This is a genomic window from Methylobacillus sp. DLP286 (assembly GCF_056636515.1).
Genome location: NZ_CM153145.1, coordinates 170,895 through 286,237, shown reverse-complemented (window position 1 = coordinate 286,237; position 115,343 = coordinate 170,895). Strand labels below are relative to the sequence as shown.

The 115,343-nt window shown below is 56.8% G+C and carries 103 protein-coding genes (2 of these 103 cut by a window edge); 36 read left to right on the top strand and 67 right to left on the bottom strand.

Features of this window, described 5'->3' with window-relative positions; translation table 11 throughout:
* Window positions 1-100: the end of a ComEA family DNA-binding protein gene (locus ACWXTG_RS01320; RefSeq protein WP_309564861.1), read on the top strand. Its footprint begins 200 nt before the window's first position; the window shows 100 of its 300 coding nt (coding positions 201-300); its start codon lies off the left edge, out of view; it ends in the stop codon at window positions 98-100.
* Window positions 101-160: 60 nt separating this feature from the next.
* On the opposite strand, the gene metG is transcribed toward ACWXTG_RS01320, so the two are convergent.
* Window positions 161-2,224, bottom strand: a complete 2,064-nt coding sequence (metG, locus tag ACWXTG_RS01315; RefSeq protein WP_309564860.1) for a methionine--tRNA ligase — start codon at window positions 2,222-2,224, stop codon at window positions 161-163.
* A 118-nt stretch (window positions 2,225-2,342) separates the two neighbouring features.
* On the opposite strand from metG, the gene apbC reads away from it, so the two are divergent.
* The gene (gene apbC / locus ACWXTG_RS01310) at window positions 2,343-3,431 is read left to right on the top strand and encodes an iron-sulfur cluster carrier protein ApbC (protein ID WP_309564859.1); all 1,089 of its coding nucleotides are present in this window, start codon (window positions 2,343-2,345) and stop codon (window positions 3,429-3,431) included.
* A 68-nt stretch (window positions 3,432-3,499) separates the two neighbouring features.
* Here the strand turns inward: apbC and pgl are convergent, their stop codons facing one another.
* Window positions 3,500-4,207: a 6-phosphogluconolactonase gene (gene pgl / locus ACWXTG_RS01305; protein ID WP_309564858.1), complete on the bottom strand. Its 708-nt coding sequence runs from the start codon at window positions 4,205-4,207 to the stop codon at window positions 3,500-3,502.
* Window positions 4,208-4,355: 148 nt separating this feature from the next.
* Here pgl and gnd point away from each other — a divergent pair, with 148 nt between their 5' ends.
* The 4 genes from gnd to ACWXTG_RS01285 all read left to right on the top strand — a co-directional run bounded on the left by gnd (window position 4,356) and on the right by ACWXTG_RS01285 (window position 9,971).
* Entirely contained in the window at window positions 4,356-5,267 is a 912-nt protein-coding gene (gene gnd, locus ACWXTG_RS01300) for a phosphogluconate dehydrogenase (NAD(+)-dependent, decarboxylating) (protein ID WP_480220431.1), read from the top strand.
* Between the two features lie 62 nt (window positions 5,268-5,329).
* Window positions 5,330-6,808, top strand: coding sequence for a glucose-6-phosphate dehydrogenase (gene zwf / locus ACWXTG_RS01295; RefSeq protein WP_480220430.1), 1,479 nt, complete (start codon window positions 5,330-5,332; stop codon window positions 6,806-6,808).
* 223 nt (window positions 6,809-7,031) lie between these two features.
* On the top strand, window positions 7,032-7,598 hold the full coding sequence (gene dcd, locus ACWXTG_RS01290; RefSeq protein WP_309564855.1) for a dCTP deaminase: 567 nt from the start codon (window positions 7,032-7,034) through the stop codon (window positions 7,596-7,598).
* Window positions 7,599-7,730: 132 nt separating this feature from the next.
* Window positions 7,731-9,971, top strand: a complete 2,241-nt coding sequence (locus tag ACWXTG_RS01285) for an Orn/Lys/Arg family decarboxylase (protein ID WP_309564854.1) — start codon at window positions 7,731-7,733, stop codon at window positions 9,969-9,971.
* Window positions 9,972-10,047: 76 nt separating this feature from the next.
* Here ACWXTG_RS01285 and ACWXTG_RS01280 read toward each other — a convergent pair whose 3' ends face one another.
* Entirely contained in the window at window positions 10,048-10,533 is a 486-nt protein-coding gene (locus ACWXTG_RS01280) for a dihydrofolate reductase (protein ID WP_480220429.1), read from the bottom strand.
* A gap of 142 nt (window positions 10,534-10,675) precedes the next feature.
* Here ACWXTG_RS01280 and ACWXTG_RS01275 point away from each other — a divergent pair, with 142 nt between their 5' ends.
* From ACWXTG_RS01275 to ACWXTG_RS01260, 4 genes are all read left to right on the top strand, one after another.
* Complete coding sequence (locus ACWXTG_RS01275; protein WP_407994234.1) at window positions 10,676-12,112, top strand: HAMP domain-containing sensor histidine kinase; 1,437 nt, start codon at window positions 10,676-10,678, stop codon at window positions 12,110-12,112.
* Window positions 12,109-12,690 (top strand): hypothetical protein, encoded by a 582-nt coding sequence (locus ACWXTG_RS01270; protein WP_407994235.1) that lies wholly within the window; start codon window positions 12,109-12,111, stop codon window positions 12,688-12,690. The genes ACWXTG_RS01275 and ACWXTG_RS01270 overlap by 4 nt, the downstream gene beginning before the upstream one ends.
* The gene (locus tag ACWXTG_RS01265; RefSeq protein ID WP_309564850.1) at window positions 12,687-14,057 is read left to right on the top strand and encodes a sigma 54-interacting transcriptional regulator; all 1,371 of its coding nucleotides are present in this window, start codon (window positions 12,687-12,689) and stop codon (window positions 14,055-14,057) included. The genes ACWXTG_RS01270 and ACWXTG_RS01265 overlap by 4 nt, the downstream gene beginning before the upstream one ends.
* 282 nt (window positions 14,058-14,339) lie before the next feature.
* On the top strand, window positions 14,340-14,732 hold the full coding sequence (locus tag ACWXTG_RS01260; RefSeq protein WP_309564849.1) for a hypothetical protein: 393 nt from the start codon (window positions 14,340-14,342) through the stop codon (window positions 14,730-14,732).
* A 123-nt stretch (window positions 14,733-14,855) separates the two neighbouring features.
* On the opposite strand, the gene ACWXTG_RS01255 is transcribed toward ACWXTG_RS01260, so the two are convergent.
* The 7 genes from ACWXTG_RS01255 to ACWXTG_RS01225 all read right to left on the bottom strand — a co-directional run bounded on the left by ACWXTG_RS01255 (window position 14,856) and on the right by ACWXTG_RS01225 (window position 22,772).
* Window positions 14,856-15,053: a YjfB family protein gene (locus ACWXTG_RS01255; protein WP_309564848.1), complete on the bottom strand. Its 198-nt coding sequence runs from the start codon at window positions 15,051-15,053 to the stop codon at window positions 14,856-14,858.
* Window positions 15,054-15,211: 158 nt separating this feature from the next.
* A complete protein-coding gene (locus ACWXTG_RS01250) occupies window positions 15,212-15,736 on the bottom strand; it encodes a PepSY domain-containing protein (RefSeq protein WP_480220428.1) in 525 nt (174 codons plus the stop codon).
* Window positions 15,737-15,838: 102 nt separating this feature from the next.
* Window positions 15,839-17,713: a putative bifunctional diguanylate cyclase/phosphodiesterase gene (locus ACWXTG_RS01245; RefSeq protein WP_480220427.1), complete on the bottom strand. Its 1,875-nt coding sequence runs from the start codon at window positions 17,711-17,713 to the stop codon at window positions 15,839-15,841.
* A gap of 120 nt (window positions 17,714-17,833) precedes the next feature.
* Window positions 17,834-18,628 (bottom strand): thymidylate synthase, encoded by a 795-nt coding sequence (locus ACWXTG_RS01240; RefSeq protein WP_480220426.1) that lies wholly within the window; start codon window positions 18,626-18,628, stop codon window positions 17,834-17,836.
* Window positions 18,629-18,640: 12 nt separating this feature from the next.
* The gene (gene thrC / locus ACWXTG_RS01235; protein ID WP_480220425.1) at window positions 18,641-20,068 is read right to left on the bottom strand and encodes a threonine synthase; all 1,428 of its coding nucleotides are present in this window, start codon (window positions 20,066-20,068) and stop codon (window positions 18,641-18,643) included.
* A 51-nt stretch (window positions 20,069-20,119) separates the two neighbouring features.
* Window positions 20,120-21,433 (bottom strand): homoserine dehydrogenase, encoded by a 1,314-nt coding sequence (locus tag ACWXTG_RS01230; RefSeq protein ID WP_480220424.1) that lies wholly within the window; start codon window positions 21,431-21,433, stop codon window positions 20,120-20,122.
* Window positions 21,434-21,482: 49 nt separating this feature from the next.
* The gene (locus ACWXTG_RS01225) at window positions 21,483-22,772 is read right to left on the bottom strand and encodes a pyridoxal phosphate-dependent aminotransferase (protein WP_407994242.1); all 1,290 of its coding nucleotides are present in this window, start codon (window positions 22,770-22,772) and stop codon (window positions 21,483-21,485) included.
* 110 nt (window positions 22,773-22,882) lie between these two features.
* Between ACWXTG_RS01225 and ACWXTG_RS01220 the strand changes: the two genes are divergently transcribed.
* A complete protein-coding gene (locus tag ACWXTG_RS01220; RefSeq protein ID WP_480220423.1) occupies window positions 22,883-23,251 on the top strand; it encodes an Mth938-like domain-containing protein in 369 nt (122 codons plus the stop codon).
* Between the two features lie 124 nt (window positions 23,252-23,375).
* A complete protein-coding gene (ccoG, locus tag ACWXTG_RS01215; protein WP_480220422.1) occupies window positions 23,376-24,785 on the top strand; it encodes a cytochrome c oxidase accessory protein CcoG in 1,410 nt (469 codons plus the stop codon).
* Between the two features lie 130 nt (window positions 24,786-24,915).
* Here ccoG and ACWXTG_RS01210 read toward each other — a convergent pair whose 3' ends face one another.
* The gene (locus ACWXTG_RS01210; protein WP_480220421.1) at window positions 24,916-26,316 is read right to left on the bottom strand and encodes a metallophosphoesterase family protein; all 1,401 of its coding nucleotides are present in this window, start codon (window positions 26,314-26,316) and stop codon (window positions 24,916-24,918) included.
* On the opposite strand from ACWXTG_RS01210, the gene ACWXTG_RS01205 reads away from it, so the two are divergent.
* A complete protein-coding gene (locus tag ACWXTG_RS01205; RefSeq protein WP_480220420.1) occupies window positions 26,305-26,553 on the top strand; it encodes a hypothetical protein in 249 nt (82 codons plus the stop codon). The two genes, ACWXTG_RS01210 and ACWXTG_RS01205, sit on opposite strands and share 12 nt — an antisense overlap.
* 331 nt (window positions 26,554-26,884) lie before the next feature.
* Here ACWXTG_RS01205 and ACWXTG_RS01200 read toward each other — a convergent pair whose 3' ends face one another.
* Window positions 26,885-28,732, bottom strand: a complete 1,848-nt coding sequence (locus ACWXTG_RS01200; protein ID WP_405029497.1) for a methanol/ethanol family PQQ-dependent dehydrogenase — start codon at window positions 28,730-28,732, stop codon at window positions 26,885-26,887.
* 302 nt (window positions 28,733-29,034) lie between these two features.
* Here ACWXTG_RS01200 and ACWXTG_RS01195 point away from each other — a divergent pair, with 302 nt between their 5' ends.
* Window positions 29,035-30,933 carry a sigma-54-dependent Fis family transcriptional regulator gene (locus tag ACWXTG_RS01195; RefSeq protein WP_480220419.1) on the top strand — a complete coding sequence of 633 codons (1,899 nt, stop codon included), beginning with the start codon at window positions 29,035-29,037 and terminating at the stop codon, window positions 30,931-30,933.
* A 52-nt stretch (window positions 30,934-30,985) separates the two neighbouring features.
* On the opposite strand, the gene ACWXTG_RS01190 is transcribed toward ACWXTG_RS01195, so the two are convergent.
* Window positions 30,986-31,828, bottom strand: coding sequence for a ferritin-like domain-containing protein (locus tag ACWXTG_RS01190; RefSeq protein ID WP_480220418.1), 843 nt, complete (start codon window positions 31,826-31,828; stop codon window positions 30,986-30,988).
* A gap of 131 nt (window positions 31,829-31,959) precedes the next feature.
* On the opposite strand from ACWXTG_RS01190, the gene ACWXTG_RS01185 reads away from it, so the two are divergent.
* From ACWXTG_RS01185 to ACWXTG_RS01175, 3 genes are read left to right on the top strand one after another with little or no spacing between them, the layout of a single operon-like run.
* Window positions 31,960-33,465 carry a phage tail sheath family protein gene (locus ACWXTG_RS01185; RefSeq protein WP_480220417.1) on the top strand — a complete coding sequence of 502 codons (1,506 nt, stop codon included), beginning with the start codon at window positions 31,960-31,962 and terminating at the stop codon, window positions 33,463-33,465.
* Window positions 33,465-35,096 carry a phage baseplate assembly protein V gene (locus tag ACWXTG_RS01180; RefSeq protein WP_480220416.1) on the top strand — a complete coding sequence of 544 codons (1,632 nt, stop codon included), beginning with the start codon at window positions 33,465-33,467 and terminating at the stop codon, window positions 35,094-35,096. The genes ACWXTG_RS01185 and ACWXTG_RS01180 overlap by 1 nt, the downstream gene beginning before the upstream one ends.
* Before the next feature lie 15 nt (window positions 35,097-35,111).
* A complete protein-coding gene (locus tag ACWXTG_RS01175) occupies window positions 35,112-35,381 on the top strand; it encodes a PAAR domain-containing protein (RefSeq protein WP_309564827.1) in 270 nt (89 codons plus the stop codon).
* A gap of 5 nt (window positions 35,382-35,386) precedes the next feature.
* Here the strand turns inward: ACWXTG_RS01175 and ACWXTG_RS01170 are convergent, their stop codons facing one another.
* Window positions 35,387-35,644 (bottom strand): Rossmann-fold NAD(P)-binding domain-containing protein, encoded by a 258-nt coding sequence (locus tag ACWXTG_RS01170; RefSeq protein ID WP_457136204.1) that lies wholly within the window; start codon window positions 35,642-35,644, stop codon window positions 35,387-35,389.
* 119 nt (window positions 35,645-35,763) lie between these two features.
* Between ACWXTG_RS01170 and ACWXTG_RS01165 the strand changes: the two genes are divergently transcribed.
* Together ACWXTG_RS01165 and ACWXTG_RS01160 are read left to right on the top strand one after the other, a co-directional pair.
* Complete coding sequence (locus tag ACWXTG_RS01165) at window positions 35,764-38,139, top strand: phosphoketolase family protein (protein WP_480220415.1); 2,376 nt, start codon at window positions 35,764-35,766, stop codon at window positions 38,137-38,139.
* Between the two features lie 137 nt (window positions 38,140-38,276).
* Window positions 38,277-40,430 (top strand): TonB-dependent siderophore receptor, encoded by a 2,154-nt coding sequence (locus ACWXTG_RS01160; protein ID WP_480220414.1) that lies wholly within the window; start codon window positions 38,277-38,279, stop codon window positions 40,428-40,430.
* Between the two features lie 53 nt (window positions 40,431-40,483).
* Here ACWXTG_RS01160 and ACWXTG_RS01155 read toward each other — a convergent pair whose 3' ends face one another.
* Complete coding sequence (locus ACWXTG_RS01155) at window positions 40,484-41,122, bottom strand: hypothetical protein (protein WP_480220413.1); 639 nt, start codon at window positions 41,120-41,122, stop codon at window positions 40,484-40,486.
* Window positions 41,123-41,363: 241 nt separating this feature from the next.
* Between ACWXTG_RS01155 and ACWXTG_RS01150 the strand changes: the two genes are divergently transcribed.
* Window positions 41,364-41,708: a helix-turn-helix domain-containing protein gene (locus ACWXTG_RS01150; protein WP_309564822.1), complete on the top strand. Its 345-nt coding sequence runs from the start codon at window positions 41,364-41,366 to the stop codon at window positions 41,706-41,708.
* 136 nt (window positions 41,709-41,844) lie between these two features.
* Here the strand turns inward: ACWXTG_RS01150 and ACWXTG_RS01145 are convergent, their stop codons facing one another.
* From ACWXTG_RS01145 to ACWXTG_RS01090, 12 genes are all read right to left on the bottom strand, one after another.
* Window positions 41,845-42,711: an SMP-30/gluconolactonase/LRE family protein gene (locus tag ACWXTG_RS01145; protein ID WP_407995906.1), complete on the bottom strand. Its 867-nt coding sequence runs from the start codon at window positions 42,709-42,711 to the stop codon at window positions 41,845-41,847.
* Window positions 42,712-42,815: 104 nt separating this feature from the next.
* Window positions 42,816-44,027, bottom strand: coding sequence for an MFS transporter (locus ACWXTG_RS01140; RefSeq protein ID WP_480220412.1), 1,212 nt, complete (start codon window positions 44,025-44,027; stop codon window positions 42,816-42,818).
* 118 nt (window positions 44,028-44,145) lie between these two features.
* On the bottom strand, window positions 44,146-44,715 hold the full coding sequence (locus ACWXTG_RS01135; protein WP_480220411.1) for a hypothetical protein: 570 nt from the start codon (window positions 44,713-44,715) through the stop codon (window positions 44,146-44,148).
* A 19-nt stretch (window positions 44,716-44,734) separates the two neighbouring features.
* On the bottom strand, window positions 44,735-45,931 hold the full coding sequence (locus ACWXTG_RS01130) for a PQQ-dependent sugar dehydrogenase (RefSeq protein WP_480220410.1): 1,197 nt from the start codon (window positions 45,929-45,931) through the stop codon (window positions 44,735-44,737).
* A 202-nt stretch (window positions 45,932-46,133) separates the two neighbouring features.
* A complete protein-coding gene (locus ACWXTG_RS01125; RefSeq protein ID WP_309564817.1) occupies window positions 46,134-46,613 on the bottom strand; it encodes an ankyrin repeat domain-containing protein in 480 nt (159 codons plus the stop codon).
* A 123-nt stretch (window positions 46,614-46,736) separates the two neighbouring features.
* Window positions 46,737-50,630, bottom strand: a complete 3,894-nt coding sequence (purL, locus tag ACWXTG_RS01120) for a phosphoribosylformylglycinamidine synthase (protein WP_480220409.1) — start codon at window positions 50,628-50,630, stop codon at window positions 46,737-46,739.
* Between the two features lie 241 nt (window positions 50,631-50,871).
* Entirely contained in the window at window positions 50,872-54,591 is a 3,720-nt protein-coding gene (locus ACWXTG_RS01115; protein WP_480220408.1) for a TonB-dependent receptor, read from the bottom strand.
* Between the two features lie 168 nt (window positions 54,592-54,759).
* The gene (locus ACWXTG_RS01110) at window positions 54,760-55,803 is read right to left on the bottom strand and encodes a FecR family protein (protein WP_480220407.1); all 1,044 of its coding nucleotides are present in this window, start codon (window positions 55,801-55,803) and stop codon (window positions 54,760-54,762) included.
* A 3-nt stretch (window positions 55,804-55,806) separates the two neighbouring features.
* Complete coding sequence (locus ACWXTG_RS01105) at window positions 55,807-56,340, bottom strand: sigma-70 family RNA polymerase sigma factor (RefSeq protein WP_480220406.1); 534 nt, start codon at window positions 56,338-56,340, stop codon at window positions 55,807-55,809.
* 345 nt (window positions 56,341-56,685) lie between these two features.
* Entirely contained in the window at window positions 56,686-60,186 is a 3,501-nt protein-coding gene (locus ACWXTG_RS01100; RefSeq protein WP_480221253.1) for a TonB-dependent receptor, read from the bottom strand.
* A 179-nt stretch (window positions 60,187-60,365) separates the two neighbouring features.
* Window positions 60,366-61,328 carry a FecR domain-containing protein gene (locus ACWXTG_RS01095; RefSeq protein ID WP_480220405.1) on the bottom strand — a complete coding sequence of 321 codons (963 nt, stop codon included), beginning with the start codon at window positions 61,326-61,328 and terminating at the stop codon, window positions 60,366-60,368.
* A 24-nt stretch (window positions 61,329-61,352) separates the two neighbouring features.
* Window positions 61,353-61,862, bottom strand: a complete 510-nt coding sequence (locus ACWXTG_RS01090) for a sigma-70 family RNA polymerase sigma factor (protein WP_480220404.1) — start codon at window positions 61,860-61,862, stop codon at window positions 61,353-61,355.
* Between the two features lie 287 nt (window positions 61,863-62,149).
* On the opposite strand from ACWXTG_RS01090, the gene ACWXTG_RS01085 reads away from it, so the two are divergent.
* Window positions 62,150-63,325: a GGDEF domain-containing protein gene (locus tag ACWXTG_RS01085; protein ID WP_407994260.1), complete on the top strand. Its 1,176-nt coding sequence runs from the start codon at window positions 62,150-62,152 to the stop codon at window positions 63,323-63,325.
* Window positions 63,326-63,371: 46 nt separating this feature from the next.
* Here ACWXTG_RS01085 and ACWXTG_RS01080 read toward each other — a convergent pair whose 3' ends face one another.
* From ACWXTG_RS01080 to htpG, 11 genes are all read right to left on the bottom strand, one after another.
* Window positions 63,372-63,779 (bottom strand): hypothetical protein, encoded by a 408-nt coding sequence (locus ACWXTG_RS01080; RefSeq protein WP_480220403.1) that lies wholly within the window; start codon window positions 63,777-63,779, stop codon window positions 63,372-63,374.
* Between the two features lie 240 nt (window positions 63,780-64,019).
* Entirely contained in the window at window positions 64,020-64,391 is a 372-nt protein-coding gene (locus tag ACWXTG_RS01075) for a glyoxalase superfamily protein (RefSeq protein WP_480220402.1), read from the bottom strand.
* Window positions 64,392-64,528: 137 nt separating this feature from the next.
* Window positions 64,529-65,089 (bottom strand): RBBP9/YdeN family alpha/beta hydrolase, encoded by a 561-nt coding sequence (locus ACWXTG_RS01070; protein ID WP_480220401.1) that lies wholly within the window; start codon window positions 65,087-65,089, stop codon window positions 64,529-64,531.
* 85 nt (window positions 65,090-65,174) lie between these two features.
* Window positions 65,175-65,855, bottom strand: a complete 681-nt coding sequence (locus ACWXTG_RS01065; RefSeq protein ID WP_480220400.1) for a DUF4197 domain-containing protein — start codon at window positions 65,853-65,855, stop codon at window positions 65,175-65,177.
* 77 nt (window positions 65,856-65,932) lie between these two features.
* Entirely contained in the window at window positions 65,933-68,413 is a 2,481-nt protein-coding gene (locus tag ACWXTG_RS01060) for a glycogen/starch/alpha-glucan phosphorylase (protein ID WP_480220399.1), read from the bottom strand.
* Window positions 68,414-68,744: 331 nt separating this feature from the next.
* The gene (locus tag ACWXTG_RS01055; RefSeq protein ID WP_309564809.1) at window positions 68,745-69,170 is read right to left on the bottom strand and encodes an ExbD/TolR family protein; all 426 of its coding nucleotides are present in this window, start codon (window positions 69,168-69,170) and stop codon (window positions 68,745-68,747) included.
* Window positions 69,167-69,916, bottom strand: a complete 750-nt coding sequence (locus ACWXTG_RS01050) for a MotA/TolQ/ExbB proton channel family protein (RefSeq protein ID WP_407995892.1) — start codon at window positions 69,914-69,916, stop codon at window positions 69,167-69,169. Before ACWXTG_RS01050 ends, ACWXTG_RS01055 begins: the two co-directional genes overlap by 4 nt.
* A gap of 51 nt (window positions 69,917-69,967) precedes the next feature.
* The gene (locus ACWXTG_RS01045; RefSeq protein WP_309564807.1) at window positions 69,968-70,738 is read right to left on the bottom strand and encodes an energy transducer TonB; all 771 of its coding nucleotides are present in this window, start codon (window positions 70,736-70,738) and stop codon (window positions 69,968-69,970) included.
* Window positions 70,739-70,784: 46 nt separating this feature from the next.
* On the bottom strand, window positions 70,785-70,940 hold the full coding sequence (locus ACWXTG_RS01040) for a hypothetical protein (RefSeq protein ID WP_309564806.1): 156 nt from the start codon (window positions 70,938-70,940) through the stop codon (window positions 70,785-70,787).
* Window positions 70,941-71,258: 318 nt separating this feature from the next.
* Window positions 71,259-71,876: a 30S ribosomal protein S4 gene (gene rpsD / locus ACWXTG_RS01035; protein ID WP_309564805.1), complete on the bottom strand. Its 618-nt coding sequence runs from the start codon at window positions 71,874-71,876 to the stop codon at window positions 71,259-71,261.
* 274 nt (window positions 71,877-72,150) lie between these two features.
* The gene (htpG, locus tag ACWXTG_RS01030) at window positions 72,151-74,037 is read right to left on the bottom strand and encodes a molecular chaperone HtpG (protein ID WP_480220398.1); all 1,887 of its coding nucleotides are present in this window, start codon (window positions 74,035-74,037) and stop codon (window positions 72,151-72,153) included.
* A 188-nt stretch (window positions 74,038-74,225) separates the two neighbouring features.
* Here htpG and ACWXTG_RS01025 point away from each other — a divergent pair, with 188 nt between their 5' ends.
* Window positions 74,226-76,634: a TonB-dependent receptor gene (locus tag ACWXTG_RS01025; RefSeq protein WP_480220397.1), complete on the top strand. Its 2,409-nt coding sequence runs from the start codon at window positions 74,226-74,228 to the stop codon at window positions 76,632-76,634.
* 117 nt (window positions 76,635-76,751) lie between these two features.
* Window positions 76,752-77,015, top strand: a complete 264-nt coding sequence (locus ACWXTG_RS01020; protein ID WP_480220396.1) for a hypothetical protein — start codon at window positions 76,752-76,754, stop codon at window positions 77,013-77,015.
* A gap of 9 nt (window positions 77,016-77,024) precedes the next feature.
* Here the strand turns inward: ACWXTG_RS01020 and ACWXTG_RS01015 are convergent, their stop codons facing one another.
* From ACWXTG_RS01015 to recO, 5 genes are read right to left on the bottom strand one after another with little or no spacing between them, the layout of a single operon-like run.
* Window positions 77,025-77,828, bottom strand: a complete 804-nt coding sequence (locus ACWXTG_RS01015; RefSeq protein ID WP_480220395.1) for a tRNA threonylcarbamoyladenosine dehydratase — start codon at window positions 77,826-77,828, stop codon at window positions 77,025-77,027.
* Window positions 77,818-78,747, bottom strand: coding sequence for a surface-adhesin E family protein (locus tag ACWXTG_RS01010; protein ID WP_480220394.1), 930 nt, complete (start codon window positions 78,745-78,747; stop codon window positions 77,818-77,820). The genes ACWXTG_RS01015 and ACWXTG_RS01010 overlap by 11 nt, the downstream gene beginning before the upstream one ends.
* A 3-nt stretch (window positions 78,748-78,750) precedes the next feature.
* A complete protein-coding gene (acpS, locus tag ACWXTG_RS01005; RefSeq protein ID WP_407994276.1) occupies window positions 78,751-79,131 on the bottom strand; it encodes a holo-ACP synthase in 381 nt (126 codons plus the stop codon).
* Between the two features lie 21 nt (window positions 79,132-79,152).
* A complete protein-coding gene (gene pdxJ, locus ACWXTG_RS01000; protein ID WP_480221252.1) occupies window positions 79,153-79,878 on the bottom strand; it encodes a pyridoxine 5'-phosphate synthase in 726 nt (241 codons plus the stop codon).
* A complete protein-coding gene (gene recO / locus ACWXTG_RS00995) occupies window positions 79,872-80,606 on the bottom strand; it encodes a DNA repair protein RecO (RefSeq protein WP_407995887.1) in 735 nt (244 codons plus the stop codon). Before recO ends, pdxJ begins: the two co-directional genes overlap by 7 nt.
* 129 nt (window positions 80,607-80,735) lie before the next feature.
* Between recO and pagP the strand changes: the two genes are divergently transcribed.
* The gene (gene pagP / locus ACWXTG_RS00990) at window positions 80,736-81,290 is read left to right on the top strand and encodes a lipid IV(A) palmitoyltransferase PagP (RefSeq protein WP_480220393.1); all 555 of its coding nucleotides are present in this window, start codon (window positions 80,736-80,738) and stop codon (window positions 81,288-81,290) included.
* 246 nt (window positions 81,291-81,536) lie between these two features.
* On the opposite strand, the gene era is transcribed toward pagP, so the two are convergent.
* The 9 genes from era to rpoE all read right to left on the bottom strand — a co-directional run bounded on the left by era (window position 81,537) and on the right by rpoE (window position 89,862).
* Window positions 81,537-82,427, bottom strand: coding sequence for a GTPase Era (era, locus tag ACWXTG_RS00985; RefSeq protein ID WP_407995885.1), 891 nt, complete (start codon window positions 82,425-82,427; stop codon window positions 81,537-81,539).
* The gene (rnc, locus tag ACWXTG_RS00980; RefSeq protein ID WP_309564792.1) at window positions 82,424-83,104 is read right to left on the bottom strand and encodes a ribonuclease III; all 681 of its coding nucleotides are present in this window, start codon (window positions 83,102-83,104) and stop codon (window positions 82,424-82,426) included. Before rnc ends, era begins: the two co-directional genes overlap by 4 nt.
* A gap of 75 nt (window positions 83,105-83,179) precedes the next feature.
* Complete coding sequence (locus tag ACWXTG_RS00975; RefSeq protein WP_480220392.1) at window positions 83,180-83,545, bottom strand: DUF4845 domain-containing protein; 366 nt, start codon at window positions 83,543-83,545, stop codon at window positions 83,180-83,182.
* A gap of 30 nt (window positions 83,546-83,575) precedes the next feature.
* Window positions 83,576-84,322: a signal peptidase I gene (gene lepB / locus ACWXTG_RS00970; RefSeq protein ID WP_309564790.1), complete on the bottom strand. Its 747-nt coding sequence runs from the start codon at window positions 84,320-84,322 to the stop codon at window positions 83,576-83,578.
* On the bottom strand, window positions 84,319-86,112 hold the full coding sequence (gene lepA, locus ACWXTG_RS00965; RefSeq protein ID WP_480220391.1) for a translation elongation factor 4: 1,794 nt from the start codon (window positions 86,110-86,112) through the stop codon (window positions 84,319-84,321). Before lepA ends, lepB begins: the two co-directional genes overlap by 4 nt.
* 118 nt (window positions 86,113-86,230) lie before the next feature.
* Window positions 86,231-87,664 (bottom strand): DegQ family serine endoprotease, encoded by a 1,434-nt coding sequence (locus ACWXTG_RS00960; RefSeq protein WP_480220390.1) that lies wholly within the window; start codon window positions 87,662-87,664, stop codon window positions 86,231-86,233.
* A gap of 161 nt (window positions 87,665-87,825) precedes the next feature.
* On the bottom strand, window positions 87,826-88,779 hold the full coding sequence (locus ACWXTG_RS00955) for a MucB/RseB C-terminal domain-containing protein (protein WP_480220389.1): 954 nt from the start codon (window positions 88,777-88,779) through the stop codon (window positions 87,826-87,828).
* Window positions 88,780-88,786: 7 nt separating this feature from the next.
* A complete protein-coding gene (locus tag ACWXTG_RS00950; RefSeq protein ID WP_480220388.1) occupies window positions 88,787-89,245 on the bottom strand; it encodes a sigma-E factor negative regulatory protein in 459 nt (152 codons plus the stop codon).
* Entirely contained in the window at window positions 89,245-89,862 is a 618-nt protein-coding gene (gene rpoE / locus ACWXTG_RS00945; protein ID WP_405029496.1) for an RNA polymerase sigma factor RpoE, read from the bottom strand. Before rpoE ends, ACWXTG_RS00950 begins: the two co-directional genes overlap by 1 nt.
* A 194-nt stretch (window positions 89,863-90,056) precedes the next feature.
* Here rpoE and nadB point away from each other — a divergent pair, with 194 nt between their 5' ends.
* On the top strand, window positions 90,057-91,673 hold the full coding sequence (gene nadB / locus ACWXTG_RS00940) for an L-aspartate oxidase (RefSeq protein WP_480220387.1): 1,617 nt from the start codon (window positions 90,057-90,059) through the stop codon (window positions 91,671-91,673).
* A 39-nt stretch (window positions 91,674-91,712) separates the two neighbouring features.
* Here nadB and ACWXTG_RS00935 read toward each other — a convergent pair whose 3' ends face one another.
* From ACWXTG_RS00935 to ACWXTG_RS00905, 7 genes are all read right to left on the bottom strand, one after another.
* Window positions 91,713-92,150 (bottom strand): DUF1841 family protein, encoded by a 438-nt coding sequence (locus ACWXTG_RS00935; RefSeq protein ID WP_309564784.1) that lies wholly within the window; start codon window positions 92,148-92,150, stop codon window positions 91,713-91,715.
* Complete coding sequence (thiD, locus tag ACWXTG_RS00930; RefSeq protein WP_309564783.1) at window positions 92,150-93,025, bottom strand: bifunctional hydroxymethylpyrimidine kinase/phosphomethylpyrimidine kinase; 876 nt, start codon at window positions 93,023-93,025, stop codon at window positions 92,150-92,152. Before thiD ends, ACWXTG_RS00935 begins: the two co-directional genes overlap by 1 nt.
* Window positions 93,026-94,123 carry an FIST N-terminal domain-containing protein gene (locus ACWXTG_RS00925; RefSeq protein ID WP_480220386.1) on the bottom strand — a complete coding sequence of 366 codons (1,098 nt, stop codon included), beginning with the start codon at window positions 94,121-94,123 and terminating at the stop codon, window positions 93,026-93,028. It lies immediately after the preceding gene.
* Entirely contained in the window at window positions 94,120-94,779 is a 660-nt protein-coding gene (gene nth / locus ACWXTG_RS00920; RefSeq protein ID WP_480220385.1) for an endonuclease III, read from the bottom strand. The genes ACWXTG_RS00925 and nth overlap by 4 nt, the downstream gene beginning before the upstream one ends.
* Window positions 94,776-95,426 (bottom strand): electron transport complex subunit RsxB, encoded by a 651-nt coding sequence (gene rsxB, locus ACWXTG_RS00915; protein ID WP_309564780.1) that lies wholly within the window; start codon window positions 95,424-95,426, stop codon window positions 94,776-94,778. The genes nth and rsxB overlap by 4 nt, the downstream gene beginning before the upstream one ends.
* Before the next feature lie 71 nt (window positions 95,427-95,497).
* A complete protein-coding gene (locus ACWXTG_RS00910) occupies window positions 95,498-96,031 on the bottom strand; it encodes an acyloxyacyl hydrolase (protein WP_480220384.1) in 534 nt (177 codons plus the stop codon).
* Between the two features lie 138 nt (window positions 96,032-96,169).
* Window positions 96,170-96,784 carry a flagellar brake protein gene (locus tag ACWXTG_RS00905; RefSeq protein ID WP_309565122.1) on the bottom strand — a complete coding sequence of 205 codons (615 nt, stop codon included), beginning with the start codon at window positions 96,782-96,784 and terminating at the stop codon, window positions 96,170-96,172.
* 343 nt (window positions 96,785-97,127) lie between these two features.
* On the opposite strand from ACWXTG_RS00905, the gene ACWXTG_RS00900 reads away from it, so the two are divergent.
* From ACWXTG_RS00900 to ACWXTG_RS00885, 4 genes are all read left to right on the top strand, one after another.
* Window positions 97,128-97,268, top strand: a complete 141-nt coding sequence (locus ACWXTG_RS00900) for a DUF3149 domain-containing protein (protein ID WP_309564778.1) — start codon at window positions 97,128-97,130, stop codon at window positions 97,266-97,268.
* A 134-nt stretch (window positions 97,269-97,402) separates the two neighbouring features.
* The gene (locus ACWXTG_RS00895) at window positions 97,403-98,179 is read left to right on the top strand and encodes an elongation factor-1 alpha (protein ID WP_309564777.1); all 777 of its coding nucleotides are present in this window, start codon (window positions 97,403-97,405) and stop codon (window positions 98,177-98,179) included.
* A gap of 112 nt (window positions 98,180-98,291) precedes the next feature.
* Entirely contained in the window at window positions 98,292-99,074 is a 783-nt protein-coding gene (locus tag ACWXTG_RS00890; protein ID WP_309564776.1) for a TIGR01458 family HAD-type hydrolase, read from the top strand.
* Between the two features lie 16 nt (window positions 99,075-99,090).
* Window positions 99,091-99,657, top strand: a complete 567-nt coding sequence (locus tag ACWXTG_RS00885) for a YqiA/YcfP family alpha/beta fold hydrolase (RefSeq protein WP_405029481.1) — start codon at window positions 99,091-99,093, stop codon at window positions 99,655-99,657.
* A gap of 2 nt (window positions 99,658-99,659) precedes the next feature.
* Here the strand turns inward: ACWXTG_RS00885 and ACWXTG_RS00880 are convergent, their stop codons facing one another.
* Entirely contained in the window at window positions 99,660-100,397 is a 738-nt protein-coding gene (locus ACWXTG_RS00880) for a hypothetical protein (RefSeq protein WP_309564774.1), read from the bottom strand.
* Window positions 100,398-100,583: 186 nt separating this feature from the next.
* Here ACWXTG_RS00880 and dapA point away from each other — a divergent pair, with 186 nt between their 5' ends.
* From dapA to ACWXTG_RS00865, 3 genes are all read left to right on the top strand, one after another.
* Complete coding sequence (dapA, locus tag ACWXTG_RS00875; RefSeq protein WP_309564773.1) at window positions 100,584-101,456, top strand: 4-hydroxy-tetrahydrodipicolinate synthase; 873 nt, start codon at window positions 100,584-100,586, stop codon at window positions 101,454-101,456.
* Window positions 101,457-101,484: 28 nt separating this feature from the next.
* The gene (gene bamC / locus ACWXTG_RS00870) at window positions 101,485-102,693 is read left to right on the top strand and encodes an outer membrane protein assembly factor BamC (RefSeq protein WP_309564772.1); all 1,209 of its coding nucleotides are present in this window, start codon (window positions 101,485-101,487) and stop codon (window positions 102,691-102,693) included.
* A 68-nt stretch (window positions 102,694-102,761) separates the two neighbouring features.
* Entirely contained in the window at window positions 102,762-103,535 is a 774-nt protein-coding gene (locus tag ACWXTG_RS00865; protein WP_309564771.1) for an MBL fold metallo-hydrolase, read from the top strand.
* A 111-nt stretch (window positions 103,536-103,646) separates the two neighbouring features.
* On the opposite strand, the gene ACWXTG_RS00860 is transcribed toward ACWXTG_RS00865, so the two are convergent.
* The 3 genes from ACWXTG_RS00860 to ACWXTG_RS00850 all read right to left on the bottom strand — a co-directional run bounded on the left by ACWXTG_RS00860 (window position 103,647) and on the right by ACWXTG_RS00850 (window position 106,124).
* The gene (locus tag ACWXTG_RS00860; protein WP_309564770.1) at window positions 103,647-103,865 is read right to left on the bottom strand and encodes a hypothetical protein; all 219 of its coding nucleotides are present in this window, start codon (window positions 103,863-103,865) and stop codon (window positions 103,647-103,649) included.
* A gap of 184 nt (window positions 103,866-104,049) precedes the next feature.
* Window positions 104,050-104,784: a secretin N-terminal domain-containing protein gene (locus ACWXTG_RS00855; RefSeq protein ID WP_480220383.1), complete on the bottom strand. Its 735-nt coding sequence runs from the start codon at window positions 104,782-104,784 to the stop codon at window positions 104,050-104,052.
* 179 nt (window positions 104,785-104,963) lie between these two features.
* The gene (locus ACWXTG_RS00850; RefSeq protein WP_309564768.1) at window positions 104,964-106,124 is read right to left on the bottom strand and encodes a JmjC domain-containing protein; all 1,161 of its coding nucleotides are present in this window, start codon (window positions 106,122-106,124) and stop codon (window positions 104,964-104,966) included.
* A gap of 81 nt (window positions 106,125-106,205) precedes the next feature.
* Here ACWXTG_RS00850 and ACWXTG_RS00845 point away from each other — a divergent pair, with 81 nt between their 5' ends.
* Window positions 106,206-106,667: a peroxiredoxin gene (locus tag ACWXTG_RS00845; protein ID WP_309564767.1), complete on the top strand. Its 462-nt coding sequence runs from the start codon at window positions 106,206-106,208 to the stop codon at window positions 106,665-106,667.
* Between the two features lie 14 nt (window positions 106,668-106,681).
* The gene (locus tag ACWXTG_RS00840; protein WP_309564766.1) at window positions 106,682-107,161 is read left to right on the top strand and encodes an FKBP-type peptidyl-prolyl cis-trans isomerase; all 480 of its coding nucleotides are present in this window, start codon (window positions 106,682-106,684) and stop codon (window positions 107,159-107,161) included.
* A 113-nt stretch (window positions 107,162-107,274) separates the two neighbouring features.
* Here the strand turns inward: ACWXTG_RS00840 and ACWXTG_RS00835 are convergent, their stop codons facing one another.
* From ACWXTG_RS00835 to ACWXTG_RS00825, 3 genes are all read right to left on the bottom strand, one after another.
* Window positions 107,275-107,523, bottom strand: a complete 249-nt coding sequence (locus tag ACWXTG_RS00835; RefSeq protein ID WP_309564765.1) for a hypothetical protein — start codon at window positions 107,521-107,523, stop codon at window positions 107,275-107,277.
* 109 nt (window positions 107,524-107,632) lie between these two features.
* A complete protein-coding gene (gene mutS / locus ACWXTG_RS00830) occupies window positions 107,633-110,158 on the bottom strand; it encodes a DNA mismatch repair protein MutS (protein ID WP_480221251.1) in 2,526 nt (841 codons plus the stop codon).
* 203 nt (window positions 110,159-110,361) lie between these two features.
* On the bottom strand, window positions 110,362-112,584 hold the full coding sequence (locus ACWXTG_RS00825) for a TonB-dependent receptor family protein (RefSeq protein ID WP_309564764.1): 2,223 nt from the start codon (window positions 112,582-112,584) through the stop codon (window positions 110,362-110,364).
* A gap of 328 nt (window positions 112,585-112,912) precedes the next feature.
* Here ACWXTG_RS00825 and ACWXTG_RS00820 point away from each other — a divergent pair, with 328 nt between their 5' ends.
* Both ACWXTG_RS00820 and ACWXTG_RS00815 read left to right on the top strand, forming a co-directional pair.
* A complete protein-coding gene (locus ACWXTG_RS00820; protein WP_309564763.1) occupies window positions 112,913-114,250 on the top strand; it encodes a histidine kinase in 1,338 nt (445 codons plus the stop codon).
* A 5-nt stretch (window positions 114,251-114,255) separates the two neighbouring features.
* Window positions 114,256-114,894, top strand: a complete 639-nt coding sequence (locus ACWXTG_RS00815; protein ID WP_309564762.1) for a response regulator — start codon at window positions 114,256-114,258, stop codon at window positions 114,892-114,894.
* 249 nt (window positions 114,895-115,143) lie between these two features.
* On the opposite strand, the gene ACWXTG_RS00810 is transcribed toward ACWXTG_RS00815, so the two are convergent.
* Window positions 115,144-115,343: the end of a response regulator gene (locus ACWXTG_RS00810; protein ID WP_309564761.1), read on the bottom strand. 442 nt of this gene lie beyond the right edge of the window; the window shows 200 of its 642 coding nt (coding positions 443-642); its start codon lies off the right edge, out of view; its stop codon occupies window positions 115,144-115,146.

Below are 115,343 nucleotides of genomic sequence, written 5' to 3'. Positions count from 1 at the left end.
GTTTGGCAAGAAGAGCGTAGACAACCTGCGCGGTGAGCTTTCCGTCGGCAAAACGCCCAAGGCGGAAAAAGCGACAACGGCGAAAAACGACAAGAAATAAGCGCCGCATTAAAAAGCAAAAGCCCCTTCATAGGGGCTTTTGCTTTATCTGGCAATCTATTTATTTAACGCGCATGCCTGGTTGGGCGCCGCTATCCGGCGAGAGGATAAATGGCCCGCCTCGCTCGTCGCTCGCAGCAAGCACCATGCCTTCCGACAGGCCGAACTTCATCTTGCGCGGGGCAAGGTTCGCCACCATCACGGTCAAGCGCCCCTTCAGGCTTTCAGGATCATAGGCGGACTTGATACCTGCAAAGACTTGGCGCGGCTTTTCCTCGCCAATGTCCAGGCTCAGCTTGAGCAGCTTTTCAGCGCCTTCCACATGCTCTGCATTGACGATGCGTGCAATACGCAAATCCACCTTGGTGAAATCGTCGATCGAGATGTAAGCATCTTCCTGTGCCGCATCCTGCGCTGCCTGCTTTTGTGCTGGCACCGCAGCGGCCTGGGTTTGCAGCGATTCCTTATTCGCTTCGACCATGGCTTCCACATGCTTGGGGTCAATACGGGTAATCAGGTGTTGATAGGCCTGTATCTGGTGGCCGGCCGGCAAGGGGCGGTCAATATCCGCCCAGGTCAACGGATCGATATTGAGGAATGTCTCGATAGCTTGCGCCAATCCCGGCAATACCGGCTTGAGGTACAAGGTGAGCAGGCGGAATATTTCCAGGGCGGCAGAGCAGACTTCATGCAGCGCGGCCGTTTGCTCGGGCTGCTTCGCCAACTCCCATGGCGCGTGTTCAGCCACATAGGCATTGGCCTTGTCCGCCAGCGCCATGATGTCGCGCAGGGCGCGTGCGGTATCGCGGTTGTCGAAACTGTCGCGTATGCCGTCCGCGGCGGCGCGCAACTCGGCAATCACCGCATTCTCGCCCACGGCGGCCAGCTTGCCGTCGAAGCGCTTGGCAATAAATCCGGCAGTACGGCTGGCAATGTTGATGTACTTGCCCACCAGGTCGCTGTTCACGCGCGCGACGAAATCCTCCAGGTTGAGGTCGATATCCTCCATGGTGCCGTTGAGCTTGGCCGCGTAGTAATAGCGCAGGTACTCGGGATTCTTCACGTGGTCGAGATAGCTGCGCGCGGTGATGAAGGTGCCGCGCGACTTGGACATTTTCTCGCCGTTCACGGTGAGGAAGCCGTGGGCGAATATCCGCGTGGGCTGGCGATAGCCGGAGAATTTCAATGTGGCGGGCCAGAACAGGGCGTGGAAATACAGGATATCCTTGCCGATGAAGTGGTATAGCTCGGCTTGGCTGTCCTGCTTCCAGTACTCGTCGAAATCCAGTCCTTCGCGCGTTGCAAGGTTCTTGAAGCTCGCCATGTAGCCGATAGGCGCATCGAGCCAGACATAGAAATACTTGCCCGGCGCATCGGGAATCTCGAAACCGAAGTACGGCGCATCGCGGGAGATATCCCAGTCCGACAGGCCCGAGGCAAACCATTCCCCCATCTTGTTGGCGGCTTCCGGCTGCAAGGTGCCGGAGCGCGTCCATTGCTTGAGGAAATCCTCGCACTCGCTCAGCTTGAAGAAATAATGCTCGGTTTCCTTGCGCACCGGCGTCGCACCCGACACAGCGGAATAAGGCGCAATCAATTCGGTCGGACTATACGTCGTGCCGCAGGATTCGCAGGAGTCGCCATACTGGTCCTTGGCATGGCACTTGGGACATTCGCCCTTGATGAAGCGGTCGGGCAGGAACATGTTCTTGACTGGGTCGTAATACTGCTCGATCGTGCGCGTGGCGATCTTGTCGTTCGCCTTGAGCTCGCGGTAAATCCTGCTGGACAACTCGCGGTTTTCCTCGGAATTGGTGGAATAATAGTTGTCAAAAGCCACCAGGAAATCGCTGAAGTCCGCATAGTGCTCGGTGTGTACGCGGCCGATCAGCTCCTCCGGCGTGATGCCCTCTTTTTCCGCACGCAGCATGATGGGCGTGCCATGGGTGTCGTCGGCGCAGACGTAATGCACGGTATGTCCCTGCATCTTCTGGAAACGCACCCAGACGTCGCTCTGGACGTACTCCACCATGTGGCCAAGATGAATGCTGCCATTGGCATAAGGCAAAGCAGAGGTAACCAGTAATTTGCGTGACGCGGTGTTGGCAGGCGTGTTTCCGGACATGATCATCAATCATTAAACGACAAAAGAGAATCTCGCATTCTAGCAAACTGCCACGGTTTCACATAAGCAATCCGCATGCGCTAGAATGTCCCATCCAACGAATCTGCAGGAAAACCACATGCCGCTTACCGAATCCCAGGTGCAGGATGCCCTTCGCGCCGTGATTGACCCCAACACCGGCAAGGACTTCGTCGGCAGCAAGTCTGCACGCCAGATTGCCATTGCCGGCAGCCATGTCTCGGTCGATATCGTGCTCGATTACCCGGCACGCAGCGTTCTGGGAGACATCAGGGACTTGGTGACGCAAGCGGTCAAGTCGTTGCCCGATGTAGATACCGTCACGGTGGGCGTCACCAGCCGCATTGTCTCGCACAAGGTGCAACGCGGCGTACAGCTCATCCCCAACGTCAAGAACATCATCGCCGTCGCTTCTGGCAAGGGCGGCGTCGGCAAATCCACCACGGCAGTCAACCTGGCCCTGGCCCTGGCCGCGGAAGGCGCGCGCGTCGGTATTCTTGATGCAGACATCTATGGCCCCTCGCAGCCGCAGATGCTGGGCCTGAGCGGCAAGCCAGAAAGCACTGACGGCAAGAGCATGGAGCCGTTGGAACACTACGGCGTGCAGGCCATGTCCATCGGCTTCCTGGTCGATGTCGATACGCCCATGGTCTGGCGCGGCCCGATGGTCGTGGGCGCATTGGAGCAATTACTGCGCGACACGCGCTGGAAGGACCTGGACTACCTGGTGGTCGACCTGCCCCCGGGCACAGGGGACATCCAGCTCACCCTGGCGCAGAAAGTGCCGGTCACCGGCGCCATCATCGTGACCACCCCGCAGGACATTGCCCTGCTGGATGCACGCAAGGGGCTCAAAATGTTCGAGAAGGTCGGCATTCCCATCCTCGGCATCGTCGAGAACATGAGCACGCATATCTGTTCGCAATGCGGGCATGAAGAGCACATATTCGGCGCCGGGGGCGCGGCCAGGATGTGCGCCGACTACGATACGGAACTATTGGGCAGCCTGCCGCTGGATATCCGCATCCGCGAAGAGACTGACGGCGGCAAGCCCACCGTCGCCGCCGACCCGGCAGGCGAGATTGCCGGCATCTACAAATCGATTGCCCGCCGTGCCGCGGTCAAGTTGGCAGACCTGAGCCAGGATTACAGCAGCAAGTTCCCCAATATCGTGATCCAGAAAACCTGAGACAGAGACTTCAGGCCTCCCAAACCATCAAGGCCCTCGCCGGGCCTTAATGGTTTGACATGTCAGCTTTATAAATTCACGCCAAATATATAGACATCCACGCCGTTTTTGGGCTTGATCAGGCTAGCCGGGATAGGCTCGCCGCGGCGCCAGTTGTCCACGGCTTCCTGCTTGCCCGCGCCGGTGACGAAGAAGATGACTTCCCGTGCCTGGCTCAGGCGCGCGGCACTGATGGAGACCCGCTCCGGCGGAGGTTTGGGCGCATCGAACACCGGCACTGCCGACTGCGCGTCGTCCCAGCTATGACCGGGAAACAGGCTGGCGGTATGGCCGTCCTCGCCCAAACCCAGCAACACGAGATCGAAGTCGCCCACCGCTGCCAAGGTCTGGTTGTACGCCTGTGCCGCTTCCACCGGGCCTCGCTCCGCTGGAATGTCGTGAACCTGGGATGAGGGAATCGCCACATGCTTGAGCCAGGCTTCATGCGCCATCAGACTATTGCGCTCTTCATGCTCAGGCGGCAGGCAACGGTCATCGCCGTAGAATACATGCCATTTGCTCCAGTCGGTGTCGATCCTGGGCAGCAACTGGTAGATGCTCTTGGGGGTGCTACCGCCGGCGAGCACGATGCTGAACTTGCCATGGCCCGCAATGGCATTGCGCGCAGCCTCTTCGATATGCTCGACGGCGCTGCTGTATAGCGCCTCCTGCGCGCTGTACACCTGCCATCGGCTCACCTGATTATTAATCACCAGGGACTGTGTTGTATTTTGCATGATATAAAACCTTCACGTTATAATTACCGAGCTCTATCTTGAGAATTTTAACATTATCAACCCAGGCCCATCTCATCTAAAACGGTCTTGCCCAAAAGGAAGCGCCTCAAAGTGACGATGGCATGATCCTCATCAAGGAAAAAACTCAATGAAACTCGCAATCATCGGTCTAGGAAAAATGGGCGGCAACATGGCGCGCCGCCTCCTGAAACACGGCATCGAAGTCGTCGGCTTCGATTTCAACCAGGATGCAGTGAACCAGATTTCCCTGACCCACGGCATGGTTCCCGCCACCTCCGTCGCAGATGCGGTGTCCAAGCTGTCGGGCGAAGCCAAGAAAATCGTCTGGATCATGCTGCCTAGCGGCGAGATCACCGAAAACCAGATCAAGGACCTGGTGCCACTGCTGGGCAAGGGCGACATCATCGTCGATGGCGGCAACTCAAACTACAAGCATAGCCAACGCCGTGGCGCATGGCTGGCCGAGCATGGCATTGATTTCATTGACTGTGGGACTTCCGGCGGCATCTGGGGTCTGGAAAACGGCTACTGCCTGATGTACGGCGGCACCAAGGAAGCAGCCGATACCATTGAGCCAATTGCCAAGGCGCTGACTCACGAAGATCGTGGCTGGGCTCATGTCGGCCCGATTGGTTCCGGCCACTTCACCAAGATGATCCATAACGGCATCGAGTACGGCATGATGCAGGCGTTTGCCGAAGGCCTGGACCTGCTCAAGGGCAAGGAAGAATTCAACCTCGATCTTGCCCAGATCACCGAACTCTGGCGTCATGGCTCCGTCGTCCGCAGCTGGCTGCTGGACCTGACCGCCGAAGCATTGGCGCATGACCAGGAACTCTCCACGATCGCCCCGTACGTCGCAGACTCCGGCGAAGGCCGCTGGACCGTGGTGGAAGCCGTGGATCAAGGCGTGGCGGCTCCAGTATTGACCGTGGCATTGCAAGCGCGTTTCAGAAGCCAGGACTCCAAAGGCTATAGCTACAAGCTGCTGTCCCTGATGCGCAACGCGTTTGGCGGCCACGCAGTCAAGACCAAGTAATACGCCCAGGCCATGCCCAGGCATGGCCTTTTATGATATCCATCCTATTTAGAGAATACTGAATGAAAGTCATAGACCCCTGTACCTTTGTCCTGTTTGGTGCGAGCGGCAACCTCTCCCGCATCAAGCTCATGCCTGGCCTGTTCCGTCTTGACCAGGCAGGCCGCTTGCCGGAAAAAATGGCCATCCTTTCTGTCGGGCGGGGCCAGGTTGCCCGCGAAGCCTGGTTGGCCGACATCAAGGGCATGCTGGATGCCAAGTTTCCCAAGGGCTATGACCAGGCAGTGTTCAAGCGCTTCATCGAGCGCCACCACTACCATGCCAATCCGCCCGATGATGCCACCTCCTTCACCCGCCTGAAGGAGACCTTGTCGAACGAGGCCGTTTTCCCGCAGAACCTGGCTTATTTCCTCTCCGTGCGCCCTTCCGACTTCGCGACCATCGTCGACCAGCTGGCTGGCGTCGGGCTGACCCAGGAAGACAAATACTGGCGTCGCGTCGTCGTGGAAAAGCCGTTCGGCACTGACTTGAAGACCGCGCAGGAGCTGCAATCCTCGATCACCAAGCACCTCAAGGAAAGCCAGATCTACCGCATCGACCATTATCTCGGTAAATCCGCCCTGCAGAACATCATGCTGCAACGTTTTGCCAATGCCATCCTCGAGCCCTTGTGGAACAAGAACTACATCGACCACGTACAGATCACCAACACCGAACAGCTCGGCGTCGGCGAGCGTACTCAGTTCTACGATGCCACGGGCGCCTTGCGCGACATGATCCAGAGCCACGTGCTGCAAACCCTGGCGCTGACCGCCATGGAGCAGCCCGCATCATTGAGCCCGGATGATATCCGCGCCGAAAAGATCAAGGTGCTGGAAGCCATTCGCCCGATTCCAGTCAACGAACTGGAAAAGAACGCATTCCGTGCGCAATACTCCGCAGGCGAAGTCAAGGGCGAAAAAGTGCCTGGCTACCTGGAAGAACTCGGCGACAATAGCAGCGTGGTGGAAACCTATGCCGCGCTCAAGCTGTTCATCGACAACCCGCGCTGGGAAGGCGTACCTTTCTATATCCGCACTGCCAAGCGCCTGCACGAGGCAGACACCCGCATCGCGATCCGCTTCAAGAAAGCGCCGCTGCAACTGGGCAACGGGCAAGACCAGAACTGGCTCATCATCGGCATCCAGCCGCGTGAGTGCATCAAGCTGGAAATCCAGTCCAAGATTCCCGGCCTGGATATCGCTACCCGCACGATCGAGCTCGATGGCGCCAACCGCCAGGAAGGCGATGAAACCATCGACGCCTACGAGGCCTTGCTATTGAACCTGATGGAAGGCGACAACTCGCTCTACCTGCACATCAGCGAGGTGGAAGCCCAGTGGCGCCTGGTCGACCCGATCATCGAGGCCTGGGCCAAGGACCGCAAGCCTGTGTATCAATACCCTGCCGGCAGCAGCGACCCGGAAGCCTCCAAGGTGATTTTCGAGCACGAAGACCAGTTCTGGCGCTATAGCATCAAGCTGGGCGGCGACAAGCATTAAGAGCGGCTGCAAAACTCTCCTGGCGTTGTTGCTTTGCTTGTCGTACGACTTGTACTGTCTGCGGCAAAGCGCCTAGCCAGGAGCGCTTCGCTCAGTTTTGTAACCACTCTAAGCCTTTTTGAATTTTTGACAAACTGATCAAAGCGTAGTGATCCGGATGACTGGCGAGAAAAGCCGGTTATCCGTACACTTCGCTTTTTTGTCTTTCTGACGGAAGAACATAATGAGCATCAAATCCGACAAATGGATACGCCGCATGGCAGAACAGCATGGCATGATCGAGCCATTCGAGCCCAACCTGATCCGTGAGGTCAACGGCCAGAAGATCGTCTCCTACGGCACTTCGAGCTATGGCTACGATATCCGTTGCGCTGATGAATTCAAGGTCTTCACCAATATCAACAGCACGATTGTCGATCCCAAGAATTTCGATCCCAATTCATTTGTCGAATTCAAGAACGATTTCTGCATTATTCCGCCTAACTCATTTGCCTTGGCACGCACGGTCGAGTATTTCCGCATCCCGCGCAGCGTATTGACCGTATGTTTGGGCAAGTCCACCTACGCGCGTTGCGGCATTATCGTCAACGTCACCCCTTTCGAGCCGGAATGGGAAGGCTACGTTACATTGGAGTTCAGCAATACCACCCCGCTGCCGGCCAAGATCTATGCCGGCGAAGGTTGTGCCCAGGTGTTGTTCCTCGAATCTGATGAAGAATGCGAGACCTCCTACAAGGACAGGGGCGGCAAGTATCAGGGCCAGGTGGGAGTCACCCTGCCAAAAATCTGACCGCAACACATGGCCCGCGGTCATATTAATCGCGAGTGATTGTGCTATATTGCGCTTTTTTAATGAGGGGTCTGTTGCCAGGTTGTCCGTGAACAATCTGGCAACAGACCCTGTATGCCTTTAGGAGGCTTCATGAAATTCCGTTTCCCCGTCGTCATCATTGACGAGGACTTCCGCTCAGAAAACTCTTCCGGTCTCGGCATCCGCGTACTTGCCAAGGCGATCGAGGATGAAGGATTCGAGGTGCTGGGCGTCACCAGCTACGGCGACCTGACTTCGTTCGCCCAGCAGCAAAGCCGCGCCTCTGCCTTCATCCTGTCGATAGATGACGAGGAGTTCATCGAGGAATCGCCGGAAGCGCTGGAAAACCTGCGTAATTTCGTGGATGAGATCCGCTTCCGCAACGAGGAAATCCCCATCTTCCTGCACGGCGAAACCCGTACCTCGCGCCATATACCCAATGAAATCCTGCGCGAACTGAATGGCTTCATCCATATGTTCGAAGATACGCCCGAATTCGTCGCGCGCTACATCGTGCGTGAAGCCCGCACCTACTTGGACAGCCTGCCGCCGCCCTTCTTCCGCGCCCTCACCCATTACGCGGCAGACGGCTCATATTCCTGGCACTGTCCCGGCCACTCCGGCGGCGTCGCCTTCCTCAAGTCGCCGGTCGGCCAGATGTTCCACCAGTTCTTCGGCGAAAACATGCTGCGCGCCGATGTCTGCAATGCAGTGGACGAACTGGGGCAACTGCTCGACCACACCGGACCGGTGGCGGCTTCCGAGCGCAATGCGGCACGCATCTTCAATTGCGACCACCTCTATTTCGTCACCAACGGCACCTCCACCTCCAACAAGATCGTCTGGAATTCCACCGTGGCGCCGGGCGACGTGGTGATCGTGGATCGCAATTGCCACAAGTCGGTACTGCACTCCATCATCATGACCGGCGCGATCCCGATCTTCCTGATGCCGACTCGCAACCATTTCGGCATCATCGGCCCTATCCCGAAAGAAGAATTCTCCTGGGAAAACATCCAAAAAAAGCTGGAAGCGAATCCTTTCATCGGCGACAAGACTGTCAAGCCGCGCGTGCTGACCATCACCCAGTCCACCTACGACGGCGTGCTCTACAACGTCGAGGAGATCAAGGAGATGCTCGACGGCAAGATCGACACATTGCATTTCGACGAAGCCTGGCTGCCGCACGCCACTTTCCATGATTTCTATGGCGATTACCACGCCATCGGCGCGGATCGCCCGCGTTGCAAGGAATCCATGGTGTTTTCCACCCAGTCCACCCACAAATTGCTCGCCGGCTTGAGCCAGGCATCGCAAATCCTGGTGCAGGACGCGCAGGACATACAACTGGACCGCGACCTCTTCAACGAGGCCTATCTCATGCACACGTCGACCAGCCCGCAATACTCCATCATTGCCAGCTGCGATGTCGCCGCAGCCATGATGGAAGCGCCGGGCGGCACCGCCCTGGTAGAGGAGTCCATCATGGAAGCCCTGGATTTCCGCCGCGCTATGCGCAAGGTGGACGAGGAATGGGGCAGCGACTGGTGGTTCAAGGTCTGGGGGCCGGACGACCTCTCCGAGGAAGGCATAGAGGAGCGCGCCGCCTGGATGCTGAAGGCCGGCGAACGCTGGCACGGCTTTGGCAATCTCGCCGAAGGCTTCAACATGCTGGATCCGATCAAGGCCACCATCATCACGCCGGGACTGGATGTGGATGGCGCGTTCTCCGACGAGATCGGCATTCCCGCCGCCATCGTCACCAAGTACCTGGCCGAACATGGCGTGATTGTGGAGAAAACCGGCCTCTACTCTTTCTTTATCATGTTCACCATCGGCATCACCAAGGGCCGCTGGAACACCATGGTGACGGCCTTGCAGCAGTTCAAGGACGACTACGACAAGAACCAGCCGCTATGGAAGGTGTTGCCGGAGTTTGTCGCCAAGCATCCGCGCTACGAGCGCATCGGCCTGCGCGAATTGTGCACCCAGATCCACGAAATATACAAAGCCAATGACGTGGCGCGCCTGACAACGGAAATGTATCTGTCCAACATGATCCCTGCCATGAAGCCTACCGATGCGTTCGCCAAGGTGGCCCACCGCAAGATCGACCGCGTCCTGATCGACGAACTGGAAGGCCGCATTACCGCGGTGTTGCTGACGCCCTACCCGCCTGGCATTCCGCTGCTGATTCCCGGCGAGCGCTTCAACAAGGTCATTATCAACTACCTGCGTTTCGCGCGCGACTTCAACGAGCGCTTTCCTGGCTTCGAGACCGACGTACACGGACTGGTGAAGGAGGTCGTGGATGGCAAGGCGCGCTACTTTGTGGATTGCGTTGCCAATTGAGACTTAAATTGAACCTGCGAGACCACGCAGGTTCAACCCAGCTGTTTCCAAGCTGTTGCGTTACCTGTCTCGCTCGCTATTGCTTGCGTTCATAAGTCAGGTAGCGGAACAGCAGGCCCTTGGCGCTGACCGCTGCCTCGTTTGACACTTCCCGCCAGTCTTGCAAATCGAACTCCGGCAGGAAGGCATCGCCCGCAAACTCGGCGTCAATCTCAGTGATGTAGAGGCGGTCGGCCAGCTTCAATCCCGCCTGGTATAGCTCCGCCCCGCCGATCAGGAATGCCTCGTCGTCATTCGCAGCCAGGTCAATCGCCTGCTCCAAACTATTGGCAATCACGGCGCCTGGCACCTGGTAATCCTGGTTGCGCGTCACAATGACAGTGGTACGGTCCGGCAGCAAGCGATTGAGCGACTCGTAAGTCTTGCGGCCCATGATGATATGATGCCCCGTGGTCAAGGCGCGGAAACGCTTGAGGTCTTCCGGCAGATGCCAGGGCAAGGTGTTGTTCAGGCCGATGACACGGTTCTGGGCAACAGCGACGATAAGAGATAGATTAGCCATGGCATCATTATACTTGGAGTTGCTTGCCAAGGTTTTGTAGGACAAGCGTATGCCCGTTCCAAATGAGATAGTTTAAGATTAAGGCCGGTTTCCTCCTCCATCACTCAAGCATCGCTAACGATAAAGAAACGGAACACAAGTTTTGCAGATTGCCTACCCAAAATCCTTTCTCAAGCTGCTCTTGATCGGCTTTGCGCTAGCCATGCTGCCGCTGCTGTTCGCGTTTGGCAACGCCGCCCTCTACCTAGACCGGCTCGCTACCCAGAGCCGCGATGCAGTGACCCAGGCAGTACAGGCCACGCGCGCAAGCCGTGCCCTCGTCGAGCAGATCACTTTCATGGAGCGCAGCGCGCGGCAGTATTTCGTGCTGGAAGATGAATCGCTGCTGGAAAACTATGAAAAAGCGCATGAGAAATTTGTCGATTCATGGCAGGACCTGGACCAGCTTCCCATGACCAGCAAGCAGAAGCTTGCCCTGGTCAGGCTCTCCGCCGAGGAGCAATCGCTTTTCCAAAGCGTCGTACAATATCCTAGCGAATCCGCACCTATCGAAGAAATCGTTGGCCGCTTTGCGGACCTGACAGCCCAAGCCCAAGATATCCTGGATGAAAATAACCGGCAGATAGACCGGGAATCCGCCATCCTCGCCGAAACTGCCGAGCGCACCCAGCAAATCATGCTCTGGCAGACACTCACCTTGATCCCGGTCGCATTGCTGGTCGCACTTATGATCACCTTCCTGCTGGCGCAGCCGATCCGGCGCATGGATGCAGCCATCCGCAAGCTAGGCGAAGGCGACTATACCGAACCCATCAGCATTGACGGGCCCGGCGACCTGCGCAACCTGGGCGAGCGCCTGGACTGGCTGCGGGCGCAACTGAACGAGCTCGACCAGCAAAAGCAACGCTTCCTGCGCAATGTCTCCCATGAGCTGAAAACCCCGCTCACTGCAATCCGGGAAGGCAGCGAACTGCTCAGCGACGAAGTCGGCGGCACCCTAACGCCTCAGCAGCGCGAAATTGCCGGTATCCTGCGTGAAAGCAGCTTAAGGCTGCAAAAAATGATAGAAAACCTGCTGAGTTACACCGCCGTGCAATTTCATGCGCCGCAGCTCAAGTTGGAGCCCGTCGCCCTGACCAAGCTCGCAGAGGAAATCCTGGCAGATTACTCCTTGACCATCAGCAGCAAGAATATCGACATCCAACGGGATTTCTTCCCTACCGAAATCCAGGCAGACCGCGAGAAAATTCATTCCGTGCTGGACAACCTCGTTTCCAATGCCATCAAATACACATCGTCATCTAGTAGCATCCGCATCAGCATCACGCACCAGGCTGACCAGGCCATCATCGAAGTGCATGACGGCGGACCAGGGGTCATGTCTGCCGACAAGGCCAAGCTGTTTGATCCGTTCTACCGTGGCGACAGCGTCTATGAAAGCCTGGTCAGCGGCAGCGGCCTCGGACTGTCAATAGCCAAGGAATACGTTGACGCCCATGGCGGTGAAATCATTTTATTACCTTCAGAACGCGGTGCTCATTTCCGCGTCTCCCTCCCCTTGAAAGCTGCGACCAAATGAACCCGAAATACCTGCTCCCGATTGCAATGACAGGCATGCTGCTCAACGCATGCGCACACCAGGCTAAGCCAACTGCCGCCCCCGGCAGCCAGGAAGCCCTGTCAAGCCAGGCCGCTCAGCCTGCCGTCAACAAAGGACACCATCCCGCCCCCGACTTGCTGGAATTCGTCAGCAATTTTTCCGAGCTGCCATTGGAGTCCCAGAAAAAGGAACTGGCAGAAGCCTTGCAGAAAATCAGCAGCAACAATAACGACTTACATCAGAAAACGCGGCTCGCAATCATCTATGCCATCCCGACCAGCAAGCTGCGCGACCCGCTCAAGGCACAACCCTTGCTTGATGAGTTGGCGCGCGAAAAACGGCTGAGCAAGGAAGAAGGCGCCATTGTGTCCATCCTCCGGGAAAATGCGGCAGAAACCGCCAAGCTCAACCAGCGCCTGCGCGAGGAACTGCGGCGCGCTGAAGAAAACCAGCAAAAAGCCAATGGCCTGCAGCAAAAGCTGGACGAATTAAAGAAAATTGAGAGGACCATGATGCAGAAATCGCTGAAAGATCCGAACCGGAGCAGCAGTAAATGACTGAAGCAGCAAAGAAAATTCTTACCGTTGATGATGACCCCGATATCCTCAAGCTCATGGGCATGCGGCTGCAGGCAGCTGGTTATCAGGTCATAACGGCAACCAACGCGGAGGAAGCACTGTCGCAAATTGCCATCAGCCGGCCTAGCCTTGTCATCACGGATTTACGCATGCCGGGCATGGACGGCCTGGCCTTGTTCGATGTCATCCATCAATCCGATCCCTCCTTGCCCGTGATCATGGTCACGGCCCACGGCTCGATCCCCGAGGCTGTGGACGCCACGCAGCGTGGCGTATTCGGCTTTCTCACCAAGCCGTTCGACAGCAAGTCGTTGCTGCAGCAGGTAGAGGCTGCATTGCGCATCGGCACGGGGTCGCTGCAGCATAACGCGCAGGATGAGGACAACGAATGGCGCAAGAGCATCATCACCCGCAGTCCGCAGATGGAAAACCTGCTCGGGCAAGCCAAGCTCATGGCGATTTCCGATGCCAGCGTGTTTATCCAGGGGGAGAGCGGCACCGGCAAGGAGCTGCTTGCACGCGCCATCCACCACGCCAGCCCGCGCCGGGACAAGCCTTTTGTCGCCATCAATTGCGGCGCCATCCCTGAAGCATTGCTGGAATCAGAACTCTTCGGCCATAGCAAGGGAGCATTTACCGGCGCCCTTCGCGACCACAAGGGGCTGTTCCAGACCGCCGATGGCGGCACCCTGTTCCTGGATGAAATTGGAGACATGCCGCTCCCCTTGCAGGTAAAACTGCTCCGCGCCTTGCAGGAGCGCGCCATCCGGCCTGTAGGCGCCAATGCCAGCATCAATATCGATGTGCGGGTGATTTCGGCGACCCACCGCAACCTTGCGGAGGAAATGAAGTCGGGAAGGTTTCGCGAGGACTTGTACTATCGCATCAACGTAGTCGGCCTTGAAATCCCGGCCCTGGCTGCGCGGCGCGAAGACATCTCCCTATTGGCCAATAACTTCCTCAATGAACTGACCAGCAAATACCGCAAAAAACTCAACGGCTTTGCCCCTGAAGCCTTGGAGCTGCTGATTGCCGCGCCATGGCCGGGCAATGTCCGCCAATTGCAGAACATCGTCGAGCAAACGGTAGTGCTCTGTACCACGCCCTTGATCCCGGCCACCTTGGTACAAAAAGCGCTGCAAGAAGACATCGGCGGCATCGTGCCGTTCGAAGTCGCCCGCAAGAACTTTGAGCGCGACTACCTGGTCAAGCTGCTCAAGGCCACCAATGGCGGCGTGACGCAAGCGGCACGCCTGGCCCAACGAAACCGTACCGAGTTCTATAAATTGTTACAGCGCCACCAACTTACGCCAGCGTTGTTCAAAAACGACAACACCCCCAACTGATGTCTCTTTCAGGAGACGTGGCTATTCTTTTATTTTCAATAAGTTAATCAAACGTTAAGGATTTTGTCTCACTTTTGAGACAAAATCCTTATGAGAGAATACTCCCAATAAAACCTTATCTATTTGATTATTAAAGATTTAATTAAGTTGGCACACTCTTCGCTATATAGTCATTAAATATTTCGGCTGCATACACCAAGCAAAATCAATAGTCGGAGATGTAAAAGTATGGGATCCAATATCAAGAAAACGCACCCTATGGTTCTGGTCGCTGCAACGGCCATGACGATATTCAGCCTGGTTGGAAGCGCCGCGATTACCGGCCTGATTCCTGTCGCGCATACCTATCGTCCTGACCTGGCGCAGGAATTGATTACCGATCCCAATGCAGCCATGGTGATCAGCAACACGCTCAACCAGGGGATGGAAAATTCCCGCGAGAGCGAGCCAGTCCGCTCCACCTGCACGGACTGCGGCATTATCGTGTCGATCCGTTCTTTCGAGAACAATATGGCAGACAGTTACAAGATGAATGAAAAAGTTGCTGGCGCAACTTATCTTATCAAGGTCAAGATGGGTGATGGACACTTTCATACCATTACCCAGTACAGTACGCCGCGCTACTCCGTGGGAGACAATGTCAAGCTCAAGAGTGGCCGGTTAGTGAGTGCATAGCATGTATTGAATCTCCAAGCTCCTCATAGCAGGCCTTTATCCTCCCCGAGAAGGTCTGCTTTTTTTCTTCAAAAAATAAAGCCCTGCAAAAGCAGGGCTTTATTTTTGTCTTGGCTTAAATTGTCAAGCCGTCGTATTCACGTTTTGTCCCAGGTGCGCTGGCAAATTGGCGGCAGGAGGTGAAGGCAATGCCTCCAGCAAAGCCAAGGCATTGGCCGAGCTGATATCCAAGGCCTTTTTCAATACCGTCGTCCCGACTTCCTGCTGCAAGCGCGTAGCCGCAAGGTCGGTGGCGACACTGGCAATTGCATTGACATCCATTGTGGTTCCCATCAATAACTTCGATATATTGATTAACGGCTCCCCAGAGCGGAAGTTAAGCCTTGCCTGCCAACTTTCTGGTTTCCATTCCATTAATAACAGGCAAAAAAAACGCCCCCGAAGGAGCGTTGTCGACTGTCCGTCCAGTCAAAAACCCATTATTCCTTGCCGATCTGGTAGAACTCTTGGTGGGATTCCACGATCTTGCCGCTAGTTGCGTCTACTTCAACCTTGAATTCCTTGCCATCCTTGGTCTTGATATCGAATTCGTAGGAGGCAGCGCCATTCTCCTCGATCTCATACTCAACCTCGATAATTTCGCCAGGATGTGCAGCCAGCGCTGTCTTGCGTGCGTCAGCTTCGCTTACCTTTTGCTTGGCCTTGAAAAGGGGATGGTCTGCAGAATCGACTTCCTGCTCCACTTCCACGATCTTGCCGATGTTAGCATCGCATTCTACATCCCAAGCGGTACCATCGCTAGACTCAATATCAAATTCATAGACTGGCGTCTTGCCTTCCAGCTTGTACTCCACCTTCACCACGGTACCCTGCTTGGTCTTGAGCGCAGCTTCCAGACAGGTTTCCAGGCTTACCTTGCCTTTAGGAAAGTGATGGTCGGCAAACGCCAGGCTGCTGGATACGGCCAAGGCCAGCGCGCTTATCGCAACGACGGTTTTTCCCATAATTAAGCTCCATGTAGTCATTATCTAATGTTGCAATTATAAATGAAGAAGCAAGAGTTGGGATAAACTCCCTATTTATTTAGGATTAAATCACGATTAAATTTACCGTGCCTTGCTTGCCAGGGCGATTTCCGTCATATGGGTTGCATCCATCGGGTGGCTGAACAAATAGCCTTGCACCATGTCGCTCCCCTGCTCCAGCAGGAATTGCAGCTGAGCCTTGGTCTCCACCCCTTCCGCCACCACTTCGAGCTTCAGGCTGTGCGCCATTTGGATGGTGGCCGTCGTAATCGCGACATCATCGGCATCGTATGGAATATCCCGGATAAAACTGCGATCGATCTTGAGGCGGCTGACCGGAAAACGCTTGAGATACGCCATTGACGAATAGCCTGTGCCAAAATCATCGATTGCCAGGTGCATGCCCATGGCCTTCAGGTCCATCAGACGGGCAGTCGTTACTTCCGCATCTTCCATCAGCACGGTTTCAGTAATTTCCAGCTCCAGCAAACTGCTATCCATGCCAGTTTGCTCAATGATCTTGGTCACGGCCTGCACCAAGTTCTCCTGGCGGAACTGACGGCCCGAGAGGTTGACGCTCATGCGCAGCGCCACTCCCATCTCTTTCCATTCCATGGCCTGCTTGCAAGCCTCTCGCAACGCCCACTCACCAATGCGCACGATCAGGCCGGTTTCTTCTGCGATCGGAATAAAACTGCTTGGATACAAGATGCCGCGTTGCGGATGATGCCAGCGTATCAAGGCTTCTACGCCGACCAGCTTGCGGCCCGGCAGGCTGAACTGCGGCTGGTAGTAGAGTTCGAACTGTCTTTCTTCCAACGCAACGCGCATTTCCGTCTCGAGGATCAAGCGTGTCGAGCTTTTATGATGCATTTCTGCCGAGAACATCTGGAAGTTGTTCTTGCCACGGCTCTTGGCGTAATACATGGCTGCATCGGCATCACGCAGCAGATGGGCGGCGTCATCCCCGTCGTAAGGATAGATGCTCGCGCCGATGCTGACGCCGATATAGAAGTTCCGCTCATTCATTACGATAGGCTGTGTCAGCGCCCGGATGAAGCGGTTGGCGACGGCCTCCACGTTCTCGACATCGGCCGGCTGGTTGAGGATCATGGCAAACTCATCCCCTCCTACACGGTAGACCGTGTCTTTCTTGCCCGCAGCAGACACCAAGCGCTGCGCGACCAGATGCAATAATCTGTCGCCGACATCATGGCCGAGGGTATCGTTGATGACCTTGAAATCATCCAGATCGAACACCAGCAATGCCAATACGCCATGACGATGGCGCGCTTCGTCCAACAATGCATGGAATCGCCGGTTGAAAGCATGACGGTTAGGAAGGTCGGTCACCGTATCGTAATTGGCGAGAAAGCCGGCACGCTCCTCGGCCTTCAGCATTGCACGCTGCAGCCGGCTCAACAACAAGGCGGCAGCAAACAAGGTGACCAGCATCACCGTCACTGTGGTGCCGATGTACCAAAGCAGCTGGCGATACAGCCCCTTCATGTTGGATCGCATATACAGCACGCCAATCTGCATGTCGTCAGATATCACGGGCTGCCATATTTCGATCTTCTGCAAATCCGCCTGGCGCTGGGCCTGGGCCACGACCATCATGTCGAACGGGCGCAACAGGCTGCCAGGCCGCACATATTCGGCAAAACGATTTTGCCGCATGTCATATAGCGTCGCCGTATCTATCTCCGGCGCTTCGGCCAGGCTGGCGAGCACTTCAGAGGCCACTTCCCGCTCCCCGCGCACCAGCGCCTGTGCAATATTGCCCGCCATGATGCGCATCTGGATCTGCATGGTGACGGCCATATTGTGCCTGAGCGAAGCATATTCCATGCTGATGAGTGTCACGGTGGCAATCAACAGTGCCAGGCCGACCGCCAGGATGTGCGCCACACGCAGTTTGGGCGGCACAGGTTGATGATGTGCGGAATTAACCATGAAACACTACGACCATGAATCGATAACGCTGACAGATTGATACGAAAAATAAACGCGCAACCATCGGCGCCCGCATCGCAACAGCATGAAGGGAGAACAACATAGAGTCAAACCAGGGAATTACACTGCGACAGGCGCCTTGATGGCAGGGTGAGACTGATAATTTTCCAGCGAGAAATCCTCGAAGCGGAAACCAAAAATATCCTTCACTTCGGGATTGATCCTCATCACAGGCAGAGGATAAGGCTCGCGCGATAATTGCTCTTTCACTTGCTCGAGGTGGTTGAGGTAGATATGCGCATCGCCCAGGGTATGCACGAAATCGCCAAGCTTGAGTCCGCACACCTGCGCCACCATCATGGTGAGCAAGGCATAGGAGGCAATATTGAACGGCACGCCAAGGAAGATATCGGCGCTGCGCTGATACAGCTGGCAAGAGAGCTTGCCGTCCGTCACATAGAACTGGAAGAACGCATGGCAAGGCGGCAGCTTCATCTTGTCGACATCCGCCACGTTCCATGCCGACACGATCAGGCGGCGCGAGTCTGGGTTGCGCTTGATCGCCTCGACCACCTGGCTGATCTGGTCGATATGGCCGCCATCCGGCGTCGGCCAGCTACGCCATTGGTAGCCATAGACCGGGCCCAGGTTGCCCTGCTCGTCCGCCCATTCATCCCAGATGCTGACGCCGTTATCCTTGAGATAAGCGATATTGGTGCTGCCCTGCAGGAACCAGAGCAACTCATGGATGATGGACTTCAGGTGCACTTTCTTGGTGGTAAGCAGCGGAAAGCCCTCGGCCAGGTCGAAGCGCATCTGGTAACCGAACACCGAGAAGGTGCCGGTGCCGGTACGGTCTTCCTTCTTGTGGCCGTGCTCCAGTACGTGGCGCATCAAGTCGTGATAGACCTTCATGACATCTCCCGATCAAATATGCTCAACAATGAACTGCTTGATGGCGGCGGCATCGGCCTCCATCACTTCAAAGCGCTGCGGCAGGGCTTCCAGCCCTTCGAGGCTATGCGGACGCTCTGGCTTCTGTCCCAATGCCTCGACGATCGCATCCTCGAACTTGGCCGGCAATGCGGTTTCCAGCACCAGCATCGGGGTGCCTGCCTCGCGGTGCTCCAGCGCCACCTTGAGGCCGTCCGCGGTATGGGTATCAATGGTGACGCCATAGCGCTCATGCGTCGCCTTGATGGTCTGCATGCGGTTGGCATGGTTGCTGCTGCCGGAAACGAAGCCGTAATCCGCAACCTTGGCGAACCAGCCACCTTCATTGAGGTCGAAACTGCCGCCCGCATCCACCTTGCCCCACAGCTCGCGCACCTTAGCGGCGTCACGACCCACTAGGTCGAAGACGAAGCGCTCGAAATTGGACGCCTTGGAAATATCCATCGAGGGACTGGAAGTATGGTAGGTATTGGCAGAACCGCGCGGACGGTAGACGCCGGTCTTGAAGAACTCGTCCAGCACGTCGTTTTCGTTGGTCGCCACCACCAGCTTGTCGACCGGCAGGCCCATCATGCGAGCGATATGCCCGGCGCAGACATTGCCGAAGTTGCCGGAAGGCACGGCGAAACTGACCTGCTGCGCATTGTCCGCGGTGACAGCGAAATAACCCTTGAAGTAATACACCACCTGGGCCGCCACGCGCGCCCAGTTGATGGAGTTCACCGCGCCGATCTTGTTCTTTGCCTTGAAGGCATGGTCGTTGGACACTGCCTTGACGATGTCCTGGCAGTCGTCGAACACGCCCTTGACCGCGATGTTGAAGATATTGTCGTCCTGCAGGCTGAACATCTGCGCGGTCTGGAAACGGCTCATCTTCTGGTGCGGCGAAAGCATGAACACCTTGACGCCCTGCTTGCCCCGCATGGCGTATTCCGCCGCGGAACCGGTATCGCCGGAGGTCGCGCCGAGGATGTTGGTAGTCTCGCCTTTTTGCGCCAGCACGTACTCGAACAGGTTGCCTAGCAACTGCATCGCCATGTCCTTGAACGCCAGGGTCGGGCCGTTGGACAGCGACAGCAGGTACAGGTCGTCCTCCAGGTTATAGGTAGGCGTAATGTCCTCGGCGTCCTGGCCCGGGCGCGCATAAGCATACACATCCGCGCGATAGGTCTTGTCGACGATGGCGCGCAGGTCGTCAGCGGGAATATCGTCGATCAGGCGCGAGAGGATAGCGAACGCCAGGTCGCGGTAATTCATGCCGCGCATCGCATTCAGTTCGTCCTGGCTGAATTGCGGATATTGCTCGGGCAGGTAGAGGCCGCCGTCGGGCGCCAGGCCGCCAAGCAGGATTTCGGTAAACGACAGTGCGGGCGACTGCCCGCGGGTGGAAACGTATTTCATGGCACAACTGATGCAGCAGGCGCTATGCCTGCCTGCAACCCTTTCCTCAAGTTATCGGCTTAGCTCTTCCATGCGCAAGCGGGTCACGCTGCCGGAAATGGCAGGCAATGCCTCGATGGCGACAATCGCGTCATCCATGTTCTTCTCGACCGTGACATGGGTCAGGATGATGATGTCGGCCTGATCTTCGCCCTCCTGCGGTTCCTTCTGAATCATCGCATCGATCGAAATCTGGCGGTCGCCCAGGATGCGGGTCACATCGGCCAGCACGCCCGGCTTGTCCACCGCGCGCAGGCGCAGGTAATAGGCGCTGCTCACCTCGCCGATAGCGAGGATCGGCAAGTCCACGAGCTGGTCGGGCTGGAAAGCCAGGTGCGGCACGCGCTGGTGCACGTCGGTGGTATGCGTGCGCGTCACGTCGACGATATCCGCAACCACGGCGCTCGCGGTGGGCTCGGCACCCGCTCCCGCGCCGTAATACAAGGTGGGACCGACTGCATCGCCCTTCACCAGTACGGCATTCATGGCGCCGTTGACATTGGCGATCAGGCGCTTCTCGGGGATCAGGGTCGGGTGCACGCGCAGTTCCACGCCCTTGCTGGTGCGCTTGGTGATGCCGAGCAGCTTGACGCGGTAGCCCAGTTCCTCCGCATAGCGGATATCAAGGGCATCCAGCTTGCTGATGCCCTCTACGTAGGCCTTGTCGAACTGCATCGGGATGCCGAAGCCGATCGCGGCCAGGATCATGAGCTTGTGCGCGGCGTCCACGCCCTCGACGTCGAAGGTCGGGTCGGCCTCGGCATAGCCTAGGCGCTGCGCCTCCTTGAGCACGTCGGCAAAGGCCAGGCCCTTCTCGCGCATTTCCGAGAGAATGAAATTGGTGGTGCCGTTGATGATGCCCGCAATCCACTCGATACGGTTGGCGGCCAGCCCCTCGCGCACGGCCTTGATGATGGGAATACCGCCCGCCACTGCCGCCTCGAACGCCACAATCACGCCCTTCTGTTGTGCAGCGGCGAAAATCTCGTTGCCATGCAACGCGATCAGCGCCTTGTTGGCCGTGACCACGTGCTTGCCGTTCTCGATCGCCTTCATCACCAGTTCGCGCGCGATGGTGTATCCGCCGATCAATTCGACCACGATGTCGATGTCTGGGTCTGCCACCACGGCGAATGCATCGTCGGTGACGTCAATCTGGCCTCCCGTTACCTTGCGGGCCAATTCAAGATTGCGGTCGGCGACGCGCGTGATGGCAATTGGGCGGCCGGCACGGCGCGCGATTTCTTCCTGGTTGCGTGTAAGAACGGTATAGGTGCCGCCACCGACAGTACCGATGCCGAGCAGGCCAACATTGATGGGTTTCATTCAGTTTCCAGTTATCTTGCTTTTCAATCTTGTATCAAGACCCGCGCGGTCATGCCGTCGCGTTCTGCGGTCTTGCTTGCGTGTCTTTCGAGGCTTTGCCGTCCACCACGGTGAGGGTGCTGTGCTGCTTGCGGTAGTTTTCCAGGAAGCGGGCAATGCGGGTAAAGGCTTCGGTGAGGTCGTCCACGTTCGGCAGAAACACGACGCGGAAATGGTCCGGCGCGCGCCAGTTGAAGCCCGTGCCCTGCACCAGCAAGACCTTTTCCTCCAGCAACAAGTCGAGGATGAATTGCTGGTCGTCCTCGATGGGGTATATCTTGGGATCGAGGCGCGGGAACAGGTACAGGCCGGCCTTGGGCTTGACGCAGCTCACACCAGGAATGTCGGTCAGCATCTTGTAGGCGAGGTCGCGCTGCTTGCACAAGCGGCCGCTAGGCGCCACGAGGTCGTCTATACTCTGGTAGCCGCCCAGCGCGGTCTGGATCGCCAGTTGCCCGGGCACGTTGGCACAGAGGCGCATCGAGGCCAGCATATTGAGTCCCTCGATATAATCCTTGGCATGGCGCTTCTCGCCCGAGATCACCAGCCAGCCGGCGCGATAGCCGCAGGTGCGGTAGTTCTTGGACAAACCGTTGAAGGTCACGAACAGCACGTCATCGGCCAATGAGGCGATCGAGGTATGGGTATTGCCGTCGAACAGCACCTTGTCGTAGATTTCGTCAGCGAAGATCACCAGGCCGTGGTGGCGCGCGATCTCGATGATGCCTTCCAGCGTTTCACGCGGATACAAAGCACCAGTCGGGTTGTTCGGGTTGATGATGACGATGCCGCGCGTATTCGCCGTGATCTTGTTCTCGATATCCTTGAGGTCGGGCAGCCAGCCGGTCTGCTCGTCGCAGACGTAATGGCGCGCAGTGCCGCCCGCCAAGTTCACGGCCGCGGTCCACAAAGGATAATCCGGCATCGGCACCAGCACCTGGTCGCCATTGTTGAGCAAGGCCTGCATGGCCATGACGATCAGCTCGGAAACGCCGTTGCCGATGATGATGTCGTCTATGGTCACGCCCTGGATGTTCTTCTGCTGGGTATAATGCATGATCGCCTTGCGCGCGGCGAACAGGCCCTTGGAATCCGTATAGCCGGAGGCGGAATCCATATTGCGGATTACGTCCTGCAGGATTTCCTCGGGGGCGGCAAAGCCAAAAGGCGCAGGATTGCCGATATTGAGCTTGATGATGCGGTGCCCGTCCTCCTCCATCTGGCGCGCTCGGTCCAGCACCGGGCCACGGATGTCGTAGCATACGTTGCTGAGCTTGCTGGACTTGGAGATTTCTTGCATGGCGACCCGCAGATTCCGGTTGGGGAAAATGTGCTATCTTACATTGAGTTGGCATGCAATTGAAGCATGACACCCCAAAAGACCTCATTAGATTATTCGATATATCTCTCATGAAATTACACCTTACCCAGGCTGCGGGCAGCCACCTGATTACCGGTTACGGCGCCGGCTGGGTCGAAGTCAACCACCAGCGCCACGAGCACAGCCTGATCGTATTGCCGGGCAGCCTGTTGCCTGCGTGGCCGGTCGAGAGTTTCGACCATCTGCAAGCGGCGAACTTCCAGGAGCTGCTGGCGCTCAAGCCCGAACTGATCCTGCTCGGCACAGGCAACAGGCACCGCTTCCTGCATCCTTCCATAGTCCGCGACCTTATTGCCGCCGGCATCAGCGTGGAATGCATGACCACGGAAGCCGCTTGCCGTACCTACAACATCCTGATGGCGGAAAGCCGCCAGGTGGCGGCAGCCTTGATTGTCTGAACAAACACAGGCGCAGCAATGCATTGCAACAATCTGATACTATAAATTAATCCATATCTGAATCTGTTACAAAACTGCCCGCTTCCGCACAATTCCATATAGCATCATTCACTCAGGAATTGCCATGCAAGCAGAAGCCACCATCGCCCGCCCGAGTGCGGCACGCAAAGTCATTCCCATCGTGCCTTATTCGGTGAAGGGGCGTTACCGCAACCTGAAGTCCATCATCCTCAATGCCGCTTTCGGCGTGTATTTCCTCCTGCCGTGGCTGCCTTGGCCCAACAAGGTCGGGCAGGCATTGTTGTTTGATATCGAAAACTCGCGCTTCCATCTGTTCAACCTGGTGCTCTACCCGCAGGACTTGATGGTGCTCGTGGGCATCATGGTGGTGGCTGCCAGCCTGCTTTTCGTCTCCGCAGCCATGTTCGGGCGGATATTCTGCGGCTTTTTCTGCTTCCAAACCTTGTGGACCGATGCCTTCCGCTTTATCGAAAAATGGATACAGGGTGAAGCCCAGGCCAGGAAGCGCTTGCAGCAAGCATCCTGGAGCCTGCGCAAAGCCGCACTGATCGGCAGCACCCATGCGCTCTGGCTGGTGTTGTCATTTGCCACGGCCGTCACTTTCACCCTGTATTTTGCCGAGGCAGGCACGCTCCTAAAGCAGGTGTTCGCCGGAGAAGCGGCGATTGCTGCCTATGTCACCATTTCCGTGCTTACCGCCACTACGTATGTCGCCGCAGGCTTCGCGCGCGAGGACGTATGCTTCGTCGCCTGTCCTTACGGCAAATTCCAGGGCGTGATGCAGGACCCTTCCACCGTCACGGTGATCTACGACCAGGCACGCGGCGAAGGCCTGCATGGCCGCCAGGCGCCGACAGCCAAGCTCAAGACGGCGGAAATCCGCCGCAGCCAAGGCTTCGGCGACTGCATAGACTGCAACTACTGCGTGAACGTCTGCCCGACAGGCGTCGATATCCGCAAGGGATTCCAGATCGGCTGCATCTCGTGCGGCTTGTGCGTGGATGCCTGCAACAACATCATGGACAGCCTGAAGCTGCCGCACGGCTTGATCCGCTTCGACCGTGACGAGAACATCCAGGAGCCCGACGTGCGCATGCAACGGTGGTCTAAGGCAAAACGGCTCGGCTACCTCTGCGTATTGATCGCCAGCATCGCCTTCACCTGGCATTCCATCAGCACACTCACCCCTTTCACCGCCATCGTGCAGCAGCAAAGGCAGCCGCTGGTCACCCAGCTTGCGGACGGCAGCCTGCGCAACCGCTATGAATTGCGCATCAGCAACAAATCCGGCAATACGGAAACCTATGCCATCCAGGCGCATGGGCTTCCGGCAGGCAGCTTCAAGGGACGCGAGGAAATCACCATCCCCGCAGGCAAGTCGTACGCCAGCAGTTTCAGCGTATCCCTGACGCCGGCAGTGGCCGCCAGCATCCCCAGCTTCATTGTCAGCGTCACACCGCAAACGCAGCCCAATGCGGCAGAGAACCTGACGGCAAGCTACTTTGCAAAATGACCCTGGCAGGCCTTCACAACCAGCAGCCGGGCGGTTGATTGCCGGCCCATTAATGTAGTCTGCAAAAACAAAGGACTGCCACAGCAGTCCTTTCTTTCTAAATTATGTGGCGCAGTCCAAGATATGGCACTCAGGCACGGCGACAGCGCAATGCCAATAGCACACCGAACCCGCACAGCATGAGCGCCAGCGCGGAAGGCTCCGGCACGGCAGCCACGGCGAACTGCCCATTGCGGTCGATCACAGCCCATACTAGATTATTGGCCGTATCCACACCATAGGTGCCCAAGCCATACGAGGCTTGCCAGGCGCCAATGACGAAGCGCGACGTGCCCTCGGTGTTGGCGTCCACTGCGAGCACCCATTGGCCGTCGAGCTGATACACCAGGCGCAGCAACGCTTCGTCGATTGCAATATCCTCGCCGTAGCTCAGGGTGAGCACGAAGGGGTCGGCCACGCCATCCAGCAGGTCGTCCATGCCGCCCAGGTAGAGAATGTCGCTGTACAGTCCGTCCGTTCTCGCCACCCAGCCGAAATTGACGATGTTGCCAAGCTGCTGGGTGATGCCTGCGCCCGAATCGGGTTCGGTGGTCACGAAGCGGCCATCAAGGTTTTGCCCAGCCAGGATCTCGGCTTTGGTGCCAACGAAGCCATTGCCCTCCACAATCGCGCTCTTGAGACCGGCATAGGATTCACCGACGTTGACGGCATACGAGTTGCCGTTGGTCGAGAACGTGGTGCGATCGGCCACGCGCCACTCGGGCTCCCAGGCCTCGGAGAAGTCCGATGAGGCCGGCGGGGCCGCCGAATAGTGCGTGAAGGTCACGAACGGCCCGTCGATATCGACGACGCTGTAGCCGACCTCGTTGTTGACCAGCGCGGCGCCGACTTCTTCACCCACGTTGAATTCATTCTCGAAGCGATAGTATTTTTCGGCGTTCGAACCCGCGACGATGTGGTGCAGCAGCACGTCCTGACCGTCGACCGCCGCCGAACGGCTGTACTGGTGGTCATGGCCGCTGAAGTAGGCATCGACGCCATTTTCGCTCAACTGGTTGAGTACCTGCATCCGCAGCGGGCTGTCGCCAAGCACGCCCTCGCGCGCACGGCCGAAGAAAGGCTCGTGGGCGTAGACGAACATGTGGTCGTAGCTGCCCTTCTGCTGGCTGCCTACCCAGCCGATCAGCTCGCTGGGCATCGCGCCATATAAGTCGAGCGAGACAAACAGCGTGTTATTGTAGGCGAAGGAGTAGGACGCTCCCGGCCCCGTCGTGACCGTCGGCCCGCTCAAGCTGGGAAAGGCCGAGGACCAGGTGTCCGTCCCCCGGTAAGCCGAAGGCCCGAGCAAGGGGTCGATGCCCCCGATGGCGCTCTCGGCGCGCACGTCGTGATTGCCGCGCGTCAGGTAGAGAGGAATGCCGGCGTCGGCCAGCGGCTTCGCAGCCTGTTTCCATGTATCGAATTCAGCCGACGTGCCGTTCTCGGTGAGGTCGCCGATGGAAATGAGCAGGTCGATGTTATGGTTGTTCACAAAGCGGTCCACCACCGGCTGCATCAGCCTGACGGATACGCCACGCGGGTCGCCGGCACCCTGGGTGTCGGTAAGAAGACCGAAGGACCACTGGCCAGGAAGCGTGCCGGCGGCGGATACGGCAAGCAGCGGCTGCCCGCCGAGCGCGATCCCGATCCAGGCAGCGGCGACAAAACGATTTCGAGCGATAGACTTCAGCTTCATAACAACTCCCCTAATCAACATGAGCAAAAATGAATGGAGCGAGTCTCTCCGCCGGCGATGACCTCAGCATGAATGAGGGACTAGTAACGCAGGCGGCCTTCGCCAGACCAACGCGAAGCCTGGCGAACCACTGCACGGCCTCATGCCACTGTATCGCGACAATGAATGCAATGTCCCGCCTAGCGAAAATTTTCGCGCCTAATTGAGGTCGCGCAAAACCTTTATAAACCTCTAAGTTATCCGTTCATTGACAAAAAAAAGCCCGGCAGGAAGGGGCCGGGCAAAAGGACTCAGACATTACTCAGTGGAGATGAGCCAGAATGAGTCGAGGAGATGATGCGTCAATACATCAATAAAACCGTCCTTACAGGCTGAACACGTTCATGGCGCCGCCGCCAGGAGCCGCGTTCCAGTCCTTCAGTTCCTTGTAGCCGCCAGCAGCGCCCAGGCCCGCGGTCTCTTCTTCCAGGCCCAGGTTCATCGCTACGCCGGCCCAGCCGCCGATACCGGACAGCACGCCGACATATTGCTTGCCCTTGTGGGTATAGGTGATCGCGTTGCCGACCACGCCGGAGCCGACCTGCATCTTCCATAGCTCCTTGCCGGTCTTGGCATCCAGCGCCTTGAACCAGCGGTCCAGCGTGCCGTAGAACACAAGGTCAGAGCCGGTTGCCAATGCGCCGCCCCAGGCCGAGAACTTCTCCTTGTTGTACCAGGCCGCCTTGCCCTTGAGGCCGTCCCAGGCCATGAAGCCGCCCATCACGCCGTCAGGCCCCGCGAACATGGTCAAGGTCGCCCCTACCCAAGGCTGGCCCGCGATGTACTTGGACTCGGTCGGCTCGTAGGTCATGCACACATGGTTGAGCGGCACATAGAACATCTTGGTGCGCGGCGAGAACGCGGCCGGCTGCTCGTCCTTCACGCCCAGCGCGGATGGGCAGATGCCCTGCGCGTTGTAGTCCTGATGGGTGGAATACTTGGGGTCCTTGTTCGGGATGCCGGTCTTGAGGTCGATCGACTTCGCCCAGTTGACGAACGGATGCATTTTCTCGGCCACCAGCAATGTGCCATTGGTACGGTCGAAGGTATAGCCGAAACCGTTGCGGTCGAAATGGGTGGCGAGCTTCTTGCCGTCGGCTTCCCAGAGGATGCTTTCGTTCATGCCGTCGTAATCCCATTCGTCGTGCGGCGTCATCTGGTAGCCCCAGCGCGCCTCGCCGGTATCCACGTCGCGCGCGAAAATGGTCATGGACCACTTGTTGTCGCCGGGACGCACGTCCGGATTCCAGGTGCCGGGATTGCCCGTGCCGTAATACATCAGGTTGAGGGACGGGTCATAGGAATACCAGCCCCAGGTCGGGCCGCCGCCATGCTCCCAGCCGTTCTTGACAGCCTGCGGCTTGAGCCAGGTCTTGATGCCCAGGTCCTTTTCCGGGAACTTGAGCTTTTCCTTGGGCAGGGGCTTGAAGGAGCCGCCCTCCTTGTTGCCGCCGTTCACGTCCTCATAAAGCGACAAGGCGCTGTAATGCGGGTTGTCCTTGTTGAAATCCTTGCCGATCAATGCGTCCGCGTCCGAACCCGTGCTGTAGGCACGCCATACCAGGCTGCCGTCCTTGATGTTGTAGGCCGAGATATAGCAACGCACGCCATACTCGCCGCCCGAACAGCCGGTCACGACCTTGTCCTTGATCACGTGCGGCGCGTTGGTGGTGGAAGCGCCCTCCTTGGTATCGACCACCTTCACATCCCAGAGCTTCTTGCCGGTCTTGGCGTCCAGCGCGACCAGGATGCCGTCGTTCTGCTGCAGGAATATCTTGCCGTCGCCGAACCCCAGGCCGCGGTTGACGTTGTCGCAGCACAGCAGTGCCTGCACGGCAGGGTCCTGCTTGGGGAAATACGACCAGAGGATTTTCTGGTTGTTGTTGAGGTCGAGCGCATACACATTGTTGGGAAACGCGGTGTGGATATACATCACCCCGTTGATCACCAACGGCGCGCCCTCATGGCCGCGGTTCACGCCTGTCGCAAAGGTCCAGGCGTACTTCAGGTTCTTCACATTGCTCTTGTTGATCTGCGACAGGCCGCTATAGCCGGTGTTGGCGTAATCCTTGCGCGGATGCGCCCACTGGCCGTCGTCCTTCATCAGGTTTTCCAGGTCGGTCGCCAATGCGGGGATTGCTGCAAGCCCCAGCAAACCGGCTCCAACCGCCATCGCTATCGTTCTAGCCTTCATGCCATTCTCCATAGTCTATCGTTCACGAATTATTTTCTTATGTCGTATACTGACCCGGGAGTTTTTCCCGGCAATTGACTATGGCAAGGCCTGTGCCAGCCTGTTGAAAACTATAGAAATAACAGCCAAGACCCAGGCTGGACAAGGGATTGCAAAGGACCACCAATGCCCTCCCGCCCATACGGCGACAGAGAAAAACAAGGGATAGTTGTGTCATGAATGAACAGGTGCTACATTGGCTGGCACACTAGTTCAATCCCTTACAATCAGGTACTTAACCCATGCAAAATCCTGCCCTTGACGAAACCCTGCTTTTGAATGCAAGAAGCGAATTCCTTGCGCACGGCGTCGTGGAAAGCGGCGGCGTCTCCAAGGAGATCGAGCGCTCCTGGCGCAGGTGCGTGGAAAACGGCATGGAAGCCGGCGCCCAGGTGCGTACCGAAATACTGACCCGTCAGGAACTGCTGGTAAAGCAGGAAGCCAACCAACTATTGCTCTCCCAGGCCCGGCCGGAAATGGAAAGCCTCAACGAGCAGATCAGCCACACGCGCAGCGTCATCGTGCTGACCGACCCGCATGGCTTTATCCTGCACAGCCAGGGCAATAGTGAATTCCTCGACGATGCCCAGCGCGTCGCCTTGATTCCCGGCTCTTCCTGGCAGGAAAGCCTGCGCGGCACCAATGCCATCGGCACCGCGTTGGTAGAGCGTTCCGCCATGACGGTGCAGGGCGCCGAGCACTTTCTCGAGCGCAACCATGTACTGGCCTGCTCGGCAGTGCCCATATTGAGCGCCCGCAACCAGGTGATGGGCACGCTGGACGTGTCGACAGACGCCAGCATGCCGCAGCAGCATACCCTGGCATTGGTGCGCATGTCGGCGCAGATGATCGAGAACCGGCTGTTCACCGCCAGCCATGAAGGGGCTTACTCGCTGCATTTCCATGCACGCCCGGAATTCATCGGCACTTTGTGGGAAGGCATCGCCATCTTCGACGACCGGCATCGCCTGGTGGCATTGAACCGCAGCGGCCAGTTCCAGCTCGGCATGACGCATGAGGAAATGGAAGACTCGCTGTTCAGCGAATTATTCGCCAGCAGGCCGGAAACCCTGATGCAGGCATCTCAGGCAAACGCCCTGATTACGCCGCTGTACACCGCCCGCGAAGCCAGGCTATATGCGCGGATCGAGCTGCGCCAGCCGCTTGCCGCCCGCAATGCGCGCGCAAGCAGCGCCTCGGCCAGCAAACGCCACTGCCCTGCCAGCCTGCAGATGCTGAATACCGGCGACCCGCGCGTCGCCCGCGTCATCAGCCAGGTAGAGCTTGTCGTCAACCAGGACATTCCCATCCTGATCGAGGGTGAAACCGGCGCAGGCAAGGAATTGTTCGCGCGGGCCATCCACGAAGCCAGCGACCGCAGCCAGGGCCCGTGGGTCGCCGTCAACTGTGCGGCATTGCCCGAGGGCCTGATCGAGGCGGAACTGTTCGGCTATGAGGAAGGCGCGTTTACCGGCGCGCGCCGCAAGGGCAGCCCAGGCAAACTGGAGCAAGCCGACGGCGGCACCCTGTTCCTGGATGAAATCGGCGACATGCCATTGGCCTTGCAGGCGCGCCTATTGCGGGTATTGCAGGAGCGCAGCGTCACGCCCTTGGGCAGCACCAAATCCAAACCCGTCAATTTCGCGCTGTTGAGCGCCACCAACCAGCAACTGCGCGAGAAGGTAGAGAGCGGCGAATTCCGCCGCGACCTCTACTACCGCCTGAACGGCCTCACCGTCACCTTGCCCGCCTTGCGGCAGCGTCAGGACTTGCCTGCATTGGTGGAGACCATCCTGCACACCGAGAACGCTTCAGGAAAGGCGATCGACCAGGATGTCACGGCCTTGTTCAAGGCGCATCCATGGCCGGGCAATATCCGCCAAATGCATAATGTACTGCGCACGGCGCTGGCGCTGTCTGGGACCGCACCCATCTCCATGATGCACCTGACGCAGGATTTCCTCGACGACATGGAAAACGCCGCCGATGAGGACACACCCCCTTCATTGACCAGCCTGACGGCGGAAGCCATCAAGGCCGCCATGCAAGCGCATGCCGGCAATGTCTCTGCAGTGGCGCGGCAACTCGGCATCAGCCGCAATACGCTTTACCGGCGCATGCGTGCAATGAATCTGGTGTAAATAGCACTTTGGAATGGCTAGCAAAAGTTAGCCCTGAATGTAATGCGGCTTGCTATTCGTGACGGTCGCCCATCAGCGCCAGTTCGGCTTCGCTGAAGCCTGCCGCCCTGCGTGCCGGGAAATTGAACGGGCCGCGCAGCTTGGGAGCCTGGTATTGCGCGGTAAGCCTGGCATAAGTGAAGACGGGCTCCAACCCGCGCTGCTCGCATAGCCAGCCATACCACCGGTTGCCGATCGCCACATGGCCGATTTCGTCCCGCAGCAGAATATCGAGAATCGCAGCCGCCTCGAGGTCGCCCGCCTGCGCCAGCTTGGCCCGCAGCGGCGGCGAAGCATCCAGCCCCCGCGCTTCCAGGGTCCGAGGCACCAATGCCATGCGCGCCAGCACGTCGTCACTGGTTTTCGCCACCATCTCCCACAAACTGTCGTGCCCGGTGAAATCGCCGTAGCGATAGCCCAGGCCTTGCAAGTGCTCGTGCAGCATGGTGAAGTGCAGCGCCTCTTCCGCCGCGATCTTGAGCCAGTCCGCGTAGTATTGCGGCGGCATGCCGGCAAAGCGCCAGACCGCATCCAGCGCGAGGTTGATCGCATTGAACTCGATATGGGCCAGAGCATGGATCAGCGCCGCCCTGCCCTCGGCGGTCCTCATCGAGCGCCGCTCCAGCAGCAGCGGCGATACCAGCTCCGGCTTGTCGGGACGGCCGGGGATGGGCCCCGTCGCTTCCAGAGCCGCCTGCGGATCGACGCTGAGCTCGCCCGCGAGCCAGGATTGCCGCAAGGCTTTGACGGCTTGCGCCTTGTCTTCGGGCGAGCGCAGGCAAAGCAGCGCCAATGCCGCATGGCGCAACTCTTGGCCGCTACCCTGGAACAGGCCTGTTTCTGCTTGCAATGTCATGCGCGCATTCTAACCGCACGCGTCCCGTTCACCAACGGCAAGCCGGGCTTACAAAAATTTACATCAAGCTGAAATACAAAGCAGAATTTGCAGTAATATGGATATATTTAAAATAAACTAGGGAGCAAATCATGGGAGGGTATGAAGTTCCCGGGGTTTATGTGGAAGAAATACCGCACACCACCAGTATCGTGCAATCCACAGTAACCTGCCTGCCCTTATTCATCGGCTATACCGAAAAGGCAATCGACCAGGATGGGCGCTTACTTGCTCGCGGCGAACGGTGCGCCATCACTTCGTTTACAGAGTATGAACGGTGCTTTGGCCAAGGGGCGCCGGAAATCCTCCGGGTCATGCTCGATGTGCATGGCCGGATTGTCACCAAGGAAAGCTACAGCCCGTTTTATCTGCACGCCTGCATGCGGCAATATTTTGCCAATTGCGGTGGAGTTTGCGAAATCCTTTCGCTCGGGCCGTTCCCGGAAGCCCCGCATGCAAAAACCTTTGCATCGGCGATCGCCCAGCTGCCGGCCAATCCCTCTTTCACCATGGTTGCCATCCCGGATGCCGTTTCGCTGGAAGAGCTTCCCCAATTGCAGCAGCAGCTATTGCAATATTGTGAGCAACAGCACCATTGCCTGGCGGTGCTGGACGTCCCCTACTGCAACGACATATCCCTGAACACTACCGTTGCGCAATTCCGCCACCACATGGGCCAGCAGGGCCTGCGCCATGGGGCCGCCTTCCTGCCGTGGCTGACGGTGGCGATACCAAGCACTCACCAGTTTGCCCACCTGGAGATCAAATACACTCCTGGCGTAGCCAATGCCTGGAGCCAATACCACAAGGCAACCAAGCTCCAATCCACGCTGCTGCGCAAACGCATGCTGGAATCTCCCGATATGGCCGTCAGCCGGATGATTCCTCCCAGCGCCACCGTCATCGGGCTTTTTCATGCGAATGACCTGCAACGTGGCGTATGGAAGCTTCCCAGCCATGTCCAGATCAAAGAGGTGCAATCCCTCGCTGCAGAGATCAACGATGAGCGCCAGGCGTCCTTGAATATAGATAAGGATGAAGGAAAATCCATCAATGTCCTCCGCCGCTTCGCCGGCAAGGGGATTCTGCTGTGGGGAGGGCGCACGCTGGCGGGCAATGACGCCGAATGGCGCTATATCTCCGTGGCGCGCACCCATGGTTTTATCAATGCATCGCTTCACCGCTATCTGGCGGCAAATCATTTCAAAGCAAATGACGCCGCGACCTGGACAGCCGTCCGCGAAAGCTTCAATCAATTCCTGCTTACATTCTGGCGCGCAGGCGGCTTGGCCGGCAACAAGCCTGAGCAGGCTTTTTATGTGAAGTCCGGCCTGAATGAGACCATGACCAGCGAGGATGTAGCCGCCGGACGCCTCATCATCGACATTGGCCTGGCATTCGTCCGCCCTGCCGAATTCATGGCCTTGAGAATCCAGCACGCCGTCGCGGCAGACCGCAAACGCACGACGCCGGCATCGCGCAAAACAGCGCCTTTGCCCAAGAAAACCAGGGTTCGCGCTAAAACCAGTCCGCTCAATGTCGCGATCAAGAACATTGCCGCCACACAAGCCAAGCCGCCATCGCTGGAACCCTCCTGATGCCGGCCCCGCAACTATATGTCGTCGCCCAGGACAAGGTATTTCGCAATCTTGATGCACTATCCATCGAGCATCGCCTAAATGCCCTGCCTCGCGCCTCGGTGCAGCTGGTGTTCAGTTCCATGGACGAGCTTGACCAGGCTGGCAGCGGCCTGCTGCCGGGCCAACCGATCGAGTTTCGCCACGGCGAGCAAACCCTGTTCACCGGGAAAATTACAAAGCACAGCATCCACTATTCAAAAGCAGGATGCCTGCTGATCCTCGAATGCGCTCACCCTGCCGGTGCATTGGCAACACAGCCACGCAGCCGTTATTTCACCGACATTCCCGATGGCAAAATTATCGAGGAGGTGTTGGCTGAACATGGCATCAGCGCCGAAATCAACGCGCCTACTCTCCATCTCGATAGCGTGGTCCAGCACAATCTCAGCGACTGGGATTTCGTATTGCAGCGCCTGGCGGCTAATGGGCTGGTGGCCTATTGCAGTGACCACGCCGTGATCGCCGCGACACCGGCATTGGATACAACACATGGCTTTTCCCTGCCAGTGCAAGATCTTATCAGTGCGGATATTGCCGTTGACGCCAGCCGGCAAGTTGCCAAGCTCGAACTTTCCGCCTGGAACCCTCACGACCAGGAGCTTATGCAAGTGGAGGCTGAGGCTGTCGATTTCCCAGCCAACGACCGCCTGGCGGCTACTCTCCAGTTGCTCGAGCAAGGCATTTATAGCAAACGCCTCGCTGGCGAATACTCGCTGCAGGAACTACAGACCCTGGCCAATGCGCAGCTTGCGCAATCGCGCCTTGCCATGATCCGCGGCAAGGTGACAGCCAATGGGTTGCATACCGCCTCTCCAGGCCAGGCGCTGCTCCTTGAGCAATGCGGCAGTCACCTTTCCGGGCAATATTTCATTGCCGGCATCACATATGAGCTATCCCCTGGTGCCGCACCGGTAACGCACTTTGATATTGGCTTGCCGCTGCCCACGGATATCCAAGAAACAACCCAGGGGTTTTCAGGCCTGCTGATCGGGAAAGTGCTCGAAACCGACAACGACCCTCAAGCCGCCGGCAGGATCAAGGTCACCTCGCCCTTGATAGACCCGCATGGAGCCGGTACATGGGCCAGGCTTGCCACCCTGCAAGCCGGCATGAATTCAGGCACCGTGTTCCGCCCGGTCGTAGGCAGCGAGGTGATATTGGGGCTCTTCGGCGCGAATCCGGACGACATTGTGGTATTGGGCGCTTGCCACAGCAGCGCCACCCCTGCGCCCTGGGAAAATGCCGATTTGCACGGATTTCAAAGCCCCGGCCAGCTCAAGCTGGCTTTTGACGACGAGAAACAACAAATCGTGATCAACGCCAAGGACGGCGCCAAGTTATACCTGAGCCAGGATAACGCGGAAACCTTCCTGCTCGAGGATCAGCAACAGAATAAAATCCGCTTTACCAGTGACGGGATGCACCTGCAGAGCCACCAACTCGTCCTAGAAAGCGATAATCTCAAGCTCAAGGGCCTCAATGTGGACGTGGAAGCCAAACACTCCTTGCGCCTGAAGAGCGGAACCAGCATGGAAATAAGCACCTCTGGCAACCTGAAGCTCAAGGGCAGCCTGGTCAGCATCAACTAACTGCAGGGGAACCCGATGAAACCAGCTGCACGCGCGGGAGACAACCTTCTGACCCTTGACCGGATGATGATGCCCCGCATCAGCCGCATCATGAATGGCTGCCCCACGGTCTTGATCGGCGGCATGCCTGCAGCCTGCGTGGGGCATGGCGCCGGTGCCGATGTCATCGTGGAGGGATCGCCGACCGTCCTGATCAATGGCTTGCCTGCGGCCCGCATAGGCGACCCTACCGGAAGAGGCGGCTACGTCATGCCGCCTGGTGCTATCTACGTATTGATCGGCTAGGGCAATCAGCCCTCATCCTGCAACAGGATGGCCAGCCTCGCCTGCAGCACCATGTTTTCCAGGATAAGGCGCGTCACGGTCGCCGCCATCACCATTTCCCGGTCCTCGGCAGGATTGTCCTCACGGAACCTTTCCATGATCTCGGCTACATTGATGCAGGCGAGTTGACGCAAGTCATCGGCATCAAACGGCAAGCCGGAGAAATCGACCGGGTCCTCGCTTTCGATTTCCTGCAACAATTGCATCAAGGTCTGTACGTTCATGCTGCAAAGTATAGAACCAGCCTGCCTCAGCCGCCAGCAATGAAACTTCACGGTTTCAAGGTTGCCATACCCGTCCCTGCTGTTATCATGAAACAACGTCCCTCCCAAGGAGAATGTAAATGCAGCCCCAAGCCGCGGACCACGCCCTGGATGAACAAGAATTGGCGCAATTGCATGCCTACTGGCGCGCCGCCAACTATCTCTCGGTCGGCCAGATCTACCTTTACGCCAACCCGCTGCTCAAGACGCCATTGCTGCCGGAGCATATCAAGCCGCGCTTGCTGGGCCATTGGGGAACGACGCCGGGGCTCAATTTCGTCTACGTACACGCCAACCGCGTCATCCGCGAGCACGACCTCAACATGATCTACATTACCGGGCCGGGACACGGCGGCCCGGCCGTCGTCGCCAACACCTACCTGGAAGGCAGCTATACCGAGCTTTACCCGGAAATCACCGAGGACGAGGCCGGCATGCTCAAGCTGTTCAAGCAGTTCTCCTTCCCGGGCGGCATTCCCAGCCATGCCTCGGCGCAGACGCCGGGGTCGATCAACGAGGGCGGAGAGCTGGGCTATTGCCTGCTGCATGCGTTCGGCGCAGTATTCGACAACCCAGACCTGATCGCCTGCTGCGTGGTCGGCGACGGCGAGGCGGAAACCGGTCCGCTGGCCACCTCGTGGCACGGCAACAAATTCCTCAACCCAAAGACCGACGGCGTGGTATTGCCCATCCTGCACCTCAACGGCTACAAGATCGCCAACCCCACCATCCTGTCGCGCATCGGCGATGAGGAACTGCAGAAACTGTTTGAAGGCTACGGCTACAAGCCCTATTTCGTCGAGGGTAGCGACCCGGACTTCATGCACCAGCGCATGGCAAGCGTCATGGACCAAGTCATCGGGGAAATTCAGCAGATCAAGCGCGAAGCCGGCCTGAAACGCGAAGTCAGCCGTCCGCGCTGGCCCATGATCATCCTGCGCTCGCCCAAGGGCTGGACCGGGCCCGCGGAGGTGGACGGCAAGCCGAATACCGGCACCTTCCATGCGCACCAGGTGCCTTTCGGCGAGTTGGACAAGCCCGAGCATATCAAGCTGTTGCAAGACTGGATGCAATCCTACGCGCCGCACGAATTGTTCGACGGGCAAGGCAGGCTCAAGGAGGAACTGCGCGCGCTGGCCCCCAAGGGCGAACGCCGCATGGGCGCCAACCCGCACGCCAACGGCGGCCTGCTGCTCAAGCCGCTGGAGCTGCCGGATTTCCGCAAGTTCGCTTACGCCGTGACCCAGCCGGGCAAACGCCAGGCGAGCACCACGGGCGAGCTCGGCAAATACCTGGCCGAGGTATGGCGGCTGAATCAGCACAACTTCCGCGTATTCAGCCCGGATGAAAACAACTCCAACCGCCTGCAGGCATTGTTCGAGGTCACCAAGCGGCAATGGATGGCGGAGCGTCTAGAAGGCGACGAGAACCTCGCGCCGCATGGCGGCGTGATGGAGATACTCTCCGAACATAGCTGCGAAGGCTGGCTGGAAGGCTACCTGCTCACCGGCCGCCACGGCTTCTTCTCCTGCTATGAGGCATTCATCCACATCATCGACTCGATGTTCAACCAGCATGCCAAGTGGCTCAAGGAATGCGGTCACATCCCCTGGCGCAAGCCGATCGCCTCGCTCAACATCCTGCTGAGCTCCCATGTCTGGCGTCAGGACCACAACGGCTTCTCGCACCAGGACCCGGGCTTCATCGACCATGCCGCCAACAAGAAGCCCGACATCATCCGCATTTACCTGCCCGCCGACGCCAACACCCTGATCGCGGTCACCGACCATTGCCTGCAAAGCCGCAACCTCATCAACGTCATCGTCGCGGGCAAGCAGCCGCAAGGACAATGGCTGGACATGCCCGCCGCGATCGAACATGCGCGCCGCGGCGCCAGTATCTGGGATTGGGCCGGCAACTGCGCGGCAGACGAGGAGCCCGACCTGGTGATCGCCAGCGCGGGCGACGTGCCGGTGATGGAGTCGCTCGCTGCCGTCATGCTGTTGCGCGAGCACGTGCCTGAACTCAAGATACGCTACGTCAACGTGGTCGACCTCATGGCCCTGGTGCCTCACGAAGTGCATCCGCACGGCCTCACCGATGAGGCCTTCGACGAACTGTTCACCCAGGACAAGCCGGTGATCTTCGCCTTTCACGGCTACCCCGGGCTGATCCACCGCCTCGCCTACAAGCGGCACAACCATGCCAACTTCCACGTGCACGGCTTCCTGGAGGAAGGCACGACCACGACCCCGTTCGACATGACCGTGCTCAACCGCCTGGACCGCTACAGCTTGGTCAAGAACACCTTGCGCTGGCTGCCGCATATTGAGAACGCCGCGGTGCTGGACGCGCTCATGGACGAGAAGCTCGCGCAGCACAAGCAATACATCTGGCAGCACGGCGAGGACATGCCGGAAATCCGGGATTGGAGATGGCAGCCGCGTGAAGCCTGAGATTGAAGTCCAGGCTTAATGTGACGAGGCGCATATTGCACATTTCCCTAATGCGCCATTATAAACAATAACGAATCTCATTCTCTGATAAAATCCGGATTGGCGTTCAGCCAATCACAATTTCAGGGAAATGAAGAATGAGTAAGAAAGTATTGCTGGCTTGCAGTTGTGCATGCGCGTGCCTCGCTGCAGGCAGCGCGGCCGCAGATGAGACGTCCAACCAGGATAAATTGCCGGAAATCACGGTGCGCACCACGCGCGACCTTGAGCCCGCCACCGCGCCTTTCGAAGGTTATAAGGCAAACAGTGCGCAAACCGCTACGAAAACCGATGCCCGCCTGGCCGAAACCCCGCAATCCATCACTGTAGTGGGCAGCGAGCAAATCCGCGACCAGGGCGCGCAATCCGTCGCCGAAGCGTTGCGTTCCGTGGCGGGCGTGGATGCGGGACAGTATGGCAGACGCGGACAGGACGACTTCACGATCCGTGGTTTTACCCAGAGCGAGTTTGTATTACGGGATGGCATGCGCATGTTTCTTGACCAGGCCTGGGGACAAACCGAAGTGTTCGGCCTGGAGCGAATCGAGGTTTTGAAAGGCCCGGTCTCCGTGCTCTATGGACAATCCGCTCCTGGCGGTCTCGTCAATCTTGTGAGCAAACGCCCGACCGACAAGCCTATCGCTCAAATCGGCTTGGGTTACGGCAATTACCAGCAAAAACAACTGACGGCAGATTTCTCCGACGCGCTCAATGACTCCGGCAGCCTGCGCTACAGGTTGGTCGCAATTTCCTCAGCCAGCGACGACCAGGTAGATTACGCTGACCGCCAGCGCACTTACGTGGCTCCCTCCCTGACCTGGGATATCAGCGATAAAACCAGCTTGACGCTGCTTGCCAGCTACCAGAAAAGCCAATATGTCTCCATACGCGGGTTGCCTGCTGCCGGCACTGTATTGCCCAATATCAACGGCAGGATTCCGTTCAGCCGCTATGTCGGCGTCCCGGGCATGGACAAGATCATGACCGAGCAAACCCTGCTGGGATATGAATTCACGCATGCATTCAGCGACAATACCAAATTCAAGCAGAGCGTGCGTTACAACACATTCAACTTTGACGGCAGCTGGGCGATTGGCAACGGCAATTTCTCTTCCACGCAAAGCAATTGGAACCGCCAGATGGCGGTGCGCGAGATCGACGACCAGTCCCTGGCAACAGACAGCCAAATCTCCACCCAATTCCAGACCGCAGACCTGCATCATCAAATCCTGCTAGGTGTTGACACCTTGCACATCAGTAGCAGCAGGGAAAAATTCGGCACCCGTTCTTTGACGGCATTGAACCTCTATAACCCCAACAACAGCAACGTCACGGTCGGCAACTTCTCGCCAACGGCGTCAGGACACCAGGGCTCTGACGAACTGTCGCAATACGGCCTCTACCTGCAAGACCAGATCAAGTTCGGCGACGGCTGGAACGTCGTCCTCGGCTTGAGGCGTGACGAAACCAGCCTATTGCAGAAACGTCCGTTGCAGACAACGGCGGCAACGCGTCGCAGCAAGACCGACCCCGGCGCTACTTCAGGCCGTGCCGGCCTGCTCTATGAGTTCTCCAACGGATTCGCGCCCTATATCAGTTATAGCGAGTCCTTCATGCCTGAATTGGGCGTCACCGAGGATGGTTCCCAATTGAAGCCGGTGACAGGCAAGCAAAGAGAGGCCGGGATCAAGTACGAGTCGCCCGGCCAGCGTTTCGGCGCCAACTTTGCGCTTTACGAGATCAGGATGGAAAATGCCGGCTACAACGACAACAATGGGTTCCGGGTACAGGTCGGCGAACAACGTAACCGCGGCTTTGAATTTGACATCACCGGAAAATTGACAGACAGGCTCAATATCGTTGCGACCTATACCTATATCGACGCGGAAATCACCAAGGCGGGCCCCAGGCCTGCCGACCAAGCGACTCTGCACAAGCGTCCGATCCTAGTCCCCAAGAACATCGCCAACATCTGGGCAAGCTACGACCTATCGCAGTGGCTTCCCGGCCTGGGGATAGGCGCTGGGGCCCGATACAACGGGAGCAAAGCTGGCGATGCGAATAACACGTATACCGTGCCGGACTATACCGTTTTCGACGCTGCAATCTATTATCGCACCGGCCCATGGCGATTTGCCCTGAACGGGCGCAACTTGTCAGACAAGCGATATATCTCAGGCTGCAACGGGAACGCCTGCTATCCCGGCGATCCGCGCATGGTGATGTTCACGGCAAACTATAATTTCAAATAACTTGTATAGGCAACAAGCCGCCTACTAAGCGGCTTTTTCTTGGCGAACCAGGCTCAGGGCAACTGCGGTAAAGTCTCGTCAAGGGCCGCCCTGGTGGTATTGGACGGCCCCAGGCTGATCGACTCAAGCAGGGTGCGGTCGGCTGATAGCTTGTTGATCACGGTGCTTTCGGAAAGCTCGACCAGGTAGCCGACCCCGGCCCCGTCCAGGTTGTCCTGGATAACGGCCTCGGTCATCTCCTTCGCCTTCTTCAGCAGGATATCCCACTCATGCTCGGCATCAACCACGACTTGGCTTTCCAAGAGCTGGACATGCGGTTCCAGCCATGACGTGCCCCGCAACATCACTTGATAATGCAGGCAGAACTCACAAGAGCGCTTTACACGCAACAGGCCGGCTTGCTGCACCAACTGGATGCAAGGGGAAATCCGCAGCATCAGCTCCGGTTTGCTGCGCATGGCGTTCCGTTCGCTGAGCGCCCCTGCATGAAAGGCCTCTTCATGTATTTTGCGCAATGCCGTACGGTAAGCAACGTCCTTGCTTTCCAGCTCCGTCTGGTATTCGTCGCGCAAATCCGTGATATGCACCAGCTGGAGATGGATCTGGCGCTCAAACTCCTGTCTTTGCCTGAATATCTCGTCCTTCAGTTGCTCAACCTGTCTCAACGTTTTGACATACTTATGTATTAGCATGCACTACCGCCATATTGACCGCTACGTTCTGTCCAGTGCCGATACATATGATTTCTCCCCTGCCTTGGTCAGCAGCACGCCACCACCTTATTTTTCATTTCAAATCAGGTCATTAAATAAATCGCACAAAATATAGATATTTAATGTCTATTTTCTAATAGACATATTAGTTCCTTATAAACAGCAAGGTCAATAGCGATCCTATATGTCTATTAAAATGTAGACATATAGGATCAAGTCCATGAAGGATTCACTCAGAAAGAAATTGGGCCTGTCCATCGCAACCCGCAGGAAGAACCTGGGATTGACGCAAGAATTCGTCGCCCAGCGGCTGGGGGTTGAGATCGAAACTGTGTCGAGAATCGAGCGTGGCGTCACCGCACCGTCGCTCAAGACCCTCAACAAGATTGCACATGAATTATCCAGCCCGATACAGGAATTTTTTGAAGCATCGAGCCCCGTATCCGTCGACCCCGACATAGAGGGACTGGTCGCGATCTTGCAGAACCTGGAGGAAAAAGACCGGAAATACGTGATTGAAGCGACGAAGTCGTTGAGCAAGCACCTGCTCAAAAGAGTCAATTAGCAGGTAAAAACAGTGCATCGTGCCTGCGCTGTTTACCATCACTGAGACCTGCCACGCACGACAATACGAGACAGGCTAAGAGCAAGAACGGCTGATAAGACCGGCAAACTTAATCCAGAATGTCAGCCGCTTCTCATCAATGCAAATGCAGCCAGGTCACCGTGCCCGCTTTCATGTCGGGCACCAGCAACACCTTGCCGTCTGGCGTAATGCCGATGTCGGCTGCGCTCTGGAACCCCTCGTGCTCAAGCGTGACTTCATCGTCGATACTGAGGCTGAATACCTTGCCGTTTATGTAATCGCTGATGTAAAGCTTGCGGTTCGCCCCGAGCGCCAGCCCGTCACCGCCGCCGAACCCCTTGGCAAGCTCGATCAGGTGGCGGTTGAGCAAATCGAGCTTGTACAACACGCCGCTGGCAAAATCAACATAGATCAATACTTCGCCGGTATCGTCCATCCACAGTCCGTTGGGCGCCTTGATCCTGGCATCATGCTGGTGGTGAATGACGGTATCGACCTTGCTTGTGGCGAGGGTAATCCTGTAGATCGCGCCGCTGGCGCCGCCCTGGTTGGCAATGTCGCCGCTGTCGCTCACGTACAGGTACTTGCCTTCGTAATCAGGCTCCAGGTCATTGAGGAAGCCTGGAGGCGCAGGAAAAGCGCTTTTATCGACCAGCACCACCCATTCGCCATCCTTGTCCACCTTGAGGATGCGGTCCTTGTCCGCGACATAGAGCTCGCTCCCGACCAAGGCCAGCCCCTTGGGGTCGTTCATGCCCTTGGCAAACACGCTGCGCTTGCCGTCCGGCTCGATCACGCTGATCTGCCCGTCGCCGTCCTTGTCGAACTCGCCGATCTCGGAGACAAACACCCTGCCCGCCTTGTCCGCAAGCACGGATTCCGGGTTCTTGAAACCCTTGACTACCTTAACCTCGTGCCCTGAGGCCACGCCGGAAAACATTAACGCACTGCCGAGCAAGGCAGCCACTACGGTTTTAACCATCTACGCCTCCTGCGTTCATCTATATTATTGTCCTGGCATCATGCCATGCCTGGGATTATGCGGTCGAACGCAGGCGAACTCAACCTGCCACGCAGGTATGCGCCCTATTGGCTATGATGGGGCTTCAACAATGGCGTCGCCAGCAGCATGAGCACTGCCACCAACACCAGCAGCCAGCTCGCCAGATGGAAATCCTGCGTCAGGTCGCGCAGGAACCCCACCGACAACGGCCCGGCGGCCGCGATCAAATAGCCTACCGTCAAGACGAAAGCGTTCCAGGCGTTGGCTTCATCAACGCTATGCGTGTTATCGAGGGGCAAGGTCATGCCCAGGGTGAATGCGCCGCCCAGGCCGAAAGCGCAAATGGCGATGCTGATGAATGGCGACCAGGCAGGCGCAACCGCCATCAGCAGCAGGCCGATGACGGCCAAAGCCGCGCAAGCTGCAAGCAAGCCTCGCCTGTCGGTCGATTTGCTGATCGCGCCCAGTATGGGGTTGGATATCATGAATACCGTGGTGAACGTCGCGAGGATGAAGCCGGCCACCGAAGGCGCGGTGCCGTATTCAATATACATGGGCGCCGTCCATGACAACACCGCATAGAACAGGAAATTGTCGGCGGCGAAGAACAAGGCCACCAGCCAGGCAGTGCGGTTGTCCCAAGGCAAGCGGGCCGGGCGGGCTGGTGGTTGCGCGAGTCCCCGCTCCAGTCTTGCGATCCAAAGCCAGCACAACAAGCCAATAGCCGCGCAGAGGCTCCATATGCCGGCGCCCATGCGCCACCCTGCTGCGGAGTGCATCGCGACGGGGCCGGAGACGGCGGCGGACAATGTGCTGCCGAAAGAGAGCGCAGTGGCGTAGATGCCCATGACCATCGCCGCCTTGTGCGGGAAATTGCCCTTGATGTACCCGGCGATCAACGCACCCGCGATGGCGATCCCGGCACCGACGCCGGCCGTGCTCAGCAGCAGCATGTCCACGCTGCGGGAAAACGCGCGCGCCGCAATGGCCACGCAGAGCAACAGCAATGCCAGCAGCAAGACGGGGTTGCGCCCGTACCGCCGTGCCAGCCAAGGGGTGGGCAAGGCAAGCAGACCCATCAATAAATCCGGGATGGCGGTGAGCAGCGACGCAGTGCTGTGGGAAAGCTGGAACTCGTCGATAATAGCGGGAAGCAAGGGTCCCATCGAGACAATGCCGGGACGCAAGGCGATCGCGACCAGGATAATCGCCGCGATGGCAAAACCGACAGGGACTTTTGAAACAGGCCGCGCGGGACGCTGCGGCACAGACGCAGCTTCAAGGGATGTTGCCATGGACGGATTTTGCTCTCATGCACGATCTAGATGAGCAGCAATATAGTATGGCGGTCACGCGACACACCATACGTTATCTTGCGTAGCGCGGATCAAGCGCTACGCAGGGTCGCACCGCTTATGGCTTTTTCAGGCCGGGCAATACTGCGATCATGGCGCAGGGAGTATAGGACTCCCTGTCGGAAAGGCCGTCGTCGATCAGCTTCTTGATGGCCGGATCGGCCTGTATCTTGTCCGCCACTTGCTGGATTGCGAGGTCGTAAGTGGCCTGCACCGTGTTGGCAGGCAGGATGTCCAGGTCGCCGCTCAAGCGCGACTCCCCGGTATAGCTTGCAATCGCCTTGCCGCTGCCGGTGTAGACGGTGGCGTTGATCGTGCCGTAGAAATTGCGCATATGCGGGTTGTAGAACATCTTGGGCTTGACCCAGAGCAACACGTTGGCTGTGACGCCAGCATCGCACATCACGGTTTCACCCAGCCTGGCGCTAAGCGTTTTGGTGAGTACCGGCTCGATCAAGGGGCCTTGGGCAAACCAGTAATCCTTCATGAAGTGCCAGAGCTTGATCTCGTTGGTGTATTCGTACGGGCTGATATACACCGCCACCTTGCTGGTCGGCTGCAGCTCCTCGGCATGGACCAGGCTTGACGCCAACAGCAAGGCCGCCAACCCAATAACGCGCTTTTTCATTGCATTGCTCCTCACACGGTTATTTCTTGTTGTAGGTAATACGATACACCAAACCCGCCCGGTCATCCGAGACGTACAACGCGCCATCGGGCCCAGTAATCACATCAACGGGGCGCCCCCAGGCGCTGTTCTTGGTTTGCCAGCCGGTAACGAAATCCTCCACGGCCACCGGCTTATTGTCCTGGAAGCGGATGCGCACCAGCTTGTAGCCGTATGGCTGCACGCGGTTCCAGGAACCGTGCAGGGCCACGATCGCATCCTGCTTGTATTCGCCGGGGAAATTAGCCTTATCGAGGAAGGTGATGCCTATCGGCGTGGAATGCGCGCGCAAGGTGATGGCAGGCGGCTGGGTATTCCCGCAGAAACCGGGTTTGCCGGGGAAGTTAGGGTCCGTCACCCGGTTGCCCCAGCAATGCGGCCAGCCGTAATGCTTGCCCGGCTCGATCTTGTTGATATGCTCGGGCGGCAGTTCGTCGTTCATGGCGCCGCCCTTGGTTTCGGAACGCATATCCGCGCCGTTGTTGGTGGCATAGAGATCGCCCGTGCCAGGCTGCCAGGCCAACCCTTGCGAATTGCGCAGCCCGCTCGCCCAGACCGCGCTCCTGGCGCCGCTCACGCTGCCGTCCGGCGCCCCGGCGGGCTTGCCGTCGAGGGTATAGCGCAAAATGGTGGCCCTGAGAGGATCGTTTTCCACGCAGACGTTGCAACTGGAGCCTACGTTCAGGTAAAGGTGGTTATCCGGTCCCAGCTTGACCGTCTTGAGCGTATGCCCGCCGCTGGGAAGATTGCTGATCAAGGGCACCAGCTTGGCGGCCGGGCGCTTTTTATCCTGCGCCTGCTCGACGCGCACCACCCCATCCTGGTTCGCCACCAGCATGGTGTTGCCGGCAAAAACCAGGCTATTGGGCGCGTTCAGCCCTTCCACCACGGGCACCACGTCATCGGCCACGCCGTCATGGTTGCGGTCCGGCAGCATATACACCGTATTGTCCACGCTGCTGGCAAGGTACAGATTGCCGTCCGGCCCGAACGCCATGAAGCGCGGACCACGGAAATAATCGCCCTTGGCCGGGTTGAGCTTGGCAAAGGTGCTGATCTTGAAACCCGGCGGCAATGTCAGGCTGCCCGCAACGTCGTCCGGCGCCTTGCTCACCGCGGCTACGGTGGTGCATGCCATGAGGGCTGCACTGGCGGCCAGCGCAGGCAGTACACTCATCGAAAGTTTCTTCATCGCGCTCCCCCTATCTATGTATGCTCAATCAAGTTGATCGTCAGAGATTACGAGCCCGGGATCAAGCTTAGGTTCCCCTGTGAACGGGTTCTTCAAGAAATGAAAATGCCGGAACAAGTCCGGCACCCATTATGCGGCAGGCAAGGCCATGCCTGACATGGCGTTTGCAACCAGCATCATTGTCAACTCAATGGCACTTTTCTTCCTGGCAGCCGTCGTTCTTGGCGCCGGCAGCGGTCAGGAACTCCACCATGTCAGTACGGCCCTCGTCCTTCAGGGCGCGGATGATGGAGACATTGCCGCGCAGCTTGGCATTGACGTCCGCACCATGGTCGATCAGGTATTTGACGACCTCCTTGTTGCCTTGATAGGCAGCCAGGTGCAATGCTGTCATCTTGGTGATCGGGTGCTTGTAGTTCACATCAGCACCGTTCTCGACGAAGAACTTCACTGCATTCAACTGGCCCTTGTTGGCCGCGATTTCAAGGGCGGTCCAGGCAAAGAACAATTCATCGACCTTATACGGGTTGTTGAAGTACTTCTTCACAACCTTCATGTCCCCCTTGCCAATGGCGTCGGTATATTCCACCTGAGGATCCTCGGCATGCGCCATCACGGCCCAGCCAAGCACCAACGTTGCCAGGATAACTTTCAACATCTTCTTCATGCGACTTCTCCATAGTAATCATCATTTAATTAAGTGTGCTTATTATTGTTGAGGCTGCGAGGCACGAAGACATCGCTTCCGCACCCCATAGCCTAACGCACATCTCGTACCCGTTGTTGACCGCTAGCCGATGAACCTCCTGGCATTGCGGAACATACGAATCCAGGGCCCATCCTCACCCCAGCCATCGGGATGCCATGAGTGCTGCACGGTGCGGAAAACCCGCTCAGGATGAGGCATCATAATACTGAAACGGCCATCGGCGGTAGTCAGGCCGGTAATCCCCTTGGGCGAGCCGTTCGGGTTGAACGGATACACCTCGGTCGGGACGCCGTTGTTATCGACATAGCGTAGCGTCACCAATTGCTCCGCCTGCACACGCTGTTGCGCCGCCAGATCGGCGAACTCGGCATAGCCCTCGCCATGCGCCACGGCAATCGGCATGCGGCTGCCGGCCATGCCGCTGAAGAACAGCGACGGCGATTCCAGCACCTCCACCATGGCGACACGCGCCTCGAACTGCTCGGAACGGTTGCGCACGAAATGCGGCCACTGTTCGGCGCCGGGAATGATGCTGTGCAGGTTGCTCATCATCTGGCAGCCGTTGCACACGCCCAGCGCAAACGAGTCCGTACGGTTGAAGAACGCGGAAAACTCGTCGCGCGCGCGCGGGTTAAACAGGATGGACTTGGCCCAGCCTTCTCCAGCGCCGAGCACGTCTCCGTAAGAGAAGCCGCCGCAGGCGACGAAGCCGGCAAAGTCCTTGAGGCTGACGCGCCCGCTGATGATGTCGCTCATGTGCACGTCGAAGGCATTGAAGCCTGCACGGTCGAATGCGGCCGCCATCTCCACCTGCCCGTTGACGCCCTGCTCGCGCAGGATCGCCATCTTGGGACGTGCGCCCGTCGCGATATAGGGCGCGGCAATATTCTCGCTGGGGTCGAAGCTGAGCTTGGCATGCAGGCCGATATCCCGCTCATCCAGCAGGCGATCGTATTCCTGCTGCGCGCATTGCGGGTTGTCGCGCAGCTTCTGCATCTGGTAGGTGGTCTCAGACCAAGCACGGTGTAATGCCACGCGGCTCTCGGCAAACACCAGCTTGCCTGCCTGGTGGATCAGGATATCGCCATGGCTGGCTGGCGCGCCGATCACATGCACCCTGCCTGCCAGGGTCTGTTCCAACTCTGCGACGATAACGTCCGCATCGGCAGCATGCACCTGCAATACCGCGCCCAGCTCCTCGTTATAAAGCGCAGCGACAGCGTCATGACCCAAGCCGGTAATGTCGAGCTCCAGACCAGTACGTCCGGCAAACGCCATTTCGACCACGGCAGCAAACAACCCGCCGTCGGAACGGTCATGGTAGGCCAGCAGACGGCCTTCGCGGTTGAGCTTCTGCACCGCATTGAACAAATGCTTGAGGCTATCCGCATTCTCGAGGTCCGGCGCCGCATTGCCTACGCTGCCGTACACTTGCGCCAGGGCGGAGCCGCCCAGGCGGTTCTTGCCCGCACCGAGGTCGACTAGGACCAGGCGGGTGTCGCCGAGGTCGGTGCGCAGTTGCGGAGTCAGGGTCTTGCGCGCGTCTGGCGTAAGCGCGAATGCCGTCACCACCAGCGAGATAGGCGCGGTCACCGCCTTCTTTTCATTACGCTCTTCCCACACGGTCTTCATGGACATGGAATCCTTGCCGACCGGGATGCTGATGCCCAGTTGCGGACACAGTTCCATGCCGACGGCCTTGACGGTGTCGAACAGGGCGGCATCCTCGCCTGGATGCCCAGCCGGGGCCATCCAGTTGGCGGAGAGCTTGAGTTCGGCAATATCGTCGATCAGGCTGGCGGCGATATTGGTGATCGCCTCGCCAATCGCCATGCGTCCCGAAGCGGGAGCGTCGATCAGCGCCAGCGGTGCTTTCTCGCCGATGGCGAATGACTCGCCGCTATAGGTTTCATAACCTGCCAGCGTCACCGCCACATCCGCCACCGGTACCTGCCACGGGCCGACCATCTGGTCGCGTGCGATCAGCCCGGTCACGGTACGGTCGCCGATGGTGATGAGGAAAGTCTTGTCCGCCACGCCGGGCAGGCGCAGCACGCGCTGAGCTGCCTCCTTCAAGTCAACACGCGAATGTTCGAAAACTGGCAGCTCACGCGCCACATGCTTGACGTCGCGCGTCATCTTGGGCGGCTTGCCCAGCAGCACGGACAAATCCATGTCCACAGGGTTGTTGCCGAAATGGCGGTCGGCCACGGTCAGGCGCTTTTCCTCGGTCGCCTCGCCCACCACGGCGAACGGGCAGCGCTCGCGCTCGCAGATTTCGGCAAATAGCGGCAAATCTTCCTTGCGCACCGCCATCACGTAGCGCTCCTGCGCCTCGTTGCTCCAGATTTCGCGCGGCGACATGCCAGGCTCTTCGTTGTGCACGTCTCGCAGCTGGAACCTGGCGCCCACGCCCGCGTCGTTCACCAGTTCAGGGAAGGCATTGGAAATGCCGCCCGCGCCCACGTCGTGAATGCTCAGGATCGGGTTCTTATCGCCCAACTGCCAGCAGCGGTCGATGACTTCCTGCGCGCGGCGCTCCAACTCGGGGTTGCCGCGCTGCACGGAGTCGAAATCCAGGTTCTCGGTATTCGCGCCGGTATCCATGCTCGATGCCGCCCCGCCGCCGAGGCCGATCAACATCGCTGGGCCGCCGAGCTGGATCAGCGCCGCGCCTGGGGGAATCGGGTTTTTCTTGGAATGCTTGGCCGAGATATTGCCCACGCCGCCCGCGAGCATGATGGGCTTGTGATAGCCGCGGATTTCACCTGCCGCCTCAATTTCCAGCGTGCGGAAATAACCGGCAATGTTCGGGCGGCCGAATTCGTTATTGTACGCCGCGCCGCCCAGCGGGCCGTCCACCATGATCTGCAAGGCCGAGGCAATACGGCCGGGCTTGCCGTTGTTCTGCTCCCACGGCTGCTTGAAGCCGGGGATATGTAGGTTGGAAACCGAGAAGCCGGTCAGGCCGGCCTTGGGCTTGGAACCGGAACCGGTCGCGCCCTCGTCGCGGATTTCGCCGCCCGCGCCGGTCGCGGCCCCCGCGAACGGCGAGATCGCGGTCGGGTGGTTATGCGTTTCCACCTTCATGAGGAAATGCATGTCTTCTTCCACAAATCCGTATTGGCCTTCCGCCTGCGGATAGAAACGCTTGGTCTTGCCGCCCTCGACGATGGAGGCGTTGTCGGCATAGGCCACCACGGTCTTGCCGGGGTTGAGCTTGTGCGTGTTGCGGATCATGCCGAACAGCGACTGCGCCTGGGCGACGCCGTCGATCACCCAATCCGCATTGAAAATCTTGTGCCTACAGTGCTCGGAATTGGCCTGCGCGAACATCATCAACTCGACATCCGTCGGGTTGCGGCCCATGCGCTGGAAATTCTCCACCAGGTAATCCACTTCGTCCGGGGAAAGCGCCAGGCCCATTTCGGCATTGGCGGCTTCCAGTGCCGCCCTGCCGCCCGAGAGGATATCCACCGTGGATAAGGGCGCAGGTTCTGCCGTGTGATACAGCTTTTGCGCGTCTTCCAGGGCGGCGAACACCGCCTCTGTCATGCGGTCATGGATCAAGGGGCGCAATGCGGCCTTTTCCGCATCCGTGAGCGGGCTGCCATCCGCCGTGGCAACGTAAAACGCAATGCCGCGCTCCAGGCGCTGGATGGCCTCGATGCCGCAATGGCGCGCAATGTCCGTCGCGCGCGAAGCCCAGGGCGAAATCGTCCCTGGACGCGGCACCACCAGGAACAACTCCCCTGCCGGCGCTTCCTCACTCATGCGCGGCCCATAGGTAAGAATCTGCTTCAGCACCTCCTGCTGCGCATCGCTCAATGGCTGATCAGACCAGGCGAAATGCCAGAACTCGGCGTACAAATGCGTGATGCGCGGCGCAGCGCCCTTGAGCGCAGCCAGGATTTTCTCGATACGGAACGGGGATAAGGCGGCACTGCCACGAAGACTGATCATTGGGCTGGACATGAAGAAATTCGAAGTGATGGCAAAAGCGGGATTTTACCAGATTATGCCCCGCCTTACTGCTTTGAGGATTAAGGAAAATCAGCCTCCAGCCAGTACCAATAACAACATGCACAACTCCCAGAGCAAGAGAAGGAAAAACACCGCCAGCAGGATCCCCAGCCAGCTTTGGTGCATCAAAATACGCTTTAGCCAGCGTTTGGGCACCATGAGGCTTTTCGGTAGTCGCAGCATAGCCACGTGTTTACTTCCTGGGATCGAATTCATACGTCAAGCTGACCCAGGCCGCCCTTGGTGCCCCTATACCCAAAAAGCTGCTGCCTTGCCAATCCGCGCTGTTGTAGTTAAAGCCGCTTGCGCCAATTGCGCCACGAATTGAGGGGGAGAAAGCATTGAGTCCAAGACGCCCGGCACTGGCGTATTGCTTATCAAACAAGTTGTTGATTTGCAGGCCCAATGTCCATTCCGGCGCCAGCTTGTAGGAGGTATGGAGATTAAATACCGCATACCCAGCCGTTTTTCCTGGGCCAAAATCTGCGCGATCAACAGAGCACATTTGACCAGAGACTCCAGAGACAGGATCGATACAAAATGGGCCCGTGATCGGTGTGGCAGTTCCCGCGCGGTGCTTGTTGTTTTCATTGCCTCGCACGAATGCCTCGGAGTGCACAACGGCAGTCAGGCCAATGCGCCACTTGTCAGTAATGTCATAACCGAAGTTCGCATTCAGATTATGCAGAGGCACGCCAGGCATGCGGTTACCCGGATTAACTGTGATTTGTTGGTAAGTGCCCATCTGTGTTTGGGTATTCAGGTCATATACGTTTCCCGCACTGCTATTGTGGGGACTCGCTATCTGCATTTTTGACTGAAAGGTGGCATCTGTTAAGGCGTAATTAACTCCCCAGCTTGCTTTGCCCCATTTTCCCTTGAGCCCAAACTCTAATCCTTGGCGGCGGGTGTCCCCAATGTTCTGGAAATAACTGCTGGTGGCATTGACTGAAACAAAATAGATGTCATCGCTGAGGTCCGTGTGATAGGCCGTGGCATTCCACTCAATGTTGTCAGTGAGTTTGCCTCGTGCACCTATTTCAAAGCTGGTGGAACGCACTTGTTTGAGATAGGGGTCTCCCGACATGACGCCGGGTAAATTACATACTCGCTGCTCTACAATGGAACGAGGTCGGCCATCCGACATTGGAGTGGGATCAAAAGCGCATCCTAATTCGATCACACTTGGCGTTCTTGCACCACGTCCCAAATTTGCATAAACATTCAAGTCCTTACGAGCTTGCCAAGTAAAACCAATTGATGGATTAAAGGAGCGGTATTTAAATTTTTCTTTTTCCGGAGGCCTCAAAGAGGCTATGCCCTGTCCAAATGCATCGACTGGGAATGTACTGGGATCAAACGGTATGATGGCATCATCTAAACCATTTGGGCATTCTGTGTTCGGATCTATGGTGCCATCGTTATTGTTGTCGGTGCATAAGCGGATTAAGTTCAGGTAGTTGAGAATGGTGTTGACATCGGTAAACGATGACAATCTCGATACTGCTAGCTGATTGTTTACGTAAGTACGGTTGTAACGGGCAGATGCTGTGACACTGAGGGTTTGTGTCGGGGTCCAAGTTTCACTGAAATAAATACTCTTGGTGAGACCGTCGCCCTGAAAGTCGTTTAGGGCATGCCCCCGTTCTGGAGTGTTGGCGTAATATTCCCAGCCTAATTGATTGGGTGCCACATACCCGTGGCGGTTTGCGTCCAGTAGTCCAAGATATTGTTTGCTTGCATACTCGGCATCTGCCTTGTCTATTGACCCCCCCACCATGAATTTGTGTTCATCGAGATTCCAATTAAACTGAAGTGATGCTCCTTTACCTAACTGGTCGATTTGGGTATCGCTGAAAATAGCTGTGGGCGTGCCTTCAATATATCCTGTATTCAGTAGGCCCGCGCCACCACCATATTTACCATCCCTGAAAATCAAATTTCCATTGGTATCGACAGCAAGGGGGCCTATTGATGGAATGTATGATAAGCCACCTACTGCTCCCAATGGATTAGTCACATTTGCAGCATTAATCGCGACCAATAATTCCCAATAATCATGGTAAAAACCGGCATCATCAGTATAGCCGCCGATCACACCAGAAGTTCCCATTGCGGTGGTCAGGTCATAAGAATAAGTTACTTGACCACTGCCAGGATGGTTAATACCGGAACTCATTTGAGAGTAATCTATGCCAGCGAGAATACGACCATAATTTGCAATAGCATTGCGCACAAGATTTTCGTATTCAGATGTTGTTGGTGCATTGAAAACACCTGGAATTGTGGATGGCTGGAGAATGTCATCCATGTATCTCCTAGGATCATAAGTCCAGTTCCATACTTGAGTACCTGAACCATCAGCAGCAGTAACTTGTGCTTGCCCATTAACTGCTTGTGTATTGAAGTTGGTGCCATAGGCTAGATTATTGACGCAAGGGTCGAATGGATCGGTACATACATCGCCGGTTACAGTTAGTGGGTTACCATTAGCATCAGCGGCTACATTCATTGCATAATCGTTGTAGTCTGGCCGCCCATCCCGATTGATGTCTGGTAAGCCATACAACAATTGTCGGCTAGCATCCCTAATTGTTGCTAAATTCGGGCGCCCATCTGTGCCACCAAAGTTCTCGTTGATATCCGAGGTTTTGGATTTGCGCTTGCTCTTGCGATTATAGATTTGACCAGTGATATTGAAGGTGTCGGTCACATCCCAAACACCAGAAAACTGAAATTGAAGCAGGTCATTCCTGCTTTCATCGGGGGAGGTATAGACTTGCTTGGGATTTTGATCAACCATCTGTTGCGGCAATAAGCCATTGCCTGTCAATTTGTTGCCTGCATACAGCACAGATAACCCTAAACGAGCGCGGTCACTTTGCCATTCCCCCTTACCAAATACTTGGTTCACCCGGCTCGGAGAGTCATCCCGCCAGCCATCTTCCAAAAAGAAATTGCCGGCAAGAAAACCAGCGACAACGCCATTGTTCCAGCCCGCCGATGCTTGTAGTTGTTTGCGGCCGAATGAACCTGTAAGTACCTGTGCATCTACGCCAGGATTATCGAAGCCGCTTTTTGTTCTCATCACAAGCGCGCCTCCCAGGGTGCCCAAGCCAAATATAGGGTTTGATCCGGGAAACATATCCAGCCCCGATAGTGCGTTCATCGGAATCATGTCCCAATTGACGACATCGCCAAATGGTTCATTGACGCGGATGCCATCCAGGAAGACAGATATCCCTTGAGCTGTGCCTAGCTGTGGAGAGGCGGTAAACCCACGATATTGCAAATCCATTTGAAAAGGATTGCTTTGATAGTCGTTGACAGTGATTGATTGGAATTTGGAGTTGAGCAAGTCGGTCAAACTCAGTGACTGTGCTGCCTTGATTTCCTTGGCGGTAAGGCTTTGGACGTTTCCAGGAATTTCTTCTTTTGTAAGGCCTAAACCCGGTAACGGACCCACTTCATAAAAGCGCTTGCTCCTCACCTCTATCGCATCGACCTTGAAATCAATCGTTGACTTCTCACCGGGAAGGCTATCTTTGGCTGGCAAAGGAACCGCTTTGTCGAGGAAGAAACCGCCATATTGATCGCTGAATGCCTCCAGGCCGCTGCCTTTCAGCAAAGCATCGAAACCCTGCTTGACGGTGTAGTTTCCACTCAACCCCTTGCTGTCTATATGTTGAGTCAAGGCGGGATCGAATACCAGGACCACGCCAGCACGCTGGGCAAAACGGTTGAGGGATTGAGTTAAAGTACCAGGAGGGATTTCATATTGCTTGCCTATGTCTGCGGTGAAAACGACGCTTTCCCCGGCAGCAGTTGCATATTGTGATGCACCAGCCATCAAAATTAGTGCGCAACGCAACATCACAGCGATTGAGGTGGGTTTGAAACGCGGCTTCTCCATGAATATTCCCTGAGTTCTATTATGTTCCTCACCAAGACGAACAACTCAGGGCAAAGTACAGTCAGGGGATTAAAAAACTTCTGATTGAAAATGTCGCGCCTAGCCAGGGGCGCTTTACTTGTTAAGTGTTGTCAGCCGCCTCCAATGGCAAGACCGCTACATTATGCATTAATCAATATGATGTCTTGGCTCCACTACCACGATCAATGGAGTGTAGTAACGCACATCCACAGGCAGGTAAGCCGTCAGCATTTCCAATGCTCGATCCGTATCATTGAGAGGCAACACGCCGGATACGTGCAGTTCGGCAATATCTTCCGCCTTGAAATGAATTCTGCCATGGCGATAGCGCTCCAGCTCACGCAATACTTCCGTCAGGGATTGGTTATCCACGGCCAAAGTGCCATTGGACCAACCGGCAAAGGTAAACAAATCAATATTTCCAGGCTGGTCGATGTGGTCATGTTCAATCCGTGTGCCTTCTCCAGCATGGAGCGTAACGCACACTGGTGCTGCCAGCGGGGAGAACATGCGCTTGAGTGTGCACGCCTCCACTATGGATTCGATCACGCCTACCCTGGTGGCATCAGCCTCTCGCTTGACGACAAACTCGGTGCCCAAGGCTCGCGCCGTACCATGGCTGGTCGCCACGATCAGTGGACGAGAGGCATCCTTTGCCACGTCCACCAGCACTTCGCCCTGGCGTAACTTGATCAAGCGCTGTGAATCGGAATAATCAATATCGACTGCTGAATAAGTATTCAGGGTGATCCGGGTATGGTCAGGCAGTTCTATCACGCGTTGCTCGCCCACGGCCGTACTGTAGTCCGCCATCAGGTAGGAAACCGTGTCGGACTGCACACCCAAAAATATGCCCGCCACCAGGCTGACCCCTAGCGCAAGCGCCTTGGCCGAGAGCTTACGTCCCACTGGCTTGAACTCGGGTGTCAACACCTGTTCAAGGGCATGCAATGCAGGTGCTGAGTTGACACCATGCAGGCTACCCCACATTTTCTCGATGCGTTCGTAAGCCACGGCATGGGATGCGTCTTGCACCAACCATGCATTGAATTTTGCACGGTCGGCATCTGTACAATCCTCCGCCCGCAATTGAACGTACCAATCCGCTGCCTGCAACACTACCTTCGAATCAGGTTCTGAAGAAGGGAGCTGATGATCTGCAATCTGATCTGTATGAGGTATAGACGACATGCTTCAAGGCGCAGGGTGCAACAAGGCATAACAATGCACAATCACCTTGGCGAGATACTGCTTGACCATACTAACGGAAACACCCAGCCGCTGGGCAATCTCTTCATAGGATAAATCCTCCAGACGGCTCATTAAAAACGCCCGGCAAGCCTTCTCAGGCAAACTGCTCAACATGGCTGCCAACATATTCAAAGCATCAATCGCCTCTTGATATTGCTCAGGAGAAAACTCATGCTGATCCTCGCTAATCAGCATGAGAGATTCGAGATACGCCTGCTCCAACTTGCGACGGCGAGCAGCATCAATCATCAGATTGGTTGCCGTGGCAGCCAGATAAGCTTTGGGCGCACGTAATACCTTGCTGTCAGGCGCCAACAGAACTCGCAAGAAAGTATCTTGCGCATAATCATCCGCATGATGCACAGAACCCAGCTTCTTGCGCAGCCAGCACACCAGCCAATGGTGGTGCTCAACATACAATTGCCCGACTGCACTCATCACTGTCACCGGCGACTCCGAAACGGCTTGCTCCTCCATACGTTGCCCTCTATTCCATTTCTGGCTAATGCAATATAGCATTTGGAGGTGCTTAACCCGCAAAATTCATTCCATCAGAGCTTAAAACTACAATTAACTGATTTTATTAATTTAAATTACAATAACCACTATCACCTTAGCCCTTAATTGGCTGTTTATAGCCAATTAAGGGCTATAAACAGCCAATCACAACCAGAACCATCCTGTCATAAGTAAACTGACTTCAAGTATCAGCAGTAAGAAAACCACGCCCGGTAAAATGATCAGCCAACTTTGATGTACCAGCATATGTCGCCACTTACGCTTGAATACTAAGAGGTATTTTTGGAGCGATAACATGGCTATCTATTTTCTAGGATCAAACGAATAGCTCAAACTGATCCACGCAGCCCTTGGCGCACCAGGGGCGAGGAAGTTTGTCATGAGCCAATCGTTCGAGTTATGGTTGTATCCACTCGGTCCAATCGCGCCATAAATCGAAGGTGAGAATGGATTTCTGCCTAAACGGCCCGCAGTAAAATATTCCTTGTCAAGGAGATTGTTAATGCGTAAGCCGAGTGTCCATTCGGAATTGATCCGATAGCTGGTCTGCAAGTTGAACACCATATAGCCAGGGGTGATACCAGGATTGTTTGATTGCACAGGCCGTGCAATCAATTGACCATTCCCATTGGTTTCATAAATGGTTTCTCCTTGCCTGTGCTTGTTATTTTCATTGCCACGTACATAAGCAAAGGAGTGTGCTACAGCTGTAAGGCCAATTTGCCATTTGGGGGTAACCTGATAACTCAATGTAGCATTCAGGTTGTGTAGCGGTACGCCGGGCATGCGATTACCCGGCTTGACCTGAATGCGGCGGCTATAGTCGTGATTGCCATAGAATTCTTCCACTGAGCTACTGTTGTCATTGGCTGGCATCCAAAAGCTATCTTGAAAAGTAGCTTCGGTTAATGCATAGTTCAGCCTTAACCTCCATTTCTCGAACGCGGCAGTAATCCCAGCTTCTAGTCCTTGACGACGTGTATCGCCAATAGTGTCGAAGAAGTTACGGTTGCCAGGGAACCCGATCATATAAATGTCATCTTTGAGATCCGTACGGTAAACTCCCAAATTCCATTCGACGTTGTCGTTAAACCTGCCGCGCATACCGAAATCCCAAGTAGTGGCTTTGATCTGAGGTAAATAGGGGTCTCCCGAGAGAGTCGTTGGCAGCGAACAGGCCCGGTTTTCAGCCAAACTTTTAGGTATGGAGCCAATAATTTCCCCATTGGCACCGTATTGTGGAATGGGGGTTCGGTCAAACGCACATCCCAACTCGACAACAGAAGGTACGCGGGTGCCTTGGGCCCAATTCCCATAAATATTGAGATCAGGTGTCGCCTGCCAAGTGGTGCCAAAGGAAGGGTTTAGCGAGTAGTAACTAAATTTTTCAGTTTCTGGAGGGTTAAGTATTTGCGATGCATCGGGAACGGTATAGCCTGTAGTGGGATTGTTGGCGCAGTTAGGCCAAGTTCCTACGCAAATGTTGTAATAGTCAGGAAAGGCCTCTAGTTGCGCTAAATCCCAGACAAAGGTGCCATAGGTACGGGAAGCTACTTTATTCTTACCGCGGGTTTCGTTATAACGGAGTGCCCCGGTGAAATGCAATGTCTCAATCGGGCTCCAGGTTTCGCTGGCATAAATGCTCTTGGTGACTTGGTGTCCCTTGAAGTTGTTATTGCTGATTTCCGTACTCGCAGCAGCATACTGGTCGCGGATCTCATCGGGAGACAGATATGCATCGCGTTCAGCATCCAGCATACCCAGCATTTGGCCGCTCTTGTAAGTGGCAGAAGGCATGTCTACAGAGGCGCCAATCATGAACTTGTGCTTCTCGAAATTCCAGTTGAATTGAATCGAAGCACCATCGGTTTCCTGATCAATCGTAGTATCAGTGAGTACTGCTGTGGGGGTCCCCTCCACGTAACCGGTACCTGTACCACCGTAGGCTGCTCCATCAACGGTCTGAGGAGCACCATCTGGGCCTGCCACTGTTAAGTCAGATCCTGTCTCTCCTTGGCATGTATCAGCGTTGACTGCGGGCTTGATCAACATCAAGTATTTTTGGCCTTGACCATCTCCCGGAGTGTTATCGCCGTAATCATCTGTATCTGGCACATAAAAGTAGAAGTTCATGTCGGCGAGCATTGCGATAGTAAAGGGATCCGCAGCGTTTAATGTGGTTAAGTTTACTGTTGCATCAAACACATAGGAATCTTGAAAGTTCGAGTAATCTGTTTCAGCGCCATTGGGAACTTCCGGGCCGGAGATACCGCCGGGTGAGTAAAGGTTGGATTGCAAAAAATTCCGGACTCTTCTGAAGTTATCCTGAGCTCTTTGCACGAACCCTGCCGCTACATCAGGAATAGCTTGATTACGCCACGCTGTAGGAAGACTATCGAACGCCTCTTGAACAGTGGCTGCTGAAGCAAACGCTGAAAGTTCTGGATTTGTCCATACCTCGCTCCAGAAATCGCCATTCTGTATCGGAACCAGGTAGTAGTCCGGTAATCCGTAGTCATTGTTGCTATTAAAAGTGCATGTATATTGCTCTCCCTGATTCAAGTTTCTCTTAACTAGCTGGTTTTCCCACTCCGTATAAACATCGGCTCCTTTTTGCCTGCGCTTACTGTTTCTTCTATATGCCTGAGCCGTAATTGTGAAATTATCGTTGACGAAATAGCTACCTGAGAGCTGAAATTGCAATAGGCGGTTGTCGGTAGTGTCAGGAGAGGTATACACCCCATTTCTATCCTGTTTGTACATTTCACTTGGCAACATACCGTTGCCTACCAAGTCATTCCAGGCAATGAGGGTGCTGAGGTTGAGGTCTAGCTTGTCGGAGCGGTAACTACCTTTACCAAAGACTTGATTAACTTTGCTTGGTGAATTCTCGCGCCAGCCATCTTCGAGGAAGATATTAGCGGCAGCGAAGCCGGCGACAGTACCGTTATTCCAGCCGCCTGTGGCTTGGAGCTGTTTCCGGCCAAAGGAGCCGGTAAGGACTTCAGCATCCACACCAGGATTATTGAAACCGTCCTTGGTTTTCATGGAAAGGGCACCGCCCAGGGTGCCTAAGCCGAAGATGGGATTAGAGCCGGGGAACACATCGAAGCTGGCAAGGGCATTCAAGGGAACGAGGTCCCAGTTCACGACGTCACCGAAAGGCTCATTGACGCGGATACCGTCAAAAAAGACTGACAAGCCTTGTGGTGTCCCGATCTGGGGACCTGCCGTAAAGCCACGGTATTGCACGTCCATCTGGAACGGATTGCCTTGGTAGTCGTTGACGTTGACCGATTGCAGCTTGGAGTTCATGAGGTCCGTCAAGCTCAAGGCATGGGCTTCCTTGATATCCTTGGCAGTGAGGCTTTGCACGTTGCCGGGGATTTCTTCTTTGGTTAATCCCAATCCTGGCAAGGGGCCAATTTCATAAAAGCGTTTGGCGCGAACTTCCACGGCATCTACTTGCTGGAAGTCGATAGATGTTGCTTCTCCGGGAAGCCTGTCCTCTATTTTAGGAACGGCTCTCTGCAGTTGATACCGGCCTTGCGCATCCTGCACGACCTCCAGCCCGGTTCCGTTAAGCAGCGCCTCAAAGCCTTCGTTGACGTTGTATCGGCCGCGCAGCATAAGGCTGCGCTTGCCTTGGGTCAGCCTGGGATCGAATCCCAGCAATACGCCTGATTGCGCGGCATAGCTTGGCAGGGTATCGCTGAGGTCGCCTGCCGGGATATCGTAGGCTTGTTTCGGGATGTTTTTGTTGAGCGGCTCAGCCGCAATGGCATATGAGCCACTCCAGACCATGAACGCCAGCGTCAGCGCTTTGATGCGTACCAATGCAGCCTTATGCCGCGCGTGATTGTAACTATATCCGTTCTTCAATTTCCCCTCCCGCTTCACAGCAAAATGTGTTGTTTTGCTGCTATGCCGAATGAAAATGAAAATCCGGAAAGCAATTTTTAAAAGTTTTTAATCATTGTGCGTCATGTAGCAACGAGTGTGACCCAGAACCGGGTAAAGCGCTCCGCCCTCACAGGCAGGCTGCGTTCCAATGTCTGCAGGACGGATTCCATGTCCCGTATCGGGAAAGAGCCTGATATCTTCAAATTGGCTACAGCGGGATCGCAGCGCAATATGCCGGTTTTGTAGCGTGCCAGTTCCTGGACGAAGTCTTCCAGGCGCATGGCATACACCACGATCATGCCATTGATCCAGGCCATGTCCGTGGCCCGCACTGGGAGCTTTTCGGAGAGCTTGCGGCCGGTGAACTCGATAGACTCCCCGGCATCGATCCGTTGCGGCAAATCCGTCGAGTAATGCGACCGGATTGCGACCGCCCCGTCAAACACGGCGACCTTGGTCTTGTGCGAAAAGTCGCGCACGCTGAAGCGGGTCCCAAGTGCAGTCGCCTCGCCATGCCGGGTCTGCACCTTGAACGGCCGGTAATTGCCGGTGGGCTCTTGCGCGGTTTCGATGAATATCTCGCCCTGTACCAGTTCGATCAACCGCTCCGTGCTGGAATACCGCACGTTGACGGCGGTATCGGTATTCAGGTGCAGGCGGGTGCCATCCTCCATGGCCAGCTGGGTGTGCTCGCCGACCTTGGTGCTGGCATCTGCCAGCATGCCGCGCCAGGGACGCTCGCGATAGGCATATAGGCCCGTGGCGCTGACAGTCAGGAACAGCGCCAGCTGCTTGATGACTTGGCGGCGGTCCGTCACCGGCGGCAACTGCAGTGTCGCCATGCCGATCTCGCGCGGTACTCGCCCGAAATGTTGCGTCACGCGTTCTAATTGCTGCCAGGCCTGTAGGTGGGAAGGGTCAGCATCGAGCCAAGCACGCCAGGCATGTTGCGTCTGCTCGTTATTTTCGCCTGAGGCCAGCTTGGCGTACCATACGCTGGCGGCCTGCATGGCAGGGGTTGGCTTTCCTGTGCTAGGGTTCATGCCCGACGTTGCATTTCCATCGCATTACTCTTCGAGCAGGACCATGCATTGCAGCATGGCCTTGGCGACATAATTGCCGACCGTACGGGTCGTCACGCCCAACTGCTTTGCAATTTCAGTGTAGCTGAGGCCTTCCAGTTGCAGGAGCAGAAAGGCGGTCCGCACTTTGACCGGCAGGCCGTCCAGCATGATGTCCAGCTTGATCAGAAGCTCCAGCACCATGGCCCTAGTTTCAGGAGAGCCGACTTCGGGAGGCGCAAATTGTGCCAAGGCCTCGAGATAAGCGCGCTCCAGGTCGCGGCGGCGCAGGTGGTCGACCATCAAGCCATGGGCAACCCTGCTGAGGTAGGCACGAGGCTCGTGCAATACCGGCAACTCGGCCTTGAGCAACAGGCTGAGAAACGTGTCCTGCGCGAGGTCTGCGGCACTGTTGTGGCCGCCGAGCTTTTTGTTGATCCAGGCGCGCAGCCATGCATGATGCTCCTGATAAAGCAACTGGATGACGCCCTGTTTGCAGAATGAATCTTGTGGCATTGCAGATATCCTATATATTGGCTATTCAATTGCAATTTCAATGCCAAAGCATTAACACCCTGATTTTATGTAGCTAATTAATAATTTTAGTTTATATATGGCTAAAAACAACCACATACAACCACCAAACGGCTATAAACAGCCAATCACAGAGGCTAATCGCTCCATTCATAGTCTTGTCACCCTTTCTCACTGAAACAGAACAGCACAATCGCGACGAACGCTAAGATTTTCCAGGGATAAGCCGCTATAATCACCTGCTCCCAATAGGCTTATTGCCCGCAGAGATGCTGCAGCTCGATGTCAAAACCATTTATTTCCTAGTCGGCTTATTCGCCACGACCACCGGTGTAGTGCTGTCCATCCTCACCATGACAGGGCGTTTCGACCGCTGGCTGAAATACTGGGGAATCAGCAACCTGTGCACGGGTTCCGGCATCCTGCTGCTGACTTTCCGCGATATCGTCCCCGATTTTTACAGTATCGTAGTGGCCAATATGCTCGCCATTGCCGGCTATTTCCTGTTGATGGCCACGGCGCAACGCCTGTACTACCGTCATATGCCGTGGCGGCCGCATTTGCTGTTCCTAGGCTTAATGACCGGGTTGTTCCTGCTGATGCAGGATGCGGACAACTACTATGCCGAGAGGACCGCGCTCAGTTCGATCGCCTGCGGGTACTATGCCTTGCGCGTCGCCAAGATCACGCAACGCATCGCGCGCGAGGAGGATATCGTCTCGGCCTACCTAGTTTCCGGGATATTCACGCTGGCAGCCCTGATTTTCGGCTTGCGGATATTGGCTGGCCTGACCCACCATCTGGGCGGGGATTCGATATTTTCCCCTGGCGGCGTCAATATGTGGGTGATCCTGCTCGCTGCGGGCATCGGCCCGCTATGGAACATGTCGATGCTGCTCATGATCATGGAGCGCATCAACCGCAACTGGATCGGCCGCGCCTTGCGGGACCCGCTCACAGCCGCGCTCAATCGCGAAGGGCTCAGGGCCGCCGTGGAAAACAATACCATGCGCCGCCATTCCGACGACCATCCGTTCACGGCTTTGCTATTGGTGGACATCGACCATTTCAAACAGGTCAATGACCAGCTGGGACACGCATTCGGCGATAAACTGCTGCGCAGCTTCGCGGATATCGTGCATCACCAATTGCGCAGTTCCGACCTGTTTGCGCGCCATGGCGGCGACGAGTTCGTCATCATCCTGCCCTCGAGCGGCGAAAAGGAAGCCAGGGATGTCGCCGAGCGGCTGCAAAAGGCATTTGCCCAAGCGACTGACAAATTGAAGCATGACGGCCTGGCCGTGACCTTGAGCATCGGCATCGCAGTCACGGCCAGCGAACAGCTTGGCAGCTCGTTGCACAAACTCATGGAACAAGCCGACTCGGCGCTCTATCAATCCAAGCACCATGGCCGAAACCGCATCACGGCGGCGCAAGCGGCTTAAAGCCTGGCCTTGTAATTTCAGCACAAAAGCTGGCAATAAGGAGCGGCTATGCAACGAAGGGCGGCAGGTGCCAAATCCATGCTGCAACGGCGAGCATGGCGATCACCAGCACCACCACGACTCTCGATAGTCTTGCAATGCGGCGCCGACCGTCCTCCAGCTTGGCGACCAACTGCTCATTCTGGTCCGCCAGGGTCTTGAGCAGTTTCGAGGATTCCACCATCTGCGTTTGCAATTGGGCGATCCGCATTTCCAGCGACTGGATGCGGGCCTCTTTGTCGTCATCGCTCCCAAGTTCGCTATAAGGCACGTCATACACCTGGGGCTCGGGCTGTTGCTGCTTGCCGGATACGGCCTGCCAGAACTTCCTGGCGCCCTCGGCAATCTCGGGCGCCTTGCGGATCACCTCGATCCAGGGAACCACCTTCAATACAGTCAGCCATGGTGCGGCCACAATCCATTCCTTTCATTCACAAGGGCAACGCCCCGTTTATCGATCAAGCTGCAAATATCCTTCAATGTCCCTTATCCTGGAAAACAAGTGCATGAACACCACGCCCGCGATGATCAACGTTATGCCGACCATGGCAAGCAGGTTAGCCATTGCCTAAAGTCCTCACTGGTCTTGAGTACCGATATTGCAATCATCTTGGCCAGGATGGCAATCCCCAGGCAGCTCCCAGTGCTGCATCTATCACAGTTCCGTCACGGTGATAAAGCTCAGCCGGTTGCCATCCGGGTCCACCATAAGCATATTGCGCACCGTCGGGCCCAGGTCATTGCCGGGCGGCTCAGTGATGTGCAAGCCTTGCGCTACGAATTCCGCATGCACCGCATCGACGTCGTCCACATAAAAATGCACCAGCGCACCGAAGGCGCAATCGCCGGTATGCTCAGTGAGGAATATCTGCATGTCGCCACGGGCAATGGCGGCAAAAAAGGGGAATCCGGGCTCGAACTGGTGCGTCCACAATTCGCGGAACCCCAGTTTCTCATAGTATGGCTTGCTTAACGCATATGACGCGACGCGTATCGCCGGAATGACATGCTGTGTGACTTTTTTCATGCTCCCCTCCTTCTGCAATGTGGCTTAGTACGGCTGACAAAAATCAGCGCAGCGTTCCCGGCTAGGCGTCCTGACGCAAGCAATACAAACAGCACGACAAAGTCAGGGCAACGACGCCAGGAATGTTTTGTTAGCCGCTATTGTTCGCGCATGCTGACAATGGCGTCATATAGCGCAGGAAATTCGGTGAAGCCGTCTTGCGCCATGAAGTGGCCTCCCCGTTCAAACAACTCCCAATCCGCATCGAGCTTTTCCGCCAGACGCAACGAATAGGGATAAGGCACGATATGGTCATCCTGGGCAGCCAGCACGATGCGCCTGGGAACCAGCCTGATCAGCTTTGCCACATCCAGCGGCGCGGCGGTGAACGCGTCCAGCGCCGGCAAGAAACTCAACGGCTCGGCAAATCCCGATACCAATGCCATGCCTCCTACAGGCCGCTCTTGCTGCTCGAGATAACGCAGCAAGGTGATGCAGCCCAGGCTGTGCCCGATAAAAAAGGTATGCTGATCCGGCTGGGTAATATGAGTGCGCAGGCAATCAAGCCATCGCTCGATGTCAGGATGGTCGGATGCAGGCAACGCCGGCACCGTGACCTTGAACCCCTGTTGTTCCAATGCGTTCTTGATCCATGGGAACCAGTGGCTTTCCGGCGAAGCCTGGTAGCCATGGATGATATAGACAGTCCCTGCTTGCATGTTCCTCCCCACACGGCAATATGTGGTTAGAACACTTTCTGGGCTTTAGTTCTCCCTCAAGCCCCGCACGGCGGTAAAAACCAGATTATTTGACAGCGCCGAACACTTTCTTGAGCAAGCTGCTGGCCTGTCCCATCGGGTCCTGGCGGATGGCTTTTTCCTCTTCGGCCATCATGAGATAGACCCCGTCCAATGTCTTCTGGGTCACATATTGTTCAATGTTCGCCTGATCCTTGTTGACCAGCCCGTATTTGCTGCCCATTTCGGCAAACTTGTTGTATTGCTGCGCCAGGTCGACGTTTTGCGTCGCCTTTTTCACGATGGGCAGGAATTTCTCCGCCATCGGCGCAGAGGTGGTCTTGCGGAAATATTGCGTGGCGGAGTCCTGCCCGCCGGTCAGGATATCCTTGGCGTCCTGCACGCTCATCTGCTTGACCGAATTCACGAGCAAGGTCTTGGCCTCAGGCACCGCGGCTTCCGCCGCCTGGTTCATCTTCAGCACCAATTCATCCGCCTGCTTGCCCATGCCGAACATGCGCATGGCCTTCTCGGCCTTCTGCATGGATTCAGGCAGGGGAATCTTGACCTGCGGGTTATTGAGGAAGCCCCCTGCCTGGCCGAGCTGGCTGACCGCGCGCTCGGCGCCTTGCACCAGCGCCTGTTTGAGGCCCTGGCTGGCATCGGCATTGCTGATGCCGCCCAGGTCCAGCGCAGCGGCATGGCTGGAAAAAACAACGAATGATAATGCAGTCACAAGATGGCGCATGGCTCCTCCTAGATGGTGAATTGAGGTTCTCACCGCATTTTAACCTCATCGGCGAAGCATGCGCACAGTATTACCGTTTAATGTTGCACCGGTTTGACGCGCCAGATTTTCTCAACGTATTCGCCGATGGTACGGTCGCTGGAGAACTTGCCGATGCGCGCCACATTGAGGATTGCGCGGCGGCTCCACTCATCCTTGTCCTTGTAGAGCTTGCCCACGGCATCCTGGGTCTCGATATAACTCGCGTAATCAGCCAGCAGCAGGTATTGATCCCCGTTGTTCAACAAGGCGTCGCCGATCGCATGGTAGCGATCGGGCTCGTCCACGGAGAAAAACCCGTTGGTGATCATGTCCAGCGCCTGCTTCAGCTCGGAGTTGCCGTGGTAATAGTCCCATGGGTTGTAATGGTTGGCTTTCACCTCGGCCACCTGTTCCGTCGTCAGGCCGAAAATGAAGATATTGTCTTCCCCCACTTCCTCGCGGATTTCCACATTGGCGCCATCCAGCGTGCCGATGGTGAGGGCGCCGTTCAGCGCCATCTTCATGTTGCCGGTGCCCGATGCCTCGGTGCCGGCGGTGGATATCTGCTCGGAAAGGTCGCTGCCCGGGAACAAAAGCTCCGCCGCCGACACCTCGTAATTCGGGTAGAACACCACCTTGAGCTTGTCTCCTACGGCAGGGTCCTCGTTGACGATGGAGGCCACGTCGTTGATCAGACGGATGATCAGCTTGGCCAGCCAATAGCCTGGCGCCGCCTTGCCGCCAAAAATGACGGCGCGCGGCGTCACGTCCTTGGCCTGCCCGCTGCGAATGCGGTTATACAGGGTCACGATGTGCAGCACATTCAGCAGCTGGCGCTTGTATTCATGGATGCGCTTGATTTGCACGTCGAACAAGGCGGCAGGGTTCAGCTTGACTCCTGTCACCTGTTCAATCCGCTTGGCAAGCCGCTGCTTGTTGGCATGCTTGACCGCGAGGAAACCCTTGCGGAAATCGGCATCGTCAGCCAATGGCTCCAATGCGCGCAGCTTGTCGAGATCATGGTGGAAGTCCTTGCCGATGACGCTTTCCAACAGGCTAGTCAAGCCGGGATTGCACTGGTTGAGCCAGCGCCGGGGCGTGATGCCGTTGGTGACGTTGATGAAGCGGCCCGGGAAGATGCGGTTGAAATCGGCAAACAAGGTAGATCGCAGCAATTCGCTGTGCAATGCCGCCACTCCGTTCACGGTGTGGCTGCCGACCACGGCCAGGTGCGCCATGCGCACGCGGCGACCGTGCTCTTCGTCAATAATGGAAACGCGCGTCAGCAGATCGGTCTCGCCCGGGAACTTGTGGTTCACGATCTGCAGGAACTCATGGTTGATGCGGTAGATGATGCCCAGGTGCCGCGGCAGCAGCCTGCCGAACATCTCCACCGGCCAGGTCTCTAGCGCCTCCGGCATCAAGGTATGGTTGGTGTAGGCAAATACCTTTTCGCTGATTTTCCAGGCCTTGTTCCAGTCGAGGTGGTGCACGTCCACCAATTGGTACATCAGCTCGGCCACCGCAATCGCAGGATGGGTGTCATTGAGCTGGATCGCCACCTTGTCCGGCAACACGCTCCAGTCGTCATGCTTAGCCAGGAAGCGGCGCAGGATGTCCTGGATCGAAGCGGAGACGAAGAAATACTGCTGCTTCAGGCGCAGCTCCTTGCCCAGCACGGAAGTATCGTTGGGGTACAGCACCTTCGAAATATTCTCGTAGGCATTGCGCTCCTCGACAGCTTTCTCGTAATTGCCTTCATTGAAGTGCGCAAGGTCGAACTCACGCGCCGCCTTGGCAGACCACAAGCGCAAGGTATTCACGGTTTCCGTGTCGTAGCCGGGCACCGGCATGTCGTAGGCAATGGCCAGCACGCTTTCTGCATCCACCCAATGGTATTCCGTACCCTTGGCAGCCGGGAACTCCACCACCTTGCCATAGAACCTCACCGGGTACTGGCTTTCCGGCCGCTGGAACTCCCAGAGGTTGCCGTAACGCAGCCAGTTGTCGGGGTTTTCCACCTGCTGGCCCTGGCTGATCGACTGGCGGAACATGCCGTATTCGTAACGGATGCCATAACCCGTGCCCGGGATGTCCATGCTGGCCATCGAATCGAGGAAACACGCCGCCAAACGCCCCAGGCCGCCATTGCCCAGCGCGGCGTCGTTTTCCAGCTCGACCACGTCCTCCAGCTTGTGCCCCAATGTTTTCAAACCCTCCTGCACCTCGCCCTCGATGCCCAGATTCAGTGCGGCATTCTGCATCATGCGCCCAAGCAGGAACTCCAGCGAGAAGTAGTACACCCGTTTCGGATCTTGCTCGCTATATGCTTCAGCGGTCTTGACCCAGCGCTCAACCACATGGTCGCGTATGGTGTATCCGGTCGCCACATACCAGTCGCGCGGCGTCGAAGCCTCGCTGGTCTTGAATGCGGAAAAGATCAGGTGGTTCTGCAGTGCCTGGGCAATCGGGGTTTTCTCGGTGGTAATCACAGGCGTGGAGGCTTTGGGCTTTTTGGGTTCTTTTTCAGCGGTCATTGGCGTCTTTCCGTGTGAGTTTACAAAATGCCACCCGTTGGCTTGAGTTCAGAAGCTCATATTGAATGGCCAACATGAAATTCTTGCGAACTTGATGCACTAATTTTCAACCAGCAAAAATCAGGCCACTCTAGGAGCAGTATTACGCGCAGGACAATCCATCACGCCCACAACAGGTGAACTCTTTTACAAGACTACAATAGTGGGAAAAAGTTGAACAGCGATTGCGAAAACATCTTCGCATCTTCCCTACTGGCTCAGGGAAGCGACATGGCCAAAGCAAAACAAAAAAGCCGGGCATGCCCGGCTTTTTGCATTTCAGTCCCGCAGGTTATTTGGGCGTAGGATCGCTCACGAACCCGAGCTTCTGCACGCCTGCATTCTGCGCATACGCCATGACCTCGGCGAGCACCTGGTAACGCGTCTCCTTGTCGGCGCGGATATGCAGTTCCGGCTGCGGGTCCTTGTTGGCAACCTCGTGCAGCTTCACGTTCAGCTCTTCGAGCGTGAGGGTCTGGTCGTTCCAGTACATGGCGCCTGCGCTATCGATGGCGACATCGATGATATCCGGCTTCTCCGGGGAAGGCTGGCTCGTCGCTTGCGGCAGATCGATCTTCACCGCATGCGTCAGCAAGGGGGCGGTGATGATGAAGATCACCAGCAACACCAACATCACGTCCACAAGCGGCGTGGTGTTGATCTCGGACATGGGACGGCTGTTGCCCTCCCCGCCGCCGATTCCGCCGCCTGCCATCATGCCGTCACCTCTTTCAATGTGGCGCCGGTACGGACAGCGGCGGCGCCTGGGGTGGTCTTGCTGCTAGGGTTCAATGGAGCGCCGGTGGTCAGCAGGATATGCAGATCATTGGCAAACCCCTCCACTTCGCCCAGGATGAGGCGGTTGCGGCGTACCAGCGCGTTGTATGCCAATACCGCAGGAATCGCCACCGCCAGGCCGAGCGCGGTCATGATCAAAGCCTCGCCTACCGGGCCGGCCACCTTGTCCAACGTGGCCTGGCCGCTTTGGCTGATGCTCGCCAAGGCGTGGTAAATACCCCATACCGTACCGAACAGGCCGACGAAAGGCGCCACGCTGCCTACCGACGCCAGCATGGTCAGGCCGTAATCCATGCGCTCGCTTTCAGTGGAAATCTGACGGCGCATGGCGCGGGCGATGAATTCATCCTTGTTGCAAGCCTCTTCGACATTGCTGGCGACATGTGCCTGATGATGCTCGGCAGCGTCCACTGCCTGGTTTGCCACGCGGGAAACGATGGTTTCGCCGCTCTTGTGGCGCAGTGCCGACTCGATCGAGGGCGCCTGCCAGAAGTTATTGCTGTACTCGCGGTTAGCGCTACGGATGGTCAGTGCCTGATAGAACTTGACGACCATGAGATACCAGCTTGCCACTGACATGAAGACAAGCACGACTGCAACCAGAATGGAAACCGGACCGCCGTCCAGAATGAAATCCAAGCTGCTAAATTCGTATGCATTTTCCATATTGCATTAATCCTATATGTTTTAAAGTATGACTAACCTGGTTGAACTTGCTTAATCCGAGATGGAGAACCGCACTGGGGCAATCACGGACACCTTCATCGGCTTGTTGTTACGCTTGTACGGGTTGAACCTGGACTTCTTAGTCGCCTCCAGCGCGGCCTTGTCCAGCCGCTCGGAACCACTGCTGGTCTCGATCTGGATGGTCTCGGGCACCCCTGCTTCAGAGATCAGTATCCGCAACATCACGACGCCCTGCTCTCCCAGCCTTCTGGACATGGCGGGATAAACGGGAATTTCCTGATGCGAATATGAAACCCCGCTGATCGCCACTTCCGGGATAGGCTGGTCCTTGGGCTCAGGCGGCTTGACCGGCTCCACCTTCTCGGCAACCACGGGCTTGTCCTGGACGGGCGCTTGCGAAGGCGCCTGCTTGACTTCCTGGGGCTGCGGTTCGGACACTTCCTCCTTGACCTCCTCCACCTGCTCGACAGGCTGGGGAGCCTCGATTGGAACCGGCTTGTCCACCACCTTCGGCTTGGGCTTCGGTTTTGGCTTGGGCTCAGGCGGTTTCGGCTGGGGTTGGGGCTCCGGCTCGGTGATCGCCACCTCGGGAATAGGCTCCGGACTTTTCACCAGGCTCACCATGATAGGCGGCGCGGCCTCTTCCTTGTGGGGCTCCCTGGTGGAAACGGCGATCAGGGCGGCAAACACGGCGGCATGGATCGCCACGGTGGCGATCAGCGCCTTGGCAGAAAAATCCTGTGTGTCTTGTTCTCGGAAAACCCGTTTTGGAACTAAATTGCGCGTTGGTTTTTGACTCAATTGCCCCTCAACATATTGCTCTTTTGAAAGGCGTGCAAGTGAAGACTCAATGGACATTTTTGATGCTGGCAGTGAATTGACTATGAGATTTGTTGGCACTATATATTGCCAGCCGGGTCGCCGCTTCCTGAATCATTTCAGCAAGCGAGTTGAACGCGTGGTCTTCCAGGCGCAAACTCAACGCACCGACTTCAATTTCCATGACATTACATTCCTCACAGTACAACACCCTGCATCCTTCAGCTCCAGCAAGCACTACACGCCTACAATTGTTCGCTGTCTTCATCGTTATCCCGCTCGTTGTTTGGGGTTGCAGTCAATGATGCAAGGCTACCCTTGCAACAAGAGCGAAAAATGATAACTATTCTCATATATGCAGTCAAGAATAATACGCATTCTAGCAGCTAATTAAGCACGATTCTTATTATTTCTTGCATATAATATGCATACGCACTGCGTCAAATTGCCGCACAAAACAAAAAAGGCCGCTGATAGCGGCCTTTTCGATTCCGTCAAGAAATTACAGACGGTTGGCGTAGTATTCAACAACTTGCTGAACGTCAACAGGGAACGGAACATCTTCCGCTGCTGGCAAGTGGGCAACCTTGGCTTGCTGTGCTTGTTCTGCCCAGGTGATCCACTCTGGACGGATCAAAGGCGGGTTGGCCAATGTTTCCACCACGATAGGCAGCTTGGTGCTGCTGGCCTTCAGGGAAATCTCGTCACCCACGCGCAAGCGGATGGACGGGATGTTCACGGACTTGCCATTCAGCAATACGTGACGGTGGGAAACCAGTTGGCGTGCAGCGGCAATCGTCGGTGCGAAGCCAGCGCGGAACACGACGTTGTCGAGGCGGCGCTCCAGCAGTTGCAGCAGTGTTTCGCCGGTAGGGGACTTGCCCTTACGCGCATCTACCACCAGGCGGCGCAGTTGCTTTTCGGACAGGCCGTAGTTGAAGCGCAGCTTTTGCTTTTCTTGCAGCTTGACGCCGAAATCGGACTTCTTGCGGCGTGTATTCTTGGCGCCATGCTGGCCAGGAGGGGTTGGGCGCGCCTCAATGGTCTTGCGGGACAAGCCAGGCAGATCAATACCAAGTGCGCGCATTACTTTAAGGCGTGGGCCGGTGAATCTAGACATTCTTCAAAACTCCTTCAATAGTTGGATTGATCAGGCTGACCTGACAAATAGCTTCCTGCACCCCGGCAATCATGTTCGGGATGGATAGCTCGACGCTATCACCATGCCTGCAAGGCATGGCATACCTGCACACTACAAACTCCGCGTAAGCCCGTGGCTTTACACGAAGCCGCGGATTATACAATAAAAAACCGCCATTGACCAAGCGTCAATGGCGGTTTTTCGAGTGCCTGCCGCTTTAGCCAGACGCGGCAAGGCAGCAACGTGGCCGCGCTCAGGCCAGCATGGCGTTCACGCGACGCACGAAGGCGGCCGGGTCTTCCAGTTGGCCGCCTTCCGCCAGCAAAGCCTGGTCAAATAGGAGATGAGCCCAGTCTGCAAATTTGGCGTCGTCCGTCACCGCCTTCAGGCGTTGCACGATGCCGTGATCCGGGTTGATCTCCAGGATAGGCTTGCTGCCCGGCGTCTTCTGGCCTGCGGCCTTGAGCAGGCGCTCGAGGTTGCCCGATAGGTCGTTCTCTCCCGCCACCAGGCAGGCCGGGGAATCGGTGAGGCGGTGCGTGACGCGGACCTCCTTCACGCTGTCGCCTAATGTGGACTGGATACGCTCGACCAGGGACTTGTATTCGTCCTCGACCTTCTTCTGCTGCTCCTTCTCGGCTTCGTCTTCCAGCTTGCCCAAGTCCAGGTCGCCCTTGGCCACGGATTGCAGCTTCTTGCCGTCGAACTCGGTAAGGCTGCCCAACAGCCATTCATCGACCCGATCGGACAACAGCAACACCTCGATGCCTTTCTTGCGGAAGATTTCCAGGTGCGGGCTATGCTGGGCCGCGGCAAAACTATCTGCGGTAATGTAGTAGATGGCTTCCTGGCCCTCCTTCATGCGGCCGATGTAGTCCTTGAAGGAAACCACCTGCGCGTCGGTATCGGCATGGGTGCTGGCAAAGCGCAGCAGGCCGGCGATCCTTTCCTTGTTGGCGAAATCCTCGCCCGGGCCTTCTTTCAGCACGCGGCCGAATTCGTTCCAGAACTTGGCATATTCTTCCGGCTTGTTCTCCGCCAGGTCTTCCAGCAGGCCCAGTACGCGCTTCACGGAACCGGTCTTGATCGCGTCGATGTCCTTGGAATGCTGCAGGATTTCGCGCGAGACGTTGAGCGGCAGGTCGGCGCTGTCGATCACGCCGCGCACAAAGCGCAGGTATTGCGGCATCAGCTGCTCGGCATCGTCCATGATGAACACGCGCTTCACGTAGAGCTTGATGCCGTGCTGGCGTTCGCGGTCATAGAGGTCGAACGGCGCCTTAGACGGAATATAGAGCAGGGAAATGTATTCCTGCTTGCCCTCCACGCGGTTGTGGCTCCAGGTCAGCGGATTCTCGAAATCGTGCGAGACATGCTTGTAGAACTCCTGGTACTCCTCTTCGGAAATATCGCCTTTGCTGCGTGCCCACAAGGCGGAAGCCTTGTTCACGGTTTCGTCCTCATCGGTGGCCACTTGCTCGCCGTCCTTCCACTCGGACTTCTTCATGACGATGGGCAGGGTGATGTGATCCGAGTACTTGCGGATGATGGACTTGAGCTTCCAGTCATTGAGGAACTCGTCTTCGCCCTCGCGTAGGTGCAGGACGATGTCGGTGCCGCGGCTTTCCTTGTCGGCAGGCTCCAGCGTGTAGTCGCCCTCGCCGCTCGACTCCCAGCGCACGGCCTCGTTGCTGCCGGCACGGCGGGTGGTCAGGGTCACTTTGCTCGCAATGATGAACGCGGAATAGAAGCCGACGCCGAATTGGCCGATCAGGTTGGCGTCCTTGGCCTGGTCGCCGGTGAGGGACTGGAAGAATTCCTTAGTGCCGGACTTGGCAATGGTGCCGATATTGCGGATCACTTCCTCGCGGCTCATGCCGATCCCGTTGTCGGAAATGGTGACGGTGCGCGCCTCCTTGTCAAAGCTGACGCGAATCTTGAGATCGCTGTCATTGCCGTACAGGCTGTTATCCGCCAGCGCCTCGAACCGCAGCTTGTCCGCGGCGTCGCTGGCGTTGGAAATCAGTTCGCGCAATACGATTTCCTTGTTGCTGTAGAGCGAATGGATCATCAATTGCAACAGCTGTTTGACTTCGGCCTGGAAACCCAGGGTTTCCTTTTGTAGTGTCTCTGTGGACATCTTGCTAACTCCCGTTATGCAGTTGAATGACAATGCTCCGTATATAAGGACGGCTTAACAAATTTCAAGCGCCTGGCATCAAATGCCGCCATTTAGATATAAAATACATAAAAAATCATCAAAATTAAGTCATACAGTTGTCATTAACGAGATGGCGGTTCTGCCAACCTCACAAGGGAGTTCCAGTCTTGAAGTACTGCATCATGGGCGGCAGCATGCTCGCCGTCATCGCCACGTCCAGCCCCAGCCATGCCCATGATGAACCGCCTTCAGCCGAAACCGAGCAAATCCAGGAACTCGAAGCCACCAGGGTGACTGCCAGGCGGCGCCTGGAGAAGGAGCAAGACGTCCCCGCGACCGTGTCCGTGGTCAAGGGCGAACAGCTGGAAGCCAGCAGGATTTACCAATTGCAGGACTTGCCGCAACTTATGCCCAGCCTCACGGCGCAATTCCTGCATCCGCGCCAGTCCAGCATCGCCATCCGCGGCATCGGCAACAACCCGGCCAACGAGGGGCTGGAAGGCAGCGCCGGCATTTATCTCGACAACGTATTTCTCGGCCGACCCGGCCTGGCCGTGTTCGACCTGCTGGATATCGAGCAGGCCGAACTGCTGCGCGGCCCGCAAGGCACATTGTTCGGCAAGAACACCACCGCCGGCGTGCTCAACATCACCACCCGCAAGCCTGTTTTCAAGCCGGAATATTCGGCGGAAGTAAGTTATGGGTCGCGCGACTTCGAGCAATACAAGGTCATGCTCAACCAACCGATCAACGAGATCGCAGCCTTTCGCATTGCCGCCTACAAAACCCATGACGACGGCTGGGTGAAGAACACCTACGACGGCAAGAACCTCAACGAGATCAACCGCACCGGCGCACGCGGCCAATTGCTGCTGCAACCCAGCGAGTCGTTCGACCTGCGCCTGATTGCCGAGCACAACGAGGAAGATTCCAGCACCGGCACGCTGGTGCCTTATAGCCGTGGGCCATGGACTCCTAACTCATTGATATCTATCGGAGTAAATCCTATTACGGGACGACCAATTCTTATTCCAGATCTTTCCTTTTCACGTAATACACCAGCGGGTACCCCAGGCTCCAATGCCACCGACGCCATCACCCACGCCAATGGCCAGGGCGCATCCAATCGCGCCTACGACCCCAAGGACTACAAGGTCACGCTGGACGGCAGACAGCGCACCCGCACCAGCCAGGACGCCCTTTCGGCAGAGGCCAACTGGCATTTCAATGGCTACACCCTCACCTCGATCACCGCCTGGCGGCAATGGCAATTCAAGCCAGACAATGACCTCGACCGCACCGACCTGTTTGCAGTCGACGGCGGCGTCGATGCCCGCCACAAGCAATACTCGCAGGAAATACGCCTGGCCTCGCCCCTGAGCGACGTATTCGACTATGTGGCGGGCGCTTATTACTACTATCAGGACATTTCCAACCACGAGCAGTACATCACCGGGCCGGACGCTTTCGCGCTGACCACGATATACCCCGACAATTCGGCGTTTTCCGGGTCCGGCTATGCCAAGACCCACAGCTACGCGCTTTTCGGCCAAGGCACCTGGCACCTGACGGAAAAGCTGGACCTGACCGCAGGCCTGCGCGCCACGGTGGAGAAAAAAGAAGCGAGAGTGGTGCAAAACCAGATTACCCCGCTGCCGCCGATCCTCTCTCCCTTGCTCGATCACTACGATACCGGGGTGCAACGCCAAAAGGATGAAAGCCTTTCCAGCCTGCTGACAGCGAGCTATTGGCTGAATGACCGCGTGCTTGGCTACGCCACCTACTCATCCAGCGAGAAATCAGGCGGCTTCAACATCAACGGTGTAGCTTCGCCTGGCGCGGTGCTGGGCACGGACGCCTTGAACATAGACCCGGAAAAAGCCAAAAATCTCGAATTCGGCATCAAGTCGAGCTGGCTGGACCAGCGCCTCGTCGCCAATGCCAGTATATTCCTGACCAAGGTCAAGGATTACCAGACCATCACCGGCACATCCATCAACGGCACCTATACCGGCCTGCTCACCAATGTAGGCGACCTGACCAGCAAGGGGGCCGAGCTGGATTTGCGCGCCCAGGTCAACCAGCACCTCAGCCTTAGCCTTAGCGGAGCCTACACCGACGCCAGCTTTGACCGCGGCACCGCCCCTACCCCGGCCGAGGAATTCAACGGCCCTGGTGGCACCAGCGACAGCGGTTACGGCAAAGGCACGCGCAGCATCGCGGGCAACCGGGTGAACGGCGCATCACGCTGGGCATTCAGCACCGCCGCCCACCTCCGCTGGAACCCGGGCGACAACCTTGAGCACTACACAAATGCGCAATACAGCTGGCGCTCCGAAAACTATGGCGACGTCAACAACTCGGAATACTCGAAGATTGCTGGATACAGCATCCTCAACTTCAGCACCGGCTTGCGGGTAACCAGCGGCAAGCACCGTTGGGATTTGTCGCTATGGGCCAAGAATTTATTGGACAAGCGCTATTTCCTCGGCGTCACCAATGCAGGCAGCAATCTTTATGTCGGTTCGGCCGGCCAACCACGCACCGTTGGAGCAAGCCTGCGCTACGACTTCTAACCCGGCAAAATACCTAAAGGGGACCAGCCACCTGGCTTACGCAGCAGGTGGCTGATTTTTTATGTAGATAACCATATTTCACGCTACACTATGCCCTACTCATCAAAGGGGATTGCGATGGCGAAGATCACCGTCAACAAACTGGATGAACATGCTTTCGAAGTAGCCGTTGAGGCAGGCTCGGCGACTACGCACCGGGTGACAGTGGCGCCAGACTACGCGACAAAACTCAGCCTGGGACGCTTTGACAATGAGGAATTGATCCGGCGCTCTTTCGAGTTTCTGCTGGAGCGCGAATCCAACACCAGCATTTTGCGCAGCTTCGACCTCTCCGTGATTTCGCGCTATTTTCCGGAATACGAGCGCACCATATCCCGATAACAATCCAAGCTATCCCGCCAATAATAGCTTGAGCACTTCCGCCGCAGCGGCCATGCCGCATGGGGCGGTGACGGCGACCGAGGAGCCGTACCCGGCGCAATTGAGACCCGTTATGCCGCCTGCGTCCGCACTGCAACTGGCATCCGGCTGCTGTATGGGTTCGTCGGAATAAATACAGGCAATGCCGAATTTCTGTAATTTCTTTTTACTGCCTGGCTTGTTGCCATCTAGGCCTTTCGGAAAACCGTGATCGCGCCGCAACTGGTTGCGTACCTTTGCCAGCAGCCTGTCGCCGTGCACCTCTGCCAAGTCCGCCACCCGGATACGTGTAGGATCGACACGTCCCCCCGCCCCGCCTGCCATCACCAATGGAATCCCAAGCTTGCGGCACCAGGCAGCCAATGCCACCTTGGCCCGGGCATCGTCGATCGCATCCAGCACGGCATCGAAACGCGTAGCCAATAGCGCGTCGAGGTTGTCCGTCGTAATGAAATCCTCGATCTCGCGCACCTCGGCCAGCGGGTTGATCGCATGCACGCGCTGCGCCATGGCGGCGACCTTGGCGAGGCCGAGATTGCCCTCGACAGCATGCAGTTGGCGATTGACGTTGGATTCGGCAATATTGTCTAGGTCAACCAAAGTCAGCTTGCCTACCGCGCTGCGCGCCAGTGCTTCGACCGCCCATGAGCCCACGCCTCCCATGCCGATCACGGCGACATGGGCATGCCGGAAGCGTTCCAGCGCGGCCTCGCCATACAGTCTGCGCACGCCGCCGAACCTGCGTTCCCAATCGATGTCCCGGCTATCGCCCACTTGGCGGCTCCTCGCACCCGGCGGCACGGATCTCGCGCTGGTATTGGTCCAGGCCGTGGATGGCGCAATGGTTTTTCTCCGCGTCATCGGCAATGCGCGCAAGCTGATCGAGGTATCTCTGCATGGTGTCGCAATACAGGGCATGGGCGTCGACATCGGCCTGCACGCGCGCTTCCAGCGCCTGCAAGTCGCTCAATGTCGCCTTGCAGGCATCCTCCTGGAACGGGTTGCGCGCGGGCTTGGCTGCCGGGCTGCAAATCGCCTTGGCAAGATGCTGCGCCGTGGCCGACTTGTCGACTGGCGCAAAGGGTTGCGGTTTGTCGAACAGGGGCTCGGCCTTGCCGTCGCGCAGCCTTTGCGCCTGCAATATCCTGAAGGTGCCTTCGCCGCAATTGAATTGCAGCGCGCTCAGGGTTTGTTCATTCTTGTTGAACAGCTTAACGCGGGTGTTGACCCTGAATACCTGGCCGGGCAGTGTTTGCAGGGAAGCGCGGTCCAGCGCCACCTCGCCCGCATTGCTGTTGCTGACCACTTCCCATCTGGGTACCGATGACGAAGGCGTCGCAACGGGAGCGGCGCAATACCGCTGCTCCAGCTGGTCCGGCAGCGAGCCTGGGTTGATCGGCTCTTCCGCACGCGGGGCGTCGAACCTGACCACCTGCTTGCCGTCCTTGAGTTGGAACCCCTTGAGGTAGCTGAAGCGCTTGGCCCTGCAATCCACCTGCATAGTGGTCACCCAGATGCCATCAGCCTGCTCCACCTTGGTCTGCACGGTAAACTTCTGCTCCGCGGTATTGCGCACCACGCTGGCCTGGTCGACATAGTGCTTGCCGACGCTGCTCTCCCCCGCCAGCTCCCATTGCTCGGCACTCGTCGCAGCGCCTGCAAATAGCAGGCAGGCAAACCACAGGCTACGCATCGTTCAGGCTTTTTCCAATACCACGAAGGCGGCGGCAAGCGCTTTTTCATCGCTGATGGATAGATGCAGGCCGCCCACTCCCTTTTCCGCCAGCCACGCCTGCAACAAGGGGGCAAGCCGAAACTCCGGCTTGCCCAGGTCATCATGCCCGATGCCGATATTCTCGAAGCTGGCTGCGCCGCGTATGCCCGTGCCCAACGCCTTGGCGAACGCCTCCTTGGCGGCGAAGCGCTTGGCCAGGAACCTGGCCTTGACCCGGCTCGCCTCGTATTCCTGCCATTCGGCGGCATTGAGGATGCGCTGGGCGAATGCATCGCCGAAGCGGCTGAGCGATTCCTCTATGCGCACCACCTCGACAATATCGGTACCTATCCCGTAAATCATGCTGGATGTTGGCCGAACCGCCTAGTTCGCTTTCTGCACGATCAGTGCCTTCATTTCGCGCACCGCGTATTCCCAGCCGACGAACAAGGCATGGGCCACGATCGCATGGCCGATATTGAGTTCTTCGATGCCGGGGATGCCGACAATCTCATGCACGTTGTGTATATTGAGGCCGTGCCCGGCATTGACGGTCAGGCCCAGCGCCAACCCATGGTCCACCGCCATGCGGATACGCTGCAGTTCGGCATGCTTCTCGGCATCCGTCTTGGCATCGGCGAATGCGCCGGTATGAATCTCGATCACGGGCGCGCCGGCGGCCCTGGCCGCCTCGACCTGCTCCAGATCGGGGCCGATGAACAAGGAGACGCGGATACCCGCATCCCCCAACGTCTTGCAGGCTGCCTTGATGGTGCCCAGGTTGCCGGCCACGTCCAGGCCGCCCTCGGTCGTCCGCTCCTCGCGGCGCTCAGGCACCAGGCAGACGTCCTGCGGCTTGACCTGGAGCGCGATGCCGACCATTTCGTCGGTCACGGCCATTTCCAGGTTCATCTTGGTCTGCAACAACGGACGCAAGGCAAACACATCCGCATCCTGAATATGGCGCCTGTCCTCCCGCAGATGGATGGTGATGCTGTCCGCCCCGGCCTCCTCGGCACGCAGGGCGGCCTGCACGACGCTGGGATATTGGGTGCCGCGCGCCTGGCGCAGGGTGGCTACATGATCGATATTGACGCCTAGTTTCATAATGCCTGCAAATCCATGAGTAATTGTCGGGTATGTAAGGGTTTGTCGCCCAGGTAATGCGCCAGCAAGGTGCGCATCAACTGCTTGCTTTGCTGCTGGGTCAAGGCATCGCTGTAGTCATCCTGCGCCATGGCGAGCAATGTCCTGCCGGATAATTGTACGCCATTTGCCGGCGCTGCATGCTGGCTTGTGCGGGCCGCGCCCTGCTCGGCCACATAGGAATATACATATTCAGCCTGGATGGCATTGCCAGCGTCATCATGTTCCAGCGGCACGGCATAACCCAACTCCTGCAGCATCTTGAGCTCGAAACGGCGCAAGGTGGTCGCGGGTGGCACCTGGTCTTGCGTAAGGATGCGCAAGGTCTGACAGTAATAGTCGAACAGGGCGTCATGCCCATCCTCGCGAGGAAGCAAGCGCAACAGCAACTCGTTGAGGTAGAAGCCGCACATCAATGCCTCGCCGCGCAACAGGAGCAAGCCCGCCCCCCATTCCATGCTGTGCAGGTTCTTGAGCTCGGCCTTGCCCGACCAGGTAGCCTGCAATGGCTGGAACGCCTGCAGCATGCCGCGCATGGCCGAACGCGGACGCCTCGCGCCCTTGGCGACGGCCGCCACCCGGCCGAACTCGCGGCTGAACAACTCGACCACCAGGCTGGTTTCCTTGAACGGATAGGTATGCAGCACATAAACAGGCTGATTGTCTTGGCGGTGGATGTTACTGAGTGCCATGCAAACTTTATGTTAGATTAAGAACCAGCACGCATTTTATCTCAGGTTTCCTCGCCCATATCAGCGCAGTGGAGAAACCTTTCCTCATGCTCTGCTGTCAGGTCTAGCAGATGGTTAAGGTATAGGCTTATGAATATCAGGCACGGCATCATCGCGATGAGCAGTACCCTGCTCGTCCCACTGGCGGCAGAGGCCGCGTGCAACACGGACTACTCATGGATAGACAAGTCATGCGAGCGCATCTCGGATACCTGGAAAAACGGCGATCATGACCTCTACATCCCGCTTTGGACCTACCACTTGCGCTTTGCCTACGATAACGACAAGATCGACTCGTTCCGTGAATTCACCTGGGGCCTGGGATACGGACGCAGCCGCTACAATGCCGCAGGCAATTGGGAAGGTGTTTACTTGATGGCATTCTCGGACTCGCACAGCAATGTGCAACCTATGCTGGGCTATGGACACCAATGGATGATGGGACCTCGGTCGGGACTGCATGCCGGCGTCGGCTACACGGCATTCCTCACTTCGCGTGCCGATATCTACAAGAACTTCCCCATCCCCGGCGTACTGCCGATTGCGTCGCTCAACTACAGGCAATACTCGGTGAACACCAGTTATGTGCCTGGCGGCCGGGGCAACGGCAATATCCTGTTCTTCTGGTCTAGGGTCGGCTTTTAGAGCCTGCTCACAATTTTTTCATGAGGTACGTTGCTCCGGCAGTGTAGTCGAAGCAAGACGCAAACCACAGACGGGCTCATTGCCCGGCGAGGATTTGCAACGCAGCAGCGGCTGCGCTGCCGGAGCAACCCGGAGGGCATGCCCCTAAAACACGTCCGCCGCGTTGCAGCATTACCTGCACACTGGGCCTTGACCAGACACGTTTTGGAGCCATGCGTACCCTATGAAAAAATTGTGAACAGGCTCTCAGTAGCCCAGGGATTTCAAGGCGCGCTCGTCGTCCGCCCAGCCGCCCTTGACCTTCACCCAGGTCTCGAGCCAGATCTTGCCGCCGAACAGCTTTTCCATATCCTGGCGCGCCTCGGTGGAAATGCGCTTGAGCTTTTCGCCGCCCTTGCCGATCAGCATCGGCTTCTGGCTATCCTTGTCGACAATGATGGCGGCATGGATACGGCGCAAATTGCCTTCCTGCTCGAACTTCTCGATCTCCACCGCTACGGAATACGGCACTTCGTCTCCCAGCAAGCGGAATATCTTTTCACGCAGCATTTCTGCCGCCAGGAAGCGCTCGTTACGGTCCGTCAGCTCATCCTCGCCATAAATCGCCGGTTGTTCAGGCAGGTGTTCACGTACGGCAGCCAGCAGCTCATCCAGATACAGATTTTTCTTGGCGCTTACGGGAATGATGCCGGTGAATGGAAACTCCAGGTCGAAATCCTGAATCAACGGCAACAGGTTCCCCTTGTCGCCCATCAGGTCAGCCTTGTTGACGACCAGGAATACTGGCTGATTCTTCGGCAGCAGCTCCAGCACCTTGCGGTCCGCATCTCCCAGGTGCATGGGCTCGATCACAAACAACACCACATCCACCTCGCTCAGCACCTGGGTGACGGTGCGGTTCAGGTTGCGGTTGAGCGCATTGATATGCTTTTGCTGGAAACCTGGCGTATCCACAAACAGGAACTGCGTATCTTCCGTGGTATGTATGCCCAGCAGGCGGTGCCGCGTGGTTTGCGCCTTGCGTGACGTAATGCTCAGCTTGAGGCCGAGGATATGGTTGAGCAAGGTGGACTTGCCCACGTTGGGACGGCCGACGATGGCGACGGTGCCACAACGAAAAGCGTTGGATGATGTCATTTCTTTCCTTTTTCGAGCAATTGCTCGTAAGCCAGCTGGGCGGCCTGCTGCTCAGCCGCACGTCGGCTGGAGCCTTTGCCCTCGGTGGTAATCTGGAACTTGGTGATATGGCAGCTCACCCGGAATGTCTGGCAATGCGCTTCGCCCTCGGTTGCCAAGACGTTGTATTCGGGCAGGTCTATTTTGCGCCCTTGCAGGAATTCCTGCAGCAAGGACTTGGCATCCTTGCCGATCGCCTTGGGATCTATGCTTTCCATGCGCGGCAGGAACAAGCGCTTCACCAGCGCCTCGGCAGCCGGGTAGCCCCCGTCCAGGAAAACCGCGCCGATGATGGCTTCCATGGCGTCGGCCAGCACGGAGGGGCGGCGCCAGCCGCCGCTTTTGAGCTCGCCCTCGCCCAGGCGGAGGAATTCGCCGACATCCAGGCCAGTGGCAATCTCGCTCAGGGTTTGCTCCTTGACCAGCTGGGCGCGCAAACGGCTGAGGTCGCCTTCGGGCAGTTTGGGGAAACGCTGGAACAACTGATGCGCCACCAGGAAATTCAGCACGCCGTCACCAAGAAACTCCAGGCGCTCATTATTGTTTCCGGAATAGCTGCGGTGCGTCAACGCCAGCGTCAGCAGGCTTTTATCCTTGAATTCGTACGCAAGCTGGCGTACCAGGCTGTTCTGGCTCAAAACGGCAGCCCGCCACGGGATACATGCAGCATTGAAAAAGCCATGCAAGCCACACGGCCAGGGCAAGATTGACGATCAACGGGCATTGTCGGTAGATGCCTCGAAGTCCAGCAAGACACTGATATTGGAAAACAAGGGCACCACGACCTGGTAATCGACCGAAAGCGCCGTCTTGCCGTTCTCATCGCGCAGGAAGGTCAGGTCCCGGGCTTCGACGCTGCGGATATCGTCTATGGTCGCGCTCTTCTGGAAAGCGGTAATCATGTCGGCCTTGCTCATGCTGGAAAACGCCGGGTCATGGGCAATGCGGCTGATCGCTTTCTTGACGGCAAAATACTCGATGTAGGAAGGCGTGAGCTTCATTGCCAGCACTGCAAAAAACACGGCTATCGCGATGACGACCACCAGGCTCAGGAATGTCATGCCCTGCTGTTTCTTCATGCTGGCTCTCCCTTTACATTGACTCGATATTTATTTGATCTTAGTGCCAATTCTGCCAAAGTCGTCAAAATTCCACCAGATGAAGAACGCCTTGCCGACCAGGTTGTCCTCGGGCACAAAGCCCCAGACGCGGCTGTCCTTGCTGTTGTCGCGGTTGTCGCCCATCGCGAAGTAATGGCCTGCCGGCACTTCCACTTCGCCATCGAACGCCATGCCGTTTTCCTCGATGAGGATATCGTGCCTGACCTCGCCAAGCTGCTCCTGATAGCGCTTGGTCGCGATCATGTTGAGGCCGGAGCCGACATATTTGTAATCATCGACATAATCGGTCTGCACTGCCTGGCCGTTCACGTACAGGCGCTTGTTGCGGTAGGCAATGCGGTCGCCCGGCACGCCGATGACGCGCTTGATGTAATCGATCGATGGATCAGGCGGGTAGTGGAAGACGAAAACGTCCCCGCGTTGCGGATGATCGACCTCGAAGAAGGTCTTGTTGAGGATGGGCACGCGCAAGCCGTAGGAAAACTTGTTCACCAGGATGAAATCGCCGGCCAGCAGCGTCGGCATCATGGAGCCGGATGGAATCTTGAACGGCTCGACAATGAAGGACCGGATCAGGAACACGGCCAGGATCACGGGGAAGAAGCTCTTGGAGTACTCCACGATCACGGGGTCTGCCGCATCCGCAGCACGCCTCTTGCGCCAGAACAGGCTATCCAGCAACCAGATCACCCCGGTGATCACCAGCACCGCCAACATGAACAATGCAAACATCATTTGTCTTCAACCCTCAAAATAGCCAGGAATGCTTCCTGTGGAATTTCAACGTTACCTACCTGCTTCATGCGCTTCTTGCCCTCTTTCTGCTTTTCGAGGAGCTTCTTCTTACGCGTGATATCGCCGCCGTAACACTTGGCCAGCACGTTCTTGCGCATGGCCTTCACGGTTTCGCGCGCGATGATGTTGGCGCCAATGGAGGCTTGTACGGCGATATCGAACATCTGGCGCGGAATCAGCTCGCGCATCTTGGATACCAATTCGCGGCCTCGGTAGACGCTGTTTGAACGGTGCACAATCAACGACAACGCATCGACGCGTTCGCCGTTGACCATGATGTCGAGCTTGACCAGGTCGGCCGCGCGGAACTCAAGGAACTCATAGTCCATGGAAGCGTAGCCGCGAGATACGGACTTCAACCGATCGAAGAAATCCAGCACCACTTCATTGAGCGGCATTTCATAGCTCAGCATCACCTGACGCCCCATATACTGCATGTTGCGCTGCACGCCGCGCTTGTTGTTGCACAAGGTCATCACCGGGCCGACATAATCCTGCGGCATTAGCAGGTTGATGGTAATGATGGGCTCTCGGATCTCGTCAATGCGAGATGGCTCGGGCAGGCGCGAAGGGTTCTCGATCTGCACCACTTCGCCGCTCTTGAGCAATAGCTCATACACCACCGTCGGCGCCGTCGTGATAAGGTCCATGTCGTACTCGCGCTCCAGGCGCTCCTGCACGATTTCCATGTGCAGCAGGCCGAGGAAGCCGCAACGGAAGCCAAAGCCCAATGCGCTGGAGTTTTCCGGCTCGAACTGCAGCGAAGCGTCGTTAAGGCGCAGCTTTTCCAGCGCCTCACGCAAGGCCTCGAATTGGTTGGATTCGACCGGATAGAGCCCGGCGAACACCTGCGGCTGCACTTCCTTGAAGCCGGGCAAGGCCTCGCTCGCGGGCTTGTCGGCCAAAGTGATGGTATCGCCGACCTTGGCGCTGGTGAGCTCCTTGATGCCGGCGATGATGAAACCCACCTCGCCCGCGGACAACGAAGCGCGCTGACGCGACTTGGGCGTGAATACGCCGACCTGCTCGCAAAGATAGGTCGTCTTGGTCGCCATCATGCGGATCTTGTCCTTGGGCTTGAGCACCCCGTCCACCACGCGCACCAGCATGATCACGCCGACATAGTTGTCGAACCATGAATCGATGATCAAGGCCTTCAAGGGTTTTTCCGGATCGCCCACAGGCGGCGGGATCTTGGCAATCATGTTTTCCAGCACGTCCTGCACGCCGACGCCGGTCTTGGCGGAACAGCGCACGGCCTCGGAAGCATCCACGCCGATCACGTCCTCGATTTCCTGCATCACGCGCTCGGGGTCCGCCGCAGGCAGGTCGATCTTGTTGAGCACAGGCACCACTTCGACGCCCTGGTCGATCGCGGTATAACAGTTCGCCACGCTTTGCGCTTCCACCCCTTGCGAAGCGTCCACCACCAGCAAAGCGCCCTCGCAGGCGGCGAGGGAACGGCTGACTTCGTAGGAAAAGTCGACGTGGCCCGGCGTATCGATCAGGTTGAGGTTGTAGACCTGCCCATCCAGCGCCTTGTACTCCAGCGCGGCAGTTTGCGCCTTGATGGTAATGCCGCGTTCGCGCTCGATATCCATGGAGTCCAGCACCTGGGCCTCCATTTCACGGTCTGAGAGTCCGCCGCACAACTGGATGATGCGGTCCGCCAGCGTGGACTTGCCGTGGTCGATATGAGCGATGATAGAAAAATTGCGGATATTCTTCATGTAGTTATTCTAGATTAAGCCAAGTAAAGAAGGGCGCCGAAGCGCCCTTTTACAACACACTAATTAGAGTCGGATTTTACAGCAAATACCGGCTCTCAGCATATTTACTTGGCATGCCTTACTTGCCGATCTTGACCGGCACGTACAGGGTATTGTTTTCCCGCTGCACCAGCAACGCGACCGTCTTGCCCGCCTGCACGGCGTTCACCTGCTTGGTGAATTGCTCCAGGCTTTGCACTTCAGTGTTGTTCAATGCCAGCACCAGGTCGCCACGGCGGATGCCTGCCTGCGCCGCAGCGCCCTGCGCATCCACCACTACCAGAGCGTTGCGGCCGTTCAGGTTGCGGCGTTGCTGAGGCGTCAGCTCGCGCAAGGTCAATCCCAGACGGTTGGACTCCGGCTTGGCATTAGGCTGCGAAGCGGGCACGACCTCGTCCTTGTCGGCCGGCATTTCGCCCAAGGTAATGCTCAGCGTCTTGCTAGCGCCCTTGCGCAGTACTTCCACCGGCACTTGCTTGCCCGGCTTGGTGGCGCCGACGATGCGTGGCAGGTCGGAGGAAACATTGACCGCCTTGCCGTCGAACTTGACGACGACGTCACCCGCCTCCAGGCCGCCCTTTTCGGCAGGGCTGCCCTTTTCCACTCCAGCCACCAGCGCGCCGTTGGTATTCTTCATGCCGAACGACTCGGCCAGGTCCTTGGTGATTTCCTGGATGCCGATGCCAAGCCAGCCGCGTGACACGCGGCCGGAAGATTTGAGCTGGTTGGAAACATCGATCGCCACGTCAATCGGGATGGCGAACGACAAGCCCATGTAACCGCCGGTACGGCTGTAAATCTGGGAATTGACGCCGACCACCTCGCCCTTGAGGTTGAACAGCGGCCCGCCGGAATTGCCCGGATTGATCGCCACATCGGTCTGGATGAAAGGCACAAAGTTTTCCTGGGGCAAAGCGCGGCCCTTGGCGCTCACCACGCCGGCGGTCAGAGTGCTTTCAAGCCCGAATGGCGACCCGATCGCCACCACCCATTCGCCTACCTTCAACTGCTCCGGATTGCCGATCGTCACCTTGGGCAGGCCAGTCGCCTCGATCTTGAGCAACGCCACATCGGTACGGCGGTCCGCTCCCACGATCTTGGCCTTGAACTCGCGCTTGTCATTGAGCTTGACGATCACTTCGTCAGCTTCGCGAACCACATGGGCGTTAGTCAGGATGTAACCGTCGTTGCTGATGATGAAACCCGACCCCAAGGACTGGGACTTGTATTCAGGCTGCTGCGGACCGCCCTGCCCGCGCGGCGCTCCAGGGAAGCCGGGGATGCCAAAACGCCGGAAAAACTCGTTCAACGCCTCGTCCTCGGGCAACCCCTGGAAAGGAGAACCGCCAGGCCCTGACTGCATCACCTGGGTCACGCTGATATTGACAACCGCAGCCCCTTGCTTTTCCGCCAACTCCGTAAAATCGGGCAACTCCTTGGCTAATACCGGTGTTGCCGCAGCCAGGCCAACAGATAAACAAATTGCTGACACGGCAATTAGTTTCTTGAACATTGATTCACCTCGTTAACACGTCACACTCACACGCCGCCTAGGCAACCGGCGGCAAACTCACACACCATTCACGAATTCATCATGATACTCAGACCGCATAGCTTATATGCTGCAAGGCGGGCATTCGGATACAACGAAACCGCGCTTTAGACCTCGAACAGCTATTTGAAACTGACCGCGCTGCCTATCTGTGCCACCGTCGCAGCGGGGACCTCGCCTACCACCAGTATCTGATAACCCTTGCTGACATTGGCATAGAAATGGGTAGCCCCTTTCGATGTCTGGCCGATTTTAGGACGAATACCTTTGGACAAAGGTTCAATGAAGAGGGAGACGGAAGCCAGTCCGTCAGTGAAAATGACTTGCGTGACAGGAGCGCTCTTGCCCGGCACGAGGCGGGTGACCTGCTCGACCTTGCGGTAGCCTGCGGGCAAAGCGCCTACCGTCCAGCTTGACGCTACTTCCTGTGCCGGCTGGGCATGAGCTTCCTCGAGAATATAGTGCTTGTTGTGATCAACATTCGGGTGGAACCAGTCCATGCCCTGGTCTTCCATCATATTGACCTGACTGAAAGCCATCTGCTCGAGTAACTGCTTTTGATCGTTCAGCATCAAGGACTTGAGCAGCAAGCCATATTCACGGTCTGCCCAGAACTTGTAGGCATAGCGCAAACTATCGCGTGGATCGAGGAAGACAACGCGGCCATCGCGGCCGGCAATTCGTTCCGTACCGCCTATCCTGGCTTGGTAGCTGGCCTTGAGGAGCTCCATGTCGTCAGGCAGGACTGCCGGGAACAGGTTGTGCGCCCGGCGTTTTTCCATGATGACCTTTTCATTCTTGGAGCTGAAAATGACCACGTCCCCGCCCTGGCTGAGCATTTCGCGCGGCGTGCCGTCCAGCACTACCATGCGCGCATACTCGCCCTGGCCGGAATTGGTATGGGTAATTTGCACGGACTTGATGTTGTCGCCCGACTGGTAGATGAAGACCCCTTTATAGCTCAAGTCGTGGGCTGCGCGAGCAGCCTTTTGCAGGACAAGCCAGGGGTCTTCAGGTTCGGCATGCACAACCACAAACGGAGTTGCCAGCAAACAAGCCAGCAGGAAACGCTTCATCTACCCACTACTCCGCGTAATTGGCTGGCTGGATATAGTAGGCGGAATTGTTGGAAGCCTGGGACTGGTGCGCCAACCAGTAGTCGGAAGGCAGGCTTTGCGCGATTTCCATCGGCGTCGCGTCATCCTCGAGCCCGCTTTGCACTTGCTGCTGCAATACCACCCACCCGACAAACGCCACGGCGGAGACGGATGCAGCCACAGACCAGAGCTTGCTGCTCTTGAGCATGGCCTGCTTGCGCTTGACGGCGGGCACCAGCAGCACAGGCTCGTCCTCGAGGCTGGCTAACAGCCGTTCGGTAAAGTCGGGCTTGAAAACAGGATTGCCGCGCATGGCGTCGCCGATCAGATGATAATCAGACCACGCCTGGGCGGATTCGACTCCAGACTTCAAAGTCGTATACAGGTACTCTGCATCCTCAAGCGCTATATCGCCATCCATCAGCGCCGAAATTTGACTTTTCATTACCATCTCCTGTTTTCGGGGGTGTCCAGCAAAGGACGCAACTTCTGGGCAATCGTTTCACGGGCACGGAAAATTCGCGAACGTACCGTCCCTATCGGGCAATCCATCATCGTGGCAATCTCTTCGTAGCTCAAGCCTTCTATCTCGCGCAAGGTGATCGCCGTACGCAACTCTTCCGGCAACGAGGCTACCGTATCGTTCACAGTCTGGGCAATTTCCTTGCCCATCAATTCGGTTTCAGGCGTATCCATGGTGCGCAATTCGTCACCATCGTCGAAATTCTCAGCATCCTCGATTTCGATATCACCTGTGGCTTGGGGCCTGCGCCCCATCGCAACAAGGTAATTCTTCGCGGTGTTGATGCCAATGCGGTACAGCCAAGTATAAAACGCGCTATCGCCACGAAAGCTGGGCAGAGCCCGGTAAGCCTTGATGAAGGATTCCTGGACGACATCCTCGACCTCGGCAGGGTCCCTGATCAAGCGCGAGAGCAAACGCCCCAGCTTGCGCTGGTACTTGTCCACCAGCAAGCCAAACGCGCGCTTGTCGCCGCTTTGCGCGCGCTCAACTAGCTGCTGGTCCAACTCCCGATTGCCCGCCGGCGGGGTTACTGCCATCGCGGCCATGCTCCCTGTCTGTATTTTCTTGACAGACGGAGTATACCCGCGGACTCCCGTATCGACGAAGCCCATGCGCGAAAATTCCTCGAAATTATTTGTCTTGATCATGACCTTCCCTTTGTATTTTCATGACTAGCTTAGTGCTACAGACAGCGCTACACTCGCTAAAGTTCATCCATTTCTAGGTTCTTATGCAGCAATACGACGTCCTCATCATCGGCAGCGGTTTGGCTGGCCTCACGCTCGCGCTCAAGGTAGGGGCGGATAAAAAAGTCTGCCTGATCAGCAAGCGCGGCATCAATGACGGTTCCAGCAACTGGGCGCAGGGCGGGATTGCCGCCGTGCTTGCAGATGATGACTCAACGGAAGCACATATTCAAGATACCCTTATCGCTGGCGCGGGTTTATGCGATGCCGCCGTCACCCGCCTGGTGGCCGAGCACGGCAGGGAAACCGTGGAATGGCTGATCGCAGAAGGAGTGCCCTTCACGCGCGAGGACGACAATAGCGGCTTCCACCTTACGCGTGAAGGCGGACACAGCCATAGGCGCATCATTCACGCTGCCGACGCCACCGGGCACGCTGTCCAGAAAACCCTGGCCGAGAAAGTGCGCCAGCACCCCAACATTACCGTATTGGAAGAGCATATCGCGGTGGACCTCATCACTGCGGGCAAGGTGAACATGGAAGGCAGCGCCTGCCTGGGCGCCTACGTGCTGGACAATACGACGGGAAAAGTGCTCACCGTCGGGGCGCAGCACACGGTATTGGCCACAGGCGGGACAGGCAAGGTCTATCTCTACACAACCAATCCCGACGTAGCCTCAGGCGACGGCGTCGCCATGGCCTGGCGCGCGGGCTGCCGTATTGCCAACATGGAATTCATCCAGTTCCATCCCACCTGCCTCTATCATCCGGAGGCAAAGTCGTTCCTGATCACGGAAGCCGTGAGGGGCGAAGGCGGCATACTCAAGCTGCCTGACGGCGCGCGCTTCATGCCTTGGCATGACGAGCGCGCCGAATTGGCGCCTCGCGACATCGTGGCCCGTGCGATTGATTTTGAAATGAAAAAGCGCGGCCTGGACTGTGTATACCTCGACATATCGCACAAGCCGGCCGACTTCATCCTCTCGCACTTCCCCACGATTTACCGCCGCTGCTTCGAGCTGGGCATCGACATCACGCGCGAACCCATTCCCGTCGTGCCCGCAGCGCATTACAGTTGCGGCGGCATCATGACCGACCATATCGGCCGCACCGACATTCCCAGGCTGTATGCGATTGGAGAGACGGCCTGTACCGGGCTGCACGGCGCCAACCGCCTCGCCAGCAACTCGCTGCTGGAATGCCTGGTGTTCGGCCAAGCCGTGGCCCATGACATCCTTGCACAGCCGCCGATGCCGGTGGTTACCCTGCCCTATTGGGACGAAAGCCGCGTTACGGATGCCGACGAGGAGATCATCATCACCCACAACTGGAGCGAACTGCGGCGCACCATGTGGAATTATGTCGGCATCGTCCGTACCAACAAGCGGCTGACGCGCGCCTTGCACCGCATCCATTTGCTGCGCGACGAAGTGCACGAGTTCTACAGCAATTTCCGCATCAGCAACAACCTGATCGAATTGCGCAACCTATTGCAGGTTGCCGAACTTATCGTGAAGAGCGCGATGGAGCGCAAGGAAAGCCGTGGCTTGCATTACAGCAAGGACTATCCCTTCCTTGCCGACGAAGCCGTGCCTACCGTGCTGGAACCGTCCAACTACTATAGTTTGCTGGACAGCCATCACGGCCATGAGCATCACTGAGGCCGAGCTGTCGCTGGATATCCGGCGGAGCTCATTGCGCTACCCTCGCGCCTTGGCCTCGATACAAGCGGCATAAGCCTGCGCATCCAGGCCGGCACCAGTGCGTTGGGCTTGCCAGATGGCCTCTGCCAGGCAGTCCATCAGCACATGCTGCGCCTCGACCGCGTCGCCATGCTTGCGCCATAAGGCGTGGTAGGCAGCCTTGATGCCTGGCGGCTGGTCTATGGACACCTGTTCGAGCACGGAAAGGTGCAGGCTCATATGCAGGAAGGGGTTGGTTTCCCCCATTTCGGGAAAATAGGATTGATCCAGATAACGCTCTGGCGCATCCAGCACGTGATGGTATTCAGGATGGGCCTGCACGATGCCGACAGCCATGGTCTCGAGGTCGGTCAACACTTGCTGCCGCTGAAACTTGGCCCAGGCATCGAAGAAAAACTGGCGCACCTGGTCGCGGCTGGGGTTGAACAGGGCCATCAGGCTTCCCACACCTTCATGGCCTGCGGGGCAAAGCCATGGTTCAGCGGCCCGACTCCTGCGCCGGTCCTGACGTTCGAGCCGGCATACAGGGCGGAGCGCACGTAAATCCTGGCCGCCTGCACCGCATCCGGCAAGTTGAAGCCCAATGCGAGGTATGCCGCGACCGCCGATGACAGAGTGCATCCCGTGCCGTGCAGGTTATGGGTGGAAATGCGCAGCGAATGCAGCTTGTGCAGTTCGGTCACCTGGCCTGCCGCATTGGCTTGCACCAGTATGTCCAGGACGTCATGCCCGGGCAGGTGGCCGCCCTTGAGCAGGACGGCATGGGCGCGCTGGCCGAGCAGTTCCTGCGCAGCCTGCTCCAGCTCGTCGGTCCCGGTCAGCGGTCGGCCCAGCAGCAATGCGGCTTCATCGAGGTTGGGCGTGACGACGAGCGCCCGGGGGAAAAGCTCGTTGACCAGCACCGAGATGGCTTCGTCCGAAATCAGCTTCGCACCGTTGGCCGCCACCATGACCGGGTCCAGCACCACCTGCTTGAGACCGTGCGCATCCAGCGCTTCCGCCACGGTCATGACCACTTCAGGCGAATGCAGCATGCCGATCTTGACCGCGTCGACGCCGATATCCTCCACCACGGCGTCGATCTGGTCGCGCAGCATTTGGGGCGGCACGCTATGAATGGCGCGCACGCCCTGGGTATTCTGCGCGGTCAGGGCCGTAATGGCGGTCATGCCGTAGCAGCCCAGTGCGGAAAACGTCTTGAGGTCGGCCTGTATGCCTGCGCCGCCGCTGCTATCCGAGCCCGCGATGGAAAGCACGCGAGGATAACGGTTGGTGGCAGCGGCATTCAACAATGGTGATACATTCATCATTCAACTTTCAGCAGTAAACAATCCCAGCACGACAGAGTGCTGCCACAAGGCATTGCGGCCATTGACCGGAGCGATTTCGCCATTGCCGTAAAACCCGATCACCGGCATGCCGGGATAATAGCGCTTCAACAGGGCAAGATCATGATCCACCCCGTCATAAAAATGTGGTCCGCGCGCCAAGCAGGAGAACATCAAACCAAAAGTGGGCTCATTGCGCAAGCGGGTGTCCAGGGAGGCAATCTTAGCGGCAAGATGCTGCTGCGCGGCATCACGATCCGATATTCCCCAGGCGCACCAATGGCCCGGCACAGCCTCCTTTGCCAGCGTGACTGATTGCGCGACGGCATCGGCCCCCACGATGGGGATTAGCTGGCATTTCCCCCGCAACAATCCTGCCTCATCCTCAGCCAGCATCAGCATCACTCGGTGACACGGAATCCCCGCCTCATAGTTGACGGCTTGACCATCAAGCGCGCCGGTCAAGCTCGACCATGCGGATTGGCGGGAGGCGGATTGATTGGATAATACAAACAAGTCATGCCCGCTGGCCTGGTCGATCCGCTGCGACACGCCAACCGGCTTGAAGGGGTGCGCCACATCGACCACGCCCGCGGCTCCCTCCAGCGCCAGATCACAATGCCCGGTCAAGACCTTGCCATTGCCCCATAGCGAGAACTGCCCTTGGCCTGTCGCATCCCCTGCCACCCCGCCAAAGCGTATTCCGGGCGACTCCATCCAGGATGCGTTGAATGCGTTTGGCGCCGTCAGCGTCAACAATACGCCATCCTTCTGGTCTCTCGCCATAGCGATAGCCGCGCCATCGCCCAGCACCAGCGCAGCAGCAGCGGAACCGTCCAGCACCCACTCGTCCTGCGTAAAAATCCCGGGCGCTGAACAGCCGCTGACCTGGGTGGTGCTCGCCGCCGTCGCGGCGGCACGTAAGGCCGGTTGCGGGTCTTGTGCGAAATCCTCGCTCAGGAACAGCAGCACCCCAGTGGCGATATCAAGCCCTGCTTGATCCAGGGCCTGCCTGACGGCTTGTGCAGCGAGCTCTGGCAGCGGCTGACGCCCGCGCGCCAGTCCTGTCCCTACCTTCAAACAGCCCCCACCGCAGCGGAAGCCGGCGTCGTTTTGGCCTTGAACTCGCAAAGATCGTAAATCACGCATTCGCCGCACTTGGGTTTGCGTGCCACGCAGACATAGCGCCCATGCAAGATCAGCAAATGATGCGCATCATGCAAATACTCCTTGGGCACCACTTTCATCAGCTTGTTTTCCACCTCGAGCGGTGTCTTGCCGGGCGCCAGGCCGATGCGGTTGCCCAGGCGGAAAATATGCGTATCCACCGCAATGGTGGGTTGGCCGAATGCCGTATTCAATATCACGTTGGCCGTCTTGCGCCCCACGCCCGGCAGGCTTTCCAATGCTTCGCGCGTATCCGGAACCTCGCCATTATATCGGTCCACCAACAGGCGGCAGGTGGCCATTACGTTCTTGGCCTTGCTGCGGTAGAGGCCTATCGTCTTGATGTAGCTTTCCAGGCCCTCGATGCCAAGATCAAGGATTGCCTGGGGCGTATTGGCTACCGGGAAGAGCTTCGCCGTCGCGATGTTCACGCCCTTGTCGGTGGCCTGGGCCGAGAGAATGACCGCGATCAGCAGTTCGAATGTGCTCGTATGCACGAGTTCGGTCGTCGGTTCCGGAATGGCAAGGCTGAGCCGGCGGAACAATTCCTGGCGTTTTTCTGCGTTCATGCTTTTTGTGGGATATCTGTTTTCCGCTGGGCACGGACACGCGCCATGGCGGCGGCCAAGGCTGCTTTCTTGGCGTCTATTGTATTGGGAGCCTGGCCGTCAGCCTCGCGAGAGCTGGCGTCCGCTAATGGTTTTGGAGAATTGCGGTCAAGACGCTGCAAGCGAGCCTGATACCGCCTGCGGGCGGCATCGGCCACCCGGCGCGCAGGGCTTGCCGGCAGGGTGTAATCCCAATCCTGGTTTGCCAAAGGCTCCATATCGATACACTCTACAGGACAAGGTGCCACACACAACTCGCAGCCGGTACATTCATCCGCAATCACCGTATGCATTTGCTTGTGCGTGCCCAGGATTGCATCTACAGGACACGCTTTGATACACAAAGTGCATCCTATGCAACTCCCCTCGTCGATGACAGCTCGCATCTTGGGGCGAACAACGCCGTGAACCGGGCTTAAAGGTGCATAAGGCTGACCGAGCAGCTGCGCCAGCGCATGGATCCCGGACTCGCCGCCGGGAGGGCATTGATTGATGCCTGCCTCTCCCCGGGCGAGCGCATCTGCATATGGGCGGCAGCCAGCATATCCGCATTGCGTGCATTGCGTCTGCGGCAATATGGCGTCTATGCGATCTGCAAGTTCGATCATTCCGTTATGTGCCATCAATGAATAACAGAATTATACCCGCCGCCCGAGATGAATCTGCCTATTAAAATAAATTAGAAATGATAGCCAAAGCGGATTTCATTGAAATTGACGCCTGGATTGGTACTGGTAATGCCTGCATTGGAGAAATGCTGAAAGCGGTAGCCGAGGTCATATTGCTGCTGGTCGCCGAATGTGACCCCAAAGCCGAGATGGCTGCCGAATTCGAAACGGGTCCCCATGCTGACGCTTCCATGCACGCGGCGGCCCGAGAATTGATAGGCCCCTACGCCGGCTTCGACATAGGGATTGAATATCCCTGGAGGTTCGGAGCGCTGCAAGCGGAACACCGGCGCTATGCCGATTGCATACAGCTCTTTTTCGGGAGAAGGTCCGTCGCCTTTCCAGGCCGTGCCGGTCAATTCCCAATACCCTCCGAGATGCCAATCGCCTTCCGTGAACCAGCGCTTGTCCCAATCCCACGTCAGCGAAACCGCGGCCATGTTGGCATCAGGGCCGGAGCCGCCAGTGAACGCAATACCATCCACAGCATTGGCAGAGTTATTCAGAGTACAGCATGCTAGTAACGCGAGTGCAATTTTCTTCATGTGATCTCCTGGCAAGTTGTTACTTCATTGAAAGTGACTGCAGAACCTAGGGCTATATCCCAGCGCGATTGTATGCAAAAAACAGCTTTCCTTACCATAGCGATTTAACAGTCTTGTGCTCCCTTGTTCAGAGCGTGCCTAGACCAGGTTTTGCCGTCTATCGACCAGGCATTCATAAACGTAATGGCGCACGATCAATTGCACGTTGCTTTCCAGTGCCACAAACTCAAGGCCGGCAAGAAAGCTTGCGCCGCCTGACGGAGCTACTAGCACCACGTTGCGCACCCTGGCCTCCAGGGTAATGGCGGACGTCTCATCCTCATGCAATTGGGGCAGGTTGAAATTCAAGACCAGCTGGCCGTCAATCTTGCCTATGTCACGATCAACCAACACCTGGCATCCAGTGGCGCTAATATTGGTCAACTTCACCGGCACGGTTGTACGATCTTCCAAACCCAGCTGTCCTTCAATATCCGCCTTGATCCGCATTTCCCTGCGGATTTTCTTTACCTGGATGGCATGAGGAAAGGAAATGCATAAGCAATTCAAGGGATGCTGAATCGTCTGGATCACGCTGGCGTCAAAGCTGCTGATCATGATCCCGGAAAAAACACGCACCGTGACTTTCTCGCCATCGTAAAAAGTCAGGAAAGTGCCCTGCGCCTTGGGCAAACGCAACAGCAGGTATTCATTGCGCTCCATGCCGATAAAGGTGGAAAGATATTGTACGGGGGTGTGGCCTCGATGCCGCAGTCACTGCAGCCGAGTTCCTGGTTGCAGATTGATTTCTTCAAACCCGACCTTTTCCGGCCCGTCGTTTTCTGCTTCAGGCGGATTTTCAATGATGTCTGTCATGATGGCTTGTTCTTAATTGCGCTTATTATCCCAGGCAAACCATGGCTTGCCCGCTCATGTTTTTATCCGTCAGATTATTGCTGATGTCAGATAGCGAGACAAGGTAACACCGATGCAGCAGGATAAAATTTAACCACTTTTAAATAAAGGTCTTTGCTCTTTCCGGCAAAAGCGTAGCATACCCATAAAAATATTATGGGTATTAATCTTTACACCGCGATAACGCTAAAAGGAGGCTGCTATGCTTAAAGTACTGTTTGGTTCGTGGGTGGGCATTGCATCGATCGGCACCATCATCCTGACCATTATCGTCATCAGCTATTGGATTGGATTCTGCATACTGAACGCCCGCAAAGAGCGAGAAAACGCCTCATCGCACTGACTTATTCCACCGATGCAAGCCTTACTTCGACAGTAAGGCTTTTCATTTGCAATAACCCTACTAAAACTAGGTGCTATATCTCAAATTGAGGTATGCTTGCGTTGCTTGTATTTTTAACGCTAGACGAGAATGCCATGAAAGAAACGCCCTCCAGCCTGCCTTGGCTCAACCTCCCCAACCTTCCCACTTCGATCAAAACCCTGTTTATTGGCTACCTTCTGGTAATCGGCGTCGGCCTTTGCATGGCCGGCCTGCAGATCATGCTCACGCACGGCATGGCGGATGGAAAGCTGGGCCTGTCCAAGGATGATATCGTCTACAGCTATTACGGCGACCGGAGCGGCAGCAAGCTCGAAAGCAAACTCAACGGCTCGATGAAACCGCATGCGCCCCCTGAAGTGCGCCTCGACATCATCAAGTGGGTACGCAACGGCGCGCCCGAGGACCAATGGGAAAACCACTTCAAAGGCGTGTTCGCGGAGCGCTGCGTCATGTGCCACAGCGTAATCCCCGGCATCCCCGACTACAGGACCTATGAGGGCGTGAAGCAAGTGTCCGCCGTGAATGAAGGCGCCACCATCCAGAGTCTGACACGGGTTTCCCATATCCACTTATTCGGCATTTGCTTCATTTTCTTTCTTATGGCGTTCATCTTCAGCTTTGCCGTGAACGTGCCGCGCATCCTGAAAATCCTGGCGATCGCCTTCCCGTTCGCGTTCCTGATCCTCGACGTATTGTCATGGTGGCTGACCAAGCTGAACCCTGGGTTCGCCTGGCTCACGATCATTGGCGGCATTGGCTACAGCATTGCGTCCACGTTCATGTGGGTGACCAGCATGTACCAAATGCTGATCCTGTCGCGCAATGGCAAGACCTATGGCAACGCCTGGGAAGCAGACTTGAAGAATTAATGGCTGTTTCGGGCAGCTAGCTACAGCATAACGGAGGCTTGGCGGCCTCCGTTGTTTTTGTACCGGCACGAGCCTTGCTTGCCCATGAATGAACATTCCAGGAGGTACGCATATGGACACTTCATCGGTCAACGCCGTCCTGTTCGACCTGGATGGCGTCCTGCATATAGGCAACAGCCCGATTCCCGGCGCGATAGAGACGGTCGACTTGCTGCGCACACGCGGCCTTGGCTGCCGCTTTGTCACCAACACCAGCACCCTTTCGCGCTATTCCTTGCACCAGAAAATTCTCGGCATGGGGTTCTATGTCGCGCCGGAGGAAATCATCAGCGCACCCGAGGCCGCATTGAAATATCTTGAACAGCTCGGCAACCCGCTTTGCCGCTTCCTGCTGGCCGACGACGTCAAGAAAGACTTCTCGCACTTTCGCCAATCCAACACCGCGGCGGAATACATCGTCGTGGGCGACATAGGCAAGGCCTGGACTTACGACGTCATGAACGAGGTGTTCAACTGCCTCAAGAACGGCGCGAAGCTGATCGCGATCCACAAGAACCGCTTCTGGCAAACCGAGGCTGGGCTGCAAATGGATATCGGCGGCTTCATCACCGCGCTGGAATATGCCGCCGGTACGCAAGCCATGATTATCGGCAAGCCCGCTACCGAGTTTTTCCAGATCGCCCTCGCCGACCTCAAGCTCCCGGCATCGGAGGTGTTGATGATCGGGGATGATGTCGATTCGGATGTCGGGGGTGCACAAAAAGCGGGCATTCGCGGAGTGCTGGTGCGCACCGGCAAGTTTCGCGAGGAGTACCTTGCCTCCGCAACAGTTGCGCCCGACATGGTGATAGACTCTGTCGCCGACCTGCCTGCACTGCTAGGATTGCAAGACTGACACCATTCAGGAGAGTATGCGCTTGAACATTCTTTATTTGCCGGGCTTCAACTCCAGCCCGGCAAGTGAAAAATCCTCGCTGCTGCGGCAACACTTTCCCCAGGCCGTCATTCCTGAGTACAACAGCTGGGATCCTGATATTTCCTACATTCAGCTCGAACAGGCCATCCTGCCGTTGCTGGCCCAAGGCGTCTTGCTCACGGGCTCATCGCTCGGCGGTTTCTGGGCTTACCAATTCGCATGCCGCTATCGCCAACCCTGCCTGTTGATCAATCCTTGCATGCACCCTGAGTTGAGCTTGCAGCGCTACGTCGGCAAAGTGGAAAATTTCTACTCGCAGGAGCAAGGCTGGCTGACCAAAGCCCATTTGGCAAAATATGCCGCTTACCGCCTGAGCGGAAAGCCCGGCAGGGTAACCGTACTACACGAACAAGGCGATGAATTGATTCCCTACATGGAGAGCGTCGCCAATTTCTCCGGCAAGGCCAAGCTGATCCTGCCCGGCGGCGGCCATCACCGCTTTGCCCGGACCGACCTCATCGTGACCAGCATGATGGATATGCTTCCACCTGGCGGTCATTAGCATCAAAAAGCATAAATCAGCCGCCATGACGCCAGCCACTCGGTCTTCATGTCGTCGCCTAGACGCGAAGGCCCGATGCCAAACTGCAAAGTGCGGTGCTTGTCGAAGTTGTAGTGCAACTGGGGAGTGATGCGATAACGCCATTTCATGCGGTGGTCGATCTCATTGTTCACCTCCAGCCCCAGCACGAGCCGGCTGGAGTAGCTGTAAAACAGGCTGTTGTTCGAAAGCACCACGTTCCTGCCGTCGCTGCCCAGTTCGGTGCGCCGCACACCCAGCATATTGAACGTGCTCCACTTAGGACTCATACGGTATCCATGCAAATACAAAGCGTCTGCAGAATACGTATTCTCATGCGCCTTGCGCTTGGCAATCACCTGCCAACCATGAATCATCCGCTCGCTCGCGGGAGAATCCAGCGTCCCCTGCAACGCCAGCTTGTAAGTCGATAGAGAGGAATTCTCGAACGGCAGCTCGATCTCGAGCGCGTAACCGTCGGCAAACGCATATTCAATTTCCGGCGCCCACTGGATATCGCCATTACGTAGCGAGTGTTCCGCCAGATTGTTCACCTCCAGCTCACCCTTGGGAGAACCCAGCGGCCGCACCAGATCAAACAGCATGGGCTCGGGAATGGCAGGCTGCTCGCTGCTCAACGCTGCGTCATTGGCATGCGACAACATGGAAAACAGGCCGGCCACCGCAGCCATGGCCGGCTTGTTCATTACATCAGGCTTCATCGATCCGTCATTTCTGGAAACATTGGCGGGTATTATAAGAAAATAATGCTCCCTTAACATTTCCGCCTCGCCCCGGATCACTTTCCTCACAATGATTTACAGCCATGAAAGGGCATAAAATCATATTATTATCCTCCCAGTTTCAGTTAAAATGGGCAGGTTTAATCATTATCAGGTCGTATAACCATGCTGCAAGGCAGTCTCGTTGCCATCGTCACCCCCATGCTCGACGATGGCAGCCTGGATATCCAGGCGTTACGCTCACTCATCGATTACCATATCGAGCAGAAATCCGATGGCATCGTGGTGGTGGGCACAACAGGCGAATCCCCCACTGTCGACTTTGATGAACACGCCCTGCTGATCAAGACCACGGTCGAGCATAGTGCTGGCCGTATCCCGGTCATTGCCGGTACGGGCGCCAACTCCACCAGCGAGGCTATCGCCCTCACCCGCAAGGCGAAAGAGCTAGGCGCAGATGCATGCCTGCTGGTCACCCCCTATTACAACAAGCCGACACAGGAAGGCCTGTATCAGCACTTCCAGGCGATTGCCGCGGCAGTGGACATTCCGCAGATTTTGTATAACGTCCCCGGCCGCACAGGCTGCGACCTGCAAAACGATACCGTGCTTCGCCTTGCCGCGATCAAGAACATTGTCGGCATTAAGGACGCCACGGGCAATATCGAGCGCGGCACCGACCTGATCCTGCGCGCACCGGCAGGATTTGCAATCTACAGCGGCGATGACGCCAGCAGCCTGGCGCTGTTGTTACTCGGCGGGCACGGCGTCATCTCGGTGACGGCGAATGCGGCCCCCAGGCTGATGCACGACATGTGTACGGCGGCCCTGGCAGGCGACACCAAGGCCGCCCGCAGCGCCAACGCCAAGCTGTTCGCATTGCATCAGAAACTGTTCGTCGAGGCCAACCCGATCCCGGTGAAATGGGTGTTGCAGCAGATGGGCCTGATCCAGGGTGGCATTCGCCTGCCGCTCGTGCCACTATCATCCCAATTCCATGACACATTGCGCAGCGCCATGAAGCAAGCTGCCATTTGATGCCACCGTTATTCAGTCAAGAGAAACCATGAATCGATTCACAATCAAACCTGTTTTACTGGCTACATTGCTTACCGTCAGCGGTTGCTCCATTCCGTTCATTGATACCAGCTCGGACTATAAGGCGGCAGGCCGCTCACGCCCCCTGGAAGTTCCGCCCGACCTCACCAATATCTCGGCCAGCGACGCTTACGCCATTCCCGGCGCCGCGACCAATTATTCCGATTACAGCCAGTCGTTGAATGAAAGCGGCCAGGTAGAAAACGAGCAGGATAAAGTGTTGCCGAATGCGGACGGCGTCCGCATGGAGCGTGCGGGAGCGCAGCGTTGGCTGGTGGTGAACGCCGCGCCGGAAAAAGTCTGGCCCGTCATCCGTGAATTCTGGACCGACCTTGGGTTTGCCGTCCAGGTGGAAAACCCGCAAACCGGCGTCATGGAAACGGAATGGGTCGACCCCAGTTCGCTGGATACTGGCGACAAGACCTACCTGGAGAAATTCCAGGGCTGGCTGGACAAGCTGAACAGCCTGCAAAACCGCCAGAAATTCCGCACCCGCATCGACCATGGCGCAGAGCAAGGCACGACTGAAATCTACATGAGCCATCGCGCCGTCAGCAACGTGCCCGACGACGGCAAGGTCAAGGTGCGCACCATCGCCGGCGAGGTGGAAATGGGCTACGCTCCCACCAAGACCAAGCGCACTGGCGCCGAAGAGTCCCGCGCCATCGCGGAAGACATCGATGCGGAACTGTTACGCAGACTGATGGTACGCCTGGGCGTCGAGGAGAAGAAATCCCGCACCATCATAGCCAATGCCTCTCCTGAATTGCGCGCCAACATCAACAAGGAAGGCGACGGCACGCTCAGCCTCAGCACCAATGACGCGTTCGACCGCGCATGGCGCCGCGTAGGGCTGGCGCTGGACCGCATTGGCTTCGTCGTCGAGGATCGCGACCGCTCCAGCGGCATTTTCTATGTCCGCTACACGGACAACGATATTGACGAACTGCCAAAGGAAAAGAAAGGCTTGCTCGAGACCCTGAAATTCTGGGGCAACGACAAGGCCGACAAGGACGGCAACAAAAAGCGCAAGTCCGGCGACACCCAGTACCAAGTCAGGGTGGAAAGCTCGGGGGATAGCAACTCCCTGATCACCATCACAGACAAGGACGGCCAGCGCGAACGCACCAGCACGGCAAACCGCATCATCAACCTGCTGTTCGAGCAACTCAAATAACCCATTCAGGACGGTTGTCGAATTGTTTGCATTAAAACGGCAACCGCCCTTGATCAGCACTTGCTGATATGCGATTCGCTTCACTCGGCAGCGGCAGCGCAGGCAACGGCCTGATCATCGAGCAAGGCGCCACCCGCCTATTGCTGGATTGCGGCTTCGGCTTGCGCGACGCAGTTCGGCGCATCGCCAAGCTAGGCCTGCAGCCGGAAGAGATTGACGGCATTCTCGTCACCCATGAGCACGACGACCACACCAGCGGCGTGTTCAAGCTCGCCAACCGCTATCGCATCCCGGTGTGGCTCACCCACGGCACATACGTCACGAGCCAGAGACTTATGCCAAAGGAACGCGGGTTCGACCTGCATATCATAGACAGCCACCAGTCGTTCGGCATCGGCGATTTGCAGGTCCAGCCCTACCCGGTGCCGCACGATGCACGCGAACCGGTGCAATACACTTTTGAAGACGGCAAACACAAGCTCGGCGTGCTCACCGATGCAGGCATATCGACCCCGCATATCGAAGCCACGCTCAACGCCTGCGACGCATTGGTGCTCGAATGCAATCATGACCTGGACATGCTGCATAATGGCCCTTACGTTCGCTCCCTGAAACAACGCGTGGGAGGACGCCTGGGGCACCTGGACAACGAAAGCGCAGCGAACCTGCTGGGCAAACTGGATACCAGCAAGCTGCAGCACATCGTGGCTGCACACCTGAGTGAAAAAAATAACCAGCCAGCCTTGGTCAATAATGCATTAAGCCGCACTCTCAACTGTGAAGAACACTGGATCGGGATTGCCAGCCAGCAAGAAGGGTTCGACTGGCGTCAAATCAAATGAAGCAAGTATCTTAGAAGAACTTAAGGAAAGCTGAGCACTAAAAAACAAAAAGCCGGCATTGCCGGCTTTTCGATCCAGATAATTGAAGCTGGCATGAAGCCAGCATGTCAATTACTTAGCTTCTTCAGCAGGTGCTTCTTCTGCAGGAGCTTCAGCTGGAGCTTCTTCAACAGCAGGAGCAGCTTCTTCTGCAGGAGCTTCGACTGGCGCCTCTTCAACAGCAGGAGCAGCTTCTTCAACAGCAGGAGCTTCGGCAGGTGCTTCTTCCTTTTGACCACAAGCAGTCAAAGCAAGTGCGAGCAGAGCGGCAAGCAGAGCGGAACGTGTCATTTTTTATCCCTTAAAGATGTGTGTAGACAATAAATTTTAAAACCAGTTACGGTAAGCCTTTAAACCAACCGAGTGCCAAAAATTCTACCATTTCCGATAAAAAATACCACTGTTTTTTGGCTACCAGCCTTATTTAGCACAATATTCTGCCACTTTTCGAATAAAAAAACAGGCGGCAAATCCCTCAATCAACCTTGATTTGCAAGCGGCTGTTTTTTCCTTCTGCAAACTGGCTTTGCGAGAGAATGGCGCGGCTGACCTCATCCCGCCCCTGCATGACGCCGCCGATATCCAGCCACTGTCCCCGCGAGGCGCGGACAATGGTCGACAACTGTTCGAAATCAATGAAACCCATCGCATTAAGGCGCGCGATACGCGGCGTGATTTCCACCTCGACCTCATTACCGATATAACGGGGCCTGACAGCAAAACCAGTCGTGATGTCATGGAATTCTGTTGTCTGCTGTACATTGGCATATTGCGCGGTCAGCAATACCCACTGCTGAGTAAAGGGCACGGATTGCCCGACCCGGATGAAAGCGCGCTCGCCATCCAGCACCGTCAGGAACTGCTCCCCACTGCGACGGCTTGCAGTCTGGCTGTCATCCATGTTGAAGCGCAAGCCGTCGCGCCCGGAAGCATCATTGATGCCGATCTCGGCATCCCCGTGCCGCAGGCTTCCGTCAACACCCATTGAGCGATTATCCTGGGCGGCATAATCGTCATGGCGGATCGTGATCCGCACATTGCGTTGCACGGTATCCAACCTTTCGACCAAGGCCTCGACCGCATCCATTTTGTCGGCTGTGGCGCGCACGACCAAGTGATGGTCTATCGCGGTGACCGAACCTTCGGGGCCGACTAGCTGTTGTACCGCAGGCAGGATATCCTGCGGAAAACGATGCTGCAGCGTAATCATCTTAAAATCCAACCCTGCCGCCTGGACAGGCAAGCAAACCAGACACATGGTCATCAACAAGGCACGCATGATTTCATCCCTGGCCAATGCATACTCCTAATTTACGGCTGGCAGTGACGCCACTTCCGGTAGAGAGATATCACTCCACCTTGCATATTGCTTTTGCGTAAGCTACGCGATCACTCCATGAAATGCAAATAACCCGCCAGATACCAGCCATATAGCTGCTGCATCAATGCAGCATCCTGCAGGATAGCGGAATCAAAGCAAGCAGCCTCAAGCCGGCGACCATCCGCCAATGCCGTCAGAACCGGCTGATGCTGCACCACTGCCGCCAGCTGCTCGCCATTCATGAAGAACTGGTTTCCATGGAACAACATCTGGCTCTTGCCAGACAATGCAATGCCGTGCTTTGGGAGTTGTTGCACAAACTGCTTCAATCCCAGCGCCTCATTTTCATCAAACACGATATGCGGTTTGGGCTCTGAAAGGTAACGTCCGAGAAAATCGGACACATCATTGGGCTGCCAGCGGATCTGCTCCAGCATCGCGCTGACCTTGTCCAGCATCCGCGTGCCAATCTCCGCCGGATGCGACTGCAGCGGCAATTCCGGGTCTGCATACATCCCAGGCACGTGCAATTTGTCCTGCAGGTAATTGAGGAATTCGCTGGCGAGCTCCTGCGCCGAAGGCGCCCGGAAGCCGATGGAGTACGTCATGGCATTGCCCGCTGCAATGCCCCAGTGCGCGACGTGGGGCGGCAAATACAGCATATCCCCTGGCTCTAACACCCATTCCTGCTCGGTATTGAAATTTTGCAGGATACGCAGCGGCGCGCCCTCGACCAAGCTCAAGTCCTGCTGCTCACTGATCCGCCACAAACGCTCGCCTTCGCCCTGCAACAGGAACACGTCGTACGAATCGAAATGCGGCCCCACGCCTCCCTGGTCGGGCGCAAAGCTCACCATGAGGTCGTCCAGCCTGGCGTAAGGCACGAAAGCGAACTGCTGCAACAATTCCGCCGCTTCCGGCAAATGATGGTTGACGCCTTGCACCAGCAGGGTCCAGTCGCGCTCGGGCAGCTTGGCAAAGCGGTTTTCGTCGAACGGTCCACTCTCCACGCTCCAGCGCCCGCGCTTGAATGAAATCAGGCGAGACTGCACATCCTCCTCGCAAGCCAATCCTGCCAACTCATCCGGGCTCAGCAATCCATGGAAGCCAGGAATGGCCTGGCGGATCAACAGAGGTTTTTTCTGCCAGTATTCGGCGAGGAATTGTTCTGCGCTCAAACCGCCAAGCAAGGTCAGCGGGATCTCTTGTGAAATTTGTTCTTTTTTCATGTTCGCATGATAGCGTATTGCTTACGCTGCCAAGAAATTAGGTTAGAATCTTTCCCGTCATCCCCAACTGCAAAGCAAGCCATGCTGCAGCCCAATACGCCAGCCCCTGACTTTTCCCTGCTAGATGCAGATATCGAGACTATCAGCCTTTCCGCATTGCGCGGACACAATGTGGTGCTCTATTTCTATCCCAAGGACAACACCCCCAGTTGCACATTGCAAGCCATTGAGTTCAGCGACCTGGAGGACGAATTCAAGCGCCATGACACTTTCGTGATCGGCATCAGCCGGGATGATTGCATGAGCCACGCCAACTTCCGCGACAAGCATGGCCTGGCAGTACAACTGCTATCCGATGAGGATGGCGAGGTATGCAGCCAATATGGCGTATGGCAGGAAAAAGAGAAGGACGGCATCAAAAAAATGGGCATCGTCCGCTCCACATTTGTCATCGACCGGACTGGAGTGGTACGCTTGGCACAATATGGGGTGGTGGCCAAAGGCCATGCCGCAGAAATACTCAACTTTATCAAATCACTTTAAAAGAAGGATCTTTCATGCAGATCGCCATGAACACTGTTGTCACCATCACTTATGAACTACGCGATAGCGATGGGAATATTCTGGAGGCCAGCAAGGATCCCGTCAGCTACCTGCACGGCGGATATGACAATATTTTCCCGCGAGTAGAAGAAGAACTGCATGGCAAATCCGTTGGCGACTCCATCGAACTGACCTTGGAACCGGCCGACGCATTCGGCGACTATGACGAGGAGCTGGTGCAAATAGAGCCTGTTTCCGCTTTTCCTACGGAAGAATTGAAGGTCGGCATGCAATTTGAAGGCGAAGACGAAACCGGCGATGTGGTGCTGTATACCGTGACCAATATCGAAGACGGCAAGGTCATCGTCGACGGCAACCATCCCTGGGCTGGCGAACGCGTGCTGTTCAAGGCGTCCGTCACCGCCGTGCGCGAAGCGGGCAAGGAAGAAGTAGAGCACGGCCACGTGCATGGCGCAGGTGGGCACCATCACTAGGCTTAGTTGGCGTCGATGAGCTGAACCTGGGCTGTACGCCCAATAGAAAAGGCAGCCATCAGGCTGCCTTTTTCATATCCAGTGCGGCTTAAAGAAAAGCCGCTTGACTTACATCATGCGCAAGACACGCTGCGTACCGCCTTCTTGGCACGCGCCTGCTTGCGTCTGGCCAAACGCGCATTGATACGCGACTGCCTCATGGACAATGACCAGCTGTAACTGGTCCAGCCAATCGACAGGGCAAGGGAAGCTCCACCGGCAACCATCGCACCCTGCTTTTCACCGGCAAACCAGCCGATCATGGCAACAAATGATGCAAACACCACCGGAATCACTATCTTGATGAAATACTCGACAACCATATTTTCCTTTTGGGATATCTAAATTGACAAAACCGCAGTCCCGGTAAGGACTACGGTTCACATTGTGGCAGGGAGTTGTTTCAAAACTATGTCGAATTATTGCTGATATTTATATTAATTTTTTCAATTTGTACAAAACATCCAGCGCCTGCCTTGGCGTCAAGCCATCGGGATCGATGCTTTCAAGCTCGGAAACCGCCGGGTGCATGGCGGGTTCCGGCGCACTATCCACCGCGACAAACATATCTCCTTGCCCGGAAGAGGATTGCTGCATCACCTGGCTTTGTTCAAGCTGCACCAGCTTCCGCTTCGCGGCATTCACCACCGAACGCGGGATGCCCGCCAACTGCGCCACCTGCAGCCCGTAGCTCTGGCTTGCGGGCCCCTCTTCCACGTTATGCAGGAACACGATGCCGTTGCCGTGCTCGACCGCATCCAAGTGCACATTGGCCGCATGCTTGAATTCTTCGCTAATCCTGGTCAGCTCGAAATAGTGCGTGGCGAACAAGGTATAGCTGCGGTTCTTCTCCAGCAGTTGCCTGGCCACCGCCCATGCCAGGGACAAGCCGTCAAAGGTCGAGGTGCCGCGCCCGATTTCATCCAGCAATACCAGGCTCTGTTCCGTCGCATTGTGCAGGATATTGGCGGTCTCGGTCATTTCCACCATGAAGGTGGAGCGTCCTCCCGCCAAATCGTCCGAAGCGCCGATGCGGGTAAAAATCCGGTCTATCGGGCCTATCTTCGCCGATTTCGCCGGAACGAAACAGCCACAGTGCGCGAGCAGCACGATCAGCGCGGTTTGCCGCATGTAAGTCGACTTGCCGCCCATGTTGGGGCCAGTGATCAACAATAACTGGCGGTAAGGCGACAAGGAAACGCTATTGGCGATGAACGGCTGCGCCAACTGCTCCACTACCGGATGGCGGCCGTCCACGATATCCAGGCCGGCATCATTGCTGAATTGGGGCGCGACATATTTCAGCACGTCCGCACGCTCGGCAAATGTTGCCAGCACATCCAATTGCGCCACGGCTTCGGCATTACGTTGCAAGGCAGTCAGCGCAGGCTGCAAGTTTTCAAGCAATGCGTCGAACAGCACTTTTTCACGTGCCAGGGCGCGCTCATTGGCGGACAATACCTTGTCTTCGAACGTCTTCAGTTCGGGCGTGATATAGCGCTCGACGTTCTTCAGGGTCTGGCGGCGGCGGTATTCGGCGGGCACCTTCTCGGATTGCGCACGGCTGATCTCGATGTAAAAGCCATGTACGCTGTTGTATTCCACCTTGAGGTTGCCGATGCCGCTGCGTTCGCGCTCCTGCGCTTCGAACTTGAGCAGGAACTCGCCGCAATTGCTCTGGATGCCGCGCAACTCATCCAGCTCGGCATCAAAACCATCGGCAATCACGCCGCCTTCGCGCAATACGGCGGCAGGCTCGTCCTTGACGGCCGCCAGCAACATCACCAACGCGGCTTGCGGGACATCCAACTGTTGCTGCAAGGCTTGCAGCAACAACGAACTTTCAGGACGCAATACACGCTGCAACAACGGCAGTTGTTGCAAACTATCGCGCAAGCCGGACAAATCGCGAGGACGCGCCGTTTTCAGGGCAACGCGCGCCGTCATGCGCTCGATATCCCCGACATTGCGCAATAATGGACGCAAGCCATCATATTGCGCCTGTAAGCCCGTCACCGCCTGCAGGCGCGCCTGGATTTCAGGCTGGTGCTGCAGGGGATGATGCAGCCAGCTGCGCAGCAAGCGCGCGCCCATGGCCGTCACGGTGGTATTCAGCAAGGAATACAATGTCGGCGACGGCTCCCCGCGCAAGGTCTGGTCGATTTCCAGGTTGCGGCGCGTCGCGGCATCCAGCTGGATGAACTGGCCTCCCTGCTCTACCGTCAGCCCCTGGATATGCGGCAGGCTGGTGCGCTGCGTATGCTTGACGTAATCCAGCAAGGCGCCAGCCGCCATGATGGCCGCCTGCATATCGGCGCAGCCGAAGCCATCCAGGTCGTAGGTGCTGAACTGCTTGGTCAGGGTCTGGACCGATGAATCCAGGTCGAACTGCCAAGGTGCCAACCTTTTCTTGGAGCATTTCACCTGCTCCAGCGCGACATGGGAAAAATCATCGGGATACAGAATTTCAGCCGGGCTGATGCGCTCCAGCTCCTGCGCCAGCAGCCCCGGCGCTATTTCGCTCAGGACAAAGCGTCCCGAGGCAAGATTGATGCGGGCAATCCCCAATACGCCCTCGCCACGCACAATGGCAAGCAGCAGGTTGTCGCGCGTGTCGTCCAGCAAGGCCGCGTCGGTCAGCGTGCCCGGCGTCAGGATGCGCGTGACCTCCCGCTCCACCGGCCCCTTGCTCTTGGCAGGGTCGCCCACCTGTTCGCAAATGGCGACGGCCTCCCCCAGCTTGGCAAGTTTTGCCAGGTATTGCTCCGCCGCATGATAAGGCACGCCCGCCATGCGGATAGGCTCGCCATTGGAACTCCCGCGCTTGGTGAGCGTAATGCCGAGCAAGCGCGATGCCTTCTCCGCATCGTCATGGAATAATTCGTAGAAATCCCCCATGCGGTAGAACACCAGCATATCGGGGTATTGCGCCTTGATGCCGAGATACTGGCGCATCATCGGCGTATGCTGTTCCAAGGTATTGTCTAAGGTAGTCAACTTGATTGCCTATTCATGCATGCTCGCCAACGCCAGCACATCACTACAAACCTTGATTATAACGCCGCCGCCGTCATGCCTACCATGCAAAAAAAACGCCCCGATAACGGGGCGTCAGTACAACTACTCCAGCAACAAAGCCGGAGGAAGGATGCGGTTAAGGATTAGAAATCGTAACGGACACCGCCGAATACCTGACGTTGGCGACCTGCATGCATGCCATCGACGCGAGTTGCCAGATACTCCTTGTCACCCAGGTTATGCCCGCTGATGAAGAAGGTAGCCTTGCTGCCCACTGGACGGTAGCTGACCGAAGCGTTAAGCAAGGTATAGGATGGAATCTTTCCGCTCTTTCCGTTGAGCGCATCATATTCGCTGCGCCCCTCGCGGAAAGGCACATCCTCATACTGCTCGCTAACATAATCCACCCCGATGCGGGCATTGAACCCGACTGGATGCTCATAACCGAAGTTCAGCGAAGCGATATGCTTGGGCGCATAGGCAAGACGGTCTCCGCTGCGAATGTCATCATCCAAGCTGGTTTTCTTGAACTTAGCGGTAAACAGGTTAGTATAAGCCCCGCTGATATAAAAGTTATGGGCGGTATTGTAAAGAGTGCCAAAATCAATACGCCCGCCTAACTCGATACCAGTATGGTGGGACTCGCCGCCATTTCTGAATGAACCAAAGCCATTGCTGATCACGATTTCGTCAAACTGCGTATGGAACAATGTTGCTTCATATGCAATACCTCTCAGGTTATTGGAACGAATACCCAACTCCCAATTAGTGCTTTCCTCAGGCTTTACTTTGTGAGCAACCGCTGAGTTGGGAACAGGATCACCCGACACATCCTCTACAACTGTGACATCCCTATCTGGCCTAGGGGGCGCAAACCCCTTATGTACCCCAGCAAAAACTGTCGTATTTTCCATTCCATTCCAAGCGACGCCGAATCCTGGTAATACTTTAGTATGGCTATTCGTCAGATCCGATTCGGGATTATTGTGAGCCACACCTTCAGCACGCTTGATATTAGTCGCAATGCGGATATCTTCCACCCGGATTCCCGGCGTCAAAGACCAATCGCCAACATAAAATGTATTCTGCGCATAATAGGACTTCGCTTCGACGTTGATCGCAATATCTTCACGGTGGCTGCCATTGGCCCTGGCCCAACCCAAGCTTTGCGCCAGCGGATTGCTGTCGCGCCACTGATCCCGCTGGATATCCTCCTTGTGATAACGGAAACCGATCACCGCATCACTGGCAATCCCGAACAGGTTATGGCTAAAATCCAAACGAGGCTCGATACCCCAATATTCATAATCCCGAGGTCTCCAGCGGCCGCCACATTGGGCTGAATTCGCCTCCGTTGCCACCACCCCTGAACAGCGATCCATTTGTGAACGCCCGTTCAACTCTCCAGGCTCGTTAATCTGACGGAAAGAGGCGCGCTCGGACTTAGCATAGTAGAACTGCGTGCTAAGCTTGGCTTGATCGTTGATTTGAAATAGATGTTGCAACTGCAACGATTTTCTTTCATGGTTAAAATAATCCTGCTTGCCGGTCGGTGCTTGGTATTTATCCTCCGCATATTCCACCGCCCCTAGACCGGTTTCAGAAATACTTGAGTTTTCTTCATACCAGCCCACTTTGGCAATCAAGGTGTTTCGGTCATCCAGGTTCAACTGCCCTTTCAATGTCAATTCATTGATCTCAAAATCATGGTTGTCGCGAATACCATCACCCTTCCGGTTAACCGCATCCAACATGATGCCGCCCCAGTCGCCGCCTGTACCGATATTGACGTGGCCGCCGCTGAAATTGTTATTGCCGATAATCGCCATCACGCTTGCCTGAAACTCTTTTGGCACCGGCTTGGTCACGAAGTTGATCATGCCGCCGACCGTCTGAGGGCCGTATAGGGTCTGCCCGGAGCCTTTTACTATTTCGATCCGGCTTACACGGTCAAGCGGTGTGGAATAATGGGCTGATGGGTCGCCGTAAGGCGCCAGGAACAAAGGTACGCCGTCTTCCATAAGCAAAGTACGTGAAGTACGGCGGGGATTCAGGCCGCGAACGCCGATATTGGGCGCCAGCGCAAAGGCATCTTCACCAACAATATTAATCCCGGGTGTTTGGTTTAATGCTTCGCGCACGCTGAATGGCTGGCGAGCCTTCAATTCCTTTTCATCCACCACATTGAAAGAGCCAGGCACCGCCTCCAAGCGATCTGGCAGAATGCCGGTCACCTTGACCTTGTCTGCGACAATGTTCTCCTCATTCGCCTCAGAAGCGGCGATTTGTTGACTTGCCTGTTCTGCCGCGAACGCTGGCATGGTCAGGATCAAAGCCGCCATCCCCATCATTGGTTTTTTAATCACGTTTGAATTCCCTCTCAGTATTATTTGAACGCTGGAATAGCATTGTTTTTCCAGCACTTCTCCATAAATATCACCGGTTTTCTTTAATTGTAAAAATTTGTAACCAGTGACAGCTGAGAGTTTCCAAGGATTGGTTCAATTCAAGAAGGGGAATTAATCACAAATAATATTGGGAATAAATCCCAAATATGTTTTGAAAATATTTCAATGCAAATAAAAATTAATCACACATAAAAACGGGAGAAACTCACAAACCCGCGTCCAGCAAGCGATTTCAGGAAAAAATCACTTCCATGGAATGAATAATCTCTATCAGAATGTCGCGATAATGAGCACCACTCAAAACTCCATTCCTATGATCACATTCTGGACACGCATTTCTCAGTCTGCCCGTGATTTTGTCATCTCCCTGATTGTCATCATGAGCGTCTTCCTGCTCTCGGCAAAGCTGGACCTCTCGGAAAAATTCATTGCATGGGCGCTGGCTCATGAATCGCTGCAGCTGGACGAGTTTCCATTGGTGCTTTTCGCCGCAGCTTTTGTCGCCATCTGGTTTTCACGCCGCCGAATGCGCGAAATGATCTCTGAAGCCAACCGCAGGGCAGAAGCCGAACATGCATCGCAAGAAAGCCAGCGCATGTTCAAAACGCTGTTCGATCAAGGCTTGTGCGGCAATTTCATTGCTGACATGAAAGGCAATATCTTGCTGTGCAACCAGGCATTCAGCACCATGTCTGGCAACAGCGCCTCCACGCTCAACCTGAAGAAGGCAATTGGCAAGCATTGGGATGAGCTTTGCCAAAAGCTGCAAACGGCAGAAAAGGTCGATATTCCGGAACTCACGGTTGCGCGTCCCGATAATGCGCCATGGATCGTGACGGCCCGGCTGACACGCGCCCTGGACAATCCGCACACCTCCGAAAAAAATATCTACGGTTTTTTTGCCGATATCACGGAGCAACACTTGGCTGAGCGTGAACTGGCTGTCCTACTCAAGGAGAACCAGGCGCTTGCACGCCATGCCATGCAGGTTCAAGAGGAAGAGCGCCGCAATATTGCGCGTGAAGTCCATGACGAAATGGGACAGTACCTCACTGCAATCCGCCTGGAATTAGCCAGCCTGCCCAAGGACAAGCAACATCCGCTGGCAGAGTTTGCCGCGCGCATCAACTCGCATGTCGAGCATATTCAACAAGCGGTGCGGGGACTGATCCACCGCCTGCGGCCTACGGCATTGGACGCCCATGGGCTTGTGGAGGCGATTGAACAATTGGTCAGCGAGTGGAAAAAGCAGCATCCGGCGATCGAGTGTCAATTGGCGCTGGACAAGAGTTGCCTGAGCCTGCCGGAAAAAACCAGCATCGTAGCCTACCGCATCGTGCAGGAATCGCTCACCAACATCGCGCGCCATGCGCATGCAAGCCATATCTCGATCAAGCTCATCCGCACGCGCGGCATCCTTTCCGACACGTTGACGATAGAAGTTCATGATGACGGCGTTGGCTTCAACCCCCACCTGCCCAGAGCCGGTTTCGGCCTATCCGGCATGCGCGAGCGCGTTGAAGCGGAAGGCGGCGTGTTTAACGTACGCAGCAGGGAGAAAGGGGTCGTCATTTCGGCCACGCTACCCTTCAGTACAGCATCCAAGGCGATTCAGGAAAGTTAATTAACATGGCTCAGAAAATACTGTTGGCAGACGACCACGCAGTAGTGCGTAGCGGTTTACGCACCTTATTGGAAAACGCGGGCTACCAGGTGACCGCCGAGGCGGAAAACGGCGAGCGCGCTTGCACGCTTTGGCAGGAACACCACCCCGACCTGGGGATTCTCGATTTGGACATGCCCGGGATCGGCGGATTGGAAACCTTGCACCGCATCATTGCGCGCGATGGCAATGCCCGCCTCATCATCTTCAGCATGCACAACGACAATATCTATGCAGCGCGCGCCATGCAGGCTGGCGCCAAGGGCTATGTCGTCAAGACCGACGCGCCGGAAGTATTGCTGGAGGCGGTGAAGCAAGTGTTGCGCGGCGGACGCTACATCGGCCACGAACTGGCACAGCACCTCGCCATGGACCGCTTCACGCCTACCGAGAATCCATTGGAAAAACTCTCCCCGCGGGAGTTCGAAGTGTTCCGCCGGATTGCCGAAGGCGTTTCCTTGACCGGCATCGCGGAACAATTGCACATCGGCTACAAGACCGCCGCCAACATCCAGACACAGGTAAGGCAGAAGCTCAACGTGCAAACCACGGGGCAACTGGTGCATATGGCGATACGCTTCGGCATCACCCAGCAACGGGATTGAATTGATTCAAGGCAAAAAAAAACCAGGTGTCAGCCTGGTTTTGATACATCCTTAGTGGTATGGAGTTGAACAACAGGCTTGATGGGGAAACGTCTTGCTGAAAAATCCAAGCTGTTAGGTAGCATCCTATGCCTAAGCGGTTGAATCAGCCATCGCATTAATTCCCCAAAAACACCAGGAATTATTCCCGACAATGACAAAATCTTGCGCTTTTCGGGAAGGTGTTTCGAAAAACCCAGGAATCATGCTTCAACCTTCAATTACGCCATGCTTGATAGCGAGTCGGACCAGCTCGATTGGGCTGGTGATACCTAATTTCTGCTTCAGCAGCGTCTGGTAATTCGCTACGGTTTTCTGGCTGATCTTCAGGATAGTGGAAATCTCCTCTATCCCCTTGCCCGCGGCCAGCAAGCGGAATACTTCAAACTCGCGCGCGGACAATAAGCGCG

What these genes read in the sequence shown, in the direction of transcription:
- metG (WP_309564860.1), bottom strand. Translation starts at nt 2,224, where the DNA reads ATGTCCGGAAACACGCCTGCCAACACCGCGTCACGCAAATTACTGGTT.
- apbC (WP_309564859.1), top strand. Translation starts at nt 2,343, where the DNA reads ATGCCGCTTACCGAATCCCAGGTGCAGGATGCCCTTCGCGCCGTGATT.
- pgl (WP_309564858.1), bottom strand. Translation starts at nt 4,207, where the DNA reads ATGCAAAATACAACACAGTCCCTGGTGATTAATAATCAGGTGAGCCGA.
- gnd (WP_480220431.1), top strand. Translation starts at nt 4,356, where the DNA reads ATGAAACTCGCAATCATCGGTCTAGGAAAAATGGGCGGCAACATGGCG.
- zwf (WP_480220430.1), top strand. Translation starts at nt 5,330, where the DNA reads ATGAAAGTCATAGACCCCTGTACCTTTGTCCTGTTTGGTGCGAGCGGC.
- dcd (WP_309564855.1), top strand. Translation starts at nt 7,032, where the DNA reads ATGAGCATCAAATCCGACAAATGGATACGCCGCATGGCAGAACAGCAT.
- ACWXTG_RS01285 (WP_309564854.1), top strand. Translation starts at nt 7,731, where the DNA reads ATGAAATTCCGTTTCCCCGTCGTCATCATTGACGAGGACTTCCGCTCA.
- ACWXTG_RS01280 (WP_480220429.1), bottom strand. Translation starts at nt 10,533, where the DNA reads ATGGCTAATCTATCTCTTATCGTCGCTGTTGCCCAGAACCGTGTCATC.
- ACWXTG_RS01270 (WP_407994235.1), top strand. Translation starts at nt 12,109, where the DNA reads ATGAACCCGAAATACCTGCTCCCGATTGCAATGACAGGCATGCTGCTC.
- ACWXTG_RS01265 (WP_309564850.1), top strand. Translation starts at nt 12,687, where the DNA reads ATGACTGAAGCAGCAAAGAAAATTCTTACCGTTGATGATGACCCCGAT.
- ACWXTG_RS01260 (WP_309564849.1), top strand. Translation starts at nt 14,340, where the DNA reads ATGACGATATTCAGCCTGGTTGGAAGCGCCGCGATTACCGGCCTGATT.
- ACWXTG_RS01255 (WP_309564848.1), bottom strand. Translation starts at nt 15,053, where the DNA reads ATGGATGTCAATGCAATTGCCAGTGTCGCCACCGACCTTGCGGCTACG.
- ACWXTG_RS01250 (WP_480220428.1), bottom strand. Translation starts at nt 15,736, where the DNA reads ATGGGAAAAACCGTCGTTGCGATAAGCGCGCTGGCCTTGGCCGTATCC.
- ACWXTG_RS01245 (WP_480220427.1), bottom strand. Translation starts at nt 17,713, where the DNA reads ATGGTTAATTCCGCACATCATCAACCTGTGCCGCCCAAACTGCGTGTG.
- ACWXTG_RS01240 (WP_480220426.1), bottom strand. Translation starts at nt 18,628, where the DNA reads ATGAAGGTCTATCACGACTTGATGCGCCACGTACTGGAGCACGGCCAC.
- thrC (WP_480220425.1), bottom strand. Translation starts at nt 20,068, where the DNA reads ATGAAATACGTTTCCACCCGCGGGCAGTCGCCCGCACTGTCGTTTACC.
- ACWXTG_RS01230 (WP_480220424.1), bottom strand. Translation starts at nt 21,433, where the DNA reads ATGAAACCCATCAATGTTGGCCTGCTCGGCATCGGTACTGTCGGTGGC.
- ACWXTG_RS01225 (WP_407994242.1), bottom strand. Translation starts at nt 22,772, where the DNA reads ATGCAAGAAATCTCCAAGTCCAGCAAGCTCAGCAACGTATGCTACGAC.
- ACWXTG_RS01220 (WP_480220423.1), top strand. Translation starts at nt 22,883, where the DNA reads ATGAAATTACACCTTACCCAGGCTGCGGGCAGCCACCTGATTACCGGT.
- ccoG (WP_480220422.1), top strand. Translation starts at nt 23,376, where the DNA reads ATGCAAGCAGAAGCCACCATCGCCCGCCCGAGTGCGGCACGCAAAGTC.
- ACWXTG_RS01205 (WP_480220420.1), top strand. Translation starts at nt 26,305, where the DNA reads ATGGTTGTTCACAAAGCGGTCCACCACCGGCTGCATCAGCCTGACGGA.
- ACWXTG_RS01200 (WP_405029497.1), bottom strand. Translation starts at nt 28,732, where the DNA reads ATGGCGGTTGGAGCCGGTTTGCTGGGGCTTGCAGCAATCCCCGCATTG.
- ACWXTG_RS01195 (WP_480220419.1), top strand. Translation starts at nt 29,035, where the DNA reads ATGCAAAATCCTGCCCTTGACGAAACCCTGCTTTTGAATGCAAGAAGC.
- ACWXTG_RS01190 (WP_480220418.1), bottom strand. Translation starts at nt 31,828, where the DNA reads ATGACATTGCAAGCAGAAACAGGCCTGTTCCAGGGTAGCGGCCAAGAG.
- ACWXTG_RS01185 (WP_480220417.1), top strand. Translation starts at nt 31,960, where the DNA reads ATGGGAGGGTATGAAGTTCCCGGGGTTTATGTGGAAGAAATACCGCAC.
- ACWXTG_RS01180 (WP_480220416.1), top strand. Translation starts at nt 33,465, where the DNA reads ATGCCGGCCCCGCAACTATATGTCGTCGCCCAGGACAAGGTATTTCGC.
- ACWXTG_RS01175 (WP_309564827.1), top strand. Translation starts at nt 35,112, where the DNA reads ATGAAACCAGCTGCACGCGCGGGAGACAACCTTCTGACCCTTGACCGG.
- ACWXTG_RS01170 (WP_457136204.1), bottom strand. Translation starts at nt 35,644, where the DNA reads ATGAACGTACAGACCTTGATGCAATTGTTGCAGGAAATCGAAAGCGAG.
- ACWXTG_RS01165 (WP_480220415.1), top strand. Translation starts at nt 35,764, where the DNA reads ATGCAGCCCCAAGCCGCGGACCACGCCCTGGATGAACAAGAATTGGCG.
- ACWXTG_RS01160 (WP_480220414.1), top strand. Translation starts at nt 38,277, where the DNA reads ATGAGTAAGAAAGTATTGCTGGCTTGCAGTTGTGCATGCGCGTGCCTC.
- ACWXTG_RS01155 (WP_480220413.1), bottom strand. Translation starts at nt 41,122, where the DNA reads ATGCTAATACATAAGTATGTCAAAACGTTGAGACAGGTTGAGCAACTG.
- ACWXTG_RS01150 (WP_309564822.1), top strand. Translation starts at nt 41,364, where the DNA reads ATGAAGGATTCACTCAGAAAGAAATTGGGCCTGTCCATCGCAACCCGC.
- ACWXTG_RS01145 (WP_407995906.1), bottom strand. Translation starts at nt 42,711, where the DNA reads ATGGTTAAAACCGTAGTGGCTGCCTTGCTCGGCAGTGCGTTAATGTTT.
- ACWXTG_RS01140 (WP_480220412.1), bottom strand. Translation starts at nt 44,027, where the DNA reads ATGGCAACATCCCTTGAAGCTGCGTCTGTGCCGCAGCGTCCCGCGCGG.
- ACWXTG_RS01135 (WP_480220411.1), bottom strand. Translation starts at nt 44,715, where the DNA reads ATGAAAAAGCGCGTTATTGGGTTGGCGGCCTTGCTGTTGGCGTCAAGC.
- ACWXTG_RS01130 (WP_480220410.1), bottom strand. Translation starts at nt 45,931, where the DNA reads ATGAGTGTACTGCCTGCGCTGGCCGCCAGTGCAGCCCTCATGGCATGC.
- ACWXTG_RS01125 (WP_309564817.1), bottom strand. Translation starts at nt 46,613, where the DNA reads ATGAAGAAGATGTTGAAAGTTATCCTGGCAACGTTGGTGCTTGGCTGG.
- purL (WP_480220409.1), bottom strand. Translation starts at nt 50,630, where the DNA reads ATGTCCAGCCCAATGATCAGTCTTCGTGGCAGTGCCGCCTTATCCCCG.
- ACWXTG_RS01115 (WP_480220408.1), bottom strand. Translation starts at nt 54,591, where the DNA reads ATGGAGAAGCCGCGTTTCAAACCCACCTCAATCGCTGTGATGTTGCGT.
- ACWXTG_RS01110 (WP_480220407.1), bottom strand. Translation starts at nt 55,803, where the DNA reads ATGTCGTCTATACCTCATACAGATCAGATTGCAGATCATCAGCTCCCT.
- ACWXTG_RS01105 (WP_480220406.1), bottom strand. Translation starts at nt 56,340, where the DNA reads ATGGAGGAGCAAGCCGTTTCGGAGTCGCCGGTGACAGTGATGAGTGCA.
- ACWXTG_RS01100 (WP_480221253.1), bottom strand. Translation starts at nt 60,186, where the DNA reads ATGGTCTGGAGTGGCTCATATGCCATTGCGGCTGAGCCGCTCAACAAA.
- ACWXTG_RS01095 (WP_480220405.1), bottom strand. Translation starts at nt 61,328, where the DNA reads ATGAACCCTAGCACAGGAAAGCCAACCCCTGCCATGCAGGCCGCCAGC.
- ACWXTG_RS01090 (WP_480220404.1), bottom strand. Translation starts at nt 61,862, where the DNA reads ATGCCACAAGATTCATTCTGCAAACAGGGCGTCATCCAGTTGCTTTAT.
- ACWXTG_RS01085 (WP_407994260.1), top strand. Translation starts at nt 62,150, where the DNA reads ATGCTGCAGCTCGATGTCAAAACCATTTATTTCCTAGTCGGCTTATTC.
- ACWXTG_RS01075 (WP_480220402.1), bottom strand. Translation starts at nt 64,391, where the DNA reads ATGAAAAAAGTCACACAGCATGTCATTCCGGCGATACGCGTCGCGTCA.
- ACWXTG_RS01070 (WP_480220401.1), bottom strand. Translation starts at nt 65,089, where the DNA reads ATGCAAGCAGGGACTGTCTATATCATCCATGGCTACCAGGCTTCGCCG.
- ACWXTG_RS01065 (WP_480220400.1), bottom strand. Translation starts at nt 65,855, where the DNA reads ATGCGCCATCTTGTGACTGCATTATCATTCGTTGTTTTTTCCAGCCAT.
- ACWXTG_RS01060 (WP_480220399.1), bottom strand. Translation starts at nt 68,413, where the DNA reads ATGACCGCTGAAAAAGAACCCAAAAAGCCCAAAGCCTCCACGCCTGTG.
- ACWXTG_RS01055 (WP_309564809.1), bottom strand. Translation starts at nt 69,170, where the DNA reads ATGATGGCAGGCGGCGGAATCGGCGGCGGGGAGGGCAACAGCCGTCCC.
- ACWXTG_RS01050 (WP_407995892.1), bottom strand. Translation starts at nt 69,916, where the DNA reads ATGGAAAATGCATACGAATTTAGCAGCTTGGATTTCATTCTGGACGGC.
- ACWXTG_RS01040 (WP_309564806.1), bottom strand. Translation starts at nt 70,940, where the DNA reads ATGGAAATTGAAGTCGGTGCGTTGAGTTTGCGCCTGGAAGACCACGCG.
- rpsD (WP_309564805.1), bottom strand. Translation starts at nt 71,876, where the DNA reads ATGTCTAGATTCACCGGCCCACGCCTTAAAGTAATGCGCGCACTTGGT.
- htpG (WP_480220398.1), bottom strand. Translation starts at nt 74,037, where the DNA reads ATGTCCACAGAGACACTACAAAAGGAAACCCTGGGTTTCCAGGCCGAA.
- ACWXTG_RS01020 (WP_480220396.1), top strand. Translation starts at nt 76,752, where the DNA reads ATGGCGAAGATCACCGTCAACAAACTGGATGAACATGCTTTCGAAGTA.
- ACWXTG_RS01010 (WP_480220394.1), bottom strand. Translation starts at nt 78,747, where the DNA reads ATGCGTAGCCTGTGGTTTGCCTGCCTGCTATTTGCAGGCGCTGCGACG.
- acpS (WP_407994276.1), bottom strand. Translation starts at nt 79,131, where the DNA reads ATGATTTACGGGATAGGTACCGATATTGTCGAGGTGGTGCGCATAGAG.
- recO (WP_407995887.1), bottom strand. Translation starts at nt 80,606, where the DNA reads ATGGCACTCAGTAACATCCACCGCCAAGACAATCAGCCTGTTTATGTG.
- pagP (WP_480220393.1), top strand. Translation starts at nt 80,736, where the DNA reads ATGAATATCAGGCACGGCATCATCGCGATGAGCAGTACCCTGCTCGTC.
- era (WP_407995885.1), bottom strand. Translation starts at nt 82,427, where the DNA reads ATGACATCATCCAACGCTTTTCGTTGTGGCACCGTCGCCATCGTCGGC.
- ACWXTG_RS00975 (WP_480220392.1), bottom strand. Translation starts at nt 83,545, where the DNA reads ATGAAGAAACAGCAGGGCATGACATTCCTGAGCCTGGTGGTCGTCATC.
- lepB (WP_309564790.1), bottom strand. Translation starts at nt 84,322, where the DNA reads ATGATGTTTGCATTGTTCATGTTGGCGGTGCTGGTGATCACCGGGGTG.
- lepA (WP_480220391.1), bottom strand. Translation starts at nt 86,112, where the DNA reads ATGAAGAATATCCGCAATTTTTCTATCATCGCTCATATCGACCACGGC.
- ACWXTG_RS00960 (WP_480220390.1), bottom strand. Translation starts at nt 87,664, where the DNA reads ATGTTCAAGAAACTAATTGCCGTGTCAGCAATTTGTTTATCTGTTGGC.
- ACWXTG_RS00955 (WP_480220389.1), bottom strand. Translation starts at nt 88,779, where the DNA reads ATGAAGCGTTTCCTGCTGGCTTGTTTGCTGGCAACTCCGTTTGTGGTT.
- ACWXTG_RS00950 (WP_480220388.1), bottom strand. Translation starts at nt 89,245, where the DNA reads ATGAAAAGTCAAATTTCGGCGCTGATGGATGGCGATATAGCGCTTGAG.
- rpoE (WP_405029496.1), bottom strand. Translation starts at nt 89,862, where the DNA reads ATGGCAGTAACCCCGCCGGCGGGCAATCGGGAGTTGGACCAGCAGCTA.
- nadB (WP_480220387.1), top strand. Translation starts at nt 90,057, where the DNA reads ATGCAGCAATACGACGTCCTCATCATCGGCAGCGGTTTGGCTGGCCTC.
- ACWXTG_RS00935 (WP_309564784.1), bottom strand. Translation starts at nt 92,150, where the DNA reads ATGGCCCTGTTCAACCCCAGCCGCGACCAGGTGCGCCAGTTTTTCTTC.
- thiD (WP_309564783.1), bottom strand. Translation starts at nt 93,025, where the DNA reads ATGATGAATGTATCACCATTGTTGAATGCCGCTGCCACCAACCGTTAT.
- nth (WP_480220385.1), bottom strand. Translation starts at nt 94,779, where the DNA reads ATGAACGCAGAAAAACGCCAGGAATTGTTCCGCCGGCTCAGCCTTGCC.
- rsxB (WP_309564780.1), bottom strand. Translation starts at nt 95,426, where the DNA reads ATGATCGAACTTGCAGATCGCATAGACGCCATATTGCCGCAGACGCAA.
- ACWXTG_RS00910 (WP_480220384.1), bottom strand. Translation starts at nt 96,031, where the DNA reads ATGAAGAAAATTGCACTCGCGTTACTAGCATGCTGTACTCTGAATAAC.
- ACWXTG_RS00900 (WP_309564778.1), top strand. Translation starts at nt 97,128, where the DNA reads ATGCTTAAAGTACTGTTTGGTTCGTGGGTGGGCATTGCATCGATCGGC.
- ACWXTG_RS00895 (WP_309564777.1), top strand. Translation starts at nt 97,403, where the DNA reads ATGAAAGAAACGCCCTCCAGCCTGCCTTGGCTCAACCTCCCCAACCTT.
- ACWXTG_RS00890 (WP_309564776.1), top strand. Translation starts at nt 98,292, where the DNA reads ATGGACACTTCATCGGTCAACGCCGTCCTGTTCGACCTGGATGGCGTC.
- ACWXTG_RS00885 (WP_405029481.1), top strand. Translation starts at nt 99,091, where the DNA reads ATGCGCTTGAACATTCTTTATTTGCCGGGCTTCAACTCCAGCCCGGCA.
- ACWXTG_RS00880 (WP_309564774.1), bottom strand. Translation starts at nt 100,397, where the DNA reads ATGAAGCCTGATGTAATGAACAAGCCGGCCATGGCTGCGGTGGCCGGC.
- dapA (WP_309564773.1), top strand. Translation starts at nt 100,584, where the DNA reads ATGCTGCAAGGCAGTCTCGTTGCCATCGTCACCCCCATGCTCGACGAT.
- bamC (WP_309564772.1), top strand. Translation starts at nt 101,485, where the DNA reads ATGAATCGATTCACAATCAAACCTGTTTTACTGGCTACATTGCTTACC.
- ACWXTG_RS00865 (WP_309564771.1), top strand. Translation starts at nt 102,762, where the DNA reads ATGCGATTCGCTTCACTCGGCAGCGGCAGCGCAGGCAACGGCCTGATC.
- ACWXTG_RS00860 (WP_309564770.1), bottom strand. Translation starts at nt 103,865, where the DNA reads ATGACACGTTCCGCTCTGCTTGCCGCTCTGCTCGCACTTGCTTTGACT.
- ACWXTG_RS00855 (WP_480220383.1), bottom strand. Translation starts at nt 104,784, where the DNA reads ATGATTACGCTGCAGCATCGTTTTCCGCAGGATATCCTGCCTGCGGTA.
- ACWXTG_RS00850 (WP_309564768.1), bottom strand. Translation starts at nt 106,124, where the DNA reads ATGAAAAAAGAACAAATTTCACAAGAGATCCCGCTGACCTTGCTTGGC.
- ACWXTG_RS00845 (WP_309564767.1), top strand. Translation starts at nt 106,206, where the DNA reads ATGCTGCAGCCCAATACGCCAGCCCCTGACTTTTCCCTGCTAGATGCA.
- ACWXTG_RS00840 (WP_309564766.1), top strand. Translation starts at nt 106,682, where the DNA reads ATGCAGATCGCCATGAACACTGTTGTCACCATCACTTATGAACTACGC.
- ACWXTG_RS00835 (WP_309564765.1), bottom strand. Translation starts at nt 107,523, where the DNA reads ATGGTTGTCGAGTATTTCATCAAGATAGTGATTCCGGTGGTGTTTGCA.
- mutS (WP_480221251.1), bottom strand. Translation starts at nt 110,158, where the DNA reads ATGATGCGCCAGTATCTCGGCATCAAGGCGCAATACCCCGATATGCTG.
- ACWXTG_RS00820 (WP_309564763.1), top strand. Translation starts at nt 112,913, where the DNA reads ATGAGCACCACTCAAAACTCCATTCCTATGATCACATTCTGGACACGC.
- ACWXTG_RS00815 (WP_309564762.1), top strand. Translation starts at nt 114,256, where the DNA reads ATGGCTCAGAAAATACTGTTGGCAGACGACCACGCAGTAGTGCGTAGC.